The organism is Enterobacter sp. Sphag1F (assembly GCF_014193275.1).
Classification (GTDB): domain Bacteria; phylum Pseudomonadota; class Gammaproteobacteria; order Enterobacterales; family Enterobacteriaceae; genus Pantoea; species Pantoea symbiotica.
This window is the reverse complement of sequence record NZ_JACHZD010000007.1, coordinates 114,559-229,901: the sequence shown is the minus strand read 5'-3', so window position 1 is coordinate 229,901 and position 115,343 is coordinate 114,559. Positions and strand designations below refer to the sequence as shown.

93 protein-coding genes, 5 tRNA genes, 1 pseudogene and 1 riboswitch (2 of these 100 only partly in view) are annotated in these 115,343 nt (G+C 55.3%); of the genes and pseudogenes, 38 read left to right on the top strand and 61 right to left on the bottom strand.

What is annotated here, in order from left to right:
- Both hemX and hemY read left to right on the top strand, forming a co-directional pair.
- Positions 1–881, top strand: partial view of a uroporphyrinogen-III C-methyltransferase gene (hemX, locus tag FHW71_RS20685; RefSeq protein ID WP_179452826.1) — the 3' portion only. The gene continues 250 nt to the left of window position 1, outside the view; the window shows 881 of its 1,131 coding nt (coding positions 251–1,131); its start codon lies beyond the left edge, outside the window; the stop codon is at positions 879–881.
- A gap of 2 nt (positions 882–883) precedes the next feature.
- On the top strand, positions 884–2,080 hold the full coding sequence (gene hemY, locus FHW71_RS20680) for a protoheme IX biogenesis protein HemY (RefSeq protein WP_179452827.1): 1,197 nt from the start codon (positions 884–886) through the stop codon (positions 2,078–2,080).
- A gap of 586 nt (positions 2,081–2,666) precedes the next feature.
- On the opposite strand, the gene FHW71_RS20675 is transcribed toward hemY, so the two are convergent.
- The 18 genes from FHW71_RS20675 to trxA form a co-directional block, all read right to left on the bottom strand.
- A tRNA-Pro gene (locus FHW71_RS20675) sits at positions 2,667–2,743 on the bottom strand.
- A gap of 37 nt (positions 2,744–2,780) precedes the next feature.
- Positions 2,781–2,867, bottom strand: a tRNA-Leu gene (locus FHW71_RS20670).
- A gap of 16 nt (positions 2,868–2,883) precedes the next feature.
- Positions 2,884–2,959 (bottom strand) — tRNA-His (locus tag FHW71_RS20665).
- 92 nt (positions 2,960–3,051) lie between these two features.
- A tRNA-Arg gene (locus tag FHW71_RS20660) sits at positions 3,052–3,128 on the bottom strand.
- A gap of 159 nt (positions 3,129–3,287) precedes the next feature.
- A complete protein-coding gene (gene wecG / locus FHW71_RS20655; protein WP_179452828.1) occupies positions 3,288–4,022 on the bottom strand; it encodes a lipopolysaccharide N-acetylmannosaminouronosyltransferase in 735 nt (244 codons plus the stop codon).
- A gap of 28 nt (positions 4,023–4,050) precedes the next feature.
- Positions 4,051–5,394: an ECA oligosaccharide polymerase gene (wzyE, locus tag FHW71_RS20650; RefSeq protein WP_179452829.1), complete on the bottom strand. Its 1,344-nt coding sequence runs from the start codon at positions 5,392–5,394 to the stop codon at positions 4,051–4,053.
- Positions 5,391–6,461 (bottom strand): TDP-N-acetylfucosamine:lipid II N-acetylfucosaminyltransferase, encoded by a 1,071-nt coding sequence (locus tag FHW71_RS20645; protein WP_179452830.1) that lies wholly within the window; start codon positions 6,459–6,461, stop codon positions 5,391–5,393. Before FHW71_RS20645 ends, wzyE begins: the two co-directional genes overlap by 4 nt.
- A complete protein-coding gene (gene wzxE, locus FHW71_RS20640) occupies positions 6,458–7,711 on the bottom strand; it encodes a lipid III flippase WzxE (RefSeq protein ID WP_179452831.1) in 1,254 nt (417 codons plus the stop codon). Before wzxE ends, FHW71_RS20645 begins: the two co-directional genes overlap by 4 nt.
- Positions 7,711–8,841, bottom strand: coding sequence for a dTDP-4-amino-4,6-dideoxygalactose transaminase (gene rffA, locus FHW71_RS20635; RefSeq protein WP_008105756.1), 1,131 nt, complete (start codon positions 8,839–8,841; stop codon positions 7,711–7,713). Before rffA ends, wzxE begins: the two co-directional genes overlap by 1 nt.
- A complete protein-coding gene (gene rffC / locus FHW71_RS20630; protein WP_179452832.1) occupies positions 8,838–9,536 on the bottom strand; it encodes a dTDP-4-amino-4,6-dideoxy-D-galactose acyltransferase in 699 nt (232 codons plus the stop codon). The genes rffA and rffC overlap by 4 nt, the downstream gene beginning before the upstream one ends.
- Entirely contained in the window at positions 9,514–10,395 is an 882-nt protein-coding gene (gene rfbA, locus FHW71_RS20625) for a glucose-1-phosphate thymidylyltransferase RfbA (protein WP_008105754.1), read from the bottom strand. Before rfbA ends, rffC begins: the two co-directional genes overlap by 23 nt.
- Positions 10,396–10,417: 22 nt before the next feature.
- Positions 10,418–11,494, bottom strand: a complete 1,077-nt coding sequence (gene rffG / locus FHW71_RS20620; RefSeq protein WP_061719358.1) for a dTDP-glucose 4,6-dehydratase — start codon at positions 11,492–11,494, stop codon at positions 10,418–10,420.
- Positions 11,491–12,750 carry a UDP-N-acetyl-D-mannosamine dehydrogenase gene (gene wecC / locus FHW71_RS20615; protein ID WP_179452833.1) on the bottom strand — a complete coding sequence of 420 codons (1,260 nt, stop codon included), beginning with the start codon at positions 12,748–12,750 and terminating at the stop codon, positions 11,491–11,493. The genes rffG and wecC overlap by 4 nt, the downstream gene beginning before the upstream one ends.
- Before the next feature lie 2 nt (positions 12,751–12,752).
- A complete protein-coding gene (wecB, locus tag FHW71_RS20610) occupies positions 12,753–13,877 on the bottom strand; it encodes a UDP-N-acetylglucosamine 2-epimerase (non-hydrolyzing) (RefSeq protein ID WP_179452834.1) in 1,125 nt (374 codons plus the stop codon).
- 10 nt (positions 13,878–13,887) lie between these two features.
- Positions 13,888–14,937, bottom strand: a complete 1,050-nt coding sequence (gene wzzE / locus FHW71_RS20605; protein ID WP_179452835.1) for an ECA polysaccharide chain length modulation protein — start codon at positions 14,935–14,937, stop codon at positions 13,888–13,890.
- A gap of 35 nt (positions 14,938–14,972) precedes the next feature.
- On the bottom strand, positions 14,973–16,046 hold the full coding sequence (gene wecA / locus FHW71_RS20600; protein ID WP_008105746.1) for a UDP-N-acetylglucosamine--undecaprenyl-phosphate N-acetylglucosaminephosphotransferase: 1,074 nt from the start codon (positions 16,044–16,046) through the stop codon (positions 14,973–14,975).
- A 278-nt stretch (positions 16,047–16,324) separates the two neighbouring features.
- Positions 16,325–17,584: a transcription termination factor Rho gene (gene rho, locus FHW71_RS20595; protein ID WP_008105744.1), complete on the bottom strand. Its 1,260-nt coding sequence runs from the start codon at positions 17,582–17,584 to the stop codon at positions 16,325–16,327.
- A 345-nt stretch (positions 17,585–17,929) separates the two neighbouring features.
- The gene (gene trxA, locus FHW71_RS20590) at positions 17,930–18,262 is read right to left on the bottom strand and encodes a thioredoxin TrxA (protein ID WP_008105741.1); all 333 of its coding nucleotides are present in this window, start codon (positions 18,260–18,262) and stop codon (positions 17,930–17,932) included.
- A gap of 117 nt (positions 18,263–18,379) precedes the next feature.
- Between trxA and rhlB the strand changes: the two genes are divergently transcribed.
- Together rhlB and ppx are read left to right on the top strand one after the other, a co-directional pair.
- A complete protein-coding gene (gene rhlB, locus FHW71_RS20585) occupies positions 18,380–19,675 on the top strand; it encodes an ATP-dependent RNA helicase RhlB (RefSeq protein ID WP_061719354.1) in 1,296 nt (431 codons plus the stop codon).
- Positions 19,676–19,682: 7 nt separating this feature from the next.
- A complete protein-coding gene (gene ppx, locus FHW71_RS20580) occupies positions 19,683–21,167 on the top strand; it encodes an exopolyphosphatase (RefSeq protein ID WP_179452836.1) in 1,485 nt (494 codons plus the stop codon).
- A gap of 64 nt (positions 21,168–21,231) precedes the next feature.
- Here ppx and rep read toward each other — a convergent pair whose 3' ends face one another.
- A complete protein-coding gene (gene rep / locus FHW71_RS20575) occupies positions 21,232–23,253 on the bottom strand; it encodes a DNA helicase Rep (protein WP_061719352.1) in 2,022 nt (673 codons plus the stop codon).
- Positions 23,254–23,325: 72 nt separating this feature from the next.
- On the opposite strand from rep, the gene ppiC reads away from it, so the two are divergent.
- Positions 23,326–23,607, top strand: a complete 282-nt coding sequence (gene ppiC, locus FHW71_RS20570; RefSeq protein ID WP_008105734.1) for a peptidylprolyl isomerase PpiC — start codon at positions 23,326–23,328, stop codon at positions 23,605–23,607.
- Here ppiC and FHW71_RS20565 read toward each other — a convergent pair whose 3' ends face one another.
- Complete coding sequence (locus tag FHW71_RS20565; RefSeq protein WP_179452837.1) at positions 23,608–25,668, bottom strand: AsmA family protein; 2,061 nt, start codon at positions 25,666–25,668, stop codon at positions 23,608–23,610. It lies immediately after the preceding gene.
- Between the two features lie 61 nt (positions 25,669–25,729).
- Entirely contained in the window at positions 25,730–26,503 is a 774-nt protein-coding gene (pdeH, locus tag FHW71_RS20560) for a cyclic-guanylate-specific phosphodiesterase (RefSeq protein ID WP_179452838.1), read from the bottom strand.
- 282 nt (positions 26,504–26,785) lie between these two features.
- On the opposite strand from pdeH, the gene FHW71_RS20555 reads away from it, so the two are divergent.
- Together FHW71_RS20555 and FHW71_RS20550 are read left to right on the top strand one after the other, a co-directional pair.
- Positions 26,786–27,718: a sugar kinase gene (locus tag FHW71_RS20555; protein ID WP_179452839.1), complete on the top strand. Its 933-nt coding sequence runs from the start codon at positions 26,786–26,788 to the stop codon at positions 27,716–27,718.
- A 366-nt stretch (positions 27,719–28,084) separates the two neighbouring features.
- Positions 28,085–28,957: an alpha/beta hydrolase gene (locus tag FHW71_RS20550; RefSeq protein ID WP_179452840.1), complete on the top strand. Its 873-nt coding sequence runs from the start codon at positions 28,085–28,087 to the stop codon at positions 28,955–28,957.
- Between the two features lie 3 nt (positions 28,958–28,960).
- Here FHW71_RS20550 and FHW71_RS20545 read toward each other — a convergent pair whose 3' ends face one another.
- The 6 genes from FHW71_RS20545 to bcsE form a co-directional block, all read right to left on the bottom strand.
- A complete protein-coding gene (locus tag FHW71_RS20545; protein WP_179452841.1) occupies positions 28,961–30,469 on the bottom strand; it encodes a pitrilysin family protein in 1,509 nt (502 codons plus the stop codon).
- Between the two features lie 245 nt (positions 30,470–30,714).
- Positions 30,715–31,995, bottom strand: a complete 1,281-nt coding sequence (locus FHW71_RS20540; RefSeq protein WP_008105722.1) for a dicarboxylate/amino acid:cation symporter — start codon at positions 31,993–31,995, stop codon at positions 30,715–30,717.
- 228 nt (positions 31,996–32,223) lie between these two features.
- Positions 32,224–34,236 carry a biofilm formation regulator HmsP gene (gene hmsP / locus FHW71_RS20535; RefSeq protein WP_175501727.1) on the bottom strand — a complete coding sequence of 671 codons (2,013 nt, stop codon included), beginning with the start codon at positions 34,234–34,236 and terminating at the stop codon, positions 32,224–32,226.
- Positions 34,237–34,483: 247 nt separating this feature from the next.
- The gene (bcsG, locus tag FHW71_RS20530) at positions 34,484–36,115 is read right to left on the bottom strand and encodes a cellulose biosynthesis protein BcsG (RefSeq protein ID WP_179452842.1); all 1,632 of its coding nucleotides are present in this window, start codon (positions 36,113–36,115) and stop codon (positions 34,484–34,486) included.
- On the bottom strand, positions 36,108–36,296 hold the full coding sequence (locus FHW71_RS20525) for a cellulose biosynthesis protein BcsF (protein ID WP_008105667.1): 189 nt from the start codon (positions 36,294–36,296) through the stop codon (positions 36,108–36,110). Before FHW71_RS20525 ends, bcsG begins: the two co-directional genes overlap by 8 nt.
- Complete coding sequence (gene bcsE / locus FHW71_RS20520; protein ID WP_179452843.1) at positions 36,293–37,843, bottom strand: cellulose biosynthesis protein BcsE; 1,551 nt, start codon at positions 37,841–37,843, stop codon at positions 36,293–36,295. Before bcsE ends, FHW71_RS20525 begins: the two co-directional genes overlap by 4 nt.
- Positions 37,844–38,039: 196 nt before the next feature.
- Between bcsE and bcsR the strand changes: the two genes are divergently transcribed.
- From bcsR to bcsC, 5 genes are read left to right on the top strand one after another with little or no spacing between them, the layout of a single operon-like run.
- Positions 38,040–38,234: a cellulose biosynthesis protein BcsR gene (gene bcsR / locus FHW71_RS20515; protein WP_179452844.1), complete on the top strand. Its 195-nt coding sequence runs from the start codon at positions 38,040–38,042 to the stop codon at positions 38,232–38,234.
- Entirely contained in the window at positions 38,234–38,965 is a 732-nt protein-coding gene (gene bcsQ / locus FHW71_RS20510; protein ID WP_179452845.1) for a cellulose biosynthesis protein BcsQ, read from the top strand. The genes bcsR and bcsQ (FHW71_RS20510) overlap by 1 nt, the downstream gene beginning before the upstream one ends.
- Positions 38,962–41,565, top strand: a complete 2,604-nt coding sequence (bcsA, locus tag FHW71_RS20505) for a UDP-forming cellulose synthase catalytic subunit (protein ID WP_179452846.1) — start codon at positions 38,962–38,964, stop codon at positions 41,563–41,565. The genes bcsQ (FHW71_RS20510) and bcsA (FHW71_RS20505) overlap by 4 nt, the downstream gene beginning before the upstream one ends.
- Before the next feature lie 15 nt (positions 41,566–41,580).
- Entirely contained in the window at positions 41,581–43,866 is a 2,286-nt protein-coding gene (bcsB, locus tag FHW71_RS20500) for a cellulose biosynthesis cyclic di-GMP-binding regulatory protein BcsB (RefSeq protein ID WP_179452847.1), read from the top strand.
- Positions 43,859–47,248: a cellulose synthase complex outer membrane protein BcsC gene (gene bcsC, locus FHW71_RS20495; protein ID WP_179452848.1), complete on the top strand. Its 3,390-nt coding sequence runs from the start codon at positions 43,859–43,861 to the stop codon at positions 47,246–47,248. The genes bcsB (FHW71_RS20500) and bcsC overlap by 8 nt, the downstream gene beginning before the upstream one ends.
- A 14-nt stretch (positions 47,249–47,262) precedes the next feature.
- Here bcsC and FHW71_RS20490 read toward each other — a convergent pair whose 3' ends face one another.
- The 18 genes from FHW71_RS20490 to FHW71_RS20405 all read right to left on the bottom strand — a co-directional run bounded on the left by FHW71_RS20490 (position 47,263) and on the right by FHW71_RS20405 (position 69,822).
- Positions 47,263–47,565 (bottom strand): BrnA antitoxin family protein, encoded by a 303-nt coding sequence (locus FHW71_RS20490; RefSeq protein WP_179452849.1) that lies wholly within the window; start codon positions 47,563–47,565, stop codon positions 47,263–47,265.
- Complete coding sequence (locus FHW71_RS20485; protein WP_179452850.1) at positions 47,552–47,845, bottom strand: BrnT family toxin; 294 nt, start codon at positions 47,843–47,845, stop codon at positions 47,552–47,554. Before FHW71_RS20485 ends, FHW71_RS20490 begins: the two co-directional genes overlap by 14 nt.
- Positions 47,846–48,066: 221 nt before the next feature.
- Positions 48,067–49,071 carry a glycosyl hydrolase family 8 gene (locus tag FHW71_RS20480; protein ID WP_179452851.1) on the bottom strand — a complete coding sequence of 335 codons (1,005 nt, stop codon included), beginning with the start codon at positions 49,069–49,071 and terminating at the stop codon, positions 48,067–48,069.
- A 9-nt stretch (positions 49,072–49,080) separates the two neighbouring features.
- A complete protein-coding gene (gene bcsD, locus FHW71_RS20475; RefSeq protein WP_008104594.1) occupies positions 49,081–49,527 on the bottom strand; it encodes a cellulose biosynthesis protein BcsD in 447 nt (148 codons plus the stop codon).
- Positions 49,527–53,330 (bottom strand): cellulose biosynthesis protein BcsC, encoded by a 3,804-nt coding sequence (locus FHW71_RS20470; RefSeq protein WP_179452852.1) that lies wholly within the window; start codon positions 53,328–53,330, stop codon positions 49,527–49,529. The genes bcsD and FHW71_RS20470 overlap by 1 nt, the downstream gene beginning before the upstream one ends.
- An 11-nt stretch (positions 53,331–53,341) precedes the next feature.
- Positions 53,342–55,891 carry a cellulose biosynthesis cyclic di-GMP-binding regulatory protein BcsB gene (gene bcsB, locus FHW71_RS20465; protein ID WP_179452853.1) on the bottom strand — a complete coding sequence of 850 codons (2,550 nt, stop codon included), beginning with the start codon at positions 55,889–55,891 and terminating at the stop codon, positions 53,342–53,344.
- On the bottom strand, positions 55,888–57,993 hold the full coding sequence (bcsA, locus tag FHW71_RS20460; RefSeq protein ID WP_008104601.1) for a UDP-forming cellulose synthase catalytic subunit: 2,106 nt from the start codon (positions 57,991–57,993) through the stop codon (positions 55,888–55,890). The genes bcsB (FHW71_RS20465) and bcsA (FHW71_RS20460) overlap by 4 nt, the downstream gene beginning before the upstream one ends.
- Before the next feature lie 54 nt (positions 57,994–58,047).
- On the bottom strand, positions 58,048–58,848 hold the full coding sequence (gene bcsQ / locus FHW71_RS20455; RefSeq protein WP_061719335.1) for a cellulose biosynthesis protein BcsQ: 801 nt from the start codon (positions 58,846–58,848) through the stop codon (positions 58,048–58,050).
- Positions 58,839–59,519 carry a cellulose biosynthesis protein BcsO gene (gene bcsO / locus FHW71_RS20450; RefSeq protein WP_179452854.1) on the bottom strand — a complete coding sequence of 227 codons (681 nt, stop codon included), beginning with the start codon at positions 59,517–59,519 and terminating at the stop codon, positions 58,839–58,841. The genes bcsQ (FHW71_RS20455) and bcsO overlap by 10 nt, the downstream gene beginning before the upstream one ends.
- Before the next feature lie 474 nt (positions 59,520–59,993).
- On the bottom strand, positions 59,994–61,001 hold the full coding sequence (dppF, locus tag FHW71_RS20445; protein WP_008104607.1) for a dipeptide ABC transporter ATP-binding subunit DppF: 1,008 nt from the start codon (positions 60,999–61,001) through the stop codon (positions 59,994–59,996).
- The gene (gene dppD / locus FHW71_RS20440; protein WP_008104610.1) at positions 60,991–61,977 is read right to left on the bottom strand and encodes a dipeptide ABC transporter ATP-binding protein; all 987 of its coding nucleotides are present in this window, start codon (positions 61,975–61,977) and stop codon (positions 60,991–60,993) included. Before dppD ends, dppF begins: the two co-directional genes overlap by 11 nt.
- A 12-nt stretch (positions 61,978–61,989) precedes the next feature.
- Complete coding sequence (gene dppC / locus FHW71_RS20435; RefSeq protein ID WP_061719333.1) at positions 61,990–62,892, bottom strand: dipeptide ABC transporter permease DppC; 903 nt, start codon at positions 62,890–62,892, stop codon at positions 61,990–61,992.
- Between the two features lie 9 nt (positions 62,893–62,901).
- Positions 62,902–63,921, bottom strand: coding sequence for a dipeptide ABC transporter permease DppB (dppB, locus tag FHW71_RS20430; protein WP_008104614.1), 1,020 nt, complete (start codon positions 63,919–63,921; stop codon positions 62,902–62,904).
- Positions 63,922–64,119: 198 nt separating this feature from the next.
- Positions 64,120–65,730 (bottom strand): dipeptide ABC transporter periplasmic-binding protein DppA, encoded by a 1,611-nt coding sequence (gene dppA / locus FHW71_RS20425; RefSeq protein WP_008104616.1) that lies wholly within the window; start codon positions 65,728–65,730, stop codon positions 64,120–64,122.
- 956 nt (positions 65,731–66,686) lie between these two features.
- Positions 66,687–66,763: transfer RNA gene (locus FHW71_RS20420), tRNA-Pro, on the bottom strand.
- Between the two features lie 103 nt (positions 66,764–66,866).
- Positions 66,867–68,558 (bottom strand): kdo(2)-lipid A phosphoethanolamine 7''-transferase, encoded by a 1,692-nt coding sequence (eptB, locus tag FHW71_RS20415; RefSeq protein ID WP_008104619.1) that lies wholly within the window; start codon positions 68,556–68,558, stop codon positions 66,867–66,869.
- Positions 68,559–68,826: 268 nt separating this feature from the next.
- Positions 68,827–69,255 carry an organic hydroperoxide resistance protein gene (locus FHW71_RS20410; protein WP_008104621.1) on the bottom strand — a complete coding sequence of 143 codons (429 nt, stop codon included), beginning with the start codon at positions 69,253–69,255 and terminating at the stop codon, positions 68,827–68,829.
- A 102-nt stretch (positions 69,256–69,357) separates the two neighbouring features.
- Positions 69,358–69,822: a MarR family transcriptional regulator gene (locus FHW71_RS20405; RefSeq protein WP_008104624.1), complete on the bottom strand. Its 465-nt coding sequence runs from the start codon at positions 69,820–69,822 to the stop codon at positions 69,358–69,360.
- Between the two features lie 62 nt (positions 69,823–69,884).
- Between FHW71_RS20405 and FHW71_RS20400 the strand changes: the two genes are divergently transcribed.
- Positions 69,885–70,478: an HD domain-containing protein gene (locus tag FHW71_RS20400; protein WP_179452855.1), complete on the top strand. Its 594-nt coding sequence runs from the start codon at positions 69,885–69,887 to the stop codon at positions 70,476–70,478.
- Positions 70,479–70,520: 42 nt separating this feature from the next.
- Here the strand turns inward: FHW71_RS20400 and FHW71_RS20395 are convergent, their stop codons facing one another.
- The 7 genes from FHW71_RS20395 to FHW71_RS20365 form a co-directional block, all read right to left on the bottom strand.
- Entirely contained in the window at positions 70,521–70,817 is a 297-nt protein-coding gene (locus tag FHW71_RS20395) for an HTH-type transcriptional regulator (RefSeq protein WP_008104629.1), read from the bottom strand.
- A gap of 247 nt (positions 70,818–71,064) precedes the next feature.
- A complete protein-coding gene (uca, locus tag FHW71_RS20390; RefSeq protein ID WP_179452856.1) occupies positions 71,065–74,664 on the bottom strand; it encodes an urea carboxylase in 3,600 nt (1,199 codons plus the stop codon).
- Between the two features lie 79 nt (positions 74,665–74,743).
- Positions 74,744–75,379, bottom strand: coding sequence for an urea amidolyase associated protein UAAP2 (locus FHW71_RS20385; protein ID WP_179452857.1), 636 nt, complete (start codon positions 75,377–75,379; stop codon positions 74,744–74,746).
- Positions 75,379–76,086 carry an urea amidolyase associated protein UAAP1 gene (locus FHW71_RS20380; RefSeq protein WP_179452858.1) on the bottom strand — a complete coding sequence of 236 codons (708 nt, stop codon included), beginning with the start codon at positions 76,084–76,086 and terminating at the stop codon, positions 75,379–75,381. The genes FHW71_RS20385 and FHW71_RS20380 overlap by 1 nt, the downstream gene beginning before the upstream one ends.
- An 11-nt stretch (positions 76,087–76,097) precedes the next feature.
- Positions 76,098–76,844 carry an ABC transporter ATP-binding protein gene (locus FHW71_RS20375; RefSeq protein ID WP_154156897.1) on the bottom strand — a complete coding sequence of 249 codons (747 nt, stop codon included), beginning with the start codon at positions 76,842–76,844 and terminating at the stop codon, positions 76,098–76,100.
- A 10-nt stretch (positions 76,845–76,854) separates the two neighbouring features.
- Positions 76,855–77,667 carry an ABC transporter permease subunit gene (locus FHW71_RS20370; protein ID WP_008104638.1) on the bottom strand — a complete coding sequence of 271 codons (813 nt, stop codon included), beginning with the start codon at positions 77,665–77,667 and terminating at the stop codon, positions 76,855–76,857.
- A 14-nt stretch (positions 77,668–77,681) separates the two neighbouring features.
- Complete coding sequence (locus FHW71_RS20365; RefSeq protein WP_179452859.1) at positions 77,682–78,740, bottom strand: putative urea ABC transporter substrate-binding protein; 1,059 nt, start codon at positions 78,738–78,740, stop codon at positions 77,682–77,684.
- 63 nt (positions 78,741–78,803) lie between these two features.
- Positions 78,804–78,898: riboswitch (guanidine-I (ykkC/yxkD leader) on the bottom strand.
- 312 nt (positions 78,899–79,210) lie between these two features.
- Here FHW71_RS20365 and FHW71_RS20355 point away from each other — a divergent pair.
- From FHW71_RS20355 to FHW71_RS20305, 11 genes and pseudogenes are all read left to right on the top strand, one after another.
- Positions 79,211–81,448, top strand: coding sequence for a M23 family metallopeptidase (locus tag FHW71_RS20355; RefSeq protein WP_179452861.1), 2,238 nt, complete (start codon positions 79,211–79,213; stop codon positions 81,446–81,448).
- A 2-nt stretch (positions 81,449–81,450) separates the two neighbouring features.
- Positions 81,451–81,900: a hypothetical protein gene (locus FHW71_RS20350; protein WP_179452862.1), complete on the top strand. Its 450-nt coding sequence runs from the start codon at positions 81,451–81,453 to the stop codon at positions 81,898–81,900.
- A 273-nt stretch (positions 81,901–82,173) separates the two neighbouring features.
- Positions 82,174–82,857 (top strand): hypothetical protein, encoded by a 684-nt coding sequence (locus tag FHW71_RS20345; protein WP_179452863.1) that lies wholly within the window; start codon positions 82,174–82,176, stop codon positions 82,855–82,857.
- 35 nt (positions 82,858–82,892) lie between these two features.
- The gene (locus FHW71_RS20340; RefSeq protein ID WP_179452864.1) at positions 82,893–83,342 is read left to right on the top strand and encodes a hypothetical protein; all 450 of its coding nucleotides are present in this window, start codon (positions 82,893–82,895) and stop codon (positions 83,340–83,342) included.
- Positions 83,343–83,551: 209 nt separating this feature from the next.
- A pseudogene (locus tag FHW71_RS20335) lies at positions 83,552–83,650 on the top strand (ABC transporter permease); the annotation flags it as partial.
- A 9-nt stretch (positions 83,651–83,659) separates the two neighbouring features.
- The gene (locus tag FHW71_RS20330; RefSeq protein ID WP_179452865.1) at positions 83,660–85,258 is read left to right on the top strand and encodes a gamma-glutamyltransferase family protein; all 1,599 of its coding nucleotides are present in this window, start codon (positions 83,660–83,662) and stop codon (positions 85,256–85,258) included.
- 527 nt (positions 85,259–85,785) lie between these two features.
- Positions 85,786–86,499: a DUF3053 domain-containing protein gene (locus FHW71_RS20325; protein ID WP_179452866.1), complete on the top strand. Its 714-nt coding sequence runs from the start codon at positions 85,786–85,788 to the stop codon at positions 86,497–86,499.
- Between the two features lie 457 nt (positions 86,500–86,956).
- Positions 86,957–88,891, top strand: coding sequence for a PTS mannitol transporter subunit IICBA (locus FHW71_RS20320; RefSeq protein WP_008104656.1), 1,935 nt, complete (start codon positions 86,957–86,959; stop codon positions 88,889–88,891).
- Between the two features lie 94 nt (positions 88,892–88,985).
- Positions 88,986–90,134, top strand: coding sequence for a mannitol-1-phosphate 5-dehydrogenase (mtlD, locus tag FHW71_RS20315; protein WP_008104658.1), 1,149 nt, complete (start codon positions 88,986–88,988; stop codon positions 90,132–90,134).
- 60 nt (positions 90,135–90,194) lie between these two features.
- A complete protein-coding gene (gene mtlR, locus FHW71_RS20310; RefSeq protein WP_175501725.1) occupies positions 90,195–90,740 on the top strand; it encodes a mannitol operon repressor MtlR in 546 nt (181 codons plus the stop codon).
- Between the two features lie 104 nt (positions 90,741–90,844).
- Complete coding sequence (locus FHW71_RS20305) at positions 90,845–91,207, top strand: YibL family ribosome-associated protein (RefSeq protein ID WP_008104662.1); 363 nt, start codon at positions 90,845–90,847, stop codon at positions 91,205–91,207.
- A 7-nt stretch (positions 91,208–91,214) separates the two neighbouring features.
- Here FHW71_RS20305 and FHW71_RS20300 read toward each other — a convergent pair whose 3' ends face one another.
- The 3 genes from FHW71_RS20300 to FHW71_RS20290 form a co-directional block, all read right to left on the bottom strand.
- The gene (locus FHW71_RS20300) at positions 91,215–92,177 is read right to left on the bottom strand and encodes a VirK/YbjX family protein (protein WP_179452867.1); all 963 of its coding nucleotides are present in this window, start codon (positions 92,175–92,177) and stop codon (positions 91,215–91,217) included.
- A 188-nt stretch (positions 92,178–92,365) separates the two neighbouring features.
- Positions 92,366–92,983 carry a superoxide dismutase [Mn] gene (gene sodA / locus FHW71_RS20295; protein WP_061719316.1) on the bottom strand — a complete coding sequence of 206 codons (618 nt, stop codon included), beginning with the start codon at positions 92,981–92,983 and terminating at the stop codon, positions 92,366–92,368.
- A 160-nt stretch (positions 92,984–93,143) separates the two neighbouring features.
- Positions 93,144–94,169, bottom strand: coding sequence for a LacI family DNA-binding transcriptional regulator (locus tag FHW71_RS20290; protein ID WP_061719315.1), 1,026 nt, complete (start codon positions 94,167–94,169; stop codon positions 93,144–93,146).
- Positions 94,170–94,463: 294 nt separating this feature from the next.
- Between FHW71_RS20290 and FHW71_RS20285 the strand changes: the two genes are divergently transcribed.
- From FHW71_RS20285 to alsE, 4 genes are read left to right on the top strand one after another with little or no spacing between them, the layout of a single operon-like run.
- A complete protein-coding gene (locus FHW71_RS20285; protein WP_008104669.1) occupies positions 94,464–94,907 on the top strand; it encodes a PTS sugar transporter subunit IIA in 444 nt (147 codons plus the stop codon).
- Positions 94,908–94,922: 15 nt separating this feature from the next.
- Entirely contained in the window at positions 94,923–95,189 is a 267-nt protein-coding gene (locus FHW71_RS20280) for a PTS sugar transporter subunit IIB (RefSeq protein WP_008104674.1), read from the top strand.
- A 44-nt stretch (positions 95,190–95,233) separates the two neighbouring features.
- Entirely contained in the window at positions 95,234–96,493 is a 1,260-nt protein-coding gene (locus FHW71_RS20275) for a PTS ascorbate transporter subunit IIC (RefSeq protein ID WP_008104676.1), read from the top strand.
- A 50-nt stretch (positions 96,494–96,543) separates the two neighbouring features.
- The gene (gene alsE / locus FHW71_RS20270; protein WP_154194608.1) at positions 96,544–97,221 is read left to right on the top strand and encodes a D-allulose 6-phosphate 3-epimerase; all 678 of its coding nucleotides are present in this window, start codon (positions 96,544–96,546) and stop codon (positions 97,219–97,221) included.
- 65 nt (positions 97,222–97,286) lie between these two features.
- On the opposite strand, the gene FHW71_RS20265 is transcribed toward alsE, so the two are convergent.
- A complete protein-coding gene (locus FHW71_RS20265) occupies positions 97,287–98,627 on the bottom strand; it encodes an aspartate aminotransferase family protein (protein WP_179452868.1) in 1,341 nt (446 codons plus the stop codon).
- Positions 98,628–98,801: 174 nt separating this feature from the next.
- Here FHW71_RS20265 and FHW71_RS20260 point away from each other — a divergent pair, with 174 nt between their 5' ends.
- Positions 98,802–99,578 carry a DeoR/GlpR family DNA-binding transcription regulator gene (locus FHW71_RS20260; RefSeq protein WP_179452869.1) on the top strand — a complete coding sequence of 259 codons (777 nt, stop codon included), beginning with the start codon at positions 98,802–98,804 and terminating at the stop codon, positions 99,576–99,578.
- Here the strand turns inward: FHW71_RS20260 and fdhD are convergent.
- Complete coding sequence (fdhD, locus tag FHW71_RS20255; protein ID WP_353621005.1) at positions 99,575–100,366, bottom strand: formate dehydrogenase accessory sulfurtransferase FdhD; 792 nt, start codon at positions 100,364–100,366, stop codon at positions 99,575–99,577. The genes FHW71_RS20260 and fdhD overlap by 4 nt on opposite strands.
- Before the next feature lie 170 nt (positions 100,367–100,536).
- On the opposite strand from fdhD, the gene fdnG reads away from it, so the two are divergent.
- The 9 genes from fdnG (at position 100,537) to FHW71_RS20210 (ending at position 110,686) form a co-directional block, all read left to right on the top strand.
- Positions 100,537–103,584 carry a formate dehydrogenase-N subunit alpha gene (gene fdnG, locus FHW71_RS20250; RefSeq protein ID WP_179452871.1) on the top strand — a complete coding sequence of 1,016 codons (3,048 nt, stop codon included), beginning with the start codon at positions 100,537–100,539 and terminating at the stop codon, positions 103,582–103,584.
- Between the two features lie 11 nt (positions 103,585–103,595).
- Positions 103,596–104,495, top strand: a complete 900-nt coding sequence (gene fdxH / locus FHW71_RS20245; RefSeq protein ID WP_154156908.1) for a formate dehydrogenase subunit beta — start codon at positions 103,596–103,598, stop codon at positions 104,493–104,495.
- On the top strand, positions 104,495–105,136 hold the full coding sequence (fdoI, locus tag FHW71_RS20240; RefSeq protein WP_179452872.1) for a formate dehydrogenase cytochrome b556 subunit: 642 nt from the start codon (positions 104,495–104,497) through the stop codon (positions 105,134–105,136). Before fdxH ends, fdoI begins: the two co-directional genes overlap by 1 nt.
- The gene (fdhE, locus tag FHW71_RS20235) at positions 105,136–106,062 is read left to right on the top strand and encodes a formate dehydrogenase accessory protein FdhE (RefSeq protein ID WP_061719309.1); all 927 of its coding nucleotides are present in this window, start codon (positions 105,136–105,138) and stop codon (positions 106,060–106,062) included. Before fdoI ends, fdhE begins: the two co-directional genes overlap by 1 nt.
- Before the next feature lie 104 nt (positions 106,063–106,166).
- A complete protein-coding gene (locus FHW71_RS20230) occupies positions 106,167–106,778 on the top strand; it encodes a glutathione S-transferase (protein WP_154194616.1) in 612 nt (203 codons plus the stop codon).
- A gap of 8 nt (positions 106,779–106,786) precedes the next feature.
- Entirely contained in the window at positions 106,787–108,166 is a 1,380-nt protein-coding gene (selA, locus tag FHW71_RS20225) for an L-seryl-tRNA(Sec) selenium transferase (RefSeq protein WP_179452873.1), read from the top strand.
- On the top strand, positions 108,163–110,016 hold the full coding sequence (selB, locus tag FHW71_RS20220; RefSeq protein WP_179452874.1) for a selenocysteine-specific translation elongation factor: 1,854 nt from the start codon (positions 108,163–108,165) through the stop codon (positions 110,014–110,016). Before selA ends, selB begins: the two co-directional genes overlap by 4 nt.
- Before the next feature lie 111 nt (positions 110,017–110,127).
- A complete protein-coding gene (locus FHW71_RS20215) occupies positions 110,128–110,412 on the top strand; it encodes a type II toxin-antitoxin system ParD family antitoxin (protein WP_179452875.1) in 285 nt (94 codons plus the stop codon).
- Positions 110,399–110,686, top strand: coding sequence for a type II toxin-antitoxin system RelE/ParE family toxin (locus FHW71_RS20210; RefSeq protein WP_286176375.1), 288 nt, complete (start codon positions 110,399–110,401; stop codon positions 110,684–110,686). The genes FHW71_RS20215 and FHW71_RS20210 overlap by 14 nt, the downstream gene beginning before the upstream one ends.
- 75 nt (positions 110,687–110,761) lie before the next feature.
- On the opposite strand, the gene glyS is transcribed toward FHW71_RS20210, so the two are convergent.
- The 4 genes from glyS to FHW71_RS20190 form a co-directional block, all read right to left on the bottom strand.
- On the bottom strand, positions 110,762–112,831 hold the full coding sequence (glyS, locus tag FHW71_RS20205; protein ID WP_154156914.1) for a glycine--tRNA ligase subunit beta: 2,070 nt from the start codon (positions 112,829–112,831) through the stop codon (positions 110,762–110,764).
- A gap of 9 nt (positions 112,832–112,840) precedes the next feature.
- Complete coding sequence (glyQ, locus tag FHW71_RS20200; RefSeq protein WP_008105242.1) at positions 112,841–113,752, bottom strand: glycine--tRNA ligase subunit alpha; 912 nt, start codon at positions 113,750–113,752, stop codon at positions 112,841–112,843.
- A gap of 139 nt (positions 113,753–113,891) precedes the next feature.
- Positions 113,892–114,692: a TIGR02646 family protein gene (locus FHW71_RS20195; protein ID WP_179452877.1), complete on the bottom strand. Its 801-nt coding sequence runs from the start codon at positions 114,690–114,692 to the stop codon at positions 113,892–113,894.
- Positions 114,676–115,343 carry the final stretch of an AAA family ATPase gene (locus tag FHW71_RS20190; protein ID WP_179452922.1) on the bottom strand. The gene runs 718 nt beyond the window's last position, so the window shows 668 of its 1,386 coding nt (coding positions 719–1,386); its start codon lies off the right edge, out of view; its stop codon occupies positions 114,676–114,678. Before FHW71_RS20190 ends, FHW71_RS20195 begins: the two co-directional genes overlap by 17 nt.

The window sequence follows — 115,343 nt, the reverse complement described above, 5'->3', positions numbered from 1 at the left end:
GCGACAAACAGCAACTGACACAACAGCTTGCTAGCGCCAACAGTGCCTTGCAAGAGACGCGCACGCAGCAGGATAACAGCGCTAAAGAGCTGGAAACCCTGCGCGATAAAGTCGCCACCATCTCTGGAAACGACACGCGTACCTGGCTGCTGGCGCAGGCGGATTACCTCGTCAAACTGGCGGGCCGCAAACTGTGGAGCGATCAGGATGTCACCACGGCAGCAGCGTTACTGAAAAGTGCCGATACCAGCCTGGCCGACATGAACGATCCAAGCGTAATGAACGTGCGTCGCGCCTTAACGCAGGACATCAGTTCACTCTCCGCGGTCAGCCAGATTGATTATGACGGCACCATCCTCAAGCTTAATCAGCTGTCGAACGGCGTTGATAATTTGCGTCTGGCCGACAACGACAGCGATGATTCACCTATGGACGCCGATGGCGGTGAGCTCTCCAGTTCGCTGCACGAGTGGCGTCAAAATCTGGTGAAAAGCTGGCACAACTTTATGGATGATTTCATCACCATCCGCCGCCGCGATAACACCGCACAGCCGCTGCTGGCTCCGAATCAGGACGTTTACCTGCGCGAAAACATTCGTTCGCGCCTGCTGATTGCCGCCCAGGCCGTACCGCGTCATCAGGATGAGATCTACAAACAGTCTATCGATGCGGTATCAACCTGGGTTCGCGCGTGGTACGACACCAACGATGCCGCCACCAAAGCCTTCCTTGCGCAGCTGGATGAACTGAGCCAGCAGAGCATTTCGATGGATGTGCCGGATACGCTGGAAAGCCAGCCGCTGCTGGAAAAGCTGATGCAAACTCGCGTGCGTAATTTGCTGGCTCAGCCATCGATTGCTGCTGATCAACAGGGAGGCTAACCATGCTGAAAGTATTGGTGCTTTTCCTGCTGCTGATTGCCGGCATTGTGGTTGGACCGATGGTCGCAGGCCATCAGGGCTACGTGCTGATCCAGACCGACAACTGGAACATTGAAACCAGCGTAACGGGCCTGGCGATCATTTTGATTCTCAGCCTGCTGGTGATCTTGTTGGTGGAATGGATTCTGCGTCGCCTGTTCCGCACCGGCGCACGTACACGCGGCTGGTTCAATGGCCGCAAGCGTCGTAGCGCACAGCGCCACACGCAAAGCGCGTTGATGAAACTGGCGGAAGGTGACTTCAAACAGGCTGAAAAACTGCTGTCGAAAAATGCCGACCACGCCGATCAGCCGGTAGCTAACTACTTGCTGGCTGCCGAAGCGGCGCAGCAACGCGGAGACGAAATCCGTGCTAATCAGCATCTGGAGCGCGCTTCTGAGTTGTCAGTGAACGACACTATTCCGGTTGAAATCACGCGCGTACGTCTGCAACTGGCGCGCAACGAAGATCACGCTGCACGTCACGGCGTTGACCGCCTGCTGGAAGTCGCGCCGCGCCATCCGGAAGTGTTGCGTTTGGCAGAGCAAGCCTACATTCGTACCGGCGCATGGAGCGCATTGCTCGACATTCTGCCTTCAATGCAGAAAGTGCAGATCAATGATGAAGTACAGCGCGATGCCTTGCAGCAACAAGCCTGGCTGGGCCTGATGAACCAGGCGATGGCCGATCAGGGCAGCGACGGTTTGAAAAAATGGTGGCAGAACCAGAGCCGCAAAACGCGTCAGGAAACCGCCTTGCAGGTGGCGATGGCAGAACATCTGATCGAGTGTGACGATCCGGACACCGCACAGAGCATCGTGCTGGAAGGTCTGAAACGTCAATATGACGATCGTCTGGTATTGCTTATGCCGCGTATTAAAAGTGGCGATCCGCAATCTCTGGAGAAAGCGCTACGCCAGCAAATTAAACAGCATGGCGCCACGCCGCTGCTGCACAGTACGCTGGGCCAGATGCTGATGCGTCATGGTGAATGGCAGCAGGCGGCAGAAGCGTTCCAGCAAGCGCTGGCTCAGCGTCCTGATGCGTTTGATTATGCCTGGCTGGCCGATGTTTACGACCGCCTGCATCGCCCGGAAGACGCCGCCAAAATGCGTCGCGAAGGACTGCTACTGACGCTGAAGACCAATCCCAGCGCCTGATTTTACGATTGTTACTTTTGTGCACGCCGGGCTTGTCCCGGCTTTTTTTTGCCTGTCATAAACTGCAGACAAAAAAACACCTGCCATAAGCAGGTGTAAGATCAGGTCGTTAAGACAACTGATGGCATCCGACTCAACGTAATGTCCTTCTTACTGCAGTAAAGCGTGCGCAAATACTGCCAGGCTGGACAACGGATGCCGTAAGGGGCTCTGCATCATTCCCAGGTTTATGTAGCATCAGCAAACATAAGAGGTGGAATGAGCATCTACAGAGAGATTATTGCACAAGACGTGCCAAAGTTGCAGTTAACGCAATAAGTTAATGAGTATCAACAGGATATAACCCATTCCACGTTTAAGAAGTTAGCCACTGTCGGTAAATCGCGACGCATAACCCAAAAGCTGTCTCCGCAAAGCGACAAGCTATGCAAGGAATTGTCATGCCTATATAAATCAGTGAGTTATATGTATCTGAATAGCGACAATGTGCAGAATTATGCTTAATGGAAATGATGGGATGAACGACAAACGCGAAAGGTGGGTGCAAACGAAAAAAGCCTGCTTTTTCAAGCAGGCTTTTCGAATATGGTCGGCGAGAGAGGATTCGAACCTCCGACCCACTGGTCCCAAACCAGTTGCGCTACCAAGCTGCGCTACTCGCCGATTTTTTACTTCTTTAACGCTACTGCGTAATTTTGCTTGGTGCGAAGGGAGGGACTTGAACCCTCACGTCCGTAAGAACACTAACACCTGAAGCTAGCGCGTCTACCAATTCCGCCACCATCGCGTGACCGAGCAAAATCTGGGGTGGCTAATGGGACTCGAACCCACGACAACTGGAATCACAATCCAGGGCTCTACCAACTGAGCTATAGCCACCATAATTCTGGTGCGTAAGCATGTCTCGCTTACTAAAATTCACTGCATAACGCGGTCTAACCAACCACCGAAGCTCTTGCGCACAAACTAAATGGCGCGCCCGACAGGATTCGAACCTGAGACCTCTGCCTCCGGAGGGCAGCGCTCTATCCAGCTGAGCTACGGGCGCGTAGCGCCGTTGCGGATGGGCATACTACGGGCTTGACCTCATGCTGTCCAGCCCTTTTTTAGAAAAAAAACGCGTTTGATTACGCTTTGTGCATTCCATCGATAATTACAGCAGTTTGAGGTGCTTACCCTCGCATTTTTGCTGTAAAAACCAGCAATTTCAGAGATCGCCGCGCCAGTGGTAACGCAAATATTTCAGCAGCTTTAATTGGCGGCGCAGACGCGAAGGCTGACGAATGAGGCGATACAGCCATTCCAGCCCGGATTTTTGCCACCAAACGGGCGCGCGCTTAACGTGTCCGGTAAAAACATCGTAAGTGCCACCAACGCCCATATAGAGCGCATGCGGCCAATGTGCGCGGCAATCACGCATCAATAGCTCCTGGCGCGGCGAACCTTGTGCCACCGTGACAATCTGCGCACCGCTTGCGGCAATACGTGCAAACAGCGCATCACGTGCTTCAGGCGCAAAGTAACCATCCTGGCTACCAACGATATTCACATTCCACTGCCGCCGCAGCTTGTCGCAGGTTTCCTGCAGCACCGCCTGACGTCCACCAATCAGAAATACCGGAATGCCGGTGCATCCCGCGTTCTCCATCAGCGCTTCCCACAGATCCGCGCCCGCGATGCGGTTCACCTGCAGCTGGGGATACTTCTTACGCAGCGAACGGACAATGCTGATGCCATCCGGATATTTGAATTCTGCCTCAGCAATCAGTGCGCGTAGCTGTGCATCTTCTTCCAGCGTCAGCATTTTCTCGGCATTCATCGCCACCAGCGTGCCGCAGCGCGGTTTGCCCTCGGGCAGCAGAAAGCGCAGAAAGCTTGCCATATCGTTGAAGGCGTGAAGATCGACTCCGCGCAGGCTATAGCGCGGCTTATCGGTTTCCATGGTATGAATTTCCCGTTGTGCCCAGAGGTTATGATGGGCTGTGTAAAACCGGCTCGCTGCGCGGACGAATCAGTCCCGCGCGCGCCAACAGCCAGTAAAGCAATTTAGCCGCCCACATGCAGGCCGCAAAAATCAAACAAAAGAACACCACGCGCGAGCCGAAAGCATCCAGCCCTTCACGCGCCAGCACGATCATATTAAACACCGCGCCGAAGCAGAAACTCTGCAAAATCGCCCCGCTGTAGCGATTGCTGGTATCGCGACCATAGAGATAAAGGTTATCGAATCCTTTCATCAGCAGGCCGACAGCCACCGCACCGATTGGGATAAACCACACGCCGCCCATCACTACCAGAGAACCCAACAGCGTCGGCGAGATCGCCAACCCGGAATGGTTGTTCAGCACTTCCCAGGTAAAGTAGTTGGCGCTATTGAGAATGGCTGCTGGACGTCCCGGCCACATCCAGCTGGGAATGAACACGTAGAAATCGCGCCAAATCGGTGCCAGGCCCTGAAAATCGATCTTGTCGTAGTTTTGCAGTAATAGCGCCAGATTTTCCCACGGCGAGAAGGTATCGCGCGTCAGATAAAGGAAGGTGTAAAACGCCTCATCGCCGACCACGTCTAGGTTATAGCGACGCAGCGCCAACCAGAACATACCGCCGATTGCCATCACACCGGCGCCGACCAGCATCCACAGCGTGATCCAGCCGCGCGTAATACCAATGAACAGGAACAGCGCGAAAGCAATGATGATATTGGCGCGCGTGCCGCCCACCAGCGCGTAGGTCAGCAAGCCAAATGCCACCGACACCAGCAAAAACCACAGCCACTGACGTTGGGTTGGCTTGAGGAAGTAGCGAATCAGCATCGCCGGAATAAAGAAGTAGAAGAAGCGTTTGAGCGCCACGCCGGACACTTCGCTGGAGAAAATCTGGTTGTAAGCCGAAAGTCGGAACAACAGCAGACCGTTGTGCATGAAGAACACCGTCACGGTGCCAATCGCCACCAGCGCCAGCAGCAAACAGGTCAGATTGGTTTCAACCCGATTCATCTGCAGCCAGGGCTTATGCGCAGGCGCATTGGCCGGCCGTAGCCGCACCTTGTAGCTAACGTAATAGATGGCATAAAAGCTGGTAGCGGCCAGCAGCGCCTGCAGCAGGTATTCCGGCGGCACCACGGCCACGTTAAAGCGGAACACCAGCACGCTGGTCAGCGGGAAGCCGAAATAGAAGGTCAGCAAAAAGAGAATGGTGAAGAACAGGTGGAAGTTGAAACGCACCCGTTTAAATTCCCGCCAGGTTAAGGTCAGAATGAAACCCAGCGAAAACAGATAAACCACCAGCAGACCACTAAACTGCATCAGGCTCATGTTCTCTCCCTTTCACTCAGGGTTAGCGCGTCGCGCCAGCCTGCCAGATAGCCAGGGGCAAAAAAGGCAATCGATGAGTGATCAAATTGCGCTAGTTGCCGTTGCGCTTCGGCCACGCTGGCCGCATCCAGCGCATCTTCACTAAACAGCACCGGCAAGCCTTGTTCGCTGAGATCGCGCCAGAACGGATTTTTGCGGTTCAGCACAAACGGAATATTGGCCTGAATCAGCAGGCAAAGCGTACCAATGCCTTGCTGGCGCTCGAACATAAAATAGCCGAGCTGACAGCGGCTAAGCAATGTCAGATAGGCATCAAAATCTATTTTGTCGCGCAGCAACGTCACCTGCCCCGCCGGGAACAGGAGCTGTGCGGCAGCGGCAATCTCTTCGATGTAAGCGTGATTATTTTGCGGATAACCGAGCGGCACGACGATTTTTACCTGTTCGCCAAACTGCGCGCGAATCGCCTCCAATCCGGCAATGTGGCGATTACTGCGATCGCCCGAATTGCCGAGCAGAATAGTGAAATCGGGACTTTCCACCGACGCGGGCGGCGCCACATCCGGCATACGCGTCGGGAAATAGAGTAACGAAGCGGGAACGCGCGGATGGCGCTGTTGAAAATGGTGCAAATCACCGCGCGTCGCAAACACGCGCGCCACGCGCCCTTGCGCCATTCTGCGCAGCAGATAAAACAGCTGATACTTGAGGCCTCGCCCTTCTTCATAGAGATCTGCGCCCCATACGTGCCAAAACGCCTGCTTACGGCGCAGTTTGCCGCTCAGTAAGGCTATCCAAATGCTGGGATTAAACTGGCCGTGAAAGAAGAAGCGCTGCGAGCGATCGGCGGCACGCGCTATCACCGCTTGCGCCAGTGCACGCTTGCTGGCAAAGGTTTCAATCTGCAATGAGCTATACGCTTGCAGCGTCTCGGGCGCGCTGGAAACCACCATAAACTGACGCGGCGCAGCGACAGGCAGCTCGGCGCTCATCACGTCATTAAAGAAGCGCAGCACCGTATGATTGTGATGCGGGATATCCGATCCCAATACGTGAAAAGTCGTCATTTTTTCCGGCAATAAATCATGAAGGCGCCACAACACAGGGCGAAATAGAGAACGTAGGTTGCCATGTAAGCCTGCGCGGCTCCGGTAGTCCCGTGCAGCGGAATCAACCAATGAGAAAAGCCGGTCAGCAGGGCAAACTGGCTGATTTCAGTCAGAATATAGAAGCGCAGCGACGCTTTGGCGATCACCAGATATCCGAAAACATAGGCGCCGACTTTAAACACATCTCCGCACAACTGCCAGACGAAAAGGTCACGCATCGCGCTGAACTGCGGCGAAAACAGCAGCCAGATAGCGACATCGCGCAGCATCCATACGCAGAAACTGGCCGCTGCAACGGCAGGTAATACAAAGCGCAGCGCACGCCCAATCTCACGGGCGATTTGCGGCTTCTGCTCCAGGCGTGCCAGCGTGGGCAGCAGCCAGACGCTAAAGGTGGCGGTGATAAATTGCAGATAGGCATCGGAAATACTGGTCACGCCCTGCCATAAACCCACCTGCGCCCAGCCTTGTTGCTCAGCCAGCAGATTTCGCATCATCACCCACGCCACCGGCAAGGTGAACGAGGTGATTAGCGCCATCAGCGTAAACTTCGCCAGATTGCGCGCCAGTTCGGGATGCCAGCTTGGCATCAGCCAGCTCAGCGGCAACTGATCGCGATGGCGACGCAGCATCAGCAATGCCGGAAACACCAGTAGCGCCGGTACCAGCGCCAATCCCACTAACGCACCGGCATAGCCGCCCAGCCACCAGCACAGCACATAACCCATCACGCCAATTACACTTCCGGCAATCAGCGCCAGCGCATTACCGCGCGCATCGCGAAAACCTTTCAGCAACGCTAGCGTCAGGTTGGCCCAGGCAAAACCGAGTTGCAGAAAGGCGACAATGCGCACCACGTTTGCATATTCAGCATGACCAAACAGCGCCGTGCTGATCGGCGACGCCGCCAGCAAAAACACCAGCGCCAGCAGCGTTGAAAAGCCGAGCACAATCGCCGAAGCCGTGCCGGTCACCGCGCGTAACTGCTGTGGCTGCTGCTGATGTTGCGCGACTAACGTAGTGACGCCGTTAAAGATGCCTGCGCCCGCCAGCACGCCGAGTATGGTAATCAACTGACGGAAGTTACCGGCTTGCCCGATCCCTTCCGGCCCGAAACTCACCGCCAGCAGTTTCACTACCAGCAGGCCAGCAACGATTTTTACCAGCGTCGAAGCGGCGGTCCAGACTGAAGCTTTTGCTAATGACATCAGGCAAAGAAACTCAGCAGCGAACTGATCACCGTACGCTGGTTGTTATCCGACAAGTTGTAGAACAGCGGCAGGCGCAGCAGACGCTCGCTTTCTCGCGTGGTAAAGGCATCATCACCGTGGAAGCGGCCAAAACGTTCACCCGCTGGCGACGAGTGCAGCGGGATGTAGTGGAACACCGTGAGGATTTCCGCCTCTTTCATCCAGTTGATCAGCGCCTGGCGATCGTCGCTGTCGCGCAGCTTGATGTAGAACATGTGCGCATTGTGGCGGCAATTTTTTGGCACCACCGGCAGCTCAATACGACCTGCTGCCGCCAGCGGCTGGAGCGCATCGTAGTAGCGCTGCCACAAACGCAGGCGCTGCTGATTAATCTGCTCCGCCGCTTCCAACTGCGCCCACAAATAGGCCGCCTGCAGATCCGCCATCAAATAGCTGGAGCCGATATCGCGCCAGGTATATTTATCCACCTGACCACGGAAAAACTGACTGCGGTTGGTGCCTTTTTCACGAATGATCTCGGCCCGATCCACCAGCTTCGCGTCATTAATCAGCGTTGCCCCGCCTTCACCACCGGCGGTGTAGTTTTTGGTTTCGTGGAAGCTAAAGCAGCCAATATGACCAATGGTGCCCAGCGCGCGCCCTTTGTACTGCGACATCACGCCCTGCGCGGCATCCTCGATAACATAGAGTTTATGCTTCGCCGCCAGCGCCATGATGCTGTCCATCTCGCAGGCCACGCCCGCGTAATGCACTGGCACGATGGCGCGGGTTTTCGGCGTGATCGCCGCTTCAATCAGCGTTTCGTCGATATTCAACGTATCGGGACGCACGTCGACAAACACAATGGTCGCGCCGCGCAGCACAAAGGCGTTGGCGGTGGAGACGAAGGTATAGCTCGGCATGATCACTTCATCGCCTGGCTGCAGATCAATCAGTAGCGCTGCCATCTCCAGCGACGCGGTGCAGGATGGCGTTAGCAGCACTTTCTTGCTGCCGAAATGTTGTTCCATCCACTGCTGGCAGCGGCGAGTAAAGCCGCCATCGCCGCACAGCTTGCCGCTGGCCATCGCCGATTGCATGTACTCAACTTCGCTGCCGACAATCGGCGGCGCATTAAATGGGATCATGAGGCTTTCCTGTAGAACCAGTAAGCGGTGCTTTCCAGCCGCGCACCGCTGCGTAAATAGAGGCGCAACGCCGTGAGATTGCTGAGCTGGGTCGCCACGCGCAGATGCGTTAGCTGACGCACGCGGCCCCAGTCGGCGGCAGCGAGCAGCAAGCGCTGGCCGACGCCGCAGCCTTGTGCGGCTGGCAATACCGCCAGCAGACCGATGCGCATTTCGCCGTCAGTTTCGCGCATCGAGACAAAACCTTGCAGCGCACCCTGCTCATCGCAGGCCACCAGACATTGATTATCGAAAGTGCCGCGCACGGCATTTTCAATCCACTGCGCGTAAAAACGTCCGCTGTCCTCCGCCGCAAACCACGGCGCACGGAAACGACTCTGGCTAAATGCCTGTGCGGCGGCTTCGCGCAGTGCCGGGATTTGTGCTTCCCGCGCAATGCGCACGCCAACTTGCCGCTCAGTATGTTTGATGCTGAGAGTGAGATCGGCTTCGCCTTCGACCAACTGAAAACCGTGCTGGCTCAACGCATCAATGGCGTCAACTCGTTCAGCGGGCACCTTCACTTGCCACAGCGCATACGGCTGCTGAAGCGCCTCGGCCAGCGGCAGATCGCCATCCAGCGACAAGCGCGCGCTGTTCTGACCGAAGAACTCATTCTCCCACGTAAGGGGATCAATATTGACGCGGACGGGCATTGTGAACATCCAGCAGATACTGGCCGTAGCCGGTTTTGGTTAGCGCCTGAGCGGCAGCTAAAAGCTGGGCATCGCTCAGCCAGCCGTTACGCCACGCAATCTCTTCCAGGCAGGCAATTTTAAAGCCCTGCCGTTTTTCCACCGTCTGCACAAACATACTCGCCTCAATCAGGCTGTCGTGCGTACCGGTATCCAGCCAGGCAAATCCGCGCCCCAGCAACTCTACTGAAAGCTCGCCCTGATCGAGATACATCTGGTTGATGGCGGTGATTTCCAGCTCACCCCGCTCGGAAGGTTTCACCTGTTTGGCAAACTCCACCACGCGGTTATCGTAAAAATAGAGGCCGGTTACCGCCCAGCGCGATTTCGGCTGCTGCGGTTTCTCTTCAATGGAGAGCGCGTTGAAATCGTCATCAAACTCCACCACGCCAAAACGTTCCGGATCCATCACCTGATAGGCAAAAACGGTCGCGCCACTGCTGCGTGCGGCCACTTTCTTCAGTTTGGGGCTGAAACCCTGACCGAAATAAAGATTGTCGCCCAGCACCAGGCAACAGTGATCGTCGCCGATAAAGGATTCACCAATAATAAACGCCTGCGCCAACCCATCCGGGCTCGGCTGCTCGGCATAGGCCAGCTGCAAACCGAATTCACTGCCGTCGCCCAGCAGGCGTTCAAAGTGGGCACGATCTTCCGGCGTGGTGATGATCAGGATTTCACGGATCCCTGCCAGCATCAGTACCGACAGCGGATAGTAAATCATCGGCTTGTCGTACACCGGCAACAGCTGTTTCGAGATGGCGCGGGTGATCGGATGCAAACGCGTGCCCGAACCACCGGCTAAAATGATGCCTTTCATCGCTGCTCCTTCATCATGGGTTTCAGCGCGGCGTGGCTAAGCCTAAACGCTCGCCACGATAGCTGCCGTTAAGAATCGACTGCCACCATTGCGGATTGGCCAGATACCACTGCACCGTTTTGCGGATACCGCTCTCAAAGGTTTCCTGCGGCGTCCAACCCAGCTCGCGCGCGATTTTACTGGCATCAATGGCGTAGCGCTGATCGTGGCCGGGACGATCGGTAACAAAGGTAATCAGGTCGCGATAGCGAGCCAGATGCGGCGCACGCTGCTGCGGTGCCAGTTCATCCAGCAGATCGCACAGCGTTTCCACTACCTCAAGATTACGTCGTTCATTGTGGCCACCAATATTGTAGGTTTCCCCCACTTTGCCGCTGCTCACCACGCTGTACAGCGCCCGCGCGTGATCCTCTACGTACAGCCAGTCACGTATCTGGCTGCCATTGCCGTAAACCGGCAGCGGTTTGCCCGCCAGCGCATTGATGATGGTGAGCGGGATCAGCTTCTCCGGGAAATGATAAGGACCGTAATTGTTGGAACAGTTAGTGATGATGACCGGCAAACCGTAGGTACGCAGCCAGGCGCGCACCAAGTGATCGCTGCTGGCTTTGGTCGCCGAATAGGGGCTGCTCGGCGCGTATGGCGTGGTTTCAGTAAAGAAGTCGTCGCTACCATGCAGGTCACCAAACACTTCATCGGTGGAGATATGGTGCAGAATGAAGCCTTTTTTGCGCTCATCTGCCATGCCATTCCAGTAATGACGCGCTGCTTCCAGCAGCTGATAGGTGCCGACAATATTGGTTTCGATGAAAGCGATAGGCCCATCGATCGAACGGTCAACATGGCTTTCCGCCGCCAGGTGCATAATGCAATCCGGCTGATACTGCGCCATGACGCGGTCCAGCTCAGTACGATGGCAAATATCCACCTGCTCGAAAGCGAAACGCGCATCCTGTTGCACCGGCGCCAGCGACGCCAGATTGCCGGCATAGCTCAATTTATCGACCACCACCACGCGGTGATCGGTGTTTTCAATCAGAAAGCGTACCAGCGCCGAACCGATAAAACCTGCTCCGCCGGTAACCAGAAACTGTTTCATCGCCAAACGCCTTTGGTATCAACAATCCACGGCTGGGCAATCTGTGCCGCATCAATCGCGCGGAACTGGGCGTGATCAACCAGCATCACCAGAATATCCGCCTGCTGCAACGCCACGTCAGTAGCAACTAACGTGGCTTCGTGCGCCAGACGTTGCGGAATATCTTTTACATGCGGTTCAACCACCCAGGTTGCGCCGCTGTGCCATTCGGCAATCCGATGCGCGACGCTCATCGCCGGGCTTTCGCGCAGATCATCAATATTCGGTTTGAAGGCCAGACCAAAGCAGGCAATGGTGACATCGCTGGCGCGTTTACCGCTGACAGTAAGGCACTCTGCTAACGCCTGTTTTACCTGCTCCAGTACCCAGCCTGGTTTGGCGTCATTCACTTCACGCGCGGTGCGAATCAGGCGCGCCTGCTCGGGATTTTGCGCCACGATAAACCATGGATCGACGGCGATACAGTGCCCGCCAACGCCCGGTCCAGGTTGCAGAATGTTGACGCGCGGATGGCGATTCGCCAGCGCGATTAGCTCCCACACGTTGATGCCCTGCTCGGCGCAAATCAGCGACAGCTCATTGGCAAAGGCGATGTTCACATCGCGGAAGCTGTTTTCGGTGAGTTTGCACATCTCGGCGGTGCGCGCATTGGTTTCCACACACTCGCCGCGCAGGAAAATGCGATACAACTCGCTGGCGCGTGCGGAGCAGGCTGGCGTCATGCCGCCAATCACGCGATCGTTTTCCAGCAGTTCGACCATCACTTTGCCGGGCAACACGCGCTCCGGACAGTAAGCGATAAACACATCGCACGCATCACCGTGCTGCGGGAAACGCAGATCGGGACGCGCCGCCGCCAGCCATTCCGCCATTTGCTCGGTGGCACCTACTGGCGACGTCGACTCGAGGATCACCAGATCGCCCGCTTTTAGTACTGGCGCAATCGACAGCGCCGCAGCCTGCACATAGCTGAGATCCGGCTGATGGTCGCCGATAAACGGTGTGGGCACGGCAATCAGGAACGCATCGGCGGCTTCGGCCTGCGTGGTGGCACGCAGATGACCGGCTCGCACCGCTTCGCGCACCACATCACCCAGCTCGGGTTCCACGATATGGATATCGCCGCGATTAATGGTTTCAACGGCGCGGACATTAATATCCACACCAACGACTTTCTTTCCCTTTGAGGCAAAAACGGCCGCCGTTGGCAGCCCAATGTAGCCCAGTCCGATAACGGAAATGGTTTCAAAACGCATGGTTAGACTCTGTGTTGTTTTAGGGCCTGCAAGATGCGCGCGCAGGCATGACCATCGCCATACGGATTGTGCGCGCGGCTCATTGCCTGCCAGGCTTCATCGTCCTGCAACAGCAGGCTGACTTCAGCGACAATTTTACTGATATCGGTGCCGACCAGTTTCACCGTGCCTGCGTCCACTGCTTCCGGACGCTCGGTGGTATCGCGCATCACCAGCACCGGTTTGCCCAGCGATGGCGCTTCTTCCTGAATGCCGCCGGAATCAGTAAGAATCAGCCATGAACGATTCATCAGCCAGACAAACGGCAGATACTCTTGCGGCTCAATCAGGATGATGTTTTCGATGCCGCTGAGAATGCGATTGACCGGCTCGCTGACGTTAGGGTTGAGGTGCACAGGATAGACAATTTGCACCTGCGGATGCTGGCGCGCGATGTGCGCCAGCGCACTGCAAATGCGTTCGAAGCCGTCGCCAAAGCTTTCGCGGCGATGGCCCGTGACCAGAATCAGCTTTTTGTCGGCATCGAGGAACGGATAGCGCGCGGCGAGTCGCGCATTGAGATCGGCGTCGTCCAGCACGCGGTCACGCACCCACAGCAGCGCATCAATCACCGTGTTGCCAGTAACGAAAATGCGCGCGTCCGGCAGATTCTCTCGCAGCAGGTTTTGCCGCGAGTTTTGCGTCGGCGTGAAGTGATAGCTGGCAAGATGGCCGGTGAGCGTGCGATTGGCCTCTTCGGGCCACGGCGACATCAGGTTGCCGGTACGCAATCCTGCTTCCACATGGCCCACCGGAATCTGGTGATAAAACGCCGCCAGGCTCGCCGCAAACGTGGTGGTGGTATCGCCGTGCACTAACACCACATCCGGCTGAAAATCGGCCAGTACAGTTTTCATGCCCTGCAGAATGCGGCTGGTGATCTCCGTCAGCCCTTGTTCCGGGCGCATGATATTCAGATCATAATCAGGCTGCAGCTGGAACAAACGCAGCACCTGATCGAGCATTTCACGATGTTGTGCGGTAACGCATAAGCGCGACTCGAACGCAGCATCCTGCGCCAACGCCTGCACCAGCGGAGCCATTTTGATCGCTTCAGGACGCGTGCCAAATACCGTCAGAACTTTCACGTGGCTTCTCTTAATGGCTCGTTGCTAACGTTGAACGCGGACGACGCACCAGCGCCACTCCCGCACCGACCAGCGCGCCAATCACGCCCCACATGATCATCATAAACAGGCGGCGCGGACTATCGCGCGACACCGGCTCTTCCGGGGTGCGCAAGTAGCGGTAAGTCTGGAATTGTTGATCCAGACGCGGCCCGGCCTGCAGCGTACTCAGCATCGCTTTATTTTGATCATAGCTTAAATCGTAAGCAGGTCCGCTGGCTTGTAAAGTGTCGAGTTGCGCCTGCAGCATTTGCTGCCCGAGCAAGAAACGATCGCTGTCTGGCAGCGCCTCGCCGGTTGCCGGTGCGCGGTTCTCTTTGATGCCCTGCTCGCTCGCCACTTTCAGCGCCTGCTCGATGCGCTGGCGTTGACGTTCAAATACCGACTGCGCCACTTCCTGCTGGCGGTTAACCTGCGACGCCAGCTGCACGCTGCGCGCCTGCCAGGCGCCTTTCAGCTCCGCATTAAGATGACGCGCCGCACGTTCGCTGGCGTAGGCAATATATTGACGCAGCAGATTGTTGGCATCGCTGGCGGTTTCGGCAACCAGTTTGATGTTATCTAAGATATTGCGCGCCGGGTCGGCAGCCGTGAACTGGATGTTGGTGATCAAATCATCAAGCAGCGCCGCATCGTTGTGCGCGTTGCCGCTTTTACGACTTTTGAAGTATTCAGTCTGCTGCCAGAAATCACGACGCGTATCCCAGGATGCCAACTGCATGGTGAACTCCTGATAAACCTCATCCATCACGGTTGGGGCTGGCGAGCTGAGATTGAGCGTATTGGTGCGCACATCCAGATTATTGAGGAATTGTTGCTGCACGAAGAAATCACCCAACATATTCACCGTTGGACGATCGGTCACCGCCGTGGTGCTCCACGCTTGCTTCATTAACATCGATGCCAGCCAGGCGACCAGCGCAAACAGCAGCGCCAGACCGATGATCCAGCGTTTACCACGCCAGAGCGTGCAGCCAAGGCCACGCATATCCAGTTCGTTCTCCACAACGACAGAGGTCATAACAAAATCCTTATCAGGGTACTTTTCTGGGTGATTTATTTTTTATCTTCGCTGCTTTGCCAGCGACGTTTAATGCGACGGATTTTGCGCGCCACGCGCCATGCGTGTTTCAGGCAATAGCCGTAAAGGAGAAACGCCATCATGAACAGCACCAGCATCACCCATTCCGGGATGAAAGCCAGATACTCGCCGAGCACACCAATACCCGCAAGAATCGCGGCGGCGACGGTAATCAGCAGGAACGCCTGACGGGAAGTGAATCCGGCGCGCATGATCAAATGGTGAATGTGCTGGCGGTCAGCGGAAAACGGGCTCATGCCTTTACGCAAGCGGCGATACATAATCGCCACCATATCCATCAGCGGAATGGCGATCAGCCACAGCGCGGTGACGGGCGTAATTGGATGGCTGAGGCCTTGGGTGGTTTCCAGCAAAATCCAGATGATGGTGAAACCGATCATGGTGCTGCCGGCGTCGCCCATAAACACTTTGTAGCGACGGCCAATCAAACCGAGATTGAGCAGGATATAAGGAATGGTGGCGGCGATCATCGCAAAGCACCACATGGCGAGGCTGGTCTGGCCGTCGAAATAGAGAATGATGCCGATCGCAGCGAATGTGACGCTTGAGAGGCCGCCAAGCAGACCATCAATCCCATCCACCATGTTGAACGCGTTGATGGCGGCCCATACGGCGAACAGCGTCAAGACGTAGCCAAAGGGACCGACGATCAACTCAACCGGCCCAATAATAAAGCCCAGACTGAGCAAATAGAGTTTGGCACCGACCATCATCACAATGGCGACCGCCGCCTGCACCAGCGCGCGGATTTTAACGCTGATATCGAAGCGATCGTCCAGTGCGCCAACCAACACCAATACGCCCGCGCAGCTCAGATAAAGCATCGCGTGCGGCAAATAATAATTTGAGATGGCAAATGCGAAGCAGATCCCCGCGTACACGGAAATGCCGCCAACTAACGGAATGGCGCCATGGTGCCTTTTTCTGGAGTTTGGTGTGTCCACGAGCCCAATTTTTTTAGCTGCTTTGCGAGCAAAAAACAGGAACACTAAAGTAAAAAGAAAAACTAAACCAAGCTCAGTACTCATAGTGAGTAAATTCACGTTAATGCTCTCAGCTAAAATCGTGGACAACAATATGCAAAACACCTGCCATTGCCATATATCCCTATTCCGAATTCTGCTGCAGAAAAGCCTGATTGTTGAAAAAACACCCGCATCTCTGCCACAGTCATTTTAAAAGCTTCCTGACTGCGCTAATCCTAATGCCCATAAATAAAAAACGCCACGTTAAGACGTGGCGTTAGCAATATTTCCTGGCAAATTGTGCGAATCACCGCTTGGCTTAGCGACTCGCCGATCGCAACTTAGGAACGCTTCATCATATCGAAGAATTCGTCGTTGGTTTTGGTCATGGCCAGTTTGTTGATGAGGAACTCCATCGCGTCGATTTCACCCATTGGATGGATGATTTTGCGCAGGATCCACATCTTCTGCAGCTCTTCCTGAGTGGTGAGCAGCTCTTCTTTACGGGTACCGGAACGATTGTAATCAATCGCTGGGAATACACGCTTCTCGGCGATTTTACGCGAGAGGTGCAATTCCATGTTACCTGTACCTTTAAACTCTTCGTAAATCACTTCGTCCATCTTCGAACCAGTATCAACCAGCGCGGTCGCGATGATGGTCAGGCTGCCGCCCTCTTCCACGTTACGTGCCGCACCGAAGAAACGCTTCGGACGATGCAGGGCGTTGGCATCCACACCACCGGTCAGGACTTTACCTGATGCTGGAACCACGGTGTTGTAAGCACGCGCCAGACGCGTGATGGAGTCAAGCAGGATGATCACGTCTTTCTTGTGCTCAACCAGGCGCTTAGCCTTCTCGATCACCATCTCAGCAACCTGCACGTGACGTGACGCTGGCTCATCAAAGGTCGAAGCGATAACTTCACCTTTAACCAGACGCTGCATCTCGGTCACTTCTTCCGGACGTTCGTCGATCAGCAGCACCATCAGCAGGCAATCTGGATAGTTGTAAGCGATGCTCTGCGCGATGTTCTGCAGCAGCATGGTTTTACCCGCTTTCGGCGGCGCCACAATCAGACCACGTTGACCACGACCAATCGGAGAAGCCAGATCCAGCACGCGTGCGGTCAGGTCTTCAGTCGAGCCATTACCGCGTTCCATACGCATACGCTTGCTGGCGTGCAGCGGCGTAAGGTTTTCGAACAGAATCTTGTTACGCGCGTTTTCCGGCTTGTCGTAGTTAACTTCGTTAACTTTCAACAGCGCAAAGTAGCGTTCACCTTCTTTTGGCGGGCGAATCTTGCCAGAAATGGTGTCACCAGTGCGGAGGTTGAAACGGCGGATTTGGCTAGGAGAGACGTAGATATCATCGGGACCGGCGAGGTAGGAGCTATCTCCAGAACGGAGGAAACCAAATCCGTCCTGCAATATCTCCAGCACACCATCACCAAAGATGTCTTCGCCGCTTTTTGCGTGCTGTTTCAGGATAGAGAAAATAATATCCTGCTTGCGCATACGCGCCTGGTTTTCCAGCCCCATATTTTCGCCGAGGGTAATCAGCTCAGAAACCGGCGTATTCTTTAATTCGGTAAGATTCATAGTGATGGGTTCTTAAACTCGGGGTAATTCTCGAAATGATTGTCGTGAGTGGTATGGCAAAAATTCCATGCCTGTTAATGGCTCTTTTTCAACTCAGCTCGACGATTATCGTCAGATGTGGCGATAGGAAACGAGGAGACGGTCGAAAGATGATGCCGAATGTGCTAGTCATCAGATTGCCAAACCACGATAACGTTCATTGCGAGTAGGGTCTGACAAGGGAAAACTTAGATGCAAACTACAAGGTAAGAGCGTAATGCAGTGAACTCAACTTAACACGCTTAAAGTGAGACGTCCAGCAGTGGCGACAAAATTCACCACTGCCGAACAAACACCACGCTGGGCTTAGGCCAGGTTGGCGTTCAGGAACTCTTTCAACTGTCCTTTAGACAGTGCGCCAACCTTAGTTGCCGCCACTTCGCCGTTCTTGAACAGCAGCAGAGTTGGGATACCGCGGATGCCGTATTTCGGCGCCGTACCCGGGTTGTCATCAATGTTCAACTTAGCGATGGTAAGTTTACCTTCGTACTCTTCTGCGACTTCGTCGAGAATTGGGGCGATCATTTTGCAAGGACCACACCATTCAGCCCAGAAATCTACCAGAGTGACACCGTCTGCTTTCAGTACGTCTGTGTCGAAACTGTCATCGGTCAAGTGAACGATCTTATCGCTGCTCATGTTTAACTCCAAAAGATTGCGCCTGGCGAATTGGCGGAAATGATACCAACGTAGGTTGACTTTATTTCATCGGATACGCTTTCGTAAAGCGCTAGTAAGCTGATATTCTACCACACTATGAGCAAAACACACTTAACTGAACAGAAGTTTTCCGACTTCGCCCTGCACCCTCAGGTGGTAGAAGCCCTTGATACTAAAGGCTTTAGCCACTGCACGCCTATTCAGGCGCTCGCGTTGCCTCTTACGCTTACAGGGCGTGATGTTGCGGGTCAGGCGCAAACCGGTACCGGCAAAACGATGGCGTTCCTTACGTCAACGTTTCATTATCTTCTTTCTCATCCTGCCGCAGAAGGTCGCCAGACTAATCAGCCACGTGCGCTGATCATGGCCCCGACGCGTGAGCTCGCCGTACAAATTCATGCCGATGCTGAACCATTAGCGAAGGTCACTGGCTTAAAGCTGGGCCTGGCTTATGGTGGCGACGGCTACGATAAACAGCTGAAAGTGCTGGCTGATGGTGTCGATATTCTGGTGGGCACCACCGGACGTCTGATCGACTACGCCAAGCAGAACCATGTCAACCTGGGCGCGATTCAGGTTGTTGTGCTGGATGAAGCCGATCGCATGTTCGATCTCGGCTTTATTAAAGACATTCGTTGGCTGTTCCGCCGCATGCCGCCGGCCACCCAACGCCTGAGTATGCTGTTCTCTGCTACCTTGTCTTACCGCGTGCGTGAACTGGCGTTTGAGCACATGAACAACGCCGAATACGTGGAAGTTGAGCCTGAGCAGAAAACCGGCCACCGCATCAAAGAAGAGCTTTTCTATCCTTCGAATGAAGAGAAAATGCGTTTACTGCAGACGCTAGTAGAAGAAGAGTGGCCAGATCGCGCCATCATCTTCGCTAACACTAAGCACCGCTGTGAAGACATTTGGGGCCATCTGGCTGCCGATGGTCATCGCGTAGGTCTGCTGACCGGTGATGTGGCGCAGAAAAAACGTCTGCGTATTCTCGACGACTTCACCAAAGGCGATGTGGATATCCTGGTTGCCACCGATGTCGCGGCACGTGGTCTGCACATTCCTGCGGTAACGCACGTGTTCAACTACGATCTGCCTGACGATCGCGAAGACTACGTTCACCGTATCGGCCGTACTGGCCGCGCGGGCGCCAGCGGTCACTCCATCAGCCTGGCGTGCGAAGAGTACGCGCTGAACCTGCCGGCAATCGAAGAGTACATCGGTCACGGTATTCCGGTGAGCAAGTACAACAGCGATGCCTTGCTGAATGAACTGCCACCGCCGAAGCGTCTGCAACGCAGTCGTTCAGGAAACGGTCCTCGCCGTGGCGGTAACAACAATAACCGTCGGAGCGGCGCGCCGCGCAATAGCAACCGTAAACGTTCGGGTTAAGCACACCATGCTAAGCGCATCGTCACTTTATGCAGCGATTGATTTAGGTTCTAACAGCTTTCATATGTTGGTGGTGCGCGAGGTGTCTGGCAGTATTCAGACCGTCGCGCGGATAAAGCGCAAAGTGCGTCTGGCGGCTGGCCTCGACAAAGCGAATCATCTCTCTGCCGAGGCGATGCAACGCGGCTGGCAGTGCCTGAAGTTGTTCTCCGAACAGTTGCAGGATATTCCTCCGGAACAAATCCGCGTGGTGGCAACCGCCACGCTGCGCCTTGCTGAAAATGCGCAGGATTTCCTCACAACGGCTGAACAGATTCTTGGCTGCGCGGTAAATGTCATCAGCGGCGAAGAAGAAGCGCGCCTGATTTATCAGGGTGTAGCGCATACCACCGGCGGTTCCGATCAGCGTTTAGTGGTCGATATCGGCGGCGGCAGCACCGAACTGGTGACCGGCGAAGGCTCGCATGCCACCACGCTGTTCAGCTTGTCGATGGGCTGCGTAACCTGGCTTGAACGCTATTTCAGCGATCGTCATCTGGCAAAAGAGAATTTTGAGCAAGCCGAACTGGCCGCACGCGAGATGATCCGTCCGGTGGTCGCTGCGCTGCGTGAGAAAGGCTGGCAAATCTGTGTCGGCGCGTCAGGTACCGTACAAGCTTTGCAGGAAATTATGATGGCACAGGGCATGGATGAGCGCATCACCCTGAGCAAACTGCAACAGCTGAAACAACGCGCGATTCAGTGCGGCAAGCTGGAAGAGCTGGAAATTGAAGGATTGACGCTGGAGCGCGCCTTAGTGTTCCCGAGCGGTTTATCGATCCTCATCGCTATCTTCCAGGAACTGAGCATTGAAGGTATGACGCTAGCCGGTGGCGCACTGCGCGAAGGCTTAGTGTATGGCATGCTGCATCTGCCGGTTGATCGCGATATCCGCAGCCGCACATTGCAGAACGTGCAACGTCGTTTTGCCATTGATATTGATCAGGCTGGTCGCGTACGTCAGTTGGCGGAGAGTTTCTTCCGTCAGGTGAGCAGCAGCTGGAAGCTGGATAACCGATGTCGCGATCTGCTGCTCAGCGCCTGTTCCATCCACGAAATTGGCTTGAGCGTCGATTTCCGTCAGGCACCGCAACACGCCGCATACCTGATTCGCCATCTCGATCTTCCTGGCTTCACTCCCGCACAGAAAAAAATGCTGGCTTGCCTGCTGCAAAACCAAAGCGGCAGCATTGATTTAGCGTTGCTGACTCAGCAAAACGCCGTGCCGCCGCGCATGGCGGAGCGTTTAAGTCGTTTGCTGCGTTTAGCGATTATTTTCTCGAGTCGTCGCCGCGATGACACCTTGCCTGCCGTGCGTTTACAGGCGGATGATGATGCGCTGCATTTGACGTTGCCAGCCGGTTGGCGCGAAGTGCATCCGCTGCGTTCTGAGCTGCTGGAGCAGGAGAGTCATTATCAGTCTTACGTACATTGGTTATTGACGATTTCCTGATGTTCGGGCGGCATGAATGCCGCCCCTACAATCGACGTAGGGTCGCCATTCATGGCGACCGCTCTCAACCCTTCTTCGCATTCTCCAGCATCGCCCTTAACCCGGCGACGCGCGTCTGTCCGGTCTTCACGCGCTCTTCTGCGCTCACCACTTTTTTCTCGCGTTCCCACACCACATCGTCCTGCGGCAACTCCAGCAGGAAGCGACTCGGTTCCGGGCGCATCAGCTCGCCGTACTGACGGCGTTCACGGCATAGCGTAAAGGTCAGCTCTTTCTGCGCACGGGTAATTCCCACGTAAGCCAGACGTCGCTCTTCCTCGATGTTGTTTTCATCGATGCTGCTCTGGTGCGGCAATAAACCCTCTTCCATGCCGACCAGATAGACATACGGGAACTCCAGCCCTTTTGAGGCGTGCAACGTCATCAGCTGCACCTGATCGAGCTCCTCATCGCTCTCCCCGCGCTCCATCATGTCGCGCAGCGTAAAGCGCGTCACCACCTGCGCCAGCGTCATCGGTTCGTTCAGCTCATCGCCTTCCAGCATCTCTGTCATCCACTGGAACAGCAGATTGACGTTTTTCATGCGCATCTCAGCCGCTTTCGGGCTGGGCGAGGTTTCAAACAGCCAGCTTTCGTAATCGATGCCGCGAATCAGGTCGCGCACCGCATTAACTGGCTCGCGTTCGGTCAGCTGGACGATCTCATTCAGCCAGTGCGTAAAGCGCTGCAAATGCTCCAGCCCGCGCCCGCTCAGCGTTTGCTCCAGCCCCATATCGAAGCTGGCGTGATACAGGCTTTTATTGCGCAGGTTGGCCCATTCGCCCAGCTTTTGCAGCGTTGCCGGGCCAATCTCACGGCGCGGCGTATTCACGATACGCAGGAATGCGCTGTCATCTTCCTGATTGGTTAGCACGCGCAGGTAGGCCAGCAAATCTTTGATTTCCGGACGCGAGAAGAACGATGTGCCGCCCGAGATACGATACGGAATACGGTTCTGCATCAGCTGCTTCTCAAACACGCGCGACTGATGATTGCCGCGATAGAGAATGGCGTAATCTTTGTAGGCGGTTTTATTGATGAAGTGATGCGCGATCAGTTCGCCTGCCACGCGTTCCGCTTCGTGATCTTCGTTATTGGCGCTCAGCACCTTCAGCTCGCTGCCCTGCCCCAGCTCAGAGAACAGGCGCTTCTCAAACACGTGCGGATTGTTGGCAATAAGGATATTGGCCGATTTCAGGATGCGCTGCGTCGAGCGATAATTCTGCTCCAGCTTCACCACTTCCAGCGCCGGGAAATCCTGTTGCAGCAGCACCAGGTTTTGCGGACGCGCGCCGCGCCACGAATAAATCGACTGATCATCATCGCCCACCACGGTAAAGCGCGCCCGCGCGCCCACCAGCAGCTTCACCAGCTCATATTGGCTGGTGTTGGTGTCCTGATACTCATCCACCAGCAGATAGCGAATGCGCTGCTGCCAGCGCTCGCGCACTTCCTGATTGCGCTGCAGCAGCAGCGTCGGCAGTGCGATTAAGTCGTCGAAATCCAGCACGTTGCAGGATTTCAGGTGTTGGTCATACAGCTGATAACAGTGCGCAAAAATCTGGTCGCGCTGTGATTGCGCCAAACCGGCTGCGCCCTGCGGATCGACCAAATCGTTCTTCCAGTTGGAGATGGTGGAAATCAGCTGCTGTAACAGCGTTTTGTCCTCTTCAAGCCACTGTTTGGTCAGGTCTTTGAGCAAAGCCAGCTGATCCTGATCGTCGAACAGCGAGAAGCTGGCTTTCATGCCCAGCGCTTTGTATTCGCGTTTGATGATCTCCAGCCCCAGCGTATGGAAGGTGGAAATCATCAGGCCGCGCGCCTCTTTACGCCCCAACGTCTGCGCCACACGCTCTTTCATCTCGCGCGAGGCTTTATTGGTAAAGGTCACGGCGGCGATATGGCGCGCCTGATAGCCACATTCACGGATCAGGTGGGCGATTTTGTTGGTGATCACGCGGGTTTTACCTGAGCCAGCGCCGGCCAGCACCAGACAAGGACCGGTGACAAATTCGACAGCTCGTTGTTGGCCGGGGTTTAAACGCATAACGGAATTCGCTCAGTGGGATCAAAAGAAACAGGGTTATAATGGCCGGATTATACACATTAGGACTTCATCATGGCGAAAACCGCGGCGGCTTTACATATCCTCGTGAAAGAGGAAGCGCAGGCCAAATCCCTGCTCGCGCAGCTTGAGAAAGGCGCGAACTTCCAGCAACTGGCAAAGAAACACTCTACCTGCCCATCCGGGCGCAACGGCGGTGATTTGGGTGAGTTTCGTAAAGGGCAAATGGTGCCGGCATTTGATAAGGCGGTCTTCTCCTGTCCGCTGCTACAACCTTACGGACCGGTGAAAACCGCCTTTGGTTACCACATCATCAAAGTGCTGTGGCGTAACTGATCACTTCTGATTCTTCATCTGCTGCAGCACGTTATTACACTGATTGTCGTCGGTATCGCTAGGCGAAATCAGTGCGATTAACGCGGCGGCCGGTGCAACTACCGCACCGAGCGCCACCGCTGCAGCACCGCGCGCAATCAGCGGACCGGCTTTCACGCCGGCATCCGGATTTTTAAAGGTGCCGCGCACATACAGCGGTGAACGCAGCGTAATGATACGAATCCCTTTACTCTCCGGATTGATCGACAAGTCCATGCGTTCATTCGCGAAGTTAACGTTGCCCGTCACATTGATCACCGCGTTCTCGGTATCCAGCAGGAACAGTTTTGGCGTCGCTAAACCCTGACGAATATTCAGATCGGTTGCCGCGCAGTTGATCTTCACTTCGTCATCGCCGAACAGTTTGCCGACCACATAATTACCGACGTTTAGTCCGGCAATCTCCATCAGGCTGCGGCTGATCAGGCCATCATTCATCAGTAGCTTCAGTTCGCCATCGCTGGTACCCAGTAAGTCCGCCACCGAATTGCCGGTGCCACTCAGCGAGGCATCGCCGTTAAGCTGGCCCAAACTGTTTTGCATCGCGGTGACATCCGGGAACAGCTGATGCAGGCGTAGCTTACGCGCGTGCAAATCGGCGCGTCCGCGCATCGGGCTGCGATCGCCCTCCAGATGAATGGTGGAGTTGATGCTGCCGCCGGCCATCCCGAAGCGCAGCGGATCGAGCAGCAGGTCGCCGTTTTTCAATTGCAGATGGGTATAGAGATCGCTGAGCGGCAGCTTGCTGCTGTGTTCGATGCGTTTGCCGCTAAACTTCACATCCGCATCCATCACATCCCAGCTCTTGGTATCAAACTTGTCATGCGGCAGAACACGATCGGCGGGCTGCGTTGAGGCATCGCCGCGTTGTGCTTTGGCTTGTTGCGTTTTCTCGCTGCCTTTGCCGGAATTGACGCCAATTAGCGGCCCCAAATCTTCCATCCGCAATTGGTTTGAGGTCAGTTCACCGGTCAAAGTGGGACGCGGTTTGCCCTGACGATAAACGAGTGAACCGTGAATATCGCTGTCGCCGATGTGGCCGTTAAACTTCTCGTAGCGGAACAGCGGCCCTTTCTCCTCATTGAAACGCGCAATCAAATGGCCGTCGGTTTCGTACGGCGGCGTATCAGGCAGCAGCACGCCGGTCAGGCCATACAGATTCGCCAGCGTATCGCCCGCGAAGCGCAAACGCACATCCAGCCCGCCAAGATTGAGCGGATCCTGCAAGGTGCCATCAATGCGCACGCGTGTGGTGCCATTGCGCACATCCACCTGCAGCGGGAACGGCGTGGTTTTACTGCGCAGCGATAACATGCCGCCAATTTTACCGTCGCCATCCAGCTTCTGATTGTTGTAGGTGCCGTTCGCCTGCCAGCCAAAGACAAAATCACCCGCGCCCTTCTGCTGATCGTCGCCGCCCGCCACCTGCGCGTACGGCACCGGTTTGCCCAGCGGATTTATGGTTACCGTGACGTCGGCTTTATTGACGGCGTCGCGATAGCGCACTTGTCCCTGATCGAACATGATGTTGTCGAGGCGGAAGGACCAGGCAGAAGGCGCGGCATTAGCATCGCTGTTCTGGCTGCTGGCGAGATCAAAGGTCCAGTTATTCTTTTTGTCAGCGGTTTGCACCAGCCGCGCATCCGGCTTTTGCATCTTGATCCACGGCAGGTAGATCTGCTGATGCAGCAGCGCCAGCGGCGCAATCGTCGCTTCAACGCGCTGCAGATGCACCATGGTGACATCAGGAATGGATGGCGGATTACCGAGCATCACATCGTCGGCATGCACCTGCGGCCACGGCACCCAGCTGCGCCAGCCTGGTTCTTCGCGGTTGCGAACCCAGGCCACGCCGAGATCGCCGCGAATCGCGAAAGGTCGGTTCAGCTCGGCTGAAACTTTTTGATTAATCGTAGGTTTCAGGCGGTTCCAGTCAAAGGTGGCGATGAGCACCACAATCACTACAACCAATAACAAAAAAATCCCGAACACCCAGCTCAGGATCTTTCGAGTACGTGACATATTGCTTCCTCCTTGCCCTTCCACGTCTGACTAAGGATAGTCGAGACGTCGCGGAACGGGATCAGGGAAGCTCAAGTGCCATGCGTTCCAGCTCGCTAAACGGCACCGGACGCGAGAAGAAGTAGCCCTGCGCTGCCATGGCTGGCGAGCTGCGAACCTGTTGCCACTCCTCTTCGGTTTCCACACCTTCGACGATGACGCCGTTGCAATAACGGTTAATCAACGCCAGCAGCATCGAGAACATTGAGCGGCCTTCATCGCTGGCGCGCAGCAGCATAAACAGCTCGCGCGAGAGTTTGATGTAGTCGTAACGCAGTTCAGTCAGCGCCGAGAAGTTCGCCATGCCGGAGCCAAAATCATCCAGCCACAGCGGCCCGAGTTCAGGCATCTTCGCTACCATCTCTTCCTGCGGCAGCGCATGATGTTCCGTCAGTTCGAAGCGCACCCACGGCAGCTGCGCGATCAGCGTGCGAATCGATTCATGCTGCTCAATCTCCATCAACGTTGGACCGTCGATATTCACCGACGCCACCAGCTGACGCTGATTGAAAAACGGTGACCATTTTATCAGCAGCTCGAGTTGTTCCTGGACGACACCGAGCCGCTGCGCGATAGTCAGTGCTTCAAAATAGTCTTCGGGCGACAGCCTTTTGTCTGGCGCGGAGGGATGAGTCACCGCCGTCAGTAATTCAATGGCCAGCAAGCGGCCGGAAACCTGATAAATCGGCTGGAAAGTATAGAATCGTTGGCACTGTTGCCAGAAGAGACGCGTTTCCTGTTGTTGTTCCAGTTCATTTGAAACAGGCAGCCGATGACTCAAATTCTTCATCACCATGGTTTTTTCCTGGTTGGTGTCGAGTGCCTGCAAATAGCATCTCAGCGGCAAGTATCGGCGATCGCCGGGATAACTTTATCAATCTCGTTAGTCCCATGAATAGTTGAGTGTAACAGCGTGCTTCGCACTTAATCGGCAAAACAAAACGCGCTTTGGCCGTTAAATCGCCGTAGCGCCGGCGGTTTACTGCCTTAAGTTAAATCAAAACATCGTTTTAAAAACCATTGACGACTGCCATACCAGACGCGAGACTAAGGCAGAATTCACTATAGGCCGAAGACCATGACGCAGAAGAAAATCGCCATTATTGGCGAATGCATGATTGAGCTGTCCGAGAAAGGTGAGAACATCAAACGCGGTTTTGGCGGTGATACGCTGAACACGGCGGTTTATCTGGCGCGCCAGTCAGATAACCAGCAGCTGCGTGTCGATTATGTCACCGCACTCGGCACCGACAGCTTCAGTGATCAGATGATCGCCGCCTGGCAACAGGAAAAAGTCGAAACCGCGCTGACTCAGCGCCTCGACAATAAAATGCCAGGCCTGTACTTCATCGAAACCGACGAACACGGCGAGCGCACTTTCTGGTATTGGCGCAACGACGCTGCCGCCCGTTTCTGGCTGGATAGCGCGCAAGCGGAACAGATTTGCCAGCAGCTGGCGCACTACGATTATCTCTATTTGAGCGGCATCAGCCTGGCGATTCTGCCGGCGGCCAGTCGCGACAAATTAATGGCGCTGCTCAGCGCCTGTCGTCAGAACGGCGGCAAGGTGATTTTCGATAACAACTATCGTCCGCGCTTGTGGGCCGATAAAGCCAGCGCCCAGCAGGCGTATGCCGAGATGCTGCGCCATACCGACATGGCATTCCTGACGCTCGACGATGAAGATTTGCTGTGGGGCGAGCAGCCGCTGGATGCGGTGATTGCCCGCACACGCGCCGCTGGCGTGCAGGAGATTGCTATCAAACGCGGTGCAGATTCCTGTCTGGTTGCCGTTGGCGATGAGCCGTTGTGCGACGTCGCCGCCATCAAGCTGGCGAAAGAGAAAGTGATCGATACCACCGCAGCAGGCGACTCCTTCAGCGCCGGTTATCTGGCGGTGCGTTTAGCTGGTGGCAGCGCTGAGGATGCCGCCGCACGCGGCCATCTCACCGCCAGCACGGTGATCCAGCATCGCGGCGCGATTATTCCGCTCAGCGCAATGCCACGTTAATCCAGCTGCACATTTGTAGGGTCGCCATTTATGGCGACCAAATCCATAAACACCGCTAACAAACCCACCCGTAAAGTTTGCCTTAACGCAGCATTTTTCCCTGACAATTTCCGCTAATCACCTGACTCATCCACTTCTGTAACAAAACCCGCATTGCTTCTTCAATCACGCTAATCAGATCGATTTAAATTCAATGCGTTATGGCACGAAATCTGGCCGCCAGGCATAGTCCGAAACTGGCGAAATCGGCGGTTTTCGGCTGGACGCCAGCGGCAAAAGAGACCATGTTTTAATCAATAACAGCAGGACGCTGTTACTCCGGCCGCGAAAAAAATAACGACAACATGACTCGCTCAGGACTGACTTATGCACACAGAAATCATCAATATCTGGCCACACGGTGATGCGCCAGGCGCGAGCGATTCGCGCGCTCAGCCGCAAATCGTCGATCTCGCCAAAGAGTACGAACCTTATGACCGCGCCGCCACCGGCGTGCGCTGCCCGGAGATTGCCATCTGGCATCCGGAAACCTCGAACGGCATCACGCTGCTGGTGGCACCGGGCGGCGGTTATCAGCGGGTATTGATCGACCGTGAAGGCAGCGCGCTCGCCACCTTCTTTACGTCAATGGGCTACACGCTGGCAGTGATGACGTATCGCCTGCCGTATGACGGTCACCATGAAGGTCCAGACGCGCCGCTGGCTGATGCGCAGCGTGCGGTGCGCGTGCTGCGTGAACGTGCGCAGCGCGGGTTGAACGGCAAATATATCGTGATGATGGGCTTCTCGGCGGGCGGACACGTTGCCGCCAGCCTCGGCACGCGCTTTGGCGAGAAACTCTATCCGGTGCAGGATCAGGCCGACAGCTTTACGCCGCGCCCGGATGCGATGGTGCTGCTCTATCCGGTGATCAGTATGCGTGAAGGTCTGGCGCATGAAGGTGCGCGCACCCGCTTGCTCGGCGCGTGGCCGGATCAAAGAATGATTGATGCGTACTCAATGGAAACGCGCGTGCATGCGCTAACGCCACCGACGCTGCTGATTCACGCCTCCGATGATGAGTCGGTTTCGGTGAACAACAGCATGGTGTTCTTCAGCGCGCTACGTGAGCACAAAGTGCCGGTGGAGATTCACTTCTACCAAAAAGGCGGCCACGGATTTGGTATCCGTGGCGTGGCAGATTTGCCTTTGGCGAGCTGGCCGATGCTCGTCACCGAATGGCTCAGAGCGAAGACCTGATAATCAGGATGATGGCGCGGTCTGTTCCGCCGCGCCTGCGCTGTTATCCGGCTTCACTTCTTCCGGGCTAGCCGGAGCCGCTGGCGGTTCCGGTAGCTTCATCACTTTGTCCCAGCCTTCCTGCAGCATCTTCACGTTGGTCTCGGCTTCACCCTGCGGCTGAATCAGCACCATGGTCAGCTCCTGCGACAGTTGCTGACGCAGCTCCTGATTCAACTGATCACGCGTCATCTCGCCGAGGAACGTCTGACGCAGCTTTTGATACTGCTCAGGCGCAATGTCCACTACCGAATTTTGCTGCGAGCGCAGACGCTGGCCCATCAGAATATCGGTGTCGGTGCGGGCGTAAGTGGCAAACAGCTTATTGAGCTCCAGCAGCTTCTGCGCCATCAGCGCATCAAACTCCTCCTGCGGTAACCCTTTGTCGCGCACCGCCGCCAGCTCTTTCGCCACCTGATTCATATTCTGCGGCAAAGAGGCGTTCGGGCTGTCCATGTTGATCGAGCACTGCGCGCGCTGATAGAGCACACGGCAATCGAAACCAACCTGCACGCTTTGCGCTTTGCTGTCAGCCAGCGCGCGCTGCACATGCCAGAACAGCGCTTCACGCGCTAAATCGCTCTGCCAGTAGCGCTGCAAATTCTGCGAATCGCGAATCGGTTGCCATGCGGTGTCCCACACCAGCGACAGGCGATCCTGACTCATGCCGCCATTCACCAGATTCACCGGCTGATGCGGCAGCGGTGACAGCGTTGGCAGTGCGGCAGGCGCTACACGCTTGCCTTTCAGCGGCGCGAAGGCTTTGTTGATCTGCTCCGCCATGCTACGGCTATCGACATTTCCCACCACGTACAGCGTCATGCCGTCTGGCGTGTACCACTGCTGATAGAAGCTGTTGAGCTGGGCGATATCCACCGGCGCGCGCGGTTGCTCGCCCGGATCGTGCGCCAGCATCGCCGAGCCTTTCAGGCGATAGCGCCACCACACATCCTGGGTATTGGCGGGCCAGGTGGCAATCGGATCGGTGGCCGTTAACGCAGTAGCCACCACCTGCTCATTAATCGTCATTTTCCCGGCGGTCGCCGCCAGCCAGCTGAGCGCTTCTTTCAGCAGATCAGGGCGGTTATTCGGCAAGCTCAGGTTGTATTGGGTGTAATCGTACGACGAGATGGCGGGCGGCAGCGGACGTTGCGGATCCATGGCTTGCTGCCACAGCGCGCGCTGCTGATTGGTGTCCAGCGTGGCGTTATGCACCATCGCTAAACGCGGTAAAAGATGGCTATAGCCAGTTTGTTGCGCACTCTCCACCAGCGAACCGGTGTTAACAATCAGGCGCAGCTCAATACGATCGCTTGGACGTTGTGGTGTGGTCAGCAGCTGCCAGCTAAAACCATTGTCCAGTTTGCCTTCCTGCCAGGCGGGATCGGGTTGGAGCGTCTCGGCGTGCACGCCAAAACCGGACGCTGCCAGTAGCAATCCGCCAACCAAAAGCCGAATTCTGGTGCCCTGCATGTGAACCCCTACTCAAACAGATCAACGCTCGTTAGCGCGGCATGTTCGGCCACATCTGGGGTGACCGGTGCGGCATTTTGCCGCCACGTTTATTTAATAACAGACTCTTTGACCACGAGAAGGTCAGGATGTCGCGCAACGAGGCAAAAAATCGGGAAAAAAATCAATGGGGTTTATTATGCAAATGCCCGCTGTCAGGGCAAGCGACAGCGGGCATTTCTCGGCAAATTAACGCAAATAGCAGGTTATGCGGCGGTTTCTGGTGCGTTATTCACCTTTTTCCCTGAAGAAAGCGTCGCATTCAGTTGTTTCTCATCCAGTTGACCGACCCACTTCGCCACCACGATGGTCGCTACGCCGTTACCCACCAGATTGGTCAGCGCACGCGCTTCGGACATAAAGCGGTCGATACCGAGAATCAGCGCCAGACCAGCCACCGGCAAGTGTCCCACCGCAGACAAGGTCGCCGCCAGCACGATAAAGCCACTGCCGGTTACGCCCGCTGCGCCTTTTGAGGAGAGCAGCAGCACCACTAACAGCGTGATTTGGTGGAACACATCCATATGCGCGTTGGTCGCCTGCGCGATAAACACCGCCGCCATGGTGAGGTAAATCGAGGTGCCATCCAGGTTGAAGGAGTAGCCGGTTGGAATCACCAGGCCCACCACCGATTTCTTACAACCCAGCTTCTCCATCTTATCCAGCATGCGCGGCAGCGCCGATTCAGATGAGGATGTACCGAGCACAATCAGCAGCTCTTCTTTGATGTAGGCGACAAATTTAAAGATGTTGAAGCCGGCGAAGCGTGCAATCAGCCCCAACACCACCACCACGAACAGCACGCAGGTGATATAGAAGCAGATGATCAGTTGACCCAACTGCACCAGCGAGCCGACGCCATATTTACCGATGGTAAAGGCCATCGCCCCGAAGGCACCGATTGGCGCGAGACGCATAATCATGTTGATGACGCCGAAGATCACTTTCGAGAAGCTCTCAATGACGTTGAACATCACCGTGCCAGCGCTGCCGAGGCGATGCAGAGCGAAGCCGAACAGAATAGCGAACAGCAGCACTTGCAGAATGTTGCCGCTGGCGAAGGCACCAATCACGCTATTCGGGATCACATCCAGCAGGAAGGCGACCACACCTTGCTGCTCTGCCTGCTGCGCGTAAACCGCGACTGCTTTGGCATCCAGCGTGGCCGGATCAACGTTCATGCCCGCGCCTGGCTGCACCACGTTAACCACCACCAAACCGATGATCAGCGCGATGGTGCTGACCACTTCAAAGTACAGCAGCGCCACTGCGCCCGTACGTCCAACGGCTTTCATGCTCTCCATGCCGGCAATACCGGTCACCACCGTACAGAAAATCACGGGGGCGATGATCATCTTGATCAACTTAACGAAACCATCGCCAAGCGGCTTCATTTGCGCGCCTAACTCAGGATAGAAGTGGCCCAACAGGACGCCGATGCCGATGGCAACCAGTACCTGAAAATAGAGGCTTTTTAAGATTTTCATAACAGGTGTCCAGTAAGACGGTTCGCACCGCCATTGTTGTGGAGAACGCATGCGGCAAGCCGCCAGAAGCGTAAAACCTTACCGATGGCGAGGAAAATAACACCCTGTTAACAAGATTAATATCCCCTACTATTCCTTACAAAAGTTACAAAACTCTAACTATGAACTGAAACGCTTCAGCACAGCGCTTCGCTACAATTTTGTAAGTAAAATCAATAACCAAGGTGATTATTCAGGGAGTTGCGGGCTATTAAGCCAGCGTTGATTAAAGACGTGGAGCGGCAGCGCTTCAGCGTATAAGTAGCCTTGCCCTATAGTAATTCCGCGCGCCAGCAGCCAGTCGCGCTGCTCGGCGGTTTCCACACCTTCGGCGATGACGTCGAGGTGAATGATGTCGGCAATCGCCGCCACGATGCGCACCATGGTGTCGTCATCCGGCAGCGCGGCGACGAAGCTGCGATCCATTTTCAGCTTATTCACCGGCAGCGCTTTGAACTGATGCAGATAGTTGAGGTTGGAGTAGCCCATACCGAAATCGTCGAGCGCCACTGCCACGCCGGTTTGCTGCAGTAAGCGCAGCAGCGCAATCGCCTGCTCGGCATCGCCAATCTGCGCGGTTTCGGTGATTTCCAGTACGAAGTTGCCCGGCGCAATGCGATGGCGCTCCAGCAAGCCCTGCAAATGGCTGACCATGCTGGCATCACGCAGCTGCACCGCCGAGATATTGACGCTGAGCGGGATATTAATGCCCTGTTTCTGCCAGCCGGCCAGAATGCGGCAAGCTTCTTCAAACACCCAGCGGCCAATGGCCGAAATCACGCCAATCTCTTCGGCGCTGGCAATAAACTCTTCTGACAATCCGTAGCTGCCATCCGGCATGCGCATGCGCAGCAGCGCTTCGGCACCAGCCAGTTCGCCGGTTTCCATATTGATTTGCGGCTGCAGATAGAGGGCAAACTGCTCGTCTTGTAAACCTTGCAAGATGTCGTGCTCCTGCGTTAAACGCTTTTGCGCCCGCTCGGTGAGCGCCGGGTCGAAGAACAGAATCTGATTTTTGCCCTGATGGCGCGCCGACATCATCGCCGAGGTAGCGCGATCAAGCTGTTCGCTGGCCGAAATGCTGTTCTCTTCGTGCAGCGCCAGACCAATGCTGGCATTCGGACGCAGCTGCAGCTGTTGCAGGTTCACCGGCTGATTGATGCGAATCATTAGGTTGCGCGCTAAACGCATGGCGCGGAACGGATTGTGCGCGCGCTTCATCAGCAAGGCAAAGTCGCTGGGGCCGGTTTGCGCCAGCAGCGAGTGATCGTCGACGGTGCTGCGAATCTTCTCCACCAGCGTCAGCATCAACGTATCGCGCTGCTCATCGCTCAACACGCCGTTGGCTTCCTGCAGCGTTTCAATGCGAATCACCATCAAGCCCCACGCCTGACGATTGTGGCGATGGCTCATGTGCTGTTCGAGTAGCGCAAGGAACAGCGCGCGATTGGGCAGATCCGTCACGGCGAAATGGGTAGTCATGCGGCTCATTTCGTCGTGAATCGACTCCAGCACCTGCTGATTGCGGTTGTAGCTGCGGATCAGCATGCCGATTTCATCATCACGATGATTATGCGGCAGCTTCATTTTGTGGGTCAGAATCGCCTGCGGCGGCAGCTCCTGCAAATCACGCGAAATGTCGCGCAGCGGATGCACAATCAAGCGATTGATACACCAGCTGATGGCGATCGAGAGGATCAGCGCCAGCAGCAGATAGGTGGTGATCATGGTCGACAAGGTGCTGAGCAGGAACTGATAAACGCGCGAGGAGTCGGCCTGCAACACCAAATAGGCAATCGGCTTCGGCAAGCCCGATCGCTCGACCGAATAGAGCGGCAGCGTGATTTGCACCGGCAGTTCAAACAGGCGTGCGACCCAGCGTGGCACCGGTTTTTCCGGTGCGAAATCGGCATGCAGCGCCTGGAAGGCATTCGGCAACACCACATCGGCGCGCGATAAAATACCGGCCGGTTTTAGCGTATTGAGAATACGTTCCGCTTGCGGAATATCGGCTTTGAGTACTGCTTCGGAGAGCGGCTGACGCACGGTGTGCGCCACATTTTCCATTTGCTGGGCGTAGTCAATCCTGCGCTGCTGCACAAAGTGAAAGAGCTGGATGACAATAAAGATGCAGATGGTCACCATCGCCACAGCGGAAACCGTCGCCATCTGCTTTATCGTTAGAGAACGACTGACGCGCAACAAAACTTCTCCAGGCCACATAGGCGTGTAATGAGATGAAATTCGCAGCGAGTATATCCCAAGTCACGCGTTTTTTTCGCCGGGATAAAGGCGAAAAATAGGCAAGTTGGGTTATTTATGAAGTGATTCGGAATTATGCAGGTTTTGGCGTGAGTAAATGCATGCCAGGTCGCCATAAATGGCGCCCCTACGATATAAATTCTGTAGGGTCGCCATTTATGGCGACCTGGTTCATCCTCGTTCCGGATTACTGCGGATACGGCACCCAATCGCCGCCGTTCAGGCGGATCCACGGTTTGCCCTGATACATCATCACCACCGCATTATCGTTCTCCGATACCACCGGCGTCTGCGGCAGATTATCGGTCAGTACCGACATATTGACGTTCGGCGCGTTAAACACCTGACCATCCACCACGCGTGAGACGATTTCCGAAATCGCCATCAGGCTGGTTGGCGTCTCCACGCTGAGCGGCTGGCCTTGATGCGGTGCTTTCATGCCGACAAACTTAATGCCGACCGGCACATGGGTGATATCCGGACTTGGGATGTCACGCAATCCTGACATCTGCATCTTGTCACCCTGCAGCGCCGCGCCGTGTTCCGGCACCACCAGCACCATCACGCGACGCCCCGATTTCTCCAGATTAGTCAGGAAAGCATCGAGCTGATCAAACAGCACTTTGGCGCGCGGCTGCCAGTCGGCGCTGCGCGTGCTGCCGAGCTCGCGCGTACCGTCGTGCAGCGGAATCAGGTTATAGAAGGTAGCGGAGCGCGCATCGCTGCTCTTGGTGCGATCGTCGAGCCAGCGCTGCATCAGCTGCGCATCATTAAATACCGGCGAGCCATCAAACGACGTCACTTCCGGCGCGATGCCCGCCTGCGACATCAACGGCGCCTGCAGATTGCCCTCTTCACGCAGCTCTTTGAGATAGTTACCAAACACGCCGGTGTGATCCATCATCAACTGCTGTTTAAAGCCCAGCTTGGCCAGATTATCAAACAGGTAGCAGCGCTGATCGGTGGCTTTGTACAGATCGCTGTGCGAGCTCTGGCCGCAGCTGGCACGCAGCAGACGAATTCCCGCCGGGCCGCTGTAACCGGTGGCGGAGTTGTAGTTGTTGAGCAGAATATCGAAGTGCTGCCACAGCGGATGATTGCGCAGCTGCGCGACATTCAAATCCGACCACGACAGCGAACAGATGTTGATCACCAGAATATCGAACGGCTGCGAATCGGCAGGCAATGCGTCCGGGAAGTGCGTTGAACGCTGGCGCTCGGCGTCGTAAAAACGGTTAAGCCACGCGGTAAGATTGGCGCTGGTTGGCGGCGCGGATTGATCGAGGCCATCTGGCGCTTTCGCCGCAGGCGTATCGTTGAGCTTCACCGTCGGCGTAGCGGCGCTGCTCGGCAGTAAATTCATTGCCGGCCCGGCGATCGTCAGCACGTTGAGCCAGATCAGCATCAGCGACACCAGCACGGTGACGCGAATCCACTGCGCGACAAACAGATACAGCACCAGCAGCACAAAGGCCGCGCCAATCATCTCCCAGTTGATAAAGCGATCGGCAAGGTCGAGCAGATAGCTGGGCGAGAAGCCCGCCAGCTGACTGCCCTGGCTCATGATCGAGTTGAGTCCCGGCAGCCAGGTATCGTGCCAGAACAGCGTAATGCCAATTGGCAGCGAAATCCACTGACGCAGACGATGCAGCCGCGCGCTCGGCAGCGGGAACAGCAGCCACGCCAGAAACACCAGATTACTCAGCGCGTGGAAATTGAGGTAGCCATACCACAGCAGCGCAAATTTGATCAGGAAGTAAAAGTTCCAGCCACCGAGGCCGCGCCACCACGAACCGTGCATCGTGAATCTGTTATTCATGTTTATCCGTTTTATTGGTTTTGCGTTGCCACTGCCCTTCTGATTTCAATGCGCGCGTCGGCAGCAAACGTAGCAGCGGATTGGTGCCGCTGCGCGTGAGCCCGCGCCCAAACAGTGATCTCAGGAACAGTAAAATCAGTAACAGCAGGATCGCCACCTGCACCCAATCCATCAGTGTCATTGGTGGCTTACTCCGTCGAGGTTGAGGGTAATCGGCTGCGGCGTTTGTGCTCCGCGCTCAGGCACGTCGGCCTGCGTAGCGACTGGCACAGCGGCCAGCGGCGCGGCTTGTCTGTCGCGCTGTACCACCGATGTCAGCTGACGAATCTTGTCCGCCTCCGACACGATCTGATTATCTTCAAACCAGACGATGCGATTGCTAAACAGCTCGTCATGCGGCAAGGAGAAGATTGATTTAAGCGCGATATCCAAGTCGTTGAAGCGGCACGAAGAGAGGAACAGATAGATGCGGTCGTTCACCAGCGTCACCAAATCACCGAAGCGGCGCGGTTTGCACAGCGTCAGAATCTGTTCGGGTTTCAGCTGCGGCACCGCACGCAGCGCCACCAGCAAACCTTTGTCATTTTCCGGCAGCAACGTGTTGGCCATTAGCTGCTGCACCGCCGCGCAAAACGCGTCCAGCGGTAAATAGCCTTTCTGCTGCAATGGTTGCAGCGCCTGCATCAGGGCGTTGAGATTGGCAGGCACATGGCGCGAGAACTGTTGCCCCTGAATCCCCTCCAGCGTGGTAAGAAAACGCGACAGGCTGGCCGCCGTTGGTACGATGGCATTCACCCCGCAGGCCAGCAGCAAACGCTCATCACTGTAGCGCAGCGTGGTACTGATTTCGCGCACCACAATCTTAAGCGCGCTACCGCGTGAACGGCGCAGACTATGGACCATGGTTGCTAAAGAATTAATGTCTTGGTTATGGACCAGGCTAAAGATGACGGTTGCCGCATTTGCCTGCTGGGCACGCGAGAACACGCTTTCATTGTCACTAAATAATTGCCACTGCACAGAAAGTGGCGGTGCGCCTTCCAGCACACCTTCTTGCGCAAGGAATTGGTTTTCATCATTGCGGCTTAATGGAATATTTTGTTCTGCATCATTTTCGGCAATAAATTGATTATCACCGCAACTCAAACGGATAGCACGATCGGCCAGTAATTTATCTGCCGCATACCACCAGTTAATTCGATATTGCCAACTGTCCTGCTGAAAATCTAAATGCGCGAGACCATCAAGCTGGCGAAAATAACCTTGCAGATGATTACGTAAGTGAATTATTGACGCGCCGGAGGTGATCATTAACAGCGTGATTTGTTTTTTTGTTATCAATCGACGCATGCGCTTAAGCCAAATGGTCAACTCATCGGGCGATAATTTTCCCCACAACGCGGCATTACTATAAAAAATCACCAGTCCGCTGCGACTATTCAGCACGCGGGAAAAATCACTCTCCAGCTGCTGTAAGCTACTTTTATTCGCCGGCAGTGAAAATAACGGCATACGCGCCGGACCGCCGGTGGGATCGGGCGTCAGCAGCGCCTGCGGTTTCTCGTCTGCACTGATCAGCGTAGCCGCCTTTTGCTGGCTAACCACCTGACGTAAAAGCATTCTTGCATCTTCCTGACGCTGGCTGGTAATCCAGTAAAACCCTGGATTCTGCAGAGTATTTAATTCCTGCTGAATCTGCTGCAGGCCAAGCGCATAATGATTTTTCATATTTTATTCGCGATCGATAAAATCGAGGCTAGTTTAATCCACACAGCCACAATTGGAACCGGTGAAATAAAAAAATAGCCTATTAATGCAAATCACATTGATCTGTGGATAGCATTTGTCTTTACTTCAGGTTTAAACTTTACAAAAAATAGAAGCACAATTCATCCGTTGTCGATTTTTTGGTGGCAAAAAAATAATGAAAACAGAGAATGCATTTTCGCTAAATGCTGCTAGCAGCGAAGAGCACGATGACATTACCGCTTTGAGTGATTCCTTTTCTCTCAAGGCATTTCGTTACATTGATATTGCCCGCGAAGCGCGACTTAATACCATTATGACGCGCTGGCCATTGCTGCGTGAAATAAGCGCGGCACAGGAGTCAGAACGTTAATGCCTGTTATTGCATTACAAGGATTGCGTGGCGGCTGTGGCGCCAGTTCGCTGAGCGCCGCGCTCGGCTGGGCGTTTAACGCGCTGCAGCAATCGGTACTGGTTATCGACTTTTCCCCGGTAAATCAACTGGCTGCCCACTTCAATTTGCCGCTCACCCACACTCAGGGTTGGGCATCTGCGCTGCTCGAACAGCAAGCTTGGCAGCAGTGCGCACAGCGCTATCAAGCGGGACTGGATTTTCTGCCGTTTGGCGCACTCACGCCGCAACAGAGCGCCAACATCAGCAATATCAACTCAGAATTTGCCGCACCGCTGCTAAATGCGTTACCGGCCCTGAAATCACACTACGACTGGATTATTTTCGACATCCCAGCGGATCTGTTGCCGTGGCAGCGATCTTTGGTTGCCGCAGCCGATCGTTTGCTGCAGGTGCTGACGCTGGATGCCAACTGCCAGTTGCGTCTGCATCACGCGCGTTTTCCTGCGCACACGCTGTTCCTGATCAACCAGTTCAACGCCAACAGCCAACTGCAGCAGGATTTGCATCAGCTGTGGATCAGCTCGCTGAAAAACCTGATTCCACAGGTCATTCACCGCGATGAAGCGCTGGCGGAAGCGCTGATGATGAAACAACCGGTGGGCGAATATCGGCCGCATGCGCTGGCCAGTGAAGAGATCAACACGCTGGCCAACTGGCTGCTGCTTAATGTGGCGGGAGGCGTGGCGTGAATCCATTACGCTGGCTGCTGATGCCGCAAGCGTGGCAGGCACTGCAACGCCGCGCACAGCTGGCGCATCAGCATGGCGCGGGCCGCTTCACCATCGCACTGCATCTGATGTGGTGCGTGCTGGCGTGGTCGCTGTTGCGGCTGGAAACACCCGGCTGGCAGCGCATCCTGCAACATCGTCAGCGTTACTATCCGCAAATTTCGCCGCTGCGTCCGCGACCGCTTGACCCGCTGCGCTATGCACTGCAAAGCCTGTGGCTGATGCTGGTATTGCCGCTCGACAAGCGCACGCGTAAAAGTTTCAGCGTCAAGCCGCTGTTCCGCTGGCGCGAACGGCTGTATCAATGGCTCGGCGCGCTGCCAGCACGGCTGGAACACAACCGTTTTGCCCAGCGCAGCGAACAACGTATTCAGGCGCTGCCCGCGTGGTTGCGTCAGCTGCTGTTTATCGTGGCGGCTGTTGTTGCCAGCCTGCTGGCGCTGCTGTGCATTTCGCAGCCCTTCGGCATCACCACGCAGTTTGTCTTCGTGCTGCTGTTATGGGGATTAGCGATGCTGGTGCGGCGCGTGCCGGGGCGCTTGTCTACTATCATGTTGATCGTGTTATCGCTGACGATTTCCTGCCGTTATCTGTGGTGGCGCTATACCGAAACCCTCAACTGGGACGATCCGCTCAGCCTGACGTTTGGTCTGCTGCTGATTGGTGCCGAAACCTATGCGTGGGCGGTATTGGTGCTGGGTTATTTCCAGACGCTGTGGCCGCTCAATCGTCAGCCGGTCTCGATGCCGCCGGAAATTACCTCGTGGCCGAGCGTCGATATTCTGGTGCCGACCTACAACGAACCGCTCAGCGTGGTGAAACCGACCATCTACGCGGCGATGGGCATCGACTGGCCGCAGGACAAACTGAATATCTACCTGCTGGATGATGGCACGCGCGAAGAGTTCCGCGAATTTGCCGCCAGCGTCGGCGTCAATTACGTGGTGCGCCCTACTCACGAACATGCCAAAGCGGGCAACATCAACCATGCGTTGAAAGCGGTGTGCCGCAGCGAGTATGTGGCGATTTTTGACTGCGACCATGTGCCGACGCGCTCGTTTCTGCAGCTGACCATGGGCTGGTTCCTGAAAGATCATCGGCTGGCGATGCTGCAAACGCCGCACCACTTCTTCTCGCCCGATCCGTTCGAACGTAACCTCGGCCGCTTCCGCCAGACGCCTAACGAAGGTTCGCTGTTCTACGGTTTGGTGCAGGATGGCAACGATACCTGGGATGCAGCGTTCTTCTGCGGCTCCTGCGCCGTATTGCGCCGTACCGCGCTGGATCAGATCGGCGGCATTGCGGTAGAAACCGTCACCGAAGATGCACACACCTCGCTGCGCCTGCATCGTCAGGGTTACACCTCGGCGTATATCCGTATTCCACAGGCTGCCGGTTTGGCCACCGAGAGTTTGTCCGCGCATATTGGCCAGCGTATCCGCTGGGCGCGCGGCATGGTCCAGATTTTCCGCCTCGATAACCCGCTGTTTGGCAAAGGGTTAAAGCTGGTGCAGCGCCTGTGTTACGCCAACGCCATGCTGCACTTTCTCGCCGGGATTCCGCGCCTGATCTTCCTGCTGGCACCGCTGGCGTTTCTACTGTTCCACGCCTACATCATTTACGCGCCCGCGCTGGCGATCGCCATCTACGTGCTGCCGCACATGCTGCACACCAGTTTGACCAACTCGCGCATTCAGGGCCGCTGGCGTCACTCGTTCTGGAGCGAAGTGTATGAAACCGTGCTGGCGTGGTACATCGCGCGACCAACCACGGTGGCGCTGTTCAATCCGCATAAAGGCAAGTTCAATGTTACCGCCAAAGGCGGTTTGGTGGCCGAGCGTCATCTCGACTGGGTGATTACCAAGCCGTACATGATGCTGGTGCTGCTGAATATCGCCGGTATCGGTATGGCCTTCTGGCGCATGGCGTACGGTCCGGCCAACGAAATGCTCACCATTTGGGTCAGCCTGGTGTGGGTGATCTACAACATGATTATTCTCGGCGGCGCGGTGGCGGTTTCGGTTGAAGCGCGCCAAATCCGCGAAGCGCATCGTGTGGAAATCGCCATGCCCGCCGCCATCGCGCGTGAGGATGGGCACATGGTGCCGTGCACATTGCGCGACTATTCCGACGGCGGCGTGGGCGTTGAGCTGCGTGAAGCCGATGCGCTGAAAGAGGACGAAACCGTGTCGCTGCTGCTGCGCCGTGGTCAGCAAGAGTTCAGCTTCCCGTGTCAGGTGCAACGCGTGTTTGGCCGTCGCGCCGGCATTCGTTTGCATCAACTCAGCACGCGTCAACACATTGAATTTATTCAATGCACTTTCGCCCGCGCCGATACCTGGGCGCTGTGGCAGGACGGCTTCCCGGAAGACAAACCGGTGCAAAGTCTGGCCGACATTATGGTGCTGGGTTTTAAAGGCTATCTGCGTCTGGCCGAGTATGGCCCTGCACCACTGCGCCGTTTATTCCGTGGGCTCACCGCATTGGTGAGCTGGCTGGCGACACTGCTACCGCAGCGTATTGACCGCCAGCCCGCGACGATCAAAACCGATTTTACTTAAGTTGATGATATGACCATGACGAAAAAACTGAGTTGGTTCACCGCCCTGATGCTGGGCTGCGTAGCTGTGGTGCAGGCCGCGCCACAGACCTCTGGCGCAATCAATGCGCCGCAGCCGTTACCGGAGGTGAACGCGCTGGTCGATGCCAACGCGCCGCTGCGTGACAGCCAGCTGGTGTTTAATCAGGTCGCACCGCCGCCCGGCAGCATGACGCTGCGCGGTACCGAACCGAGCAGCCAGATTGAGTTTGGCGTGCGCAGCGATGAAGTGGTGACGCGCGCGCTGCTGAATCTGAGCTATCGTCCGTCGCCAGCGCTGATTCCCACGCTGTCGCAGCTAAAGGTCTATCTCAACGATGAATTGGTAGGTTTGGTGACCGTCACCGCCGATCAGCTTGGCAAAGAGAATCAAACGCAGATCCCTATCGATCCGCGCTTTATCAGCGACTTCAACCGAGTGCGCCTCGAACTGGTTGGTCACTACGCCAACGTGTGTGAAAACCCGGCCAACAGCACTATCTGGCTGGATATCGGCAAAGCCAGCAAACTCGATTTAACGCTGCAAAAGCTGCCGTTAAAGAACGATCTGTCGCATTTCCCGGAGCCGTTCTTTGATACGCGCGACAGCCGTCCGCTGCAGCTGCCGATGGTCTTCAACGCCCAGCCGAATCTGCTGCAACAGCGTGCGGCCGGGATTCTGGCTTCATGGTTTGGCAGCAAAGCGCAGTGGCGCGGACAATCTTTCCCGGTGCTGTATAACCAGTTGCCCAAAGAGCAGCATGCGGTGGTGTTTGCCACCAACGATCATCGTCCCGACTTCCTGAAAGACCTGCCGCCGGTGGGGAAACCGACGGTGGAGATGGTGAATCAGCCGGACAATCCGTACGAGAAGATGCTGCTGATTCTGGGTCGCGACGATCAGGATCTGTTAACTGCGGTGGAGGGAATCTCGCAAGGTCAGCTGCTGCTGCGCGGCGATACCTCAACCATCGACAGCGTAAAATTGCTGGCCGCGCGCCAGGCGTACGATGCACCGAACTGGGTGCGCACCGATCGCCGTACCACCTTTGCCGAGCTGACGCAGTATCAAAATCAGCTGCAGGGCGATGGCTTACAGCCGAATCCGATTAGCCTGACGCTGAATCTGCCACCGGATCTGTTCCTGGTCCGCGCACGCGGTATCGATATGGATCTGCGTTATCGCTACACCTCGCCGATTCAGCAGGATGGATCGCGCCTGGCGGTGCATCTCAACAACCAGTTCATGCAGGATTATCCGCTGACGCAGAAAGATACCGCCGGTCAGCAGCTGATGCGCATCCCGCTGATGCAGGGTTTGCAGGACAGTAATCGCCAGTTGACCATTCCAGCGCTGCGCCTCGGCGTGGTGAATCAGCTGCGCTTTAACTTTGATTACGCCAACACATTTATTGGTGGCACCGCCGATGGCCGCTGCGAAACCGTCACCGCCGTCGGACATCACGTGGTGATTGACGATACCTCAAGCATCGATTTCTCCGGCTATCGCCATTACATCGAAATGCCGTCGCTGGGTGCGTTCGCCAACGCCGGTTTCCCGTATAGCCGTTTCGCCGATCTGGCGCAAACGCTGGTGCTGGTGCAGCCTAAACCGAGCAATGACGAAGTCAGCACGCTGCTCAATGCGCTCGGCAGCATCGGCGCACAAACCGGTTATCCAGCGCTGCGCGTGCAGATGAGCGATGACTGGAGCAAAGCGAAATCAGCGGATGCGGATATGTTGATGATCGGCGGCATTCCGCAGGATCTGCAGGACGATACTAAGATTCCGCTGCTGGCCGATGCCGCACGCAGCTGGATCAGCATGCCCGCACGCGCCAATGCGGCGGCCAACGTGCCGATTTCTGACAGTGAACGCGCCGTGGAAAGCCAAACCACCATCAGCTCACGCGGACCGATGGGCGCGATTGTTGGCTTCCAGTCACCGTTCAACGATCAACGCAGCGTCGTGGCGCTGCTGGCCGACAGCCCACGCGGCTGGGAATTGCTGAATAACGCGCTGCTCGACAGCGGCAAACGCGCGGCGGTGTTCGGCTCCGCCACGGTGATCCGTGAATCGGGCGTTAACAGCATTCGCGTCGGCGAAACCTATTACGTTGGTCACCTGCCGTGGTGGGAACGTCTGTGGAATCTGCTGGCAACGCATCCGGTGTGGCTGGCGATTTGTGCGGTTGTGGTGGTGATTCTGTTTGCGCTGATGGCGTGGCGTTTAATGCGCATGGTAAGCCGTCGCCGTCTGGCCGAGCTGGATGACGATGAATAAACTGCAACTTGGATTGCTGATTGGCAGCACGCTCGGGGTATTAGCCGGTTCGGCTGCCGCCCCGATCGGTCCACAGGTTTCGCCGGTCGAGTGGCTGCTGATGCAGATTCGCACCGGTGAATCGACCAACAAACTCGATCTGGTCCAGCAATCGCTTTATCGGCTGGAAAAAATCGACCCTGATAATCCGCAGGTGCTGGCGGCGCAAATCCGCATGGCGCTGCGTCAGGGCGATCAGGCCAAAGCGCAAAAACTGCTGGATGAACTGAAGCGCGTGGCACCGAATGCCGCCGCCACGCGCGAATCGGAAGCCGGATTGCGTCTGGTGACCGCAGAAGGTCGTCAGCAGCTGCAGCAGGCGCGCTTGCTGGCCACCGCCGGACACGTCGCCGAAGCCAAAGCCGCGTGGGACGCGCTGTTCCACGGTGTATTCCCCGATGTGAATACCGAGCTGGAGTATTGGCGGTTGGTGGCGCGTTTACCCGGCCAGCAGCCGCAAGCGTATCAACAGTTGCAGGCGCTGGAGCAGCGCTATCCCGGCAACATCGGCGTTGAGCTGCAGCTGGCGCGCATGGCGTTTGATAACAATCAGCCAGGCGAAGCCTTTACGCAGCTGCGTCGTCTCGCCAACCGCAACGGTGGACGCGATGCCGCTTCCGAGCTGTGGTTGCAGCAGATCCAGAATCAGCCGGTGAGCGAACGTAGCGTCGCCAGCCTGCAGCAATATCTGCAAACCTTCACCGAAGGCGATGCCCAGCAGCGCGGTCAGCAAGAGCTGGCGCGTCAGCAAAAACTGCTCGCCGATCCCGCGTATCGCCAGCGCATGCGTGGTTTGGCGCTGGTGGATGCCGGTGGCGGCGCAAATGCGATTGCCGCGCTCAATGCCGCGTTAAAAGCCAACCCTAATGATGCCGAACTGATGGGCGCGATGGGCCAGGCGCAGGCGCGGGCCAACAATCGCGCCGCCGCCATTAGCTGGCTGGAGAAAGCGATTCAGGCCGGCCAGGCCAGCACGCAGATCGGCAAGTGGCAGTCGCTGCTGCAAACCAACCGTTACTGGCTGGCGATCAATAACGGTGATGCGGCGCTGAAAAAAGGCGACATCGCAACAGCGGAACGTTATTACCGCAGCGCGCAGGCGCTGGATAATCGCGATAGCTGGGCGCTGATTGGGCTGGGTGATGCGGCGCTGGCGCGTAAAAACGCTGCGCAGGCAGAAACTTATTGGCAGCAGGCGCTGCGGCTGGATCGCAGCAATAGTACGGCGAAAAGTCGTCTGCTACAGCTGCGTACCGATGCGCTGATGGCCGAAGCCGATACGCTGGCGCAGCAAGGCCAATGGCATCAGGCGGCGGAAAAATATCGCCAGGCAGCGCAGGCGAATCCTGATGATATCTGGCTGGCCTATCGACTGGCTGGCGCGCTGCGCAACGGCGGCGAAGAAACGCAGGGTGCGCAAGTGATGGACGCGATGATGCGCCAGCATCCTCAGGAACCCGCCGCGCTGTATGCCTCGGCGCTCTGGCTAGCTTCCGGCGACCGCGATGACGCGGCGCTGGCGACCTTGCATCGCTTGCCCACTTCGCGCTGGGACAGCAACATGCATGAGCTGGCCGATCGTCTCGAGCAGGACAAAGTGTTTACCCGCGCCAGTGATTTACGCACGCGCGGCGATGAAACGGCGGCGATTGCGCTGCTGAAACAGCAACCCGCATCCATTCGCCGCGATATCACGCTGGCCGATTGGGCGCTGGAGCGCGGCGATGCCCGCAGCGCGCTGGCGAGCTATCAAAAGGTGCTGCAGCAAGACAGTAAAAACGGCGATGCGGCGCTGGGTCGCATCGAAGCCTTGATCGCGTTGAAACGCCCTGCGGAAGCGCAACGCGCGTTAAAAACCTTGCCGCCGAGCGTAGCGCAGCAAAACGTCAACAGCGGGCGACGCGTGGCGCTCGCCTGGCAAAACAGTGGCGATGCAGTTCGTGCCCAACAGATGTTTGCTGAGCTGAAAACCCGCGCGACGAAACTCGCACCGTCGCAGGAAAAAGCGCTGGTGTATCGCGATGCAGCGCGGCTGGAAACGCAGTTGCAACAGCCCACACAAGCGCAGCAGGATTATCAGCTGGCGATGGCCGCAAGCGGCATCAGCCAGGATGTGCCACAGGATAACGATCGCTATACGGCGTTAACCCGCAATCAGGCGCAGGATGACTGGCTGAAACGCAGCATCCGCAGCGACGCCGCCGATCTTTATCGCCAGCAGGACACCACGTTCACGCTGGAGCAGGATTACTCGCGCAACAAAGGCAACGGCGGCACCTCCGATTTCACCGCCCATACCACCATGATGCAGGCGGAAACGCCGCTGGCCGATGGCCGCAGCTTTGTGCGTGTCGATCACGTGTTGGTTTCAGCCGGCACCTTCTCCACCACCAACGGCAGCCACAGCGAGCAGTTCGGCAGCTGTAACGATGACAATTCTGGCGGATGCAGCCACGACTTTAACCAGCGCGATGAAGGCACCGCGCTGGGCGTGGGCTGGCATAACGATATATGGTCGGCTGATGTCGGCACTACGCCGCTGGGCTTCGAGACCAGCAACTGGGTCGGCGGCGTCAGCTGGAAAGCCGACGTCAAAGACATTGGCCTGACGTTCACCGCATCACGCCGGCCGATCTCCAGCTCGCTGCTGGCGTACGCAGGCGCACGCGATCCCTCGGCGAACGGCGGCAAAACCTGGGGCGGCGTGGTGGCAACCGGCGGCTCGCTCGGACTGAGTTACGATCAGGGCGGCGCGCATGGCGTGTGGGGCGATATCAGTGCGCATCAACTCAGCGGCGATAACGTCGCGGATAATAGCCGCGAACGCCTGATGGCGGGCTATTACTATAAGCTGATTAATGAAGACAATCGCCGCGCCACCGTTGGCCTGAACAGTATGCTGTGGCATTACCAGAAGGATCTCAGCGACTACACCTTCGGCCAGGGTGGCTATTACAGCCCGCAGCAATATTTCTCGCTGTCGGTGCCGCTGACCTATCGCCAACGCACGGAAAATTGGTCGTTTGATCTCGGCGGCTCGGTTTCCTGGTCACAATCGCATACCGATGGACAGCAGCGCTATCCGGTCAATCCGGGCTTTACGCTGGCGTCCAATCCCACCTCAGACAGCAGCTCGGGTACCGGTTTTGGCTACACGCTGCAGGCGCTGGTGGAGCGACGCATTACGCCGCATTGGTCGGTGGGATTGGCGATGGATATTCAGCAGGCGAAGGACTACACCCCAAGCCACGGTTTGATTTTCATGCGCTACTCCATGTCCGGCTGGAACGGCGATATGGATATGCCACCACAACCGCTGACGCCGTATGCGGATTTTAAATAGCGGCCGCCCGGCCGCTACTTGCTTTCTAATTCGCGCAGCATTGCCGCGCGCAAAATAGCGTTCAACCGCGTCTGGTAACCTTTACCCGGCGCTTTCAGCCACTCAAGCACATCTGCGTCAATTCTCACCGAAGCCTGCGTTTTAATCGGGCGATAAAACCGCCCGCTGGAAGCACTGCTCCAGAAACGTTCATTTAACGGGGCGATTTCACCGCAATCAATCTCGCTATCAGGCTTTTGACTCAGCGCTTCCAGTTCAGATTGAAGGCTGTCCGTAAGCGGCGGTAATTCGCTGCGTTTAAACCTAACCTTGCTCATAGCGCCTCCTCTCATTGCGCGTGGCAGGACGTGCACTAATGATGCGAATAATCTCAGTGCCCTGCTCAAAACGAACCGTGTGGGCCACCAAAATAATGATGTGCCCCATAACATTACCTATTGATTGCCAGCGATATTCACCATTCTCACAACGATCCTGGCTAGACAGATGAAAAGGATCATCAAACACTCGCACGGCAACTTCGAAGCGGATGCCATGCTTGCGGCGATTAGACTCCGCTTTGCTGAAGTCCCACTCAAATTCCAGTTCCGTTTGCATTTTACCATACACTTTTGTCTATACATTTTAGCATGACAAATTTGCATGTGTGTTAGTGCTGTCACTTTGATCGCGTTCAAGGAATCAAAGATAAGCAGCGATATGAAATGAGATTCAGACAAGGCTGGAAAAAACGGCTGGTCGCCATAAATGGCGACCACGCGGATGAGTTGCAAGTTTTGTAGGGTCGCCATTTATGGCGACCTGGTCAAAGGCAAGACTTACCTCTTTTCCTGATACGCCATCCAGGTCAGCAGTTGCAGGCTGGCGGAGAAGTAGTTTTGATCCGGCGCTAAACGGTCATTGAGGTAACCGGTTTGATTCAGCGTCAAATCGCGGATCGCTAACAACCCCCCTTCCATGTTGTACGCCGCTGGCGTGTTGCCCAACACATCATACCAGGCTGGCGTAGTCATGCGCGCCGAGCCTTGCCAGACGCGCTGGAACGGCACCAGACGCAGGCTTTGTGGATCGTACCACCAGATATTCAGCGGAATACGGATCGCGTCATAGCTGAAACGGTTGGAATAGCCGACTGCCGGTGCCACTGAACCATCGGCATTCAGCGCCACCCAATCGAGCGGCAGGCCGGTTTTACCGAAGTGCATATCACCCAGCAAATCCATGCCGTCATCAATCAGCTCATTCCAGATGCGCAGATGGCTGTGTTCAGCAAACTCGCGCCAGGCCTCAAACAGGAAATAGGAGGGATTGAGCACCACATAGCTGGTTTTGTTGAAACCCTGTGCGCCCGGCAGCATCACTTTGTGTCCGCCGTAGCTGATCACATTCAGCTTCACGATCGCACGCTGAATGCGGTCGGAGGCCTGCTGGTAATCGCCGCCCCACTTCTGCGCCGCACGCTGTAGCGCCCAGGCAATCAGTACATCACCATCCGACGCGTTGTTTTTGTCGGCAATCGGATTGGCAGCGCCAGGCGTGTAGCGCCAGTAGAACAGATCGTTTTGCGGATTGCGCAGATGAGTGCGCGTCCACTGCCACAGCAGATCGAAGGTGGTGCGATCGTCATGCGCCACCGCCAGCAACATGCCGTAGCCCTGACCTTCGGTATGGCTGACATTGTTATTCGCCGTATCGCTGATACGGCCATCGCTGCCCATAAAACGGCTTTTGTAGGTACTCCAGCCATCTGCGGCTGCCTGCGCGCTAAAAAACATCACCATGAAACACAGCATCCATTGACGCCAGAACCGCATCACTCTCATTACAGCTTCCTATTGATATCGATAGTGCAGCGTGCCGCCGTCGTTGTTCTCAAGCGTCACCGGTACCGCCGCGCTGCCGCCTTGTGCCTGCAGCCACTGCGCATACACGCCTGCCAGCACTGCGCTCAGCGCCAGCTGCCAGCGTTCAACACCGACGTTGCTGTCGCCCTGCGGCAGCGCGTGGTGCTGAATCAGAATGGCATTCTCCTGCGGCTGTAACTGCACAAAGCCCCAGTTAAAGCGCGCCAGCTGCAAATTCATTTCACGCTCCAGATCCTGCACGGTGCGCGCATCAGGTAAAGGATAGCGCGTTGCCAGCGATACGCCGACACCGTTGAGAAAGCCTTCCGCTTCCTCGCCCGCGTTGTCCAGCATGCTCTCAATCATCGCGCTCACCAGATCAAACCAGCCCGGCTGATGCGGATGGCTGACGCGTGCGGTTACTTGCTCACTCATTAGTAATCTCCGAACATGTAACGGAAGTACAGATTGGCTGTGCTTTCGTTGTAATCGCCAAAGGTGTCGTAGCCTAGCTGACCGCCCACGGTGACATCTTTGTTGATCTTATAATCCGCACCGGCATGCAGGTTGTAGCCAATGCCGTTTTTGCTCTCGCCGCTGTAGAACGCATCCTTCACGTAGCCTTGGTCGGCCAGACTTTGCAGTTGTGCCTGCAACGACGGGTTATTCGGGAAGTAGGCGCTCTTATCCTGGCTGTAGGATTGATAACCCACCGAACCGCCGACGTTCACTTTCAGATCGTCAAACTTGCGGCTGAACTCGATAGGGAACGACACCGACGCATAGTTCTGCGGGCTGAAGTAACCGCCCTGACCGTAGCTGAAGTAGCTGAGGTTTTTCGAGTAATCCATCCACGACAAACTCATGCCGACTTTCAGCTCGCGATCGTCGAGGTGATACGGACGCACATACGCGCCTGCAGTCGCCTGCACGCTGTTGTTGCTCGCCACGTTTTCGCCGATGTAGCTGTACGCGCCGCCGCCGACGTAGAAACCGGCATCGCCGTTATCGTAACTCAGCAAGGCGTTACCGCCGTTTTTGGTCACGCGGCCCCAGCGTTTACCGCTGGTTTTGTCTTCGACACCGACATACGACAACAGGCTGTCGGTCATCGCGCGGCGTTCACCGGTGAGGATCAGCGTCAGGAAGTCGGTCAGCTTCGGCGACCACTGCACGCCACCCACCAGCGTACTCAAGTCTTGACCGAGCGGCGTGCTGCCAAGGTCAATCTTGTAGCTGTCGCCCTTCAGCGCCATGTTCAGCTCCACGCCGGTCGCGGATTGCGAATCGGTAGAGGAGTTTGGCACGTCGTCAATCTTCGCATCACCCGATGCCACCACTTGTCCCTGCACCAGCGAGTTGGTGCCGAAACGACGCCATGCGTCGCCACCGGCGCTGCCTGCGGTGAGGGAAATCGGCGTCATGGTGAAGTCGAAGCGCGCATCGCCAAACGGCACGGTGGAGAAAGTCAGTGGCGCTTTGGCTTCAGTGAGTTTGCTCAAGCCTGATTCGCCATCACGACCGCGCACCTGCATTTGACCTTGCACCCAGGTGCCGGTTTTCTCTTGCAGATCGTCCATCATGCTGTCGATTTGATGCAGCGTCTGGCTTTGCTGAATCGCCGGTGTGTTGCTCGCCAGCGTCACGCCTTCGGCGCTGCTGGTGGCCGCTGGAGCCGACTGCCACGGCATCACCGCGCCATAGCTGGACGGCGAACGGCCCACCGGCGAGGTGCCGCGATTGATAAACGGATTGTCGGCCAGCGCCAAACCACCGACGCTTGGCACGCTGCCGGTTTCTGCGCCTTGCAGACCAATCAGCTGACCGCGCGCGGTGCGCAGATAGCTCATCGCCTGGCTGTGTTCGCCGTTGGCTTCGGCCACGCGGGCTAACAGCAGCAAGCGGTCTGGCGACTGCTCATTGCGCAGGCCGCGCGTTAAGGTATTGGCTTTATTAACGTCATTCTGCGCCAGCGCCACGTTGATGGCGCCGGTGCGCGCGTCTTGCGTCGCGGTATCCTGCGTCATCAGGTAGTCGTACACCACGCCCGCTTCTTTGTTCATCTTGCCGGACTGATAGAGTCGCGCCATGGCGAACATCAGATCGCGGTTCTGCGGATCGTGCTGCAGCGCGCCCACCAGCTTGTCGTAAGCAGCGGCGTACTGTTTCTGCTCACGCAGACGATCCACTTCGTTGATCACGTAGCCGTTGCGGATGCCCGCCAGCTGAGTTGGCGTGCTGCGTGCCTGCAGTTCCGGGCTGCTGAGGAAGCTCTGCGCTTCGGTGTTCAGACCGGCCTGATTCAGCACCGCCACCTGCGCGGCGTAATCACCGGCGTTGCCCTGAATGCCGCGCTGCATGTTGCTGCGCACCACGGAGACGGCAGTGGTGAGATCGCCCGCTTTCGCCAGCTTCTGTGCCAAATTACCGGCATCAACCGGATTGGCTGGCGGCGTCGATGCCAGCGCACGCAAGGTGTTGGCCGCTGCCGCGTTCGAGCCCTGCGCCAGATATTGATCGGCGGTGGCCATCTGCAGGTTAAAGTTGACGCGCTGCGCCAGCTCGCGCATATCGCTGTTCTTGCTGCTATTAGGTATGCGCGACAGCAACAAACTCGCCTGCTGCCAGGCGCTGCTTTCGCTGGCGTTTAACGCACCCGCGTAGAGTTCTGTCGTGCTGGCACCGCTGCGCATGGTCGGCTGCATGATATTTGCTGCCATCATGTTATCGCCCTGCGCGCGGTAGATACGCGCCAGATCGAGACGCAGCCATCCGTCGTTGGGATAGCGCTGAATACCCGAGGTCAAGGTGGCGATAGCGGCGCTGTTGTTGCCCGCCGCCACTTCACGCTTGGCCTGCGCACGAATCGGATCGGTGCTGCTGCCGCGCGGTGCCACGCTTTGACGCACGCTGTCGGGCAGCGATGCCAGCAAGGTGTTGGCTTCTGCGCCACGGTTCTGCTGACGCAGCACGTAGAACAGGCCTTCTTTGGCATTGCGGTTATTGGCATCGCTTTGCAGGATGGAACGATAGGTTTGCTCCGCCTGATCGAGCTGATTGCTGCGACGCTGCACATCGGCGCGGAACAGTTTAGCAGAGACGCCTTTCTCACCGTCGGCCTGCGCCAGCGGTTCGCTCAGCGCCAACGCCTGCGCGCTATCACCGTTTTTCAGCGCCTGCTGCGCGGTGGCCAGCTGCGCGTAGAAACGTGCATCAGCGGCCTGCTTCTGGCGCGTGTCGCTCTGATCGCCACCCAACTGCGCCGCGCGCGTCAGGTAATCCGCCGCTTCGGCATAACGTCCGGCACGCTGGGCAACATAGCCCATCCCGGCCAGCGCATCCGCATCTTGCGGGTTGGCTTGCAGCACTTTCTCAAAGTTGTTCTGCGCGTTGCTGACGTCGCCGCTGTTCAGCGCGGTAAAGCCCGCACCTTTCTCCGCGCCGCCGACGTTTTTACGGTAGTAATCCAGCACCGCGTTATCTTGTGGATGGCGCTGCTGCCAGGTTTGGTACAGCGACGCATCGGAAGCCTGCGGACCAAGCCACAACAGCGCCTGACGCAGCGAACGGTCAGCTTCTTTGTTGCCGTCTGCCAGGCTGCCAAGCACATCGATACCCTGACGACGCGTCGATTCCTGATAAGTCAGGGCTTTACCCAGCGCCAATTTGGCACCGGTATCCTGCGGATGATCGGCGGAGAACTGACGCAGCGCTTCCACCGCCTGCGGCAGCAGCGAACGATCGCCCGCCATCGTCAGATAATATTCGGCGGCTACGCTCGGCGGCGGCTCGTTGCCGCTGAAGGTGTTACGCCAGGTTTGCAGCGACGCCGCGATATTGCCGCTGCGTGCCTGCTGGCGCGCCAGCTGCAGCTGCGCCTGCGGAATGGTTTGCAGCTGGCGCGCGTTATCCAGCTCGGTGAGATGCGGATCGTTCGGCGAGGCCGCGCTCAGGCGCGCACGCCACTGCGCCGCTTCCGCCGTGCCGCCACTCTGCTGCGAATAGAGCGCCAGTAGATAGAGCGCCTGCGTGTTGTTCGGCTCAACCATCAGCACTTTCTGCAGCGAGGCTTTCGCCAAATCGTCATGCGCTTTCTGGTGCCAGTACGCCGCCTGATCGAACAGCGCCTGTAACGCAGGATTAGTGCTCTCCGCCGCCAGCAGCGGCTGAGAGAGCGTCAGTGCCCCACCCAGAATCAGGGCATGACGAATACCGGCACTTAACAGATGTTTTTTCATTGTTTTTATCCTTACTTCTTGCCGGACTTGCTATCAACTTTTGGGTTGAGACGACGCCACGCATGACGTTTCAGCATCACCCATGCACCGCCACCGACCAACGCTGACAGCAGCAGCGCCGCCAGCGCCATCAGCACCGAGTGCTGGTTGGCATACCACACCACCATCATGTACCACGGCATTTCGCCGCTCGGGAATTGCGGGCCGACGCGGAAGCTGCGAATGCCGTTTTCATCAGTGATGATGGCGGTATCGCCGCGAATACCGGCGTTGATGCGCGCGGAATTCAGGTCTTCATGCAGGCGCAGCAGTTGCTGATCGCTGGTCGCCACCGTCATCACCACTAAACGATCCGGGTTCCACGGCGAGCGATAGCTGACAAAGCCGCGCCACGCTTCGTTGGACGAGAAGTAACGATCGGCATCCAGCTGCTGGCGATACCAGTCGCCGGTCAGCCAGCCACGCAGTTTGTCCCAGGTGGTCGGCTCTTTCACGCCCAGCGTGTTGCCGCTGGTATCGAACGGCGTGTTGGCCAGCATCGCCTGGTTGAAGTCGTTGTTCTGCGTGGTGCTCACCGCCAGCAGATCGCTTTGTTGCAGACGCGTCATGTTGGTGCCGCCGTTTGGCAGACCAAACAGCACCTGGTTTTGCAGCAGCGGTACGCCGGTGGCGTTACCGGCGCGGGAGGCCATATCCAGCAGCGTCGAGATCTCCGCATCGCTCGGTTGTTCAGGCAGCAGCAGCGTGGTCTGCGAGAAGTCCGCCAGACGCGAGAACGGGAACGAGGCGCCCACAAAGTAAGAGAGGTTTGGCAGCATGGTGAAGTGGCGCGTGTGGCTCAGATCGATCCACGAATCCTCTTCGATGCGGCTCTTAATGTTGTTGTTCAGCAGCACGCCGCACGGTGCATCCGCTTTCGGCTTGATGTTGAAGTAGAGCGCCAGCTGGTTGTCACCGTAAATCAGATAGGGTTCGAGCTTCAGGGTGTAATGCTCCTGACGCGCGTCGCCGCCCAGGCGATGCCAGGCGCTCTCCAGCAAGCCGACTTTATTTACCGTCAGGTTGCGCAGGAAAGTGCCGTTTATCATCACGTTGAGGAACGAGTTGTTCTCGTCAATCCAGCTTTCAGATGGGAAGCGATAGTGCAGCTCCACCGGAATGGTGTCGCCATCCCACAGGAACAGATCCGGCGCGGCGCGGAAGTTAACGCTCAGCGCATCGTGCCAGATGCCGGTGGTGGTCAGGCTCTGATCTTTACGCAGCAGTTCGCTCAGACGCACCGGACGCGTGGTGTTGATCCAGCGCGGCGCATCGTACGGCTTACGCACGCCAATCGGCTGCGGCTGCACGTTGAGGCTGCTGGCATCGATCGCCAGCGGCTGAGTGGTTAAACGGTTAGCGGCCTGACGCAACTGATCGTCATTCGCCCCGACCACCAGCAGCAACTTGTAGACCGGATTGTTCGGGTTATCGATCACCTGCAGCAGCGGACCGTTGGTGGCTGGCAAAGTCACGGTGCCAATCTTGTCGCCCGGATGGCCAATCAGAATACCGTTGTGTTCCGGCAGATCGCCGCGCACCACCGGGAAACGGATGCCACGATAATCCGACTGAATGCCCATCCACGATGCCACCAGCGCGGCGGCGCTGATGCTGTCCGGCGCAGCATTGGCGGCAAAGCCAAAAGTGACGCTGGCGGGCGTCATGCGCTGCGCATCGATAAACGGACGCGGGAAGTTACGCAGGCTGGTACCGATGTTCAGCTGCTGGCCTTCAAGGCTCAGCGTGGTTTTCGGCAGAATCGATACCTGATACTGCTGCGCGCTCTCTTTCTCACATAGCAGCTTGTCGGCATCGTTAATCTTGAAGCTGAGGTTGTTGCTCGAAACGACCATCGCCGCCGGAATATCCAGCTGGTAATCGCTGACATCGCTGTCGCTGGAACCCAGCGGCAAGGTGCCAAGCGGCTGACCATTCAGCATCAGCTGCAGCGAAGTGTTGCGCGCTGCCAGTGCCGCCGAGACGCGCAGCGACAGATTGAGGCGCGCATTGGTGATCACTTCATCGCTGGGCAGCGTGAACATGATACCCGATTGCAGCTGACCACCGGTCAATGTAATGCCGCGCGGCTGGCCCATCTGCGCCACCGAAACGGTGCTGCTGATTGGCTGGTTAAGCGTCGCGGAAGACGTATCTGGCATCACCGCCGGTGCGGTTGGCGCCACCGTTGGCAGCACCATTTCAGGTGCGGGTGCTGGCGCAGGTTCGCTTACTGCAGGTTCGGCGGGCGTTTCATTTACCGTTGTCGGTGCGGTTTGTGGTGCCGCTTCTGTTGTGGTTGGCGGTGCCGTTTCTGGTGCGGTTTCTACTGGCGCATAAGGTGCCGCGCCTGCCGCCTGCTGCAGCTGTTGATCGGCCGCACTTTCAATGCCTTGCGGCGGTGGAACGTCAGAAAGTGCACCGCTATCCTGGGTGACCGCCGGGGTTTCGGCCCACGCTGGCGCGAGCAGCAGCGCCGTTGCCAGCGAGCTTGCCAGCAACGTTTGCGTCAAATTCTTCATGCAGCGCTGTCCTCTTTTGCGGCGGGCTGGTTGTCACGCTTACGCTTCTCACGGCGATCTTTCCAGGTCAGCCAGAACAGCTCAAATACGGTACGAATAATGGTGCCAAGCGAAACCAGTGGATTGTCTTGCTTATATTCCGGCTGAATCCACGCATCGGCACGCGCCAGCACCACGCGCACCAATTCACGACGGCGCGACAGCGGCATATCGCCAAAGCGCAGACGAATGCTCTCTTCATCGCCAGAGATTTTGCTCACCGGAATGGTGATGGTGCCCGATTTCAGCAGCAGATCGATCTCTTCAATTTCATCGTGCTCGTGACGATTGTCCGGCGCATCCAGCTGCGCGCCGCCCATCGACAGATCGCTGGTTTTCGTGCGCGACGAGATGCCGCTGGCGTAGTGAATCACCGCCGGAATCTGCACTTCAATACGGATGGTTTTACGCACCTGCTTGGTTTCACGCGCCACAGCAATCGCCGCCATCAGAATAATCAGGCTAAACACCGCCCAGCCGACGTTGAGGGCGATAACGTAAGGATCGACGCCAAAGTAGTCATGCGCTGTCGCACGTACCACGCCAGCGATAATGCCAATCGACAGCAGCACCGCGACAATCACGTGTGGACGCACGATGTGGAAGTCGAAAAAGCCCTGATCGAGCAGGCCGCCTTTATCCGTAACGTTAAACTTGCCGCGCTTCGGTGCCAGCATGGTCAGCAGCGTGGGGATAACGAGGTGGAAGCACATCACGGTTTCGTAGATCTCGCCCCAGAAGGTGTAACGGAACTTGCCGTTCATTCGTGAGTTGACGTAGAGCGACATCACCAGATGCGGCAAGACGTAGGCGAAAATCAGCGATGCAGATGAGTGAATGATATTCAGGTTAAACAGCAGGTACGCCAGCGGTGCCGTCAGGAACGCCACACGCGGCAAGCCGAACTGGAAGTGCAGCATGGCGTTGAGGTAGCACAGACGTTGCTGCCACTTCAATCCACGACCAAACAGCGGGTTATCGACGCGGAAGATCTGTGTCATGCCGCGCGCCCAGCGGTTACGCTGTACCACGTGCAGACCGAGACGTTCAGTCGCTAAACCGGCCGCCAGCGGAATCGCCAGGAAGGCCGAGCCCCAACCGAGACGCTGCATTTTCAGTGCGGTATGCGCATCTTCAGTGACGGTTTCCACCGCAAAGCCACCGATCTCTTCCAGCGCGCTACGGCGAATCACCGCACAGGAGCCGCAGAAGAAGGTGGCGTTCCAGTTATCGTTACCCTGCTGAACCGGGCCGTAGAACAGTGAACCTTCATTCGGGATGCTGCGCGCCGCGCGCAGGTTACGCTCGAACGGATCCGGCGAATAGAAGTAGTGCGGGGTTTGCAGCAGCGCCAGCTTCGGGTCTTTCAGGAACGGACCGACCGTCGCCTGCAGGAAGGTGCGCGTAGCCACGTGATCGCAGTCGAAGATGCAAATCAGCTCACCTTTGGTGATCTTCATGGCGTGGTTGAGGTTACCGGCTTTGGCGTGATTGTTATCGTCACGGGTGATGTAACCCACGCCGACGTCAGCGGCAAATACCGCAAACTCACTGCGTTTACCGTCATCCAGCAAATAGACCTTCAGCTTGTCGCGCGGGTAATCAATACACTGCGCAGCCAGCACGGTATCACGCACTACATCGAGGCTTTCGTTGTAGGTTGGAACATAAACATCAACCGTCGGCCACAGGCTGGTATCATCCGGCAAAGGTTCGATGGTGCGTTTTAATGGCCAGGTGGTTTGCAAGAAGCCGAGAATTAAGATCAGCCAGACGTACAGTTCGGCCAGATATAAGCCGATACCGAGAATCGCTTCAATCTCAGAATTAAATTGCAGCGTCTCCGTGGTGCGCCACCAGATATATCGGGTCGACATCAGCGCGGAAAGGATAACCATGACGATAGTTATTTTGCGGCTTTTGCTGAAGCCCAGTAAAAACATCATGCCGATGCTGATTAAGCCAAATATATATTGCTTCTGGCTGTCCATAGGCGTGATGACGATTACCGCCGCCACCGGTGCAAGCACCAGCAGCAGCAGGTAAAACCCGAGTTTACTCATGATTCACCCTGAAGAAGCTGTGTTGTTATTATGTGGCCGGAGACGGCCTCATTATTAATAGTGGCTGCGAATAGGTGCCTGAACTTCGCCGTTGCCCACGGTGATATTCAGGATATTGGCTACGCGTTTTGCCACTAATTCGATATCAAACGCAGCTGCAGAAGCTGGGCTGAAATCATAAACAGATTGTTGCGAGGCATTGGCTTCCGCGACACTTTCATCACGATGTACCACGCCTAATAAGTTCTCACCCAGGCGCTGCTGCATAAAAGCGGTGACTTCACGGCTAATATTGCGGCGATTGTCGCTCTGATTAAGCACAAAATAATGACCACGCTTATTATTTAGCGGCTGACCAATCATGCGGTCATTTTCAATTTGCGGCAGTAAAGAGACCGACGCGGTATCCGCTAACATCACCACTAAATGCATATCGGCAAGTGCCTGCATTGCTTTAAGCGCTGGACCCGGACCCGGCGGAAAATCGGCGATAATCACCAGTCCCGGATAATTCAGTACCGTATCCAAACCGCGTTTCAGGAAATGCGGATCTTTTACCAGGTTCTCTTCAAAACGTTCACGCTGCTCTTCGCTGACTTCGCCATAAGGCATGACGAAAATGTTGCCGCCGGTGGTCAGAATCGATTGGCTCCAGTCAGCCTGATCTTCAGAGCGCGCGACAAAGCCGCGACCATCATTCAGCGGTACACCGAAATGCAGGCGCAAAGCATTCTGAACATCGAAATCGATTGCCAATACCTTGCTGCCAGCGCGAGCCAGACTCCACGCAAGGTTGGCCGCCATGGTGGTTTTCCCTACTCCCCCTTTTGGCGAGCACACACAAACTAACGGCATAGCGCAATCTTCTCCAGTAGCGGTTTTAACGGTGTTTCTTTTGACAAATTAGCGGGCTCGGCGGGACGCGAGCGGAATAGCGCACCAAAGCGAGACGGTGCGGGCGCAGCCGGACGTGCCGGTTCAACCGCAGCGGCAAAGGTTGGCACAGGCGCAATTGGCGCTGGAGCTGCCGGTGCAGGCGCGGCAGCGGCAGCAGCAGCAGCAGCAGGCTGAGCAATCGGTGCGGCGGGTGCGGCGACAGGTTTGGCGGGCGGAAACAGTGAAGTCGTGGCCTGACGCTCTACCAACGTGGCTTTTGGCGCTAATGGCGTAGCAGACGACACCGGTTTAGCCGACGGCGCGGGCGGAAACAGCGATGAGCCGGTCTCCGGTTGGGCGGCAGCAGGCGCGTTCAGGCTGTCGAGAATCGATCCTCGTGCCGGGCTGGCTGGTGCAGTCTGAATTGGCTCAGGCGGTGCGCTAAATTCATCCCCGCGAATCGGATGCGGTTGCGGCATATCGATGCGCTGGCCGCTACCTAATTCAGGCTCTTGATCGGTGGTCAATTGACGCAGTAACGCCCACTGACTTTGATCGGCTTCATGCGATTGACCGGACATATCCTTAAAAGCGATATCAAGCGTCTGCGTTTTCTCTTTAAAACGCTGCAGATCGTCGTAATTCTTCATGATCAGAGCCTGTGAAAGCGGGAGGGAATTTTCCGCGAATATATCACACACATTAAAAGACGGTGAGACAAATCTGATTATTAAAACGCCGCATTCAACAAAAGAATTCTATCTTAAAGATTGAAAAAACGGGCATGCAAGAAGCATGCAGTTATTTATTGACGGGTATTAATTAGTATCAATTAACAGAAATAATTACGCAGGGGATTTTAACCTAAGCTACTGAATTTTCACTACTGCGCTGCAAGTTATGGATTTTATTTCATTGTGATGCCGCTCAAGCAATCCTGACGCAAATAAGAATTTGCCTTTACGCTTTAAGTCCTAATCAGGACCAATTGATCACAGATGCAGTGTCGTAATGATTTTTGCGTGGCTTTGGCGATAACACGTTTTGTCGTTAATTAATCTGATGTATTAAGGATAAAAGAAAGGCTCCCGCAGGAGCCTTCATTCATTTATAGCGGTAATTTATTACACGCCCACCGGCTGATTCTCATCCTGATCCACCGCGAAGCAGGCGATTTGCTGATCGCCATACTGCTTCAGCTTGGGTTGCAGCTGAACACAGGTGCCAAAGCGACGACGGCAGCGCGCGTTAAACGCACAGCCCGGCGGCGGGTTGAGCGGGCTCGGCAGTTCGCCCGTGAGCTTGATGCGCTCGCGGCGATCGTCCGGGTTAAGGCGTGGTGTCGCCGACAGCAGCGCCTGCGTGTAAGGATGGCGCGGATTGCTGAAGATCGCCTCTTTGCTGCCCTTCTCGACGCAGCGGCCGAGATACATCACCATCACCTCATCGGCGATGTGTTCCACCACCGACAGGTCATGCGAGATGAAGACGTAGGACAAACCTAAGTCCTGCTGTAAATCCATCATCAGGTTGAGCACCTGCGCACGCACGGATACATCGAGCGCGGAAACCGGCTCATCGGCAATCAGCACATCCGGGTCGAGCATCAAACCGCGCGCAATCGCGATACGCTGACGCTGGCCGCCCGAGAACATGTGCGGATAACGATCGTAATGCTCGGTTTTCAGGCCAACCTTCGCCATCATCTCCAGCGTTTTTTCCTTGCGCTCCGCTTTAGTCAGCGAGGTGTTGATCACCAGCGGCTCTTCCAGAATCTGGCTGATTTTCTTACGCGGATTGAGCGAACCGTACGGGTTCTGGAACACGATCTGGATTTTCTGACGACGCAGTTTCTGCGCCTGCGGATCGTGTTTTAGCAGATCCTGACCGTGCCAGAACAGCTGGCCTTCGGTCGGGGTTTCAATCATGGTCAGCAAGCGGCCCAGCGTGGATTTACCACAGCCGGATTCACCCACCACCGCCAGCGTTTTGCCGCGTTCGAGGTTGAACGAGACGCCATCCAGCGCTTTTACCAGACGTTCCTGGCCAAACAGACCTTTCTTCACCGGGTAGTGTTTTTTCAGGTCAATCGCCTGCAGCAGGTAATCCTGCTTATCGTTATCAAGACTCATAAGTCGGTCTCCCGGCATCATCCAGTGGGAAGTGACATTTGGCCTGACGGCCCGGAATGTCGCGCAACTCCGGCTCTTCGCGGCGGCAGCGATCGGTCACATACGGGCAGCGCGGATTTAACAGGCAGCCGGTTGGACGATCGTATTTACCCGGCACCACGCCAGGCAGCGAAGCCAGACGCGCTTTATCGGCGGCAAACTCCGGCAGCGCGCGCAGCAGCGCCTGCGTATACGGATGACGCGGCGCTTTGAAGATATCCACCGCTTTACCGCTTTCCACCACTTGTCCGGCATACATCACGATGATGTGCTGTGCCGCTTCGGCCACCAGCGCCAGATCGTGAGTAATCAGGATCAGCGCCATGTTCTCCTGCTTCTGCAACTCCAGCAGCAGTTCGATGATTTGCGCCTGAATGGTTACATCGAGTGCGGTGGTCGGCTCATCGGCGATCAGCAGTTTCGGTTTGCAGGCAATCGCCATCGCGATCATCACGCGCTGGCTCATACCGCCCGACAGCTGATGCGGATAAACATCCAGACGCGATGCCGGATCGGGAATGCCCACCTGATCGAGCAGATCAATCGCGCGCTGACGACGCGTACGTTTGCTGCCGCCCTGATGCACCTTCAGCGCTTCCATTATTTGGAAACCCACGGTGTAGCACGGGTTGAGGCTGGTCATCGGGTCCTGGAAAATCATCGCCACTTCTGCGCCCACCAGCTGGCGGCGCTCTTTTTCGGAGATTTTCTGCAGGTCGCGCTGATTGAACTCCAGTTTTTCCGCCATTACGCGGCCGGGATAATCAATCAGGCCCATAATCGCCAGTGAACTCACGGATTTGCCCGAGCCAGATTCACCAACAATACCCACAACCTGGCCTTGCTCGACCTGATAGCTGATGCGGTCAACCGCACGGAACGGTGTTTTTTCGTCGCCGAAATGCACCGATAACTTGTCTACATTTAATAACGCCATCTCGGTGCCTCTTTACTGCTTGAGTTTCGGGTCGAGTGCATCACGCAAACCATCGCCCATGAGGTTGAATGCCAGAACCGTTAGCAGAATGGTCACTCCAGGGAATGTCACCACCCACCAGGCACTTTGCGCATACTGCAACACGTCGGAGAGCATGGTGCCCCACTCCGGCGTAGGCGGCTGCGCCCCCATACCGAGAAAGCCCAACGCCGCCATATCGAGGATGGCGTTGGAGAAGCCTAATGATGCCTGCACGATCAGCGGTGCCAGGCAGTTAGGCAGAATATTGATGAACATCTGGCGCAGCGTACCGGCACCCGCCACGCTCGAAGCGGTGACGTAATCGCGGTTCACTTCAACCAGCACCGCAGCACGCGTCAGACGGATATAGTGCGGCAAGGCGACGAAGGTAATCGCCAGCGAGGCGTTAACAATCGATGGACCGAAGATCGCCACCAGCACCAATGCCAGCAGCAGGCTTGGCAGCGCCAGCATGATATCGACCACACGCATAATGATGGCGTCAACCACGCCGCCGAGGTAGCCGGCCATCAGGCCAAATATCACGCCGAGAATCAGCGACAGCACCACCACCATGCAGCCGACCAGCAGCGACAGGCGCGCGCCGTACATCAGGCGCGACAACACATCGCGGCCCACGTCATCGGTACCGAGGATATAGCTCCAGCTGCCGCCTTCCTGCCAGACCGGCGGATGCAACAAGGCATCACGGAACTGTTCAGCCGGTGCATGCGGTGCCAGCACATCGGCAAAGATGGCGATTAACAGCATCAGAACGATGTAAACCAGGCCGATCACCGCGCCTTTATTACGTTTGAAGTAGTGCCAGAATTCCTGCAACGGGGTCATCGGCTTGGGTGCAGCAGTTACGCTTGCGGGATCAACAGCAGACATGATTCCCCCTTATTTCTTATGACGGATACGTGGATTGACCACGCCGTACAACAGATCAACCAGCAGGTTGACCACGATGATCAGAATCGCCACCAGCAACACGCCGCCCTGCACTACCGGATAGTCACGGCGTTGCAGCGCTTCAATCAGCCAGCGACCGAGTCCCGGCCACGAGAAGATGGTTTCGGTCAGAATCGCACCGGCCAGCAGCGTACCGACCTGCAAACCGATTACGGTGACGACCGGCAGCATGGCGTTACGCAGCGCATGCACCACAATCACACGCATACGCGTCAGGCCTTTGGCGCGCGCGGTACGGATGTAATCTTCACCCAGCACTTCCAGCATTGAGGAGCGCGTCATACGCACAATCACCGCCAGCGGAATGGTGCCGAGCACGATGGCCGGCAAAATCATGTGCATCACCGCATCTTTGAAATCACCCTCTTCGCCCCAGAACAGCGTATCAATCAGCATAAAGCCGGTGAGCGGATGGCTGTCGTCGAGGAAGATGGTGTCGCTGACACGCCCGGAGACCGGCGTGAGGTTCCACTGCACCGAGACCAGCATGATCAGCATGATGCCCCACCAGAAAATCGGCATTGAGTAACCGGTGAGCGAGATGCCTACGGCGGTGTGATCGAAGATCGAGCCGCGTTTTACCGCGGCCAGCACGCCAACGGGAATGCCGACCGCCACTGCAAACAACATGGCGCAGATGCCTAGTTCCAGCGTGGCTTTGAAGCGTGGTACGAATTCGTCCCAGACCGGGATGCGGCTTTTCAGCGAGATGCCGAGGTCACCGTGCAAGACGCCGTTGATGTAGGTGAGATATTGCTTCCACATCGGCTGATCGAGGCCAAATTGCGCCATCAATTGCGCGTGACGTTCAGGAGAGATACCGCGTTCGCCGGCCATGATCAGTACCGGATCGCCGGGGATCAAGTGGACAAACGCGAAGGTCAATAATGTGATACCGATGAACGTTGGGATGACAAGGCCCAAACGTCGGAGTATGAATTGCAGCATAAGCCTGGTTCTCTGACATTTCCCACAGCGTTACCGCCGGGGACAACATTGCTCAACACTCGCAGCCCGCCAGGGGCAGACGCGACGCAAGAAGCGCTTCAATATTAGAATTTGCCGGAAAAAAAGAGCGGAATACGGGCGGCGAAGGTGCCGCCCGAGGGCCAGCAATGTTGGCCCTGACCGCGATAATCCGAAAGGTTATTCCTGGATATCGACGTTTTCGAAGTGATGTTTACCTAATGGATCAACCACATAACCTGTTACTTTCTTGCTCACTGGCTCGTATACGGTTGAGTGAGCGATGATCAGCGCTGGAGCCTGGTCATGCATCACTACCTGAGCCTGTTTGTACAGTTCAATACGTTTGTTGTGATCGGCTTCAGCACGGGCTGGCTGAATCAGATCTTCAAACGGCTTGTAGCACCAACGTGAGTAGTTAGAACCGTCTTTCGCCGCTGCACAGCTGAACAGCGTGGCGAAGAAGTTATCAGGATCCCCATTATCACCGGTCCAGCCCATCATAACGGTCTGGTGTTCACCGGCTTTCGCGCGTTTCAGGTACTCGCCCCATTCGAAGGTGACGATTTTGGCTTTCACGCCAATTTTCGCCCAGTCAGCCTGAACCATTTCCGCCATGCGGCGTGCGTTCGGGTTGTATGGACGCTGAACCGGCATTGCCCACAGGTCGATGGAGAAACCATCTGCCATGCCGGCTTCTTTCAGCAGCGCTTTCGCTTTCTCAGGATCGTAGGCGTAATCTTTGATGTCGTCGTTGTAGCCCCACATGGTTGGTGGGATCAGGTTTTTCGCGGCCTGGCCAGCGCCCTGATAAACGGCATCGATGATGGCTTGTTTGTTCACCGCCATGGTCAGTGCCTGACGCACTTTCACGTTATCCAGCGGTTTTTTCTCGGTGTTGAACGACAGGTAACCGACGTTCAGACCAGGCTGTTCCATCAGGTTAATTTTGTCGTCTTTCTTCATGCTGGCGAGATCGGCCGGGTTCGGGTACGGCATTACCTGGCACTCACCCTTCTGCAGTTTCGCATAACGCACAGACGCATCTGGCGTGATGGAGAACACTAAGCGATCAATCTTCGGCTTGGTGCCCCAGAAGTCTGGGTTCGCTTTGTACAGAATGCGCGAGTCTTTCTGATACTGCTGCAGTACGAACGGACCGGTGCCCACTGGATTGAGGTCCAGCTTCTCAGGCGTGCCCGCTTTCAGCATGTTGTCGGCATATTCTTTAGAAATGATTGAGGCGAAGTCCATGCCGAGGTCAGCGATGAACGGCGCTTCTGGACGCGTCAGGGTGAAGCGTACGGTGTAATCGTCAACTTTCTCGATTTTGGCAATCAGCTTAGGCATGTCCATGCCTTCGAAGTATTCGTAGCTGCCGCCAGAAACACCGTGATATTTGTTGTTTTTGTCGAGCTGGCGCTCGAAGGAGAACACGACGTCATCGGCATTGAAGGTGCGGGTTGGCTTGAAGTCTTTGGTGGTTTGCCACTTCACGCCCTGACGCAGGTGGAAGGTATAGGTTTTACCGTCCGCGCTGACATCCCATTTTTCTGCCAGGCCTGGCTGCAGCTCGGTGGTACCGGTTTTGAACTCAACCAAACGGTTGTAGATCGGTACGGAGCTTGCGTCGTAAGTGGTGCCCGATGTGAAGAGCTGCGGGTTGAAGCCTTCCGGCGAACCTTCTGAACAATAAACGAGGGTTTTCGCCTGGACACCAGCGGCAACGGTCATAGCAATCAGGCTGAGACCGACCTTCAGCATCCTGGATTTAGCCAGGGAGTTGATCATGTTTTGCTCCATTGTGATGTGATGTTGTGTGCGTCGCCCGACCTCTGATTTTTTTATGCGGTTCGGGCAGGTCAATTAAGAGTAAGCAAAATGTGAGCGGTTATTTTTTTGTGCTGGCACCGTGGAATCTGTCAGACACGTCCTTCTCTACATTTTATTGACGCATCAATTTGTCAACAGTTGCAATGAACGTCAATACAGTGTGGGGTTATTTACACAGAGTGTGAGTAAGTGCAAGCAACGATAAAAAACACCCTTCTCAGCGTAAGCCAAAATTAAAAAAGGTGATAAAGCGCTCAATGCCGCGTGATTATCTGGCTATGTAGCCAAATGACAGTGATTATCACCGCTAAAAAACACACAAAACTTATTGGTAAATGTTGAATATCTGAACGATTCTTCGTGCGTTATGACGTTCAGGTAGCGGAATGTGCTAGTAAAATGGCATAAGAAATCAGCATGATGCATAAACCGGTCATAAGAAGAATGTTTCGCGAATTAAGCGCACGGGTTCGATTTGGCGTGGGGTTCAAAGGTGTAAGTTGAAATAATAGTGAGTATTTAGGGTTTGCATGGTGGAACGGGTAAATTGATGGGTTTTGCTGATTATTGGTGCGTTGCTCAGGAAAGGTGGCTCGAACGCAAAGTCGGCGTGAATACGTCCCTGTAGCCTCGACCGCCGCATCCCTGCGGCGGACGCTTTGCTAACCGAGCCGCCTTCCCATCGCCATGCTGACTTTTGTTTTGCTGTTAAAACAATGCAGAGGATTTTGATTAAGGATGGAATACAGGGCCGCGGAGTAAAGCTTCCGACGCATGGATGCGTCGGCAGAGCCCACAGGGATGTGTCCACGGCGACTTTACGGAGCGGCCCTGTATTTCAGCCTGATCGGCACAAGGCCCAACAAATTACAGACGAAAAAAAACCTGCTTATAAAAGCAGGTTTCTTCAAAGATGGTCGGCGAGAGAGGATTCGAACCTCCGACCCACTGGTCCCAAACCAGTTGCGCTACCAAGCTGCGCTACTCGCCGATGGGGGCGCATATTACTGCGCTGCTAAAAAAGCGTCAATGCCTTTTACTGAAAACCGAACCGATCGCCTGGAAAGCAAGCAGAAGTCAGCAACCCCAGAAAATCACAGCGGTTTAGCCGGCGTGGCTGCAGGTGCTGAACACCAGTTATTCGCGTCTTTAATTCCGCCGTCTGGCGAGGTGTAGCCGAGGCAACCCATAATGGTATCGAACAGCTCAACATGGCGATGGGTTTTACCCACGCGCTGCTGCGCCTGCAAACGCTCGAAGTTGCTGCGGTTAGTTGGATCCTCAAGATACTTATCAGAAGCCCACACCATCATCGGCACACGGAACTGCTCCGGTGGCGCCATCTCGCGCGGCGTGCCATGCAAGTGCATATTCTCGCTAATTGATTCACCGTGATCGGAGGCATAGAACACAATCGCCTTCTTATCACGCAGCTGATCGAGCACGCTATCCAGCATGGTATCAACGTACAAAATCGAGTTGTCATAGGCATTAATCAACTGCGCTTTACTGCACTTCTCATCAACGCCCATGCATTCCGGCTTATAGCGCGCGAAATCACGCGGGTAACGCTGAGAATAAAGGTAGTGCGAGCCTTTGGTGTGCAGAATCACCACATGCTTGCCTTTCGGGAAGCGTTGTAACGATGCCTGTAACTCCGGCACTAACAGCATGTCATCGACCGCTTTGCCCTGATTACGCTTCTCTGAACCAATCTGCTCGCGGAACGAAAAGTTATTGGTGTCAGCGTTATCGTAGAACCACACTTCGCTCTGCATCGCGAACAACTCAGACGTAAAGCCCAGCTCTTTCAATACAGCGAAAACGTTTTGTTCTTTCAGCGTGCGACCCGGATTATCCATGGTGCCGCCTTCGCGCACGAACATGCAGCGCAGCGACAGCTTGGTGGCGGTATCACAAGATTCACCACGGAACGCGACCAGATTCTTCTCTTTCGACAGCTTCGGCGTGGTATCACGATCGTAGCCAAGCATCCCCATGTGATCCCAGCGCGTAGTTTCGCCAATCACAAACACCATATAGGTATCATCGATGCCCGCAGGCGCGACGTAGGTAAATTTCTTCGCCGGATCGAGCAACTCCTGGCCATCCCACTCTTCATCGACTTTAGTCCAGGCAAACAGGCCCAGCGCGGCGATCCAGTTGGATGGCAGATATGAGTGCGCCACCACGCCGCCATAACTCGGTAAATCGATGTTGGTGATCTCTTCATTCACCTTTTGCAGCTTGTCGAAATAGCGAATTGGCAGCCACACCAGCGCGACGCTCAGCAGCATAACGGCTATCGGCTTCAGACGCTGCCCAGGCGTTTTAAGTTGTTCAATCAGCGTTTGGCTAAGGTTATTGCGCCAGATAAGCAGCAGCGGCAGCGCGCTCACCAGCACCATCCACAACACGAAATGCAGGCCAATCACTTCTTTAGAGAGATCGATATCGGTGGTCATCACCGAAGCGATAATGCCGTAACCAATCACCACGTTGAAAAAAGCCATGTAATAGGCGGCGGCAACAGAAATGATCACGGTGAGTGTCGCGAGAATGCGGTAAGCCCATTTCCCTCCCAGCGACAGCAGGCGCATCAGGAAAAAGGTAAGAAGTACGGCAGCCATGACTTCTGCGGCAGCAGAGAGCCAATTAGAGATATTGGATTTTGTTAAAAAGCCGTCAAAGCGGCGATAAAATATTGGCAAATTCAATAAGATGCCCAGATATAAGGCAAGCAGCAGAGACAGCTTCTGCTGCGTTAAACTTTTAATATAATTCATGAAAATATCTATTCCCGACCTGGTGTCGTTGTATCAACCGTTATGTGACTGTTTAAAGACAGCAGAGTTCGCTAAACCGCGGAAAAAGCGTGACGCAAGATGCAGGATCGGGACGATTCCGACTGGCGAAGAGGCGATGGCGCGAAGCCGAGCAGTAGAACATTTAACCAATGGTAAGACCAGACAATTTTTCTAATTGAAGCAGTTCGAATGTAATTCAGATGTAAAAAAGGCTCCCGCAGGAGCCTTGTATCGCTAGCCACATCAATTAGTTGATGATGTTCAGCGTCACATCGATGTTGCCACGCGTTGCGTTTGAGTATGGGCAAACGATGTGTGCCGCATCCACCAGCTTCTGCGCTTCAGCAGCGTCCATCTCTGGCAGATGGATATTCAGCTTGGCTTCAATTCCGAAACCGTTTGGGATTGGGCCAATACCCACTTCGCCTTCAATCCATGCATCTTTCGGCATCGCAATCTTGTCGCGGCCAGCCACAAACTTCATCGCGCCGAGAAAACAGGCTGAATAACCCGCTGCAAACAGCTGCTCTGGGTTAGTCACTTCGCCGCCTGCGCCGCCCATCTCTTTTGGCACGCCCAGTTTTACATCCAGCACGTTGTCAGAAGAAGTCGCACGACCATCACGACCGCCGGTGGCTTTTGCTTTTGCAGTATAAACAACTTGTTCTAAAGACATAATAACCTCGTTAATTCGCTATATAATCGCGCACTACTTATTATGCGCAAACCTGAACGTCATCTTTTGGGATGTCGGGACAGCGACTTCCCATTCTCAACATCAATTGGCGCGGTAAAGGCTGTCGCGCAACTCGTCTAACTGACCTTTCAGTGATGCCATTGCCTGATCATCGCAGGCCGTCGCACACTGAATGGCTTCCGGAATGCTTTCTGCTTTTTCACGCAACGCACGACCTTCATCAGTCAGCGTCACCACAACCTGACGCTCATCCTGACGTGAACGCTGGCGTCGCAGTAATCCCGCGCTCTCCAGACGTTTCAGCAGCGGCGTCAGCGTTGCTGAATCAAGAAACAGCTGCTCGCCAATCTCGGAAACCGTCACATCGTCCTGATTCCACAGCACCAGCATCACCAGATATTGTGGATAGGTAATCTCCAGCCTGGATAGCAGCTGGCGATAGACTTTGTGCATCGCGAGATTCGCCGAATACAGCGCAAAGCAGAGCTGCTGATCTAACTGAAGTGGCGCCTGCTTCACTTTTTTGTCATCTTGATTACTGTTCATGGGTTTGAATATAAATAGCGCGCTAGATAATTGCAAGCGACTTTTCTCTGGGAGAGTGAAATATGCGAGATTCACTGGAAGAGCAAGCGCGCCGTTATGCCACTGAAGCGCATGCTGCTGCGGGTCAACGCCGCAAATACACTGACGAGCCTTACATTGTGCATCCGGCGGCCGTCGCCGAGTTAGTGCGTAGCGTTACCGATGATGAACAGATGATTGCCGCCGCCTGGCTGCATGACACGGTCGAAGACACGCCCAGCACCTTAGACGACATCGAACGCCATTTCGGCGCGCGTGTGGCGGAACTGGTGGACCAACTCACCGACAGCGCGCAGCCTGCAGCGAAAAACCGCGCCGCACGTAAGCTGGCGCATTTCCGTCATACCGCCGATGCCTCGCCCGAGGCGCAAACCATCAAGTTGGCCGACATCATCGACAACACTCGCGCCATCGTGCAGTACGATGCCGACTTTGCGCGCGTCTATCTGGTGGAAAAGCAGATTCAGATTCAGCTATTGCGCGAGGGCGATAGCCATTTGTGGCAGCAAGCCGAACAAACTATCAAACAGGGATTAGTGCAGTTAGCGCAGCCGCCGCACAGCGTGCCAGAGAGCTGGTTTGTTAAACAGGCGGCAAAGTACGGTGCCATAAATTAAAAAACCCGCCATTTAGGCGGGTTAGAGCATCCTAAAAAAGGATTACTCCAGCAGCTGACGCCCCAAATACGGGTTAGCTTGTAATAGCTTCATCAGTTTGCGCGCCGTAGCGGAAGGACGCGTACGTTGCGCCTCCCAGCTTTTAACTGACGAAACGCTGACACCCATCACGCGGGCAAATTCGTCAACCTGCATGCCGGTCATCTCGCGTAAACGCTGCGGCTCGGGAACTGTAGTCTGATTGATAGAAATTTCTGATACGGATGGCTTAGCGTCACGTGTCAAAACAATCTGCTCAAGGCTACTGAGCAACTCGACCATTGGATCTTTTAATTCCATAGAGAACTCCTTAAAAACTCACTATGAAGCACGTGAAAGTAGAGAGGTAAGCGCCACCAGGCGCTGAAACCGGACGATCAGGCTGTATCCCGTAGCGGTTTCGCATAGTTATTATCAAACCGATGCGGGACACAGCCTGTTGTGCACTGCAAAAGATGTCAGGGCAATGCAACAATAGTTCGGGTTTCTAAGTATGGGACAGATCCCCGACTTTGCTGCCAGATTCCTGATTATTTTTTATTCTTTCTTATGCCACTTTTGGGTCGATCACCATAAGCAATTGACCCGCCTGCACTTGCTGCCCAGACTGCCGCGTCAGACTATGGATTTTTCCACTGACGGGCGCGACGATCGGGATTTCCATCTTCATTGATTCGAGTATGCCGACCGTGGCACCCGCACGAATTTCACTGCCTTCCTCCACCAGCCATTGCCACACGCTGCCCGCCACCTGGCTTTCAACGGGATGACATCCGGCTGGCACCACAATCTCTTCACTGCTCTGCGCTTGCAGCTGGCTATCGAAGGTAAACTGCCCTTCTGCACGCCAGCGCGCCAACTCCTCATCAAATGCCTGCTGGCGCTGCCGCTGGAAGGCATCGATCTCATGCGCTTGCTGCGTCAGCATCGCCTGATAGGCGGCGAGACGGAATTCGCCTTGTTCCACGCGCAGCGGATAATCGCCCCACGGAAAACGCTCACGAATCTGCAGCAGCTCGTCGGCCTCTACCGGATAAAAACGAATTTGATCGAAGAAGCGCAGTAACCAGGGCTGGGTAAACGCGGCGGTTGGGCGATCGCGGTTCCACATCTGCATGGTGCGTCCAACAAACTGATAGCCGCCCGGCCCTTCCATGCCGTACACGCACATATAAGCGCCGCCGATACCGACCGAATTCTCCGACGTCCAGGTGCGCGCCGGATTATATTTGGTAGTCACCAGGCGATGACGTGGATCGAGTGGCGTCGCCACCGGCGCACCGAGATAGACATCGCCCAATCCCATCACCAGATAAGAGGCGCTAAATACGATCTCTTTTACCGCCTCAATGCTATCCAGCCCATTGATGCGGCGAATAAATTCAATATTGCTTGGGCACCACGGCGCATTCGGTCTGACGGATTGGTCGTAGCGCACAATCGCTTCACGACAGGCTGCATCATCCCAGCTGAGCGGCAGCCATACGGTGCGCGAAGGCACGGCTGCATCGGCCAGGCTACCCAATGCTAAATCAGCGTGCAATATTTGCGCCAATAGCTCACTTCTTGCACACAAGTGCGCGTCATAATGGATTTGTAGCGAGCGGATGCCGGGCGTCAATTCCAGTTGCCCCGGCAGCGGATGCGCTTCCAGCCATTGCATCAGCGCATGCACGCGAAAACGCAACGCGATATCCAGCTGCAAATCGCCATATTCCACCAGCAGAAAACGGTCGCCCGCCGCACGCACACTGAGCGATGGACGCTCCGCGGTTGCTGCTTGATGGTGCAGCACAGGATCAATCAAGGGCAGCGCCGCGTTCACTGTAATCGGTTGAGATTGCAGTTTGATGATCTCGTCACGCTGCGTCTGCGCCAGGTGATCGGCGGTGACAAGATCGATCGGCTGGAACTGCACGCGATCGCCGGCTTTCAGCTGCCCCAGCTTCCACAAATCCGCTTCGATCACCGTTGCCGGGCAGACAAATCCTCCCAGCGATGGGCCATCCGGGCCGAGGATCACCGGCATATCGCCGGTAAAATCCACCGTGCCGAAGGCGTATGCATTGTCGTGAATATTCGAGGGATGCATGCCCGCTTCGCCACCGTCGCTGCGCGCCCAGGTCGGTTTGGGGCCGATCAGGCGAATGCCGGTGCGGCTGGAGTTGTAGTGCACTTGCCACTCAGCGGCAAAAAATGCCGCGATGTCGTCATCGGTGAAGAAGGTGGGCGCGCCATGCGGACCGTAAATCACCCGTAACTGCCAGCAACCGTTAAGTTGCGGCAGCAGTTCGTCAGGCAATGTTGCGGCACTCAGCACATGCGGCGCGGCGAGATGCAGCACATCACCGGCGCGCAACGCGCGTCCGGCATGACCACCAAATTTGCCGAGGGTGAAAGTGCTGCGGCTGCCAAGATAGTGCGGCGTATCAAGGCCACCGGCCAGCAGCAGATAGCTGCGGCTGCCGTCGCGCACCTCGCCGAGCGTCAGCGTTTGCCCGGCCTGCGCCGTTAGCCGCTGATTCATCGGTAACCTTTGTTGATCAAGCTGAGCAGCAATCGGCGCACCGGTCAGTACAAAACTACATGCCTGATTGAAGCGCAGCGTCGGGCCACGCAAGGTGATCTCCAGCCCGGCGGCCTGAGCATCGTTGTCTAACAGGCGATTACCGAGCTGGAACGCACGGCTGTCGAACGGACCGGAAGGCGGCACGCCAACGTGCCAATAGCCGATGCGGCCCGGCGCGTCCTGCACCGTGGTTAAGGTGCCGCCGCTGAGAATATCCAGCGTTGGCGGCTGCCACCGCATGGTGCCGAGCGTGGCGGTGATGATGCGTCCCTGCTGCACTTCCGGCAGCGTGCACAGCTGGCGCAGCCACAGCAAATTGGTTTCGATGCCGTACAGTTCGGTTGCATGCAGCGCCTGCACCATGCTGCCGAGCGCGCTGGCGCGATCGGCAGCATGCACAATCACTTTCGCCAGCATCGGATCGTAAAACGGCGAAACCTCCATGCCGCTCTCAACGCTACTGTCGATCCGCAGCGTGGCGTCCTCAATCTCAGTCGGGAATTGCACATGGCTGAGTAATCCGGCGCTGGGCTGGAACTGCTTAGCGGGATCTTCGGCGTAAAGCCGTACCTGAATGGCGTGACCTTGCGCGACCGGCTGCAAATCTGCCAGCGGCGGTAATTTTTGCTGCGCCAGTTCCACCATCCAGCGCACCAAATCAACGCCATACACCATTTCGGTGACGCCATGTTCCACCTGCAAGCGCGTGTTCACTTCGAGGAACCAGAACTGCTGGCTGGCATCGTCATACACATATTCCACCGTGCCCGCGCTGCGATAGTTCACCGCACGCGCCAGCCGCACGGCGGTAGCCTGCAACTGCGCGCGCACCGCTGCGCTCAAGCCCGGTGCAGGCGTCTCTTCCAGTACTTTTTGATTACGGCGTTGCGCCGAGCAATCACGCTCACCAAGCGCGATCACTTCACCTACGCCGTCGCCAAAAATCTGCACTTCGATATGGCGCGCACGCGCAATAAACTTCTCTAAAAATACGCCATCGTCGGCGAAGTTATTGCCTGCCAGGCGCTTCACGCGGGTAAATGCCGCGTCGAGCTGTTCGGCATCGTCACAGCGCTGCATGCCAATCCCGCCGCCGCCCGCAGTGCTTTTCAACATCACCGGATAGCCAATCTGCGCCGCCATCTGCTGCGCTTCGGCCAGCGAAGCCAGTAAGCCGCTGCCCGGTAGCAGCGGCACATGGTTCTTTTCGGCCAAAGCCCTCGCGCTGTGTTTCAGGCCAAAGGCCGCCATCTGCTCGGCGCTCGGCCCAAGAAAATGCACGCCCGCCGCTGCGCAGCGCGTGACAAATTCTGGATTTTCACTGAGAAAACCGTAGCCCGGATGCAGCGCCTGCGCGCCACTCTGCGCGGCTATCGCCAGCAATTTATCCTGATTGAGATAAGTGTCTCGCACCTGACCTTCGCCGAGCGACCAAGCTTCATCCGCCAGACGTACATGGCGCGCATGGCGGTCGGCTTCGGCATATACGGCAATCGCCCGGATATTCATGGCTTGCAGGGTACGAATAATGCGCACGGCAATCGCGCCACGGTTGGCAATTAATACGCGATCAATCATGACTGAATACTCTCGTTGCGGCAGGTCGTCCTGCGTGGCATTGACGGCAGAAAACGGGTCGTCCCGTTGCGTCAGAGAATCACCACACGCTGACTAAAATCGGCGTTGGGTTGTAACCGTTGCAGGGATTGTTGAGCTGCGGGCAGTTGGAGATCAGCACCAGCACGTTGATCTGCGCCACCATCTCGACATATTTTCCCGGCGCTGAAATGCCGTCGGCAAAGGTTAATCCGCCGTCATGCGTCACCGGCACGTTCATGAAAAAATTGATGTTATGGGTGATGTCGCGGCGCGTCAGGCCGAACTCCGGCTTTTCCGCCACCGCCAGCATCCAGCTATCGCGGCACGAATGCATATGGCGCTTTTCCAGGTCATAGCGCACCGTGTTGCTCTCGCACGAGCAGGCGCCGCCAAGCGTGTCGTGACGGCCGCAGGTATCGGCGGTAATGGTCAACATTGGGCGATCACGGTTGGAGCGCAGTACGCTGCCGGCCGTCAGAAACACGTTGTTCTGCGCGCGCAGCGTGTCGCTCATGCTGTAACGCTCAGCAGTGTCATCAGCATTGAAAAACAGCGTATCGGCGGCCTGATTGCCTTCAAGATCGGTGATGCGTAGCGTTTGTCCCGCTTCGATACGCTGCAGCCAGTAATCGCCAGCATCAATTTGCTGTTGTAAGCGCGCTTCGGCTGGATTCAGCAGACTTTCAGTGATCATCACATTTCTCCTTGCAGTTGATACAGCGCGTTATTCCGCAAGCCGCGTTGATTTTCAGCACGTTGCAGGCAGATTTCGGGCAATGGCGCGTGCTGCGCATCCAGTTCGATCTGCACCGGCTGGCGCGGATAATCCTGCGATGCGCTCAGCGGATGCGGGCAAGTGTGCAGCAGCACCAACGTGTCCATCGCGAAACGTAAACGCACGCTGGCACCCGCCACGCCCTGACGTTCCAGCTGCAAAGTGCCGCTATCGTCAGCGCGCACCTGCGCAAACAGATTGAGGCAGGACGCCATATCGCGCTGGCCGAGCCCATATTTCGCCAGCTCGACGAGAAAGCTGTCATAGCCGTTTTGATGGCGCAGGTTGCGCGCCTGCTGATACGTGCTGGCACCAAAACGCGCGGCGGTTTGTTCGGCATTCAGCGTGCCGCACACGCTTTCATGCCAGCCGAAGCTGTCGTGTTCGATGCCGCAGAAAATGCGTCCCATATCTGAATAGAGACAGTGACCGGCGGTGAGGCGGAAAGTGTGCTGGCACTTCAAAGTGTCGGGCGCGTTGTAGCGCTCCAGCAGGTTTTCCGGGTTGTAAAACAGCAGGCCGACGTTGGCACCACCTTCCACATCGGTGAGGGTCAGCGCACTACCGCTACGCATCACCAGTGACCAGTGCGCGCCGCTCGGCAACAAGGTTTGATAAGGCTTCATGGTTTTCTCCTTTAGGCGACCAGCGGTTCGGATGGCTGTGTGCGATCCAGCGGCAGGTCGTAAGTGATGGTCGCGCCCCAGGCTTCAGGCGCGTGTGGATCGTGGCGCAGCTTGTCAAACACCAGCAGACGCGAGGCGAGGCTAAATCCCTCTTTCAGATCGTGGGTGATCATGAAAATGGTCAGGTTATGCTGCTGCCACAAGCGGGTGATCAGTTGGTGCATCTCGCTGCGGATGCCGGGATCGAGTGCGCCAAAAGGTTCATCCAGCAGCAAAATGCGCGGCTGCTTCATCAACGCCTGCGCCAGCGCCAGACGCTGCTGCATGCCGCCCGACAGCTGATGCGGATATTTATTCTGTGCATGTTCCAGCCCGACCTGCGCCAGCATGGCCTGCGCACGCTGGCGAATCGCCTGACGCTTCTTTCCCCACACGCGGCCCAGCCAACGCGCGCTGCTGAACTCGTCGCCCAGCATCACGTTGCCCAGCACCGTCAAATGCGGGAACACCGAATAGCGCTGAAACACCACGCCGCGATGCGCATCCGGTTCGTCGGGGATCGGTTCACCATCCAGTAACAGCTGGCCTTTGCTGGGCGCTTCAGTGCCGAGCAGCATATTCAGGAAGGTGGTTTTGCCGCAGCCGGACGCACCGACAATCGCCACAAACTCGCCCTCTTCGACCTCGATATTGAGACGTTCCAGCACCACTTGCTGACCGTAATGTTTCTCAAGATTTTTCAGTTGCAGTAACGGCATCGCTCGCCCCTTATTTCGCGTGATACCACGGCCAGCAGCGACGGCTAATCAGCCGCAGCAACAGGTCGAGCAGGAAGGCCAGCAGCGCGATCCACGCCACGTACGGCAGAATCACATCCATTGCCAGATAACGTCGCATCAGGAAGATGCGATAACCCAAACCTTCCGTGGCGGCGATGGCTTCGGCGGCAATCAGAAACAGCCACGCCGACGCCAGCGACAGCCGCACCGCATCCAACAGGCGCGGCATTAGCTGCGGCAGGATCACGCGCCATAAAATCTGGGCGCTGTGCGCGCCGAGCGTCTGCGCTTTCACCAGCTGCTCGCGCGGGATTTTCTGCACCTGCAGCTGCAAATCCCGCGTAATCAACGGCGTGATGCCAATGACAATCAGCACCACTTTCGACACTTCGCCGAGGCCAAAACAGATAAACAGAATCGGCAGAATCGCCAGCGGCGGCACCAGCGCAAACAGCGTCACCAGCGGCGCCAGCACCGCCCGCACCACCGGCAGCGCGCCGGTGAACAGACCCAGCGCCAGCGCCAATAGCGCGCTGATCGCTACGCCACACAGCAAACGCAGCAGACTGGCGGCGGTATCGCTCCACAGCAGATATTCACCGGTGCGCGGGCTGGGCTGAAACGCCATGCGGCTGATGGCATCGCCCATGGCGTTAAAGCCCGGCAACAGCTTGTCTGCCGCATTCAGGCTGAGACGCGCATCCGACGCGAACAGATACACCAGCAGCAGCGCCAGCAGCGGCAGAATGCCCAGCAGCAAGCGCCCCAGCGGCAGCGGTTGGTAATTGATCAACTTACGCATCGGCATCGCCTCGCTTACAGCTGCCCGGCGGCGGCCATTTTGGTGTACTCATCGGTGAAGCGCAGTTTGAGGTTACCCGCATCGCCCCAATTGCCCGCAGGCGTTGCCACGCCGACCACATCGGTGCTCGGCGCGCCCTCGCCCAGCAAGCCGTGCTTGAACGAGAATTCGGCAACCATCTGCATGGTGGCTTTGAGCTGTGGGCTTTGGACGAAATCGAGGGTGGTTTTGGCATCGCTAAACAGATGCGTAGCGGCCAGCTGCTGATCAAAGCCCGCCAGATCGGTGCCGGAAGCCTGCGCCATTTGTGTGCGTGCCGCTTTGGCGCTGTCGGTTGGGCCGGACATGGTTTTCAGCGTTTCATACCATGCGCCGGTTAGCGCTTTGCCGAGCTGCGGATACTTCTGCAGCGTGGCGCTGTTGACCACCAGCAGATCAAGGATTTCTCCCGGAATTTGTGCGGAAGAGAAAATCAGATGGCTGTTCGGCTGCTTCTCCGCTTCGGCGAGTAGCGGATTCCAGGTCACGATAGCGTTGACATCGGCGGTACCAAACGCCGCCACCAAATCGGCATCGGCGGTGTTCACCACTTTGACGTCTTTCTCGCTCATGCCGGATTTCTCCAGCGCCCGCGCCAGCAGATAATGCGAAACCGAGAGTTCGACCAGATTGATCGGCTTGCCTTTCAGCGCCGAGAGGTTGCCCGCGCCTTTCAGCAAAATGCCGTCGTTACCGTTGGAGTAATCGCCGACGATCAGCGCCGTGCTATCCACACCGCCGGTGGCCGGAATGGTCAGCGCATCCATGTTGGTCATGGTGCAACCAGCAAAACCACCGGCGGTGTATTGGTTCACCGACTCGATGTAGTCGTTAACCTGCACAAACTGGATGTCGATGCCGTATTTGTCGGCCCATTTTTTGACGATGCCGCTCTGCTGCGCGTAATCCCACGGCATCCAGCCCGCGTAGATCGACCAGCAAATCTTGAAGGAGGGTTTGTCGGCGGCCAGCGTATTGACGCTGAACAGCGTGATGGTGCAAAGCAACAGCAGACGAAGGCAGGCTTTGATCATGATGGTTCCTCTGACGTTAACGGGCGAAAAAAAAGCAGGAGGCGGCGAGCAACGTTCTCGCTTTCCTCCCGGGCTTTTTTCCCGCCGTGTAACCGTCAGAGGACGGTCGGTCACTCTCGGACCAGCATCTTTCGACCGGAACCCTAGTGACCCATTGCAAATTGTCTGGCGACGTCGGTTGCCCGCTATCGCTCCTGCATCTGCGTATACACATACAAAATGGATGCCAAGGTTATATCCAGCTGAAAAACATCAATTATTAACTAATCGCGCGTTGCCGCATGGCTGGCATTGCACAGATAAGCAGCGTGCGCGCACCACTGTGAAGCGGAAGAATTTGCAGTTTTCTGGCGATGCATCACAGCGCGTTACGCTTTTTTTGCTTTCCTTTATTCGCTTACATTAAGATAAAAACCGATTAGACCTATACAAAGCAGGGTTTTTAAGCGCTATACATACAAGGAGTTAGTATGATTATTAGCCCGCCATTTATTCGTGTAAGAAACGCTGAAACCAGTGACGCAGCATGGGTTGAAAGCATGATGCCCATTGATGCCCGCCGGAATTTCCCTATTAATGCCAGTGCATCATGGCATGGGGGAATTCACATTATTCACACTGACCGAATCGATAATGAACACCATGAGCGAATTGAATATGTTCGTGCGATTGCAGATGGAGTCGTGGTCTCGTTCCGTCAGCCTTCAACTATTGAGAAGCGCGATGCCTTTCCGCTTAATTACGATGGCAGAACCGATGACGGCTATGTGTTGCTGAAGCATGAGACGGAAATTGGCGAAGATTGCAATATTGTGTATTACTCCCTCTATATGCACTTGAGGGACAGACTGGACCCGGCGATTACGACTGGAGCCAAAGTCTGGCGTAAAGATCCATTAGGTCAATCCGGCATGGTAGATAATACCAACGCCTTCCACTTCCAGATATTTTGTGATGACACAAATATGCTGAAGTTAACTGGGCGTACCGCAACGGAGTTGGATATAACCAGTGATGGCCGAACAGATACCCTATACGGTGATATCCACTTTTATTTGCCTGCAGGCACTGTGTTTTATGAAAGAATGCCCGAACACAATTCGCCGGATGCCACCCGTCTTAGCAGTGTTCATACCAGTACTGAGCCGCTTTACGTCAGCATGAGCTTTGTAAAAGGCGACTGCTCGATGATTACTCGTAGAAAAAATGTAACTAGCTTTGCTAATTACGATGAGGTTGGCGATCCGTTGGTAAATACTGATGCTCATCCAAACGATAATTCCCCAGGCATGGAATTAAAGTATGAGTATAATTTGTACAATACATCTGTGCGCCTGTATCCACAAAGTCCATCTGCCGGATTTGAGCTACTTCGCTTTGGCCGTATCATTAATACTGACAATGAAACTCTTACACCTTCCAATGCACCACTGTGGCGAACCATAAACTACCCCGGCGGAGTGGGTGTAGTAAATCTAGCTGCATCTGAAATAAAAAAATTCAGTGATGCTGATTTCCCTCACTGGACGGGATGGCAAATGATTGACGATGATGCGGACAGTAATAGCCAATGTAATTCTCCCCTGATTACAGAATTACGGAACAATGAAAGTTTCAGCAATCTGCGCAGTAAGCTGATTTGCCACTTCCCGCTGGAATGGAATTCAGCAACCTTTGACCTGCGTTTTTCCTGGCTGAAAGCAGGTAGTGATGAGGAACCAGCTCTATCAGAAGATGATTACAACAGAATTAAAGACCATGCTTCAGCGCTATGCTTTGATATCGGTGCACTCGGTTCAGGTAGGCTTTGGCATTTCCATCCTGTGGGTTTCATAAGTCATTTTCGCAAATGCTGCTGGTTAAGCAAGCGAGAGCTTAAGCAACTTATCCCTAAGAACGTATTAAACATGATTCGATGGGAGCCAATTAATTATCAGGATGATGAGCAGAGCACAGCGGGAAGTATTCGTACAATTTTGAACAAAATGATGCAGAAGCACCTGATCACAACGCCGCTTCGTATAGCCTGCTTTTTAGGAAATGCTATTCAGGAAACTGGTTGGCTGAGAACGATGAAAGAGGGATACAGATATACTGAACGGGAACCAGGAACTCGACGGATAATACGTAGCTACAATATCTGGTATTATCCATGGTATGGGCGTGGACTTCTTCAGCTGACAAACCCTGCGAATTACTTCAGCTACTTCACTTTCAGAGGATATCAATACCCTGAGAATATTAAGAATGTCCTGACAGCCGAATATAGCAGATTGTATGGGTCGCGTGATCAAAGGTATTCTAACAACCATCTATCTGACACTGAGAATAATCTAACTGCCAACATCATAGCGTGGCGTGACAATATCGGTGAGGAACATTATGAATCAGCCGAAAGCGCTGGCTTTTACTGGATTTCGAGAAAAATGGCCTTCTATTCTGATGCTATTCATAATCTTGAACGATGCAGCGTAAGAACCAACGCCGGAACAAAAATATACTATCGTAGTCCAGCATTCTGGAAAGCCAGTGCCGCAGTAAATTTGCCAAATAGAATAAATACAATTTATTCACAAGCTTTAAACGGTTTTGATGCACGTTGCTGTGTCTATGGCAGTGCCATATATGTACTGACAGAACAAAAATACCCCAGCGAAGTCCAAGATGTCGTGTGTGAAAAACCCGAATCAGAACAATTGAGAAGATAACAATGGAAATGATAAATAAGTTTTTTATTTCAAATATTTTTTTAACATGCATATTTTGCACTAATACATATGCAAACACACTAAACTTCGAATGTGCTACTGATAACAATAAAAATATTGCACTTTATAGTGACGAAAAAACCATAACATATACATTTGGAAAAGCAAAAGAAGAGCCTGAAATTATAATAAAAAAAGACAGAAAGGAAGTAAACTTTGACTTAGAAAACCCTGATGGTGGTGGGTTAAGTAACTCTATAGAGATAAAAAACGGAGACTATAATTATCAATTGATTTCAGTAATTGATAACCTTTCTGAAGAGCATGGTTCAACCACTTTATTAAACATAATTAGCAAAGGACGAATTTTAAAAACCATTTATTGCATTCCAAACAGTGAGTATGGATCTCTGATTAGTACAGACCCAGCATACTTAGGGCCACTAAAATGAATTAAGAATAAATCCCGCTTATTATATTCATTTGGATAGAATTTTAATGTTATTTTAAAAAACTTAAACTTTTTTGAGTGGATGCAATGAATGTTAACAGCGGAATCATCTCTTATTATATATTTTGACTACTTTTGATTCAGATCTTTGCTTAAGCGCATTTCTTGAGTCTTGATCGAAGATTAAGAATAATATCCATGGCATGTGCATGAAGTATATTTTGGCAGGCCTAGTTATTAGATTGACTAGGTCAAATCAATTAAGGAGAGATTAATGCAGAACTCATTGGTATTTATGACGATTTTATTTTTCTCAAATACTACATTATGTGCGATCACGCCAGAAATAACGAATCCAGATAAATTTAATGAGAATATTTACATCGTTAAACATTTATCGGCTAACAGAGGATACTCACCAAGTCTGGGAAGTGACTGCGGAGATATTACATTGAAAGATTTTAATCCAAAAATTTATCGCTCTCAAAAAAACAAGACTAACAATCCAATATATCAGGGAATAACTTTACAGTATTGTTCCATTGAGAAAGAGGCTAAGAGTAACGGATATGTTGCTGGAATGCTTCTTCCAGAAAAAATCTACTTTGATAATAATGATAAGATATGGAAAAATAGAATAAAAAAAATGAGTGCGCACGATATAATAGCCTCACAAAAACTTTATGGTGTAAAGAATATTAACGAATTAAAAGCCATTAATATTTACAATATCGAATCTGTCAATGCCAGTGGCTATGCTATTATCGACTATAATATAACCAAGGAAGAACAAAGAAGTAACATCAAGAAGAAACTGTCTTTCTGTTTATTTAGTAATACCGAGGCGTTTTGCGGCTCAGGGTCAATGATATACTTATTTGATGGGAAAGAGGTTGATTTTACCAATTACGTGCTAAAATCTCTTGAAACCGTTGAAATAACCCCTCTGTTAAATTGAATTATTATAGCAGCAAGTGAAAAGGGAAATAGAAAATGAAAAGCATTAGAATAAGTGCTTTCCATATATATAGTTTTATAGCACTATTATTTTGCACTAGTACTTATGCAAATATACTAAATTTCAAATACTCTATAGACAACAATAAATACATTGCACTTTATAGTGACAAAAAAAACATCACATATACGTTTGAAAAAAAAGAAAAGCCTGAAATTGTGGTGAAAAAAGACAGAAAGGAAGTAAACTTTGACCTTGAAAACCCTGATGGTGGTGGATTAAGCAGCTCTATAGAGATAAGAAATGGAAACTATAGTTATCAATTGATTTCAGTTATTGATAAAATATCGGAAAGACATAATTCAACCACTTTATTAAATGTAATTTACAAAGGAAGGATATTAAGAAATATTTATTGTATACCAAACAGTGAATATGGCTCCTTGACCAGTTCAGACCCAGCATACTTAGGTTCTATGCAATGAATTAACAATATATCTCGTTTGCCAAATGCAATCGCATGGATTTATTGCATTGATATTAAAATTCGCAAACAGATGAAATGTAAGTTCGCAGCAGGATCATTTCTCATTAGTTAGTTTTCCTGTTTAAAATCTGGTGATAGCGTTAAATACATTTCTTGATCCTCATTAGGAGATCATAACATTTTGCCTCTGGCCGTTTCGCTATCTGGATTTTCCCCGGCCTGGCTATTTTTCTCACCGTGCAGGGCTTCAACCTGCTGGGCGACGGTTTGCGCGACGCGCTCGACCCACGCGATGACTCACACTAAGGAACGATCATGAGTGAACTGGATTTTAACGTCAGCTATGCCTCACACCGCGTACCGATGATGGGACGCAACGCGGTTGCTACCTCACAACCGCTGGCGGCGCAGGCCGGAATGCGCATGCTGCAACAGGGCGGCAATGCGGTGGATGCGGCGATTGCCAGTGCAATGGCGTTAACCGTGCTGGAGCCCAGCGGCAACGGCCTCGGCAGTGATGCCTTTGCGATTATCTGGGATGGCAAAAAACTGCACGGTTTGAATGCCTCGGGCCGCTCGCCTGCGGCATGGAACCCGGAACGCTTTGCCGGACGCGATGCCATGCCGGAAATTGGCTGGGAAGCGGTCACCGTGCCGGGCGCGGTTTCGGCGTGGGTTGAGCTGGCCGAACGCTTTGGCACGCTGCCGCTTACCACGCTGGCGCAACCGGCTATTGAATACGCGCGTGACGGTTTCCCGGTTTCACCGCTGATTGGTCATCTATGGCAACGCGCCTACAACAAGCTGAAAGATCAGCCTGGTTTTGTCGAGTGCTTTGCACCTGAGGGTCGCCCGCCGCGTGCTGGAGAACTGTTCCGCAATCCGGCGCAAGCCGAAACGCTGCAAAAAATCGCCGAAACGCGTGGTGAAGCCTTCTATCGTGGCGAACTGGCTGAAAAAATAGTGGCGTTTGCTCAGCAGCATGGCGCGGCGCTCAGCCTTGATGATCTGAAAAATCATCGCGCTGATTGGGTGGAATTGTTATCGCGCCCGTTTGCGGGCGGATCGGTGCAGGAACTGCCGCCGAACGGTCAGGGCATCGCCACCTTGATTTCGCTGGGCATTCTCGAACAGTGGGATATTGGCCGCTATGAACCGGATTCGGTGCCGTGGCTGCATCTGTCGATTGAAGCGATGAAGCTGGCGCTGGCCGATTTAGATCGTTACGTCAGCGATTACGATCACCTCGAGTTCCCGGCGGAACTGCTGCTAAGCGATGAGTATTTAAAACAGCGCGCGCAGCTGATTAATCCTGATCGGGCCGGGGATTTTACCTTTGGTTCCCCGCAGCAGAGCGGCACGGTGTATCTCTCCACCGCCGATGCCAGCGGCGTGATGGTTTCCTTTATACAGTCAAACTACATGGGCTTCGGTTCTGGCGTGGTGGTGCCGGGCACCGGCATCAGCCTGCAAAACCGTGGCTGCGGTTTCTCACTCGATCCACAGCATCCCAATGTGGTGGCCGGCGGCAAGCGTCCGTTCCACACCATCATTCCGGCGTTTGCCCTCGACGGTGACGGCCAGCCGCTGATGTCGTTTGGCGTGATGGGCGGCCCGATGCAGGCACAAGGTCATTTGCAGATGGCGCTGCGCATCATGCAGCACAAGCAAAACCCGCAGGCGGCGATTGATGCACCACGCTGGCGCGTTGAGCAAGGGCGTGCGGTGGTGGTTGAGCCGGGCATCGACCGTAACGTGCTGGCAAAGCTGCGCGAGATGGGGCATCAAATTACGCTGGAAGATCCGCTGCTCGGCTATAACTTCGGCGGTGCGCAGGCGATTGTGCGCGATCCGCAAGGCTTCTATATCGCCGCCACTGAAAGCCGTAAGGATGGGCAGGCGCTGGTGTTCTGATTTGCTGTTTTAAAAAAGGTCACCATAAATGGTGACCCTACGGGATTTGCAGCGATTGTGAGCCAGGAAAATGTATTGTTGCTGCAGCGCGGGTGTTGAGGCGACATCCGAACCCGCTGAGCGAACGAGGGATTCCAGGGCGAGCCGCATGGATGCGGCGAGAGGTGGCGCTGAGCAGGAGCGAATCGACACCGGTCCGTCAGGAATCGTGAATGAGTGAAGGTACCGCGCAGCGGCGGGTTGGGCTGGCGCAAGGCCCGGGAGTGCAGAGGGCGCGGCCAGGCGTCCTCTGCTCGGTCGCCGCACCAAGGTGCTGCAACTGCCTCTGCAAGAGGCGAACGAAAGTCGCTTTGTGCTTAGCTGATCGGCATTACACCATAAATGGTGACCCTACAAATCCGCCATTTCCTTGTCGGGTGCGCATTTATGCGCACCAGGCAAACGCCGCCCGTTGTACCCGCCAGGCCATTGCACTATCCTTTAGGACCATTCCCATCGAATCGAATTTGCCATAACAGGAGTTAATCATGGCGTCAGGAATTTCCCGCATCTGGATGCGTACCGGCATGCTGATGGTCAGTGCCTTGGTCGTGCTGCAACTTACGGCCTGTGGCGACAAAGAGGGCGATCAGCGTAAAGCTTTCAGTGACTTCCTTCAGAACACAGTGATGCGCAGCGGCGAGCATCTGCCAAGCCTGAGTGAAAACCAGAAGCAGACCTTCGGTAACTACGCCAGCGATTACGCCATCCTTTATGGTTTCTCGCAGCAGACCAATCAGGCGATTGAGCAAGGTATGCGTCCGGTGGTTGATGAGTTAGCGGCGATTCGTGTACCGCAGGATTACCTGACGCGCCGCGATAGCCTGCGCCAGGCCAGCGGTAATCTGAGCGTGCTGACCCAGCAGATTCAGAGCGCCAAAATGCAGGCGGAAAGCAGCAAAGCCACGCTGAAACAGCCGGATGATCTGAAGAAAGTCTACGACGCCGCGTTTATCAAAGTGGTAACGCAGCCAGCCAGCACGCTGATTCCGTTGCTGCCACAGCTGCAGGCGCTGAGCCAGGCGGCGGTGCAAACCGGCGACTATCTGCAATCGCAAGGCACACGCGTAACCTTCAACGACGGCGGCGTGCAGTTCCCAACCCAGGATCAGGCAACGCAATACAACACGCTGATGAGCAATCTCTCCAGCAATGCGCAGGCGCTGACGCAAGCGCAAAATGCGGTGCAAGGCGGGTTATAACAGCCGATATATTTTAGTGGTCGCCATCAATGGCGACCCTACAAGTCTATTATCTCTTTTCAGAATTTCGTCACTTCCTTACAGCTCACTTTTCTGCTGCAGCATATTGTGATCTGGCGCATTTTCGACCAAAAATAGTTTGTGACATTGATCACATTTACACAACAAAGCACCCAGCGCAAAAGGTGACTTAAGTCACATTCATCATCTTGTTTTGCTTAATTTTTCGGCATCGTTGCTTTCTTACAGCGTCTTTTTGTGATCGGCATCACCTTATTGCACCCCAACCACCCCAACTTAGCGTGATCTGCATCACACTTAGGTGCTGCTCTACGCAGCGTAATAAACTAGTGCTAGAGTCCGCGTGCATACAGTAATGCCACGGCCCCCGCCGTAACGTTCAAACAAAAACAAACGCGCTCTCTTATTGCAGCGCGTCTCAATAAGGGGTGGGTTTATGTCCTCATCAGTAAAGGTCAAGGTTCAGAGCTTTGGTCGCTTTCTGAGTAATATGGTGATGCCTAACATCGGTGCGTTTATCGCATGGGGTATCATCACTGCGCTGTTCATCCCAACCGGATGGATTCCAAACGAAACGCTGGCGAAACTCGTCGGCCCAATGATCACCTACCTGCTGCCGCTGCTGATTGGTTTCACCGGTGGACGTCTGGTTGGCGGCGATCGCGGTGGCGTGGTGGGTGCAATTACCACCATGGGCGTGATCGTCGGTGCCGATATGCCGATGTTCCTCGGCTCCATGATTGCCGGTCCGCTGGGCGGCTGGGCGATCAAGTCCTTTGACCGCGCCGTTGATGGCAAGATCAAAAGCGGCTTCGAGATGCTGGTTAACAACTTCTCGGCCGGTATCATCGGTATGCTGCTGGCGCTGTTAGCGTTCCTGGCAATCGGTCCACTGGTTGAAGGCCTGTCACACATTCTCGCCGCTGGCGTGAATCTGATGGTGCAGAACAACCTGCTGCCACTGACGTCGATCTTTGTTGAACCGGCGAAAATCCTGTTCCTCAATAACGCCATTAACCACGGTATCTTCTCTCCGCTGGGTATCCAGCAGGCGAGCGAGGCAGGCAAATCAATCTTCTTCCTGATTGAAGCTAACCCAGGTCCGGGTATGGGCGTGCTGGTTGCCTACATGATGTTTGGTCGCGGTAGCGCTAAACAATCTGCAGGCGGTGCAGCGATCATCCACTTCCTGGGTGGTATCCACGAAATTTACTTCCCATACGTGCTGATGGCGCCGCGTCTGTTGCTGGCAGTTATCCTTGGCGGTATGACTGGCGTGTTCACCTTGACGCTGCTGAACGGCGGCCTGGTTTCTCCGGCTTCTCCAGGTTCCATCCTGGCCGTGCTGGCGATGACGCCAAAAGGCGCTTACTTCGCGAACATCGCGGCCATCATCGCTGCATTTGCGGTCTCCTTCGTGGTCTCTTCAATTCTGCTGAAAACCAGCAAAGTGAAAGAAGATGACGATATCGAAGCGGCGACACAGCGCATGCAGGATATGAAAGCGCAGTCGAAAGGTCAGGCCGTTGCCGGTTCACCGGTTGCTGGCGACGCGATGAGCGTTGACCTGAACCACGTACGCAAAATCATCGTAGCCTGTGACGCCGGTATGGGTTCAAGTGCGATGGGTGCAGGCGTGCTGCGTAAGAAAGTGCAGGACGCGGGTCTGAGCAATATCTCCGTCACCAACACGGCGATTAACTCGCTGCCGGGCGACGTCGATTTGGTGATTACCCACCGCGATCTGACCGAACGTGCGATGCGTCAGGCACCGCAAGCGCAGCACATTTCGCTGAACAACTTCCTCGATAGCGCGCTGTACAGCAACCTGACCGAACGCTTGGTTGCCGCTAACCGCAGTGAAGCGCGTCGCGAAACCGTGCAGACCACGCTGGCTGACAGCTACGACGAAGGCAACGCGCACCTGTTCAAACTGGGTGCAGACAACGTGTTCCTCGGCCTGAGCGCCACCCATAAAGAGCAGGCGATTCGCTTTGCGGGTGAGCAGCTGGTGAAAGGCGGCTACGTGCAGCCGGAATATGTTGAGGCGATGCTGGAACGTGAAAAGCTGACGCCAACTTACCTCGGTGAATCCATTGCTGTGCCACACGGTACCGTAGAAGCGAAAGACCGCGTGCTGAAAACCGGCGTGGTGTTCTGTCAGTATCCGGCAGGCGTGCAGTTTGGTGATGAGCCAGAAGACGTGGCGCGTTTGGTGATTGGTATCGCCGCTCGCAATAACGAGCACATTCAGGTGATTACCAGCCTGACCAACGCGCTGGATGATGACAGCGTGATTGAGAAGCTGGCGAATACCACCAGCGTGCAGGACGTGTTGGACCTGCTCTCAGGCAACACCGTCAAAGCGTAATACCACGTTTTACCTTCCCTGGGGCGGGTAAGCCCGTCCCACATTTCCGGGGCGGACTTGCCCGCCCTTTCGTCATTTGATATGGGTCAAATTTATGAAAGCGTTACATTTTGGAGCAGGTAACATTGGTCGCGGTTTTATCGGTAAGTTACTGGCGGATGCCGGCATCGAACTGGTGTTTGCTGACGTCAATCAGGTGGTACTTGATGCCCTTAACGCCCGTCATGAGTATCCGGTTCATGTGGTTGGCGAGCAGGCAAAAGTCGAAATCGTAACAGGCGTCAGCGCCGTCAACAGCACCAGCGATGACATCGTTGCGCTGATTGCTGAGGTTGATATCGTGACCACGGCGGTTGGCCCGCAGATTCTGGAGCGAATCGCCGGTGGCGTTGCGAAAGGTCTGGCTAAACGCAGCGACAGCGGTAACGTCCGTCCACTCAACATCATCGCCTGTGAAAACATGGTGCGCGGCACCAGCCAGCTGAAACAGCACGTGCTGAAAGCGCTGCCAGAGCAGTATCACGCGTGGGTTGAAGCGCATGTTGGCTTCGTTGATTCCGCAGTAGATCGCATTGTGCCGCCGTCCGAAGCTGGCACCACCGATCCGCTGGAAGTCACCGTGGAAACCTTCAGCGAGTGGATTGTTGATAAAACTCAGTTCAAAGGTGAATTGCCAAACATTCCTGGCATGGAATTGACCGACAACCTGATGGCCTTCGTTGAGCGCAAGCTGTTCACCCTCAATACCGGCCACGCCATTACCGCGTATCTCGGCCAGTTGGCCGGTCACGCCACCATTCGTGACGCGATTCTCGACGAGAAAGTGCGTGCGGTGGTGCAAGGTGCGATGCAGGAAAGCGGCGCAGTGCTGATCAAGCGTTATGGCTTTGAGGCCGATAAGCATGCTGCTTACATCCAGAAAATCCTCACCCGCTTCGAAAATCCGTACCTGAAAGATGACGTTGAGCGCGTAGGTCGTCAGCCGCTGCGTAAACTGAGCGCGGGCGATCGCCTGATCAAGCCAACGCTGGGCACCATTGAATACAACCTGCCGCACACCAATCTGGTGCAGGGCATTGCTGCTGCCATGCATTATCGCAGCGAAGCCGATCCGCAGGCGCAGGAACTAGTTGCCCTGCTGGCAGAAAAAGGCCCGCAAGCCACGCTGGCGGAAATTTCTGGCCTGGATGCCAACAGCGAAGTGGTCACCTCAGTGGTGAGCGCTTACAACGCTATGGCATAATGCGCGCCCTTTAGTGGTTAACTCGGGCGCGCTTGCGTGCCCGCTGGCGGTAGCTGAACGATGCAGGCAATGATGGAAGAGAAGCAGGCTTTTGAAAACCGGGTGCTTGAGCGCCTGAACGCCGGTCGTTCGGTGAGAAGCTTCCTGATCGCCGCCGTTGAGCTGCTGACCGAAGCAGTTAACCTGCTGGTGCTGCAAGTGTTTCGCAAGGACGATTACGCGGTCAAATACGCAGTAGAACCGCTGCTGCTGGGTAATGGTCCGCTGGGCGAACTCTCGGTTCGCCTCAAGCTGATTTACGGCCTGGGCGTGATCAACCGGCATGAGTACGAAGATTGCGAACTGCTGCTTGCGCTGCGTGAGGAGTTGAATCACGACATCAGCGATTATCGTTTTACCGATGATGAGATCCTCGGCCCGTTTGGTGAATTGCACTGCGTGGTCGCCTGGCCGCCACAGCCAGATTTCAACCGCGACGACGAGCAACTGCGCTCAATGCAGCAGCAGCGCTATCTGCAGATGGTGCGTTCAACCATGGTGCTGTCGCTCACCGAACTTATTTCACGCATTTCGCACAAGCAGGTGTTTAAAAAGCCGGCGTTGTAGGGTCGCCATTCATGGCGACCAGGCGAGCATGAATACGCGCCACGCTGCAAAACTGCGTAGATTTGTGTATCCTTTGCCTGTTTTCCTTAACGAGTTTTCCCCCAATGAAAGAACAAGAAAAAGCCGAGATTAAACTGCTGAGCGATCAGCTCGATGCGCTCAACCGCAAAGAAGCCCCGCTGTTAGCCTCTGGCGATGCCGAAAAGCTCGGTGAACTGCTGCGTGAAAAAGAGAAGCTGGAGCTGGAAATTGAGCGCCTGCGCAGCGTGCGCACCGAGAAGCTGAGTAAAGAAGCGCAACAGTTGCAGAAGCTGGGCTTTAGCCGCGAAATCACTAAGAAAGAACAGGCCAACATGGGCGCATTCAAGAAAAGCGTGCGCGGCCTGGTGGTGGTACACCCAATGACCGCGCTCGGACGTGAGATGGGACTGAAAGTGATGACCGGCTACGCGAAGCAGCCGTTCTAATCTTTACTTACGCGGCGTGTGAGACGTCGCGTAGGATGCCAGCCGCCTGATGAACTTGTTCATTCAGACTGTCCAGCAAGGCATAGCGACGGCGATACTCGGCGCGCTTCTTGCTGGCAATCTCTTCCAGATCTTTACGCTCCGCGCGTAACGGCAACGCAAACAGCTCATCAGCACGCGTCACGCCACCCAACGACAACCAAAACTCGCTGTAGCTGGCAAAGAACTTGTCGCCTTTACTGTGACGATAGCGCAGGCTACGGAACACGTGCGTGGTATCGCCAACGGCAGTGATCGCCTCAACGCCACACTGTTGCGCCAGATTAAATACCGCTTCCATCAGCAAACGTTTCGGGAATACGCCGTGTGCCGCTTTTGTGGCATCGCGAATCACGTCGTTGGAAATATGTTTACGCGGCCCCTGCAATCCACCAATTAATAAGGTGCGCATGTTCTGTTCGCGAATAATTGAGAAAGAGAGCGAAGCAATTAATTGCGATTCATAACGCAGTTCCAGGGTAATTTCACCTTCGCGGTCAAAGCGCCCCGGACAGCAGTGAATCACAAATGCCTCGTCATTTTTGCCGCTCAACGTGGCCAGCAGATTATCGCCCGGACTCTGCAACAGCTGGCGCAGTGCCGCATTCTCTATCTGCTCCATCAACGTATAGTGATCGATGATCGCCTGCGCACGCTGCGCCACGCTGAATCCCGCACGCAGATAAGGACGATGTGGCTTTGCCGGCAGCAAACCCTGCATGGTCAACAGCTGCGGCAGCGCAGACAATTTCGCTAACTGGTGCAGATAATTAAAGGTCGTCACAGGAAACACTAGCGACCTTAAGGCAAATTTCGCGCGAAAACTTCCGCTATTCCATAATTTATTCGGCCTGAACTTTCCGCTTATTAATGGCAAAAACAGCGGCGCTGACGAATCATTATTCGTCACAGAAGTTGTGATAGTAGACATGATTATTTAGGCTTAGCGAGACAAATTGTCGCTACTATATGCCCCAAATTATCAACGGCAGGTTAATAAGCTTTCGCCGCGCAATAATCGTACGCGTGAATATTCAGGTCGTTTAGAAAGGGTTTAAAAAAGACGAAAAAAAACCGGCGAAATCATCACCGGTTTCATGTTGCAGCTATAGCCCGAACTTACTTAGCAGCAGCGAAACGCGCTGCAGCTTCGTCCCAGTTCACAACGTTCCAGAATGCTTTGATGTAATCAGGACGTTTGTTCTGATACTTCAGGTAGTAAGCGTGTTCCCAAACGTCCAGACCGATGATCGGAGTGCCTGAAACGCCAGCGACCGCTTCACCCATCAGTGGGCTGTCCTGGTTTGCGGTTGAAACCACAGCCAGTTTGTCGCCTTTTTTCACCAGCCACGCCCAGCCTGAACCGAAGCGAGTGGTAGCGGCTTTCTCAAACTCAGCCTGGAAAGCTTCAACGCTACCGAAATCTTTTTCGATGGCGGCTTTCAGGTCGCCCTGCAGCGAGGTGCCCAGTTTCAGACCTTTCCAGAAGAAGCTGTGGTTAGCGTGGCCGCCTGCGTTATTACGCAGTGGACCTTTTTTGTCTGCTGGGAGCTGATCCAGTTTAGCGATCAGTTCTTCTACCGGCAGGTTAGCGAATTCGGTACCTTCCAGCGCAGCGTTAGCGTTGTTAACGTAGGCCTGGTGGTGTTTAGAGTGATGGATTTCCATCGTCTGCTTGTCGAAGTGCGGTTCCAGTGCGTCGTACGCATACGGCAGGGATGGCAGTGAATAACTCATGTTCTTCCTCTCCATTTTAGTGTTTTGCAGCACCACCTCACTGGGCGTGCCGCGTAAGCAGTCGGATCATTATAGTTAAAAACATGATCCGTAAAAGGGTTATCAATGCCTTAGAATTGATAAGGATTTGATGAATCTGGGAAAAGGTGCGCACGCACGGCTACACCTTGTGGCTGCTGGCGCGCAGTTTAAGCTGCACCGGCAGTTCATTGATGGCTGGCGGTTCATCGCCTTTGAGAGCCGCCAGCAGACGTTTACCTGCCGTGCGCCCCATCTCTTCATACGGCAAAACAATGCTGGTCAGCGGCGGCGAGCATACCGCCGCTAACGGGCCGCCGCCGATGCTGGCAATCGCCAACTGGCTGGGAATCGCAATCCCCGCCGCATGGCACGCCATGATGGCACCGCAGGCCACTTCATCGCTGGTGCAAATCAGCACATCCAGTTCTGGCCAGGTAAGGCGAATTTCTGCCAGCAAGCTGTGCCCGGCGGCAAAGGTTGGCATTTTCGGCGATGTCACCACGCGATGCGGCGCCTGATTCATCGCCAGCATGCCGCTGTGCCAGCCATTCAGCAGCTGGCGGAAGATGGTGTTATTACTTTGCGTGCACAACAAACCGAGATTGCGATAACCGCGCTCGACCAGGCTTTGCACAAGTTGGCGAATCGCTTTGGCGTAATCGACACCAATGCTGATCCCCGCCGAGTCCTGATGCACACCGCCAATATCCATTACCGGCAACCCGGAATTGCTCAGCAGACGATGCGCTTCGGCGGCGTTATCGAAATTGAAATGCACCATCGCCGCCGGATTATAGGAGAGCAGCATTTCAATCAGTTCGCTCTCTTCCGCAGCTGAATGATTGGCTTCCGCCAGCATCATGTTATAGCCCTGCGGCCGCAGCACTTCCTGCAGCGCTTCCGACACAATCGCACTGCCCGGCGTGGCAAACGACGGCACCACCATGGTGATCAGGCGTGATGTCGCCGAGGCGAGATTACTCGCCTGCACGTTCGGCACATAGGAGAGCTCAATCACCGCCGCATCGATTTTGGCGCGAATTTCAGGCGACACTTTTTCCGGCATGCGCAACGCACGCGATGCTGTCATGGTGCTTACACCCACCAAACGGGCAACATCGGCTAAAGTACTTTTGCCGGTACCGCGCCGCTTTTTTTCTGTCATGCGATCTCCTGCATTACTCGCTACTTTTTTGCCAGGACGCAGCTTAAAACCAAATCTGTTAACGCGCCATGTGAAAAACCACAGTTTCGGGCATCCCTCACCCCGCGATCTTTTCAGAATGCTGAGCATGTCAGGTGCTTGCAACGAAGACAAACGCGCAGCAAGGAAATGTTAGCGATAACACGTTTTTTAACAATAACGGTGTTAGCGCTAACTTTTGCGACAATCATCACAGAAAACCGCTGAGAAAATAACCTACATTGCACCCCATCGACGAATAAACAGGAATTACTGATGCTCACTCAATGGCTAACACCGCAACATATTCGTGTCGTAGAGCAGGTTAGCGACTGGCAGGAAGCGGTGCGTTTATCCGCCGAACCGCTGCTGGCCGCGGGAGCCATCAGCCCGGCTTATCTCGATGCCATCTTCACCTCGCATGCCGAGCTCGGCCCGTATTACGTGTTGGCGCCGGGTCTGGCGATGCCACATGCCCGCCCGGAACAAGGCGCGCGCAAAAACGGCCTGTCGCTGCTGCATGTGAAAAATGGTGTGAGTTTTCAGGCCGATGAGAACGATCCGGTTTATGTGGTCATCATGCTGTGTGCGGTGTCTGGCGACGATCATATTCAGATGATCACCGCATTAGCCGACGTGTTCAGCGACGAATCCCGCCTGCAGCAGTTGCTGTCGGCTTCTACCCTGTCAGCGATTGAAGCTGTCATTGAAAATAAATAACCAGAGAACCCTATTATGAAAAAAGTGCTGATTGTGTGCGGAAATGGTTTAGGCAGCAGCTTCATTGTTGAAATGAACGTGAAGAAGATTGTGGCGGAATTGGGTAAAGAAGCCGAAGTGGGCCATACCGATTTAACCTCGGCGAAATCTGAACAGGCTGATTTAATCATTGCCGCGAAAGATATTGCCGATCAATTAGCCGGACACAGCGCGAAAGTCGTTGGCCTGACTAACCTGCTGGATAATGCAAAAATCAAAGAAATTATCGCTGAAAACATTTAATAACCTTGTAAGGCAAGTACACGCTACTTAATACGGAGTAGGTTATGCTGCAATTTATTATAAAGGATGTTCTTGGAACACCCGCAATACTTGTCGGCCTTTTTTCCCTGTTTGGTTTATTACTGCAAAAGAAACCGGTTTCTGATGTTATTTCCGGTACGCTTAAAACCATCATGGGTTTTGTTATTCTCATCGCCGGGGCCAATTTAATTGCGGCCACATTGACCATCTTCAGCCAGCTGTTTGAGCACTCGTTTAATATTCAGGGCGTGGTGCCAAATACCGATGCAATGGCCGCGCTGGCGCAGAAGAGTTACGGCACCGAAACCGCCATGATCATGGTGTTCGGTATGCTGGTGAACATCTTGCTGGCGCGTATTACACCGCTGAAATACATCTTCCTGACCGGTCACCACACGCTGTATATGTCGGCGATGCTGGCGGTGATTCTGTCAGTAGGCGGCATACACGGTTTCTGGCTGGTGCTGATTGGTTCGCTGATTCTCGGCACCATGATGGTGGTGTGCCCGGCGATTCTGCAGCCGTTCACCCGCAAAATCACCAACTCGGACGATCTGGCACTCGGCCACTTTGGCTCAACCGGTTATCTGCTCTCTGCGTTAGTCGGCAAAGTGGTCGGTAAAGGCAGCCCGTCGATTGAAGAGCTGAAGGTGCCGAAAACCCTCAACTTCCTGCGCGACTCATCGGTAGCGATTTCGCTGACCATGATGATTCTGTTTATCGCATTGGTTCTGGTTGCGGGTAAAGAGTTCACCGAAAGCATCAGTGGCGGCCAGAACTACATTGTGTTCGCCATTATTCAGTCGATTACCTTTGCTGCTGGCGTCTACATCATCCTCGCCGGTGTGCGTATGGTGATTGCGGAGATCGTGCCGGCCTTTAAAGGCATCGCCGATAAGCTGGTACCCAACGCCAAACCGGCGCTGGATTGCCCAACCGTGTTCCCGTTCGCACCGAACGCGGTGATCATCGGCTTCCTGTCGAGCTTCTCCGCCGGTTTGATCAGCATGTTCCTGTGCCCGCTGTTTGGTTTGAGCGTCATCGTTCCGGGTCTGGTGCCGCACTTCTTCTGCGGTGCAACTGCTGGCGTCTACGGCAATATCACCGGCGGACGTCGTGGCGCAGTGATTGGCGCCTTTGTGCAAGGCCTGCTGATCTCCTTCCTGCCAGCGATTCTGCTGCCGCTGATGGGCGACCTCGGCTTTGCTTCTACCACCTTCGGCGATGCCGACTTCGGCATTGTCGGTATCGTGCTCGGCCACATTATTTCGTTCTTCCATTGATGTCATCAACAGCGCCTGCGGGCGCTGTTTTTGTAATGAGGAAATAAGTTATGCAAGCCAAATTTTCCCCCTCCTTAATGTGCATGGATCTCACGCGTTTTCGCGAGCAGGTCGAAGCGATGAATAGCACCGCCGCCTTTTATCATGTCGATATTATGGATGGCAGCTACGTGAAGAATATTACGCTGTCGCCGTTCTTTATTGAGAACCTGCGTAAAATTACCGATGTGCCGATTGACGTGCATTTAATGGTGAATCATCCGGAAGATATTATTCCGATGTGTATTGAGGCAGGTGCAGATATTATTAGCTTCCACCCGGAAACCGCCAATAATAAAATCTTCCGCTTGCTGACGCAGATTAAAGACGCGGGCCGTCGCTGCGGCGTGGTGTTAAACCCGGCCACGCCGGCAGAAAGTATTCGTGAATATGCGCATCTGCTGGATAAAGTGACGGTGATGTCGGTAGATCCGGGTTTCGCCGGCCAGAAATTTATTCCGGAAACGCTAAATAAGATTCGCCAGCTGATCGCCATGCGCGAAGAGCACGGTTATCACTATCTGACTGAAATTGATGGTTCGTGCAACGCGCGCACCTTTAAACAAATCGCCGCTTCCGGCGTCGATGTGTTTATCGTGGGAACTTCAGGCTTGTTTAATCTGGATGACGATGTGGCGCAGGCGTGGCAGAAAATGGAGAGCATTTTCGCCGAGGAAACCGCAGCGTAATACCCCGTAGGGTCGCCATTCATGGCGACCTTATTCATTACCGCACCCTATCCACAGCGACCGTTTTACCGCCCCAACTCACTCAACGACTTATCCAGCGCGCCCACCAGCCAGTCGATATCCGCTTCCTGGAACGCCAACGGCGGACGCAGTTTCAGCACGTTACCGTAAGGGCCCGCCACTGACGTCAGCACGCGGTGTTCGCGCAGTTTTTCGATCAAATCCAGCGCCAGCGCTTTATCCGGTGCTTTGCTGGCGCGGTCCTGGACCAGTTCGAAACCAATAAACAGACCTGCACCGCGCACGTCACCGATCGATTCATGGCGATCCATCAGTTTCTGCAACTCACCTAACAGTTTGGCGCCCACCACGCGGCTGTGCTCCTGCAAGCCCTCTTCCTTAATCACCGTCAACACCGCTTGCGCTGCGGCCATCGCCACCGGATTACCGCCAAAGGTGTTGAAGTAAGGAATTTCATCACTGAACGCGGCAAGGACATCGCTTTTCGCCAGCAGACCCGAAACCGGAATGCCGTTGCCCATTGGCTTGCCAGTGGTGATGACATCAGGCACTACGCCGTGACGCGCAAAGCCCCAGAACGCATCGCCGGTACGGCCAAAGCCCGGCTGCACTTCATCGGCGATGAAAATCCCGCCGTTGGCATGCACCACATCGACCGCTTTTTGCAGGAAGCCGCGCGGGTTCGGTAATACGCCATCGGATGAGAAGATGGAGTCAGCGAGGAAGCCGGCAAACTTAATGCCGTGCGCTTTCATATCGTCGATCTGCTTCTGAATTTCATTGGCAAACCACTCACCGAGATCCGGCGCATTCACGCGATAAGCATCCGGCGGTGAAACCAGACGCGTGGTTGCCGCCAACGGCTGTCCGCTGCCGAGCGCGGGCGACACACCTGACGTGAGATCGCTGGTGCCGTGATACGCCTCCTGCGACACGATGATGCCGGTGCCGCCGCTGAAAGCACGCGCCACGCGGATCGCCAAATCGTTGGCTTCCGAACCGGTACACATATACATGGCGCGATCGATGGCATCCGGCGTGGTCGCCAGCAGCTCTTCGGTGTAATCGAGAATGCGTTCGTGCAGATAGCGCGTGTGGGTGTTCAGCATCTTCATCTGCTGATTCACCGCCTCAATTACCGCCGGATGGCAGTGACCAATGCTCGCCACGTTGTTGTACACATCAAGATATTTATCACCGGCGGCATCCCACAAATACTGCCCTTCGCCGCGCACTAAGTGCACCGGCTTGCGGTAAAACAGGCGATACGACTCGCCCAACACTTTGCTGCGCTTGTCGGTGAGCTTGCGGGTTGCCGCATCCAGCCCGTCGGCGTGCTCAGCACGAAAACTGTTGGTATCCATGATGGTAGAACGTGTAGCCATGGTAACTCCCGTTGCGAAGGTGAAAGGGGTGCATGCGAAATCGCCGTTTGCCAATATCATGCCTGCTTCAGCGAAAAATGCAACCAAATACACAAATACAACAAAATACACATGACGGCGTCATGACACTCAGGTAAGCTTAGGCCCAGGTTGAACACGCCACAGGGAAAAGTCATGCTGCAGGAAACCCGCTTACACCGCATTCGCGCGCTGCTGACCACGCAACATCAGCTCAGCACCGAACGCATCATCAACGAGCTTGGCATTTCGCGCGAAACCGCGCGGCGCGACATTATTGAGCTGGAAGCGCAGGGATTGGCGCGGCGTGTACATGGCGGTTTGGTTGCCGTAGATAGCCAGCCGGAGCCGCCATTGCAGGTGCGCCGCAACGCGCAGGCGAAAGAGAAACGCGCGATTGCGGTTGCCGCCGCGCAGCATCTTCAGCCCGGCCAAACGCTGTTCCTCGATGCTGGCACCACCACCACCATGCTGGCCGAACAGCTGCGCAGCATGTCGGGTTTAACCATCATCACCAACAGTTTGCAGGCCGCGCTGGCGCTGAGCGCAGCGGAAGAGCATGAGACGTTGAATAATCAGGTGATTTTGCTTGGCGGCATGATGATGGCAGGCGCGCAGCAAACGCGCGGTGAGATGACGATCGGCGAAATTTTTCGTTATCGCGCCGATGTGGCGCTGCTTTCGCCGGTCGGCATCGATGCTAAAAACGGTGCCAGCAGCTTTCATCCCCATGAAGCGGCGATTGCCCGCGCCATGGTGCAGCAGGCGAATTGCACCATTTTACTGGCGGATCACAGCAAACTCGGCGTGATCAGCCGCACCGTTTACGCACCAATTGCGGAAGTCGATCTGCTGATTTGCGACAGCGGCGCGGCCAAACCTGGCGCGCTGGCGGCGCTGCAACAGGCGTTGCCACAGGTGCAGGTGGTTTAACGCAGGCGCTGCGGATGGCTGTAAACCGTGGCGCGACCCGGTTTACTGAAACCGACCAGCGTGAGATTACAACGTTCAGCCACCTCAACGGCGAGCTGCGTTGCCGCCGAAACCGCAAACAGAATCTCCACGCCGCACATAGCGGATTTCTGCACCATCTCATAGCTGGCGCGGCTGGAAACCAGCACCGCGCCCTGCTGCCACGGCTGCTGGCTGCGATTCCCCAGCAATTTGTCCAGCGCCACATGGCGACCCACATCTTCATAGCCGCCCTGCAATTCACCTTCTGGCGACATCCACGCCGCCGCGTGCGTGCAGCCGGTGAGATTGCCGATCAGCTGGTAATCGCGCAACTGCGCCAGGCCTTTATCGAGGTTAGCTAAATCAAAAGTTTGGCTGAATGGCAGCGGCTTTAGCGGCTTACCGATTTGGTCGAGTTGCTCGACGCCACACACGCCGCAGCCGGTGCGGCCAGCCATGGCGCGGCGCTGCTCTTTCAACGCCATAAAGCGGCGGCTGGAGAGTTCAATCTGCACTTCAACACCGTTACAGCCCGGCACCACATCGATGCCGAAGATTTCATCCGGGCGCGCAATAATGCCTTCCGAGAGCGAGAAACCTAGTGCAAAAGCTTCCAAATCATTGGGTGTCGCCATCATCACAACGTGCGAAATGCCGTTATACACCAGCGCCACCGGCACTTCCTCGGCCAGCCAGTCAGTTTCCGCAAGGCTGATATCACGCCGCTGATGGACCTGCGCCTGCACCGCGCCTGAGATCTTATTCACATTAATGTGACTTTCCTGCTCATTCTCTGTCACTTTTTTCGCCTCATACAACAACCTTACTAAAGTAGTGGTATTATTAGGTCGCTATTGCCGCAATATTCGTCGGGTTATTGTGACGCCCGATCCACTGCACCGCAAAAGTACAATCAATCATGTTGAAAGGATAATCCATGAACGTCAGCCGAAGAAAATTCTTCAAGGTGTGTGCTGGCGGTATGGCAGGGACAACGGCAGCGCTGCTCGGCTTTGCGCCAGAGGTAGCGCTGGCGGAAACGCGGCAGTACAAACTGCTACGCGCGCGCGAAACCCGTAACACCTGCACTTACTGCTCAGTTGGCTGTGGCTTGTTAATGTACAGCCTCGGTGACGGCGCGAAAAACGCCAAAGAGACCATTTTCCATATCGAAGGGGATCCGGATCATCCGGTGAGCCGCGGCGCATTGTGCCCGAAAGGCGCAGGCCTGCTCGACTTCATCCACAGTGAAAGTCGCCTGCAATACCCGGAATACCGCGCGCCTGGCTCCAATAAATGGCAGCGCATTAGCTGGGACGATGCGTTTGATCGCATCGCGAAGCTGATGAAAGCCGACCGAGACGCTAACTTCGTTGCGCAGAACGCCGCCGGCACGACGGTAAACCGTTGGCTCTCCACCGGCATGTTGTGTGCTTCCGCATCCAGCAACGAAACCGGTTACTTAACTCAGAAATTTACCCGATCGCTCGGCATGTTAGCGGTCGACAACCAGGCACGCGTTTGACACGGACCAACGGTAGCAAGTCTTGCTCCAACATTTGGTCGCGGTGCGATGACCAATCACTGGGTCGACATCCGTAATGCCAATCTGATCGTTGTGATGGGCGGTAACGCCGCTGAAGCGCATCCAGTGGGATTCCGCTGGGCGATGGAAGCCAAAATTCACAACAAAGCCAAAATCATTGTTATCGATCCGCGCTTCACACGAACCGCATCGGTAGCCGATTTCTATACGCCGATCCGTTCGGGCACCGACATCACTTTCCTGTCGGGCGTACTGCTGTGGCTGCTGCAAAACGAAAAAATCCAGCGCGAATATGTCGAGGCGTACACCAACGCCAGCCTGATTGTGCGTGAGGATTATCATTTTGAAGATGGCCTGTTCAGCGGTTACGACGAAGCGAATCGCAAGTACGACAAAACCAGCTGGAACTACGAGTTAGGCGATGACGGCTTCGCCAAACGCGACACCACGCTGACGCATCCGCGCTGCGTGTGGAACCTTTTAAAACAGCACGTCAGCCGCTACACGCCAGAAATTGTTGAACGCATCTGCGGCACGCCGAAAGATGACTTCCTGCATGTCTGCGAACTGCTGGGCGAAACCAGCGCACGCGATCGCACCACCTCATTCCTGTATGCGCTCGGCTGGACACAGCACTCGGTTGGCGCGCAGAACATCCGCACCATGGCGATGATTCAGCTGCTGCTCGGCAACATGGGCATGATTGGCGGCGGCATCAATGCGCTGCGCGGCCACTCGAATATTCAGGGTCTGACCGATCTCGGTCTGCTGTCGCAGAGTTTGCCGGGTTACATGACCTTGCCGTCGGAGAAACAAACCGATCTGCAAACCTATCTCGCCGCCAACACGCCAAAAGCGCTGCTGCCGGGCCAGGTAAACTACTGGAGCAACTATCCAAAATTCTTTGTCAGCCAGATGAAAGCCTTCTTCGGCGACAAAGCCCAGAAAGAGAACAGCTGGGGCTTCGACTGGTTGCCGAAGTGGGATAAAGGCTACGACGTGCTGCAGTACTTCGAGATGATGTCGCAAGGCAAGGTCAACGGCTATCTGTGCCAGGGCTTTAACCCGGTGGCATCGTTCCCGAACAAGCGCAAAGTGATTGATTCACTGTCGAAGCTGAAGTTCCTGGTCACCATCGATCCGCTCAACACCGAAACCGCTACCTTCTGGGAGAATCACGACGAGTTTAACGACGTTGATCCGTCAAAAATTCAGACCGAAGTGTTCCGTTTGCCCTCCACCTGCTTCGCTGAAGAGAACGGTTCGATCGTCAACTCGGGCCGCTGGCTGCAGTGGCACTGGAAAGGTCAGGATGCACCGGGCGAAGCGCTGAATGACGGTGAAATTCTTTCCGGCATCTATTCACGCCTGCGCAAAATGTACGCCAGTGAAGGCGGTGCGCTGCCTGAGCAAGTGCTGAACATGAGCTGGAACTATCTGACGCCAGAAAATCCAGCGCCGGAAGAAGTGGCGATGGAGAACAACGGTAAAGCGCTGGCCGATGTGTTCGATGACAAAGGCACGCTGTTGGTGAAAAAAGGCCAACAGCTCAGCACCTTTGCCCATCTGAAAGATGACGGCAGCACCAGCAGCGGTTGCTGGATTTTCGCCGGCAGCTGGACGCCGGACGGCAACCAAATGGCACGTCGCGACAACACCGATCCCACCGGTTTGGGCAACACGCTGAACTGGAGTTGGGCGTGGCCGCTTAACCGCCGCATTCTCTACAACCGCGCCTCGGCTGACCCGCAAGGCAATCCGTGGGATCCGAAACGCCAAATCCTGAAATGGGATGGTGCGAAATGGGGCGGCATGGATGTGCCGGATTACAGCGCCGCCGCGCCAGGCAGCGATGTTGGGCCGTTCATCATGCAGCCGGAAGGCATGGGGCGCCTGTTTGCGCTCGACAAAATGGCTGAAGGTCCATTCCCGGAACACTACGAGCCGTTTGAAACACCGATCGGCACCAACCCGCTGCATCCGAACGTGGTATCCAATCCGGCGGCGCGCGTGTTCAAGGATGATTTGGCATCGATGGGCCAGGCGGAGCAGTTCCCGTATGTCGGCACCACTTATCGCCTCACCGAGCATTTCCATTACTGGACCAAACACGCGCGGCTCAATGCCATCGCGCAGCCGGAACAGTTTATTGAAATCGGCGAGAAGCTGGCCAACAAGCTCGGCATCGCGCAGGGCGATACGGTGAAAGTGAGCTCCAATCGCGGCTACATCAAAGCCAAAGCGGTGGTCACTAAACGCATCCGTCCACTCAACGTCGACGGCCAAATCGTCGATACCATCGGCATTCCGATTCACTGGGGTTATCAGGGCGTGGCGAAAAAAGGCTTTATTGCCAACACCTTGACGCCGTTTGTCGGTGATGCCAACACGCAGACGCCAGAATTTAAGGCGTTCCTGGTCAACGTCGAGAAGGTGTAAGGAGAACGAATATGGCTTATCAATCTCAAGACATTATCCGCCGCTCCGCCACCAATGGACTCACGCCTGCCCCGCAGGCGCGTAACCATCAGCAGGAAGTGGCGAAACTGATCGACGTGACCACCTGCATCGGCTGCAAAGCTTGTCAGGTGGCGTGTTCGGAGTGGAACGATATCCGCGATGAAGTGGGACATAACGTTGGGGTGTACGACAATCCCGCCGATTTGACCGCCAAATCCTGGACGGTGATGCGCTTCTCAGAAGTGGAGGAGAACGGCAAGTTAGAGTGGCTGATTCGCAAGGATGGCTGCATGCACTGCGCCGATCCCGGCTGCCTGAAGGCATGTCCATCTGAAGGCGCGATTATTCAGTACGCCAACGGCATCGTCGATTTTCAGTCAGAACAGTGCATTGGCTGCGGCTACTGCATCGCTGGCTGTCCGTTCGATGTGCCGCGTATGAATAAAGAGGACAACCGCGTGTATAAATGCACGCTGTGCGTCGATCGTGTCAATGTTGGTCAGGAACCGGCGTGCGTGAAAACTTGTCCGACCGGCGCGATTCACTTCGGCAGCAAAAGCGATATGCAGGCGCTGGCGGGTGAACGTGTGGCCGAGCTCAACACGCGCGGCTATGCCAACGCGGGCTTGTACGATCCGGAAGGCGTCGGCGGTACGCACGTAATGTACGTGCTGCACCACGCCGACAAACCGCAGCTCTATCACGGTTTGCCGGCTAACCCGAGCATCAGCCCGGCGGTGACGTTCTGGAAAGGGATCTGGAAACCGCTGGCGGCGATTGGTTTTGCCGCCACCTTCGCCGCATCCGTGTTCCATTACGTCGGCGTGGGGCCGAACCGCGTGGAAGAGGATGAAGACGAGAACCTGCATGAAAAAGAGGAGCGCGAATAATGAAAAAACGCGATCGTCTGGTGCGCTACAGCGCACCGGAACGCATCAATCACTGGATTGTGGCGTTCTGTTTTGTGCTCGCCGCGCTGAGCGGACTGGGCTTCTTTTTCCCGTCGTTTAACTGGCTGATGCACGTGCTCGGCACGCCGCAGTTGGCGCGTATCCTACATCCATTTGTGGGCACGGTGATGTTTGCCGCCTTTATCATCATGTTCTTACGCTATTGGAAACATAATCTGATCAATCGCGAAGACCTGGTGTGGGCGAAAAACATCCACAAAATCGTGCAAAACGAAGAGGTCGGCGATACCGGCAAATACAACTTCGGGCAGAAGTGTGTGTTCTGGGCTGCTATCATCAGCTTAGTCTTGCTGCTGGTGAGCGGAATTGTTATCTGGCGCCCATACTTTGCCGGCGCCTTTACTATTCCGCTGATTCGCATCGCGCTAGTGGTGCATTCGGTCTCAGCTGTGGCGCTGATCATGGTGATTATGGTGCACATTTACGCCGCGTTGTGGGTAAAAGGCACCATTACCGCCATGGTTGAGGGCTGGGTTCCGGCCGCGTGGGCGAAGAAACATCACCCACGCTGGTATCGCGAGCAGCGCCAACGCCAAACACAACAGGAAAAACGTCCCTGATGAGTATTCGCATCATCCCGCAGGACCAGCTGGAGAAAGGCGAAAAGCACACGGCGGAGCAAGTTCCGCCGTTACTTTTCCCCCGGCTGAAAAATCTGTATAGCCGCCGTGCGGCACGTTTGCGCGACCTGGCCGCGAAGAATCCGCTCGGTGATTACCTGCGCTTTGCCGCGGTGATCGCCGAGGCGCAGGAGATCGTGCTGTATGACCATCCGCTGCAAATCGACCTGCAGCAACGGCTGACGCAGAGCGCCGAGCAGGGCAAGCCGCCGCTCGATATTCACACCTACCCGCGCGATGCGCACTGGCAACGTCTGCTGCATTCGCTGATCGCTGAGCTGAAGCCGGAGATGAGTGGCCAGGCGCTGGCGGTGCTGGAGAATCTGGAAAAAGCCTCCACTACCGAACTGGAAAATCTGGCGCATGCGCTGCTGGAAGGCGATTTCGCGCAGGTGAGCAGCGATAAATCGCCGTTCATCTGGGCGGCGTTGTCGATTTACTGGGCGCAAATGGCGGCACTGATTCCGGGCAAAGCACGCGCAGAATACGGTGAGCATCGCCAGTTTTGCCCGGTGTGCGCCAGCGTGCCGGTCACCAGCGTGGTGCATATGAGCGTGGGCCAGCAAGGACTGCGCTATCTGCACTGCAATCTGTGTGAAAGCGAGTGGTATGTGGTGCGCAGTAAGTGCTCCAACTGCGAACAAACCGGCGACCTGCATTACTGGTCGCTGGACAGCGAAAAAGCGGCGGTAAAAGCAGAGAGCTGTGGCGACTGCGGTACATATTTGAAGATGTTGTACCAGGAAAAAGATCCGGCGGTGGAACCGGTGGCAGATGACCTCGCTTCGCTGGTGCTGGATGCCCGCATGGAGCAGGAAGGATTCGCGCGCAGCAGCCTGAATCCGTTTATGTTCCCCGGCGATTAAGGATTCGCCCCGACGAAAATTCGCAACAACCTTGTAGGGTCGCCATTCATGGCGACCTTCTCAATGAACGCACAAATCCATGCAGCTCAACACGGAGGCGAACGATGAAACTGATTGGCAGCTACACCAGCCCTTTTGTACGCAAAATTTCAGTCATTCTGTTGGAAAAAGGCCTGGTTTTCGAATTCGTTAATCACTCTCCGTGGACCGATGACAGCGATGTCCCGCAGTACAATCCGCTGGGCAAAGTGCCGGCGCTGATTGATGACAATCAGCTCACCTGGTTCGACTCCTCAATCATCGCGCAGGTGATTGAACTGCGCGGCGATGCGCCCGCGCTGCTGCCTGATGATGCGCTGCACGCATTGCAAATCCGTCAGCTGGAAAAACTCGCCGACGGCATCAACGACGCTGCGGTGATGATCGTGCGTGAGCAGATGCGTCCCGGCGATCAGCAATCCGAAGAGGTGCTGCTGCGCAATCGCGCCAAAATTCAGCGCGGCCTCGATGCGCTGGAAACCGCCGCCGCCCAGGGCGAATGGCTCAATAGCGGCACGCTGAATCTGGCCGATATCGCTACCGGCTGCATGATTGGTTACCTGAATTTCCGCCGCGTGCTGCCCAACTGGTGCGTGAATCGCCCGGCGCTAGTGAAGCTGGCCGAAAACCTGTTTGCGCGCGAAAGCTTTGCCCGCACCGTTCCGCCCACTCTCTAAGTCACCTGATGAAAACCCTTTACAGTCAATTGCCCGCGATCGACAGCCTGCTGCGCGATCCGGCGCTGCAGCCGCTGCTTGCACATCACGGTACCGCCTTCGCCACGCGCCAGCTGCGTACTATGCAGCAGGAAGCGCGCGAGCACATTCAGCAGCATCAAACCTTGCCGGAATGGCACGTGAACTGGCCCGATGAAGCGCTGCGCCGCAGCCTGCAACAGCAGCAAAGTGCGCTGCGTCCGGTGTTCAATCTTACCGGCACCGTGCTGCACACCAATCTCGGCCGCGCGCAGCTGAGCGATCGCGCCATCGACGCGGTGGTGAACTGCCTGCGTCAGCCGGTCACGCTGGAATACGCGCTGGATGATGCGGCGCGCGGCCATCGCGATCGTGCGGTCAGCGCGCTGCTGTGCGAATTAACCGGCGCGGAAGCGGCCTGCATCGTCAACAACAATGCTGCCGCCGTGTTACTGATGCTGGCTGCTTTAGCACCGGGACGCGAAGTGATTGTCTCGCGTGGCGAGCTGGTGGAAATTGGCGGTGCCTTTCGCATTCCCGACGTAATGCGTCAGGCGGGCTGCAAACTGGTGGAAGTCGGCACCACCAATCGCACGCATCTGAAAGATTATCGCGCCGCCATCGCGGAAAACAGCGGCCTGCTGATGAAGGTGCACACCAGCAATTATCAGATTCAGGGCTTTACCCATGCGGTGACGGAAGCAGAGTTAGTTGAGCTGGGTGATGCTTATCAACTGCCGGTGATCACCGATCTTGGCAGCGGTTCGCTGGTCGATATGACCGAATTTGGTCTGCCCGCCGAACCGATGCCGCAGCAGCTGATCGCCGCTGGCGTCAGTCTGGTGAGCTTCTCCGGCGACAAACTGCTCGGCGGTCCGCAGGCCGGCATTATCGTCGGCAAGCAGGCGCTGATTGATCAGCTGCAGTCGCATCCGCTGAAACGCGCGCTGCGCGTCGATAAAATGACGCTCGCGGCGCTGGAAGCCACCCTGCAACTCTATCGCCAGGCGGACACGCTGCGCGAAGCCCTGCCGACTCTGCGGCTGTTGACCCGTTCATCGCACGACATTTTGCAGCAGGCTGAACGATTAATGCCCGCATTACAACAGGCTTATGGTGAAGAATTTTCGCTAGCGATCGCGCCCTGTTCTTCGCAAATCGGCAGCGGATCGCTACCGGTTGAGCGTATTGCCAGTTTCGCCATCACCTTCATGCCACGCGATGGTCGCGGCAGCCAGCTTGCCAGCTTGTCACAACGCTGGCGCAGCTTAGCGCGCCCGGTGATTGGCCGCATTCAGGAAGGCAAACTGTGGCTGGATTTACGCTGTCTTGATGATGAAAGCGCGCTGATTCAGGCCATAGCGCCATGATTATTGCCACCGCTGGACACGTCGATCACGGCAAAACCGCGCTGTTACAGGCCTTAACCGGCGTTGATGCCGATCGCCTGCCGGAAGAGAAACGGCGCGGCATGACCATCGATCTCGGCTACGCCTATTGGCCGCAGCCGGATGGCCGCGTGCTGGGGTTTATTGATGTGCCGGGCCACGAGAAATTTCTCGCCAATATGCTGGCAGGCATTGGCGGCATTCATCATGCGCTGCTGGTGGTGGCCTGCGACGATGGCGTAATGCCGCAAACCCGTGAACATCTGCAGCTGCTGAGTTTGGCCGGACAGCCGCCGCTCAGCGTGGCGCTGACCAAAGCCGATCGCGTGGATGAGGCGCGCATCGCGGAAGTCCAGCTGCAGGTGGCGCAACTCACGCAGCAACTCGGCTGGCTGGCGGTACCGCAATTTGTCACCAGCAGCCACACGCAGCAAGGCATCGACGCGCTGCGACAGCATCTCAGCACGCTGGCGGAACCGGCCTTCGACCCGCGTTACCGTTTTCGTCTCGCCATCGATCGCGCCTTCACGCTGAAAGGTACTGGATTGGTGGTCACCGGCACAGCGCTGACGGGTGAAGTGAACGTCGGTGATACCCTTTGGCTCAGCAGCCTGAATCAGCCGCTGCGCGTGCGTGCGCTACATGCGCAGAACCAATCGGTGACGCGGGCGCAGGCCGGTGAGCGTATCGCATTAAATATCGTTGGCGATGTGGAAAAAGCGCAGATCGCGCGCGGCGATTGGCTGCTGTCACAGGCAAAAGCGGAAGGCACCACGCGCTTAACCGTGGCGCTGCGCTTGCTGCAGCCGCTGAAAAGCGCATCACAGCCGATTCATATTCACCACGCCGCCAGCCACGTCACCGGACGCATCACGCTGCTGGCGGATGATGTCGCGGAAATAGTCCTGAACGAACCGCTGTGGCTGGCGGAGAACGATCGGCTGATTATCCGCGACAGCAATGCACAGCACACGCTGGGCGGCGCGCGCGTGCTGCTGCTCAACAGTAAAAAGCGCGGCAAACGTCAGGCGGAGTATCTTGCCTGGTTGCAGCAGTTGGCCGCCGCAACAGATGATGACGCCAGCCTGCAGGCGCATCTGGCGTATCAACCCACAGAATTGCGTGATCTGGCGTGGGCGCGCCAGCTTACCGATCCCGCTCTGGATGCACTGATTGAGAACACAGCGCCGGTGCAGCTCGGTAACGCGCTGATGAGTGCTGCGCAGGCGGCACTTTGGCAGCAAAAGCTGCTGGAATCGCTGGCACATTTTCATCAGCAGCATCCCGAAGTGCCGGGCATCGGCCACGACCGTTTGCGTCGCGTGGCAATGCCGCATCAGCCTGCCGAATGGGTGCTAGCGCTGATTGACCAGCTGCTGGCGCAAGGCCAGCTGCAACAGCGTCAGGGCTGGCTGCATCTGCCCGATTTCGAACCGCGCTTTAATCCGCAGGAAGAAACACTTTGGCAGCAGGTCGGCCCGCTGTTTGGCGACCAGCCGCTGTGGGTGCGCGATATCGCGCTGGCGCTACAGCAGGATGAACAGGCGATTCGATCGCTGCTGCTTACTGCCGCACGGCTCGGACACATCACCGCGATCGTGCGCGATCGCTACTATCGCAGCGACCAGATCCAGATCTTCGCCGATCTGATTCGCCAACGCGCCGCGCAAGATGGCAGCACCAGCGCAGCCGACTTCCGCAACCAGCTGGGCACCGGGCGCAAAGTGGCGATACAGATTCTGGAATTCTTCGACCGTAGCGGCTTCACCCGCCGTCGTGGCAACGATCATCTGCTGCGTGACGCACGCCTGTTTCCCGCCTCATCTGACTAAAATCTCTCGCGTTGCCTCGCAGTTCAGCTTGTAACTGCGCTGCAACGCACATTCCCTGTTGTGCAAAAAAGTGCCAGAATGTAAGAAATACTCTTACATTGGATGGCGATGATGGCACGTACCATGACGATCGATTTAGGCGATGAACTGCGCGAGTTTGTTGAATCTCTGGTTGAGTCCGGCGACTACCGTACGCAAAGCGAAGTGGTGCGCGACTCGCTACGCTTGCTGCGTGAGAAGCAGGCGTCGGCCAAACTTGAAAAGTTAAAGCTGTTGATTCAGGAAGGCTTAGATAGCGGAGATCCTGTCGAATTTGATATCGATGTTTTTCTCAAAAAAATGAGAGCCAGGGTAGGCATAGATGAAAAGGACGATAAGGATAATGCCGGAAGCTGAAACCGATCTGTCGGCAATCTGGTTATATGGATATTGCAACTTTGGTCTTAAAAAGGCTGAACTGTATACGCATAAAATTTATCAACGTTTCAACCAATTATCTGAACATGAGTTAGGTCGCAGGCGTATTGATTTAGGAGAGCGCGTTTTTGCACTGCCGCATCGTGAGCATGTGATTTTTTATCGAACCGAGCCGGATAAGGTTTTAGTCCTACGTATTTTGCATCATTCTCAGGACGCAATATCTCACATTACAAATCCACAATGGTTCTAAAACAACAAGGGGACGATTTCTCGTCCCCTTGTTAATCACCATTCGTAGGGTCGCCATTCATGGCGACCATGCCAACTACTGCAGCAGCGAAATATCCGCCACCTGCAGGAACAGCTGACGCAGCTGTGCCAGCAGCGTCAGACGGTTAATACGCACCGCCTGATCGTCAGCGTTCACCATCACTTTATCGAAGAAGTTATCCACCGCTTCACGCAGCTGCGCCAGCTCAACCAGCGCATCCTGATAGCGACCTTCTGCAAAGTACGGCTGCAGCTTATCGCCCAGCGCGGTCACGAAGGTCGCCAGTTGGATCTCTTCGTTCTCTTTCAGCAAGGAAGCCTGCACGCTGTCATTCAGGGTTTCAGTCGATTTCGCCAGGATGTTCGACACACGTTTGTTGGCAGCGGCCAATGTCGCAGCCGCTTCCAGCGTACGGAAGTGCGAAACCGCCTTCATGCGCGCATCGAAATCAGCCGGACGAGTTGGACGACGTGCCAGCACCGCCTGAATGGTGTCAACGCTGTGGCCCTCTTCCTGATACCAGGTACGGAAACGGCCCAGCATAAAGTCGATCACTTCATCGACCACTTTGCCGTTGCTCAACTTGCTGCCGTAGAGGCGCACCGCTTCTTCGGTCAGCGTTTGCAGATCGAGCGGCAGGTTTTTCTCAACGATGATGCGCAGCACGCCCAGCGCGGCACGGCGCAGTGCGAACGGATCTTTGTCGCCTTTCGGATGCTGACCGATGCCGAAGATGCCCGCAAGGGTATCCATCTTGTCAGCAATCGCTACGGCACACGCCACAGGATTTGACGGCAGATCGTCACCGGCAAAGCGCGGTTGATACTGCTCGTTCAGCGCAACCGCCACATCTTCCGCTTCGCCATCGTGGCGCGCGTAGTGCATGCCCATCACGCCCTGGGTGTCGGTGAACTCGAACACCATGTTGGTCATCAGGTCACATTTTGACAGCAAACCCGCGCGGGTCGCGTGATTCACATCAGCACCAATCTGCGCGGCAATCCAGCCAGCCAGCGCCTGAATACGATCGGTTTTATCACGCAGCGTACCCAGCTCTTTCTGGAACAGGACGGTTTCCAGACGCGGCAGATTATCTTCCAGACGCTTTTTGCGGTCGGTGTTGAAGAAGAACTCGGCATCCGCCAGACGCGGGCGCACCACCTTCTCGTTACCGGAGATAATCTGCTGAGGATCTTTGGATTCGATGTTGGTGACGAAGATGAAATTCGGCAGCAGCTTGCCCGCCGCGTCGTACACCGGGAAGTACTTCTGGTCACCTTTCATGGTGTAAACCAGCGCTTCAGCTGGCACCGCGAGGAACTTCTCTTCGAATTTCGCCGTCAGCACTACCGGCCATTCCACCAGCGAGGTCACTTCTTCCAGCAGGCTTTCGCTCAGATCGGCGATGCCGCCAATCTTCTGTGCCGCTGCTTCCGCGTCTGCTTTGATTTTGGCTTTACGCGCCGCGTAATCCGCCACCACTTTTCCGCGTTCCAGCAGCAGCTGCGGATACTGATCGGCGTTGTCGATGGTGAATTCTGGCTCGCCCATAAAGCGATGGCCGCGAATCACGCGACCGGACTGAATGCCCAGAATCTTCGCGGGGATCAGCTCGTCACCCAGCAGCAGCGTAACGGTGTGCACCGGACGCACAAACTGCACGTCGCTCGCGCCCCAGCGCATCAGCTTAGGAATCGGCAGCTTGCTCAGCGCGGTAGCAACCATCGCGGGCAGCAGCGCCTGCGCGCTTTCGCCGGTGATAGCGGCGCGATGCACCAGCCATTCACCTTTATCCGTGCTCAGACGTTCCGCCTGAGCCACAGTGATGCCGTTACCACGCGCCCAACCTTCGGCCGCTTTGGTGGCGTTGCCATCGGCATCAAACGCGGCGGCGATAGCCGGGCCACGTTTTTCAACTTCGCGATCCGGCTGCGCGGCAGCCAGCTGGGCCACTTTCAGCGCCAGACGACGCGGAGCAGCAAACCAGCTCACTTCGCCGTGCGCCAGACCGGCGCTATCGAGTTCAGCGGTGAAGTGCGCAGCAAAGGCTTCTGCCAGGCTGCGCAGCGCTTTCGGAGGCAACTCTTCGGTGCCAATTTCCACCAGGAAAGTTTTATCGGTCATGGCTGCCTCTTACTTGTTTTTATTGCACATCGGGAAGCCAAGCGCCTCACGGGACGCATAATAGGCTTCCGCCACGGCTTTCGTCAGGGTGCGGATACGCAGGATATAGCGCTGGCGTTCGGTAACCGAAATCGCTTTGCGGGCGTCCAGCAGGTTAAAACTGTGCGCCGCTTTCAGAATGCGCTCGTAAGCCGGCAGCGGCAGCGGTTTTTCCAGCGCCAGCAGCTGCTGCGCTTCTTTCTCATACTGCTCAAAGCAGGTGAAAAGGAAGTCAACGTCTGCGTATTCGAAGTTGTAGGTCGACTGCTCTACTTCGTTCTGATGGAACACTTCGCCGTAGGTGGTTTTACCGAACGGACCGTCGCTCCACACCAGATCGTAAACGCTGTCTACGCCCTGAATGTACATCGCCAGGCGCTCTAAGCCGTAAGTGATCTCGCCGGTTACCGGCTTGCACTCCAGGCCGCCAACCTGCTGGAAGTAAGTGAACTGCGTCACTTCCATGCCGTTCAGCCACACTTCCCAACCGAGTCCCCACGCGCCGAGCGTTGGGTTTTCCCAGTTGTCTTCGACAAAGCGAATGTCGTGGATGGTGGGATCCATACCCAGCTCTTTCAGCGACCCAAGGTACAGCTCCTGAAGGTTGTCCGGGTTAGGCTTAATCACTACCTGGAACTGGTAATAGTGCTGTAAACGGTTCGGGTTTTCACCGTAACGTCCATCGGTCGGACGACGAGATGGCTGCACGTAAGCGGTCGCCATCGGCTCTGGGCCTAAGGCACGCAGACAAGTCATCGGGTGTGAGGTGCCGGCGCCCACTTCCATGTCCAACGGTTGGACAATGGTGCAGCCTTGACGCGCCCAGTAATCCTGCAAGGTCAGGATCAGGCCCTGAAAGGTCTTGGTATCAAACTTTTGCATGTTGAATTCGCACGCGATACGGATCGGTTAAAAAAAGAGTGCGCCAGTATACCCTTTGACCGCGGATTGTGCAGCCGGAAATCCGCGATGGATCGCCGATGTACTCTATGAAATATGCACTAATTAAATATTGTCATTATCAGCCAACGTATTGCATCGAAGCTAAATAACGCTCAGCTTGCTCCCCTAATAAAATCCTGCGTGTCGTAAAAAATGCTGGCCAACGGTTTGAAAACCATTGACTGACCAATGAATCCAATGCAGCAGGATTGTTTAAATTTCTGGCAACTTTCACTGCACGCTCACGTGCATAAATATACTGAACTCGCTGCGCTGTTAGCCTAGCGCAATTCAAATTGAACACTTTAATAGTATGTTCAACCAATTCTTCCACAGTGGCATGCATATTATATTTAATTTCAACACCTGCACAATTTTCCAGGTTAGGCATCAATTCACCGTTGGCACGATTCAGAGAAAATAAACAAGGTGAGGCGACCATATCTAAAGGATTCAATACTCGTCCTTCAGGTGGAACATATACGCTCGATTTTAATTTAAGATGGTTTTTATGTGCATCGCAACTCAAATTATCGGGTAAAGGATAATTTCTCTTTTCCTCTTCATCAATACGGCTTCCACCAGGGCACACAGCAAAAACATTGTTCCAATCAAGTGCCCAATTATGCCCATTAGCAGCGATCCTATGTGATTTATCATGATAATGTTCAACTTGTTTATGATGTTCAGGTAGATTTTTTATCTCTGTTTCACAATAAGCACAAAGTCCACCTTGCTCATCAACCATCAACGCACGAACAGCCTTGTAATCATTACCACCATTTGACGAACGAAATCCGTTGTCCCAATCTGCAGTTGGGTTCTGTTGTGCATAAGCTGTTAAGGGATTAGGCGCGAGTGATTTATAAATCCTTTTCAAGCGAAATCTCCCATTTTCTATTTTCTATATAAAGGTCAGCTGCTGTCAAAGCTGGCTCTTCACCGCCAAAATGTTTGTCTAATTGCATTCGAATTTCATTAACATCTGCATCATCCCACTTATCATGATAGATTTTTTTAAGATATTTCATAAGAAGCTGAGAAACTGGATCGGATGCAGGCCTAGGATCAACACTGAAGATACTTTTCAGCAATCGGGATGATTCTGCACCTTGATTTCCATCTGGTGAAGTAAACACTTTTCCGCCATCTAATATTCTCACGCATTCGCTTGGTACTGTAGTTAAAACCTGAGGGCTATGCGTTGTAACAATAAATTGAACTTCAGGGAAAGCCCGTTGTAGTGCTTGGATAACACGTTGCTGCCAACTTGGATGTAAGAACATATCTACTTCATCAATTAATACCACACCCGGTGTTTTAAGTGCCGCCTGCTCCCCTAAGCTAGGATTTAATTTAATACACCTAAAGGCGATGTCGGCAATCATCGAAACGACATTACGTAGACCATCACTCAATAATTCAAGTGGCATATATCCATTTTCATGATGATACATCACTAATTGCTGCCCTTGGCTTGCACGGTATTGCAAATCCTTCCAACCAGTAGCTTCAAATGTCAATTCATTTA

Excerpts from the sequence above, each read along its gene's own strand:
- bcsR (WP_179452844.1), top strand. The coding sequence starts at position 38,040 with ATGAAAACAGAGAATGCATTTTCGCTAAATGCTGCTAGCAGCGAAGAG.
- FHW71_RS20285 (WP_008104669.1), top strand. The coding sequence starts at position 94,464 with ATGCTCACTCAATGGCTAACACCGCAACATATTCGTGTCGTAGAGCAG.
- mtlR (WP_175501725.1), top strand. The coding sequence starts at position 90,195 with ATGCAGGCAATGATGGAAGAGAAGCAGGCTTTTGAAAACCGGGTGCTT.
- FHW71_RS20340 (WP_179452864.1), top strand. The coding sequence starts at position 82,893 with ATGAAAAGCATTAGAATAAGTGCTTTCCATATATATAGTTTTATAGCA.
- hemY (WP_179452827.1), top strand. The coding sequence starts at position 884 with ATGCTGAAAGTATTGGTGCTTTTCCTGCTGCTGATTGCCGGCATTGTG.
- fdoI (WP_179452872.1), top strand. The coding sequence starts at position 104,495 with ATGAAAAAACGCGATCGTCTGGTGCGCTACAGCGCACCGGAACGCATC.
- dppF (WP_008104607.1), bottom strand. The coding sequence starts at position 61,001 with ATGAGTCTTGATAACGATAAGCAGGATTACCTGCTGCAGGCGATTGAC.
- dppC (WP_061719333.1), bottom strand. The coding sequence starts at position 62,892 with ATGTCTGCTGTTGATCCCGCAAGCGTAACTGCTGCACCCAAGCCGATG.
- FHW71_RS20470 (WP_179452852.1), bottom strand. The coding sequence starts at position 53,330 with ATGAAAAAACATCTGTTAAGTGCCGGTATTCGTCATGCCCTGATTCTG.
- wzxE (WP_179452831.1), bottom strand. The coding sequence starts at position 7,711 with ATGTCATTAGCAAAAGCTTCAGTCTGGACCGCCGCTTCGACGCTGGTA.
- FHW71_RS20550 (WP_179452840.1), top strand. The coding sequence starts at position 28,085 with ATGCACACAGAAATCATCAATATCTGGCCACACGGTGATGCGCCAGGC.
- FHW71_RS20345 (WP_179452863.1), top strand. The coding sequence starts at position 82,174 with ATGCAGAACTCATTGGTATTTATGACGATTTTATTTTTCTCAAATACT.
- FHW71_RS20230 (WP_154194616.1), top strand. The coding sequence starts at position 106,167 with ATGAAACTGATTGGCAGCTACACCAGCCCTTTTGTACGCAAAATTTCA.
- FHW71_RS20215 (WP_179452875.1), top strand. The coding sequence starts at position 110,128 with ATGGCACGTACCATGACGATCGATTTAGGCGATGAACTGCGCGAGTTT.
- selB (WP_179452874.1), top strand. The coding sequence starts at position 108,163 with ATGATTATTGCCACCGCTGGACACGTCGATCACGGCAAAACCGCGCTG.
- glyQ (WP_008105242.1), bottom strand. The coding sequence starts at position 113,752 with ATGCAAAAGTTTGATACCAAGACCTTTCAGGGCCTGATCCTGACCTTG.
- FHW71_RS20275 (WP_008104676.1), top strand. The coding sequence starts at position 95,234 with ATGCTGCAATTTATTATAAAGGATGTTCTTGGAACACCCGCAATACTT.
- trxA (WP_008105741.1), bottom strand. The coding sequence starts at position 18,262 with ATGAGCAGCGATAAGATCGTTCACTTGACCGATGACAGTTTCGACACA.
- mtlD (WP_008104658.1), top strand. The coding sequence starts at position 88,986 with ATGAAAGCGTTACATTTTGGAGCAGGTAACATTGGTCGCGGTTTTATC.
- rffC (WP_179452832.1), bottom strand. The coding sequence starts at position 9,536 with ATGCCCGTCCGCGTCAATATTGATCCCCTTACGTGGGAGAATGAGTTC.
- FHW71_RS20525 (WP_008105667.1), bottom strand. The coding sequence starts at position 36,296 with ATGACACTGATGGATTGGGTGCAGGTGGCGATCCTGCTGTTACTGATT.
- fdxH (WP_154156908.1), top strand. The coding sequence starts at position 103,596 with ATGGCTTATCAATCTCAAGACATTATCCGCCGCTCCGCCACCAATGGA.
- FHW71_RS20405 (WP_008104624.1), bottom strand. The coding sequence starts at position 69,822 with ATGAACAGTAATCAAGATGACAAAAAAGTGAAGCAGGCGCCACTTCAG.
- FHW71_RS20290 (WP_061719315.1), bottom strand. The coding sequence starts at position 94,169 with ATGACAGAAAAAAAGCGGCGCGGTACCGGCAAAAGTACTTTAGCCGAT.
- rffG (WP_061719358.1), bottom strand. The coding sequence starts at position 11,494 with ATGAAACAGTTTCTGGTTACCGGCGGAGCAGGTTTTATCGGTTCGGCG.
- bcsG (WP_179452842.1), bottom strand. The coding sequence starts at position 36,115 with ATGAATAACAGATTCACGATGCACGGTTCGTGGTGGCGCGGCCTCGGT.
- FHW71_RS20305 (WP_008104662.1), top strand. The coding sequence starts at position 90,845 with ATGAAAGAACAAGAAAAAGCCGAGATTAAACTGCTGAGCGATCAGCTC.
- wecC (WP_179452833.1), bottom strand. The coding sequence starts at position 12,750 with ATGCGTTTTGAAACCATTTCCGTTATCGGACTGGGCTACATTGGGCTG.
- bcsB (WP_179452853.1), bottom strand. The coding sequence starts at position 55,891 with ATGAAGAATTTGACGCAAACGTTGCTGGCAAGCTCGCTGGCAACGGCG.
- FHW71_RS20210 (WP_286176375.1), top strand. The coding sequence starts at position 110,399 with ATGCCGGAAGCTGAAACCGATCTGTCGGCAATCTGGTTATATGGATAT.
- wzzE (WP_179452835.1), bottom strand. The coding sequence starts at position 14,937 with ATGACCTCTGTCGTTGTGGAGAACGAACTGGATATGCGTGGCCTTGGC.
- FHW71_RS20540 (WP_008105722.1), bottom strand. The coding sequence starts at position 31,995 with ATGAAAATCTTAAAAAGCCTCTATTTTCAGGTACTGGTTGCCATCGGC.
- rhlB (WP_061719354.1), top strand. The coding sequence starts at position 18,380 with ATGAGCAAAACACACTTAACTGAACAGAAGTTTTCCGACTTCGCCCTG.
- rep (WP_061719352.1), bottom strand. The coding sequence starts at position 23,253 with ATGCGTTTAAACCCCGGCCAACAACGAGCTGTCGAATTTGTCACCGGT.
- selA (WP_179452873.1), top strand. The coding sequence starts at position 106,787 with ATGAAAACCCTTTACAGTCAATTGCCCGCGATCGACAGCCTGCTGCGC.
- bcsD (WP_008104594.1), bottom strand. The coding sequence starts at position 49,527 with ATGAGTGAGCAAGTAACCGCACGCGTCAGCCATCCGCATCAGCCGGGC.
- FHW71_RS20545 (WP_179452841.1), bottom strand. The coding sequence starts at position 30,469 with ATGCAGGGCACCAGAATTCGGCTTTTGGTTGGCGGATTGCTACTGGCA.
- bcsE (WP_179452843.1), bottom strand. The coding sequence starts at position 37,843 with ATGAAAAATCATTATGCGCTTGGCCTGCAGCAGATTCAGCAGGAATTA.
- rho (WP_008105744.1), bottom strand. The coding sequence starts at position 17,584 with ATGAATCTTACCGAATTAAAGAATACGCCGGTTTCTGAGCTGATTACC.
- sodA (WP_061719316.1), bottom strand. The coding sequence starts at position 92,983 with ATGAGTTATTCACTGCCATCCCTGCCGTATGCGTACGACGCACTGGAA.
- rfbA (WP_008105754.1), bottom strand. The coding sequence starts at position 10,395 with ATGAAAGGCATCATTTTAGCCGGTGGTTCGGGCACGCGTTTGCATCCG.
- dppB (WP_008104614.1), bottom strand. The coding sequence starts at position 63,921 with ATGCTGCAATTCATACTCCGACGTTTGGGCCTTGTCATCCCAACGTTC.
- FHW71_RS20555 (WP_179452839.1), top strand. The coding sequence starts at position 26,786 with ATGACGCAGAAGAAAATCGCCATTATTGGCGAATGCATGATTGAGCTG.
- glyS (WP_154156914.1), bottom strand. The coding sequence starts at position 112,831 with ATGACCGATAAAACTTTCCTGGTGGAAATTGGCACCGAAGAGTTGCCT.
- FHW71_RS20300 (WP_179452867.1), bottom strand. The coding sequence starts at position 92,177 with ATGTCTACTATCACAACTTCTGTGACGAATAATGATTCGTCAGCGCCG.
- ppx (WP_179452836.1), top strand. The coding sequence starts at position 19,683 with ATGCTAAGCGCATCGTCACTTTATGCAGCGATTGATTTAGGTTCTAAC.
- eptB (WP_008104619.1), bottom strand. The coding sequence starts at position 68,558 with ATGAATTATATTAAAAGTTTAACGCAGCAGAAGCTGTCTCTGCTGCTT.
- FHW71_RS20260 (WP_179452869.1), top strand. The coding sequence starts at position 98,802 with ATGCTGCAGGAAACCCGCTTACACCGCATTCGCGCGCTGCTGACCACG.
- dppD (WP_008104610.1), bottom strand. The coding sequence starts at position 61,977 with ATGGCGTTATTAAATGTAGACAAGTTATCGGTGCATTTCGGCGACGAA.
- FHW71_RS20280 (WP_008104674.1), top strand. The coding sequence starts at position 94,923 with ATGAAAAAAGTGCTGATTGTGTGCGGAAATGGTTTAGGCAGCAGCTTC.
- wecA (WP_008105746.1), bottom strand. The coding sequence starts at position 16,046 with ATGAGTACTGAGCTTGGTTTAGTTTTTCTTTTTACTTTAGTGTTCCTG.
- FHW71_RS20400 (WP_179452855.1), top strand. The coding sequence starts at position 69,885 with ATGCGAGATTCACTGGAAGAGCAAGCGCGCCGTTATGCCACTGAAGCG.
- FHW71_RS20325 (WP_179452866.1), top strand. The coding sequence starts at position 85,786 with ATGGCGTCAGGAATTTCCCGCATCTGGATGCGTACCGGCATGCTGATG.
- rffA (WP_008105756.1), bottom strand. The coding sequence starts at position 8,841 with ATGATCCCATTTAATGCGCCGCCGATTGTCGGCAGCGAAGTTGAGTAC.
- FHW71_RS20365 (WP_179452859.1), bottom strand. The coding sequence starts at position 78,740 with ATGATCAAAGCCTGCCTTCGTCTGCTGTTGCTTTGCACCATCACGCTG.
- bcsA (WP_008104601.1), bottom strand. The coding sequence starts at position 57,993 with ATGAGTAAACTCGGGTTTTACCTGCTGCTGCTGGTGCTTGCACCGGTG.
- FHW71_RS20565 (WP_179452837.1), bottom strand. The coding sequence starts at position 25,668 with ATGTCACGTACTCGAAAGATCCTGAGCTGGGTGTTCGGGATTTTTTTG.
- pdeH (WP_179452838.1), bottom strand. The coding sequence starts at position 26,503 with ATGGTGATGAAGAATTTGAGTCATCGGCTGCCTGTTTCAAATGAACTG.
- FHW71_RS20320 (WP_008104656.1), top strand. The coding sequence starts at position 86,957 with ATGTCCTCATCAGTAAAGGTCAAGGTTCAGAGCTTTGGTCGCTTTCTG.
- FHW71_RS20410 (WP_008104621.1), bottom strand. The coding sequence starts at position 69,255 with ATGTCTTTAGAACAAGTTGTTTATACTGCAAAAGCAAAAGCCACCGGC.
- bcsQ (WP_061719335.1), bottom strand. The coding sequence starts at position 58,848 with ATGCCGTTAGTTTGTGTGTGCTCGCCAAAAGGGGGAGTAGGGAAAACC.
- bcsC (WP_179452848.1), top strand. The coding sequence starts at position 43,859 with ATGAATAAACTGCAACTTGGATTGCTGATTGGCAGCACGCTCGGGGTA.
- uca (WP_179452856.1), bottom strand. The coding sequence starts at position 74,664 with ATGATTGATCGCGTATTAATTGCCAACCGTGGCGCGATTGCCGTGCGC.
- FHW71_RS20355 (WP_179452861.1), top strand. The coding sequence starts at position 79,211 with ATGATTATTAGCCCGCCATTTATTCGTGTAAGAAACGCTGAAACCAGT.
- FHW71_RS20490 (WP_179452849.1), bottom strand. The coding sequence starts at position 47,565 with ATGAGCAAGGTTAGGTTTAAACGCAGCGAATTACCGCCGCTTACGGAC.
- wzyE (WP_179452829.1), bottom strand. The coding sequence starts at position 5,394 with ATGAGCCTGATGCAGTTTAGTGGTCTGCTGGTGGTTTATCTGTTTTCG.
- ppiC (WP_008105734.1), top strand. The coding sequence starts at position 23,326 with ATGGCGAAAACCGCGGCGGCTTTACATATCCTCGTGAAAGAGGAAGCG.
- FHW71_RS20385 (WP_179452857.1), bottom strand. The coding sequence starts at position 75,379 with ATGATCACTGAAAGTCTGCTGAATCCAGCCGAAGCGCGCTTACAACAG.
- FHW71_RS20645 (WP_179452830.1), bottom strand. The coding sequence starts at position 6,461 with ATGACGACTTTTCACGTATTGGGATCGGATATCCCGCATCACAATCAT.
- FHW71_RS20395 (WP_008104629.1), bottom strand. The coding sequence starts at position 70,817 with ATGGAATTAAAAGATCCAATGGTCGAGTTGCTCAGTAGCCTTGAGCAG.
- FHW71_RS20480 (WP_179452851.1), bottom strand. The coding sequence starts at position 49,071 with ATGAGAGTGATGCGGTTCTGGCGTCAATGGATGCTGTGTTTCATGGTG.
- bcsO (WP_179452854.1), bottom strand. The coding sequence starts at position 59,519 with ATGAAGAATTACGACGATCTGCAGCGTTTTAAAGAGAAAACGCAGACG.
- FHW71_RS20350 (WP_179452862.1), top strand. The coding sequence starts at position 81,451 with ATGGAAATGATAAATAAGTTTTTTATTTCAAATATTTTTTTAACATGC.
- FHW71_RS20375 (WP_154156897.1), bottom strand. The coding sequence starts at position 76,844 with ATGCCGTTACTGCAACTGAAAAATCTTGAGAAACATTACGGTCAGCAA.
- FHW71_RS20370 (WP_008104638.1), bottom strand. The coding sequence starts at position 77,667 with ATGCGTAAGTTGATCAATTACCAACCGCTGCCGCTGGGGCGCTTGCTG.
- dppA (WP_008104616.1), bottom strand. The coding sequence starts at position 65,730 with ATGATCAACTCCCTGGCTAAATCCAGGATGCTGAAGGTCGGTCTCAGC.
- fdhE (WP_061719309.1), top strand. The coding sequence starts at position 105,136 with ATGAGTATTCGCATCATCCCGCAGGACCAGCTGGAGAAAGGCGAAAAG.
- alsE (WP_154194608.1), top strand. The coding sequence starts at position 96,544 with ATGCAAGCCAAATTTTCCCCCTCCTTAATGTGCATGGATCTCACGCGT.
- FHW71_RS20380 (WP_179452858.1), bottom strand. The coding sequence starts at position 76,086 with ATGAAGCCTTATCAAACCTTGTTGCCGAGCGGCGCGCACTGGTCACTG.
- FHW71_RS20485 (WP_179452850.1), bottom strand. The coding sequence starts at position 47,845 with ATGCAAACGGAACTGGAATTTGAGTGGGACTTCAGCAAAGCGGAGTCT.
- bcsQ (WP_179452845.1), top strand. The coding sequence starts at position 38,234 with ATGCCTGTTATTGCATTACAAGGATTGCGTGGCGGCTGTGGCGCCAGT.
- FHW71_RS20265 (WP_179452868.1), bottom strand. The coding sequence starts at position 98,627 with ATGGCTACACGTTCTACCATCATGGATACCAACAGTTTTCGTGCTGAG.
- FHW71_RS20330 (WP_179452865.1), top strand. The coding sequence starts at position 83,660 with ATGAGTGAACTGGATTTTAACGTCAGCTATGCCTCACACCGCGTACCG.
- wecG (WP_179452828.1), bottom strand. The coding sequence starts at position 4,022 with ATGGAAACCGATAAGCCGCGCTATAGCCTGCGCGGAGTCGATCTTCAC.
- bcsB (WP_179452847.1), top strand. The coding sequence starts at position 41,581 with ATGACGAAAAAACTGAGTTGGTTCACCGCCCTGATGCTGGGCTGCGTA.